The 115,343-nt window shown below is 74.7% G+C and carries 107 protein-coding genes, 4 tRNA genes and 1 riboswitch (2 of these 112 only partly in view); of the genes, 86 read left to right on the top strand and 25 right to left on the bottom strand.

Annotated features, from left to right (window positions below; translation table 11 throughout):
• The 3 genes from MN205_RS10475 to MN205_RS10465 form a co-directional block, all read left to right on the top strand.
• On the top strand, positions 1-693 hold the final stretch of the coding sequence (locus tag MN205_RS10475; RefSeq protein ID WP_242126960.1) for a hypothetical protein. It extends 819 nt beyond the left edge of the window; only the last 693 of its 1,512 coding nucleotides appear in the window; its start codon lies off the left edge, out of view; its stop codon occupies positions 691-693.
• A gap of 334 nt (positions 694-1,027) precedes the next feature.
• A complete protein-coding gene (locus MN205_RS10470; protein WP_242126958.1) occupies positions 1,028-2,614 on the top strand; it encodes a malectin in 1,587 nt (528 codons plus the stop codon).
• 344 nt (positions 2,615-2,958) lie between these two features.
• A complete protein-coding gene (locus tag MN205_RS10465; protein ID WP_242126956.1) occupies positions 2,959-4,071 on the top strand; it encodes a glycosyltransferase in 1,113 nt (370 codons plus the stop codon).
• A 69-nt stretch (positions 4,072-4,140) separates the two neighbouring features.
• Here the strand turns inward: MN205_RS10465 and MN205_RS10460 are convergent, their stop codons facing one another.
• Positions 4,141-5,130, bottom strand: coding sequence for a glycosyltransferase (locus tag MN205_RS10460; RefSeq protein ID WP_242126954.1), 990 nt, complete (start codon positions 5,128-5,130; stop codon positions 4,141-4,143).
• 384 nt (positions 5,131-5,514) lie between these two features.
• Between MN205_RS10460 and MN205_RS10455 the strand changes: the two genes are divergently transcribed.
• The 8 genes from MN205_RS10455 (at position 5,515) to panC (ending at position 13,643) form a co-directional block, all read left to right on the top strand.
• On the top strand, positions 5,515-6,669 hold the full coding sequence (locus MN205_RS10455) for a glycosyltransferase (RefSeq protein WP_242126952.1): 1,155 nt from the start codon (positions 5,515-5,517) through the stop codon (positions 6,667-6,669).
• Complete coding sequence (locus MN205_RS10450) at positions 6,666-7,820, top strand: glycosyltransferase (protein ID WP_242126951.1); 1,155 nt, start codon at positions 6,666-6,668, stop codon at positions 7,818-7,820. Before MN205_RS10455 ends, MN205_RS10450 begins: the two co-directional genes overlap by 4 nt.
• Positions 7,821-8,051: 231 nt before the next feature.
• Positions 8,052-8,873, top strand: a complete 822-nt coding sequence (locus MN205_RS10445) for a glucose-1-phosphate cytidylyltransferase (protein WP_242126949.1) — start codon at positions 8,052-8,054, stop codon at positions 8,871-8,873.
• A 27-nt stretch (positions 8,874-8,900) separates the two neighbouring features.
• Positions 8,901-9,947, top strand: coding sequence for an NAD(P)-dependent oxidoreductase (locus MN205_RS10440; protein ID WP_242126947.1), 1,047 nt, complete (start codon positions 8,901-8,903; stop codon positions 9,945-9,947).
• Positions 9,944-10,489, top strand: coding sequence for a dTDP-4-dehydrorhamnose 3,5-epimerase (rfbC, locus tag MN205_RS10435; protein WP_242126945.1), 546 nt, complete (start codon positions 9,944-9,946; stop codon positions 10,487-10,489). Before MN205_RS10440 ends, rfbC begins: the two co-directional genes overlap by 4 nt.
• Positions 10,486-11,775 (top strand): NAD(P)H-dependent oxidoreductase, encoded by a 1,290-nt coding sequence (locus MN205_RS10430; protein ID WP_242126943.1) that lies wholly within the window; start codon positions 10,486-10,488, stop codon positions 11,773-11,775. The genes rfbC and MN205_RS10430 overlap by 4 nt, the downstream gene beginning before the upstream one ends.
• A 91-nt stretch (positions 11,776-11,866) precedes the next feature.
• Positions 11,867-12,793 (top strand): Rossmann-like and DUF2520 domain-containing protein, encoded by a 927-nt coding sequence (locus MN205_RS21825; RefSeq protein ID WP_242126941.1) that lies wholly within the window; start codon positions 11,867-11,869, stop codon positions 12,791-12,793.
• Positions 12,786-13,643: a pantoate--beta-alanine ligase gene (gene panC / locus MN205_RS10420; RefSeq protein ID WP_242126939.1), complete on the top strand. Its 858-nt coding sequence runs from the start codon at positions 12,786-12,788 to the stop codon at positions 13,641-13,643. The genes MN205_RS21825 and panC overlap by 8 nt, the downstream gene beginning before the upstream one ends.
• 93 nt (positions 13,644-13,736) lie before the next feature.
• On the opposite strand, the gene MN205_RS10415 is transcribed toward panC, so the two are convergent.
• Positions 13,737-14,570: a hypothetical protein gene (locus tag MN205_RS10415; RefSeq protein WP_242126937.1), complete on the bottom strand. Its 834-nt coding sequence runs from the start codon at positions 14,568-14,570 to the stop codon at positions 13,737-13,739.
• A 179-nt stretch (positions 14,571-14,749) separates the two neighbouring features.
• Between MN205_RS10415 and lysS the strand changes: the two genes are divergently transcribed.
• The 6 genes from lysS to MN205_RS10385 all read left to right on the top strand — a co-directional run bounded on the left by lysS (position 14,750) and on the right by MN205_RS10385 (position 19,528).
• Entirely contained in the window at positions 14,750-16,276 is a 1,527-nt protein-coding gene (gene lysS, locus MN205_RS10410; RefSeq protein WP_242126935.1) for a lysine--tRNA ligase, read from the top strand.
• Between the two features lie 41 nt (positions 16,277-16,317).
• Positions 16,318-16,482 carry a hypothetical protein gene (locus MN205_RS10405; RefSeq protein WP_242126933.1) on the top strand — a complete coding sequence of 55 codons (165 nt, stop codon included), beginning with the start codon at positions 16,318-16,320 and terminating at the stop codon, positions 16,480-16,482.
• Between the two features lie 193 nt (positions 16,483-16,675).
• The gene (locus MN205_RS10400) at positions 16,676-17,047 is read left to right on the top strand and encodes an Lsr2 family protein (RefSeq protein ID WP_242126931.1); all 372 of its coding nucleotides are present in this window, start codon (positions 16,676-16,678) and stop codon (positions 17,045-17,047) included.
• Positions 17,048-17,236: 189 nt separating this feature from the next.
• Positions 17,237-18,235: an ATP-binding cassette domain-containing protein gene (locus tag MN205_RS10395; protein ID WP_242126929.1), complete on the top strand. Its 999-nt coding sequence runs from the start codon at positions 17,237-17,239 to the stop codon at positions 18,233-18,235.
• The gene (locus MN205_RS10390) at positions 18,232-19,074 is read left to right on the top strand and encodes an ABC transporter permease (RefSeq protein ID WP_242126927.1); all 843 of its coding nucleotides are present in this window, start codon (positions 18,232-18,234) and stop codon (positions 19,072-19,074) included. The genes MN205_RS10395 and MN205_RS10390 overlap by 4 nt, the downstream gene beginning before the upstream one ends.
• Positions 19,075-19,207: 133 nt before the next feature.
• Complete coding sequence (locus MN205_RS10385; RefSeq protein WP_242126924.1) at positions 19,208-19,528, top strand: L-rhamnose mutarotase; 321 nt, start codon at positions 19,208-19,210, stop codon at positions 19,526-19,528.
• Between the two features lie 51 nt (positions 19,529-19,579).
• On the opposite strand, the gene MN205_RS10380 is transcribed toward MN205_RS10385, so the two are convergent.
• Complete coding sequence (locus MN205_RS10380) at positions 19,580-20,248, bottom strand: hypothetical protein (RefSeq protein WP_242126922.1); 669 nt, start codon at positions 20,246-20,248, stop codon at positions 19,580-19,582.
• Between the two features lie 322 nt (positions 20,249-20,570).
• Here MN205_RS10380 and MN205_RS10375 point away from each other — a divergent pair, with 322 nt between their 5' ends.
• From MN205_RS10375 to MN205_RS10365, 3 genes are all read left to right on the top strand, one after another.
• Complete coding sequence (locus MN205_RS10375; protein ID WP_242126920.1) at positions 20,571-23,075, top strand: ATP-dependent Clp protease ATP-binding subunit; 2,505 nt, start codon at positions 20,571-20,573, stop codon at positions 23,073-23,075.
• A 102-nt stretch (positions 23,076-23,177) separates the two neighbouring features.
• Positions 23,178-23,732, top strand: a complete 555-nt coding sequence (locus MN205_RS10370) for an amino-acid N-acetyltransferase (RefSeq protein ID WP_242126918.1) — start codon at positions 23,178-23,180, stop codon at positions 23,730-23,732.
• On the top strand, positions 23,729-24,253 hold the full coding sequence (locus MN205_RS10365; RefSeq protein WP_242126917.1) for a gluconokinase: 525 nt from the start codon (positions 23,729-23,731) through the stop codon (positions 24,251-24,253). Before MN205_RS10370 ends, MN205_RS10365 begins: the two co-directional genes overlap by 4 nt.
• A 113-nt stretch (positions 24,254-24,366) precedes the next feature.
• Here the strand turns inward: MN205_RS10365 and MN205_RS10360 are convergent, their stop codons facing one another.
• Positions 24,367-25,293 carry an A/G-specific adenine glycosylase gene (locus tag MN205_RS10360; RefSeq protein ID WP_308220263.1) on the bottom strand — a complete coding sequence of 309 codons (927 nt, stop codon included), beginning with the start codon at positions 25,291-25,293 and terminating at the stop codon, positions 24,367-24,369.
• Between the two features lie 193 nt (positions 25,294-25,486).
• Between MN205_RS10360 and MN205_RS10355 the strand changes: the two genes are divergently transcribed.
• Entirely contained in the window at positions 25,487-26,155 is a 669-nt protein-coding gene (locus MN205_RS10355) for a hypothetical protein (protein WP_242126915.1), read from the top strand.
• Positions 26,156-26,200: 45 nt separating this feature from the next.
• On the opposite strand, the gene disA is transcribed toward MN205_RS10355, so the two are convergent.
• The 3 genes from disA to MN205_RS10340 all read right to left on the bottom strand — a co-directional run bounded on the left by disA (position 26,201) and on the right by MN205_RS10340 (position 29,310).
• Positions 26,201-27,286: a DNA integrity scanning diadenylate cyclase DisA gene (gene disA, locus MN205_RS10350; protein WP_242126913.1), complete on the bottom strand. Its 1,086-nt coding sequence runs from the start codon at positions 27,284-27,286 to the stop codon at positions 26,201-26,203.
• 91 nt (positions 27,287-27,377) lie between these two features.
• Complete coding sequence (gene radA / locus MN205_RS10345; RefSeq protein ID WP_242126911.1) at positions 27,378-28,796, bottom strand: DNA repair protein RadA; 1,419 nt, start codon at positions 28,794-28,796, stop codon at positions 27,378-27,380.
• A 133-nt stretch (positions 28,797-28,929) separates the two neighbouring features.
• Positions 28,930-29,310, bottom strand: a complete 381-nt coding sequence (locus MN205_RS10340) for a hypothetical protein (protein ID WP_242126908.1) — start codon at positions 29,308-29,310, stop codon at positions 28,930-28,932.
• Between the two features lie 204 nt (positions 29,311-29,514).
• On the opposite strand from MN205_RS10340, the gene MN205_RS21820 reads away from it, so the two are divergent.
• Positions 29,515-30,768 carry a diguanylate cyclase gene (locus MN205_RS21820; RefSeq protein ID WP_242126906.1) on the top strand — a complete coding sequence of 418 codons (1,254 nt, stop codon included), beginning with the start codon at positions 29,515-29,517 and terminating at the stop codon, positions 30,766-30,768.
• Between the two features lie 30 nt (positions 30,769-30,798).
• Here the strand turns inward: MN205_RS21820 and MN205_RS10330 are convergent, their stop codons facing one another.
• Together MN205_RS10330 and MN205_RS10325 are read right to left on the bottom strand one after the other, a co-directional pair.
• Positions 30,799-31,500, bottom strand: a complete 702-nt coding sequence (locus MN205_RS10330; protein ID WP_242126904.1) for a class I SAM-dependent methyltransferase — start codon at positions 31,498-31,500, stop codon at positions 30,799-30,801.
• On the bottom strand, positions 31,497-32,408 hold the full coding sequence (locus tag MN205_RS10325; protein WP_374115906.1) for a hypothetical protein: 912 nt from the start codon (positions 32,406-32,408) through the stop codon (positions 31,497-31,499). Before MN205_RS10325 ends, MN205_RS10330 begins: the two co-directional genes overlap by 4 nt.
• Here MN205_RS10325 and MN205_RS10320 point away from each other — a divergent pair.
• The 6 genes from MN205_RS10320 (at position 32,407) to MN205_RS10295 (ending at position 36,927) form a co-directional block, all read left to right on the top strand.
• Positions 32,407-33,384 carry a Ppx/GppA phosphatase family protein gene (locus MN205_RS10320; protein ID WP_242126901.1) on the top strand — a complete coding sequence of 326 codons (978 nt, stop codon included), beginning with the start codon at positions 32,407-32,409 and terminating at the stop codon, positions 33,382-33,384. The two genes, MN205_RS10325 and MN205_RS10320, sit on opposite strands and share 2 nt — an antisense overlap.
• A gap of 10 nt (positions 33,385-33,394) precedes the next feature.
• Positions 33,395-34,219, top strand: a complete 825-nt coding sequence (locus MN205_RS10315; RefSeq protein ID WP_242126899.1) for a sugar phosphate isomerase/epimerase — start codon at positions 33,395-33,397, stop codon at positions 34,217-34,219.
• The gene (gene proC / locus MN205_RS10310; RefSeq protein WP_242126898.1) at positions 34,216-35,061 is read left to right on the top strand and encodes a pyrroline-5-carboxylate reductase; all 846 of its coding nucleotides are present in this window, start codon (positions 34,216-34,218) and stop codon (positions 35,059-35,061) included. Before MN205_RS10315 ends, proC begins: the two co-directional genes overlap by 4 nt.
• Positions 35,062-35,083: 22 nt before the next feature.
• Complete coding sequence (locus MN205_RS10305) at positions 35,084-36,325, top strand: acetoin utilization protein AcuC (protein WP_242126896.1); 1,242 nt, start codon at positions 35,084-35,086, stop codon at positions 36,323-36,325.
• A gap of 167 nt (positions 36,326-36,492) precedes the next feature.
• Entirely contained in the window at positions 36,493-36,693 is a 201-nt protein-coding gene (locus MN205_RS10300; RefSeq protein WP_242126894.1) for a helix-turn-helix domain-containing protein, read from the top strand.
• A 135-nt stretch (positions 36,694-36,828) separates the two neighbouring features.
• Positions 36,829-36,927 (top strand): 30S ribosomal protein bS22, encoded by a 99-nt coding sequence (locus MN205_RS10295; protein WP_012085056.1) that lies wholly within the window; start codon positions 36,829-36,831, stop codon positions 36,925-36,927.
• Positions 36,928-36,987: 60 nt separating this feature from the next.
• On the opposite strand, the gene MN205_RS10290 is transcribed toward MN205_RS10295, so the two are convergent.
• The gene (locus MN205_RS10290) at positions 36,988-37,779 is read right to left on the bottom strand and encodes an HAD family phosphatase (RefSeq protein ID WP_242126892.1); all 792 of its coding nucleotides are present in this window, start codon (positions 37,777-37,779) and stop codon (positions 36,988-36,990) included.
• Between the two features lie 68 nt (positions 37,780-37,847).
• On the opposite strand from MN205_RS10290, the gene MN205_RS10285 reads away from it, so the two are divergent.
• From MN205_RS10285 to MN205_RS10245, 9 genes are all read left to right on the top strand, one after another.
• Positions 37,848-38,132, top strand: coding sequence for a glutaredoxin family protein (locus tag MN205_RS10285; RefSeq protein ID WP_242126890.1), 285 nt, complete (start codon positions 37,848-37,850; stop codon positions 38,130-38,132).
• Between the two features lie 255 nt (positions 38,133-38,387).
• Complete coding sequence (locus MN205_RS10280; protein WP_374115910.1) at positions 38,388-39,125, top strand: redox-sensing transcriptional repressor Rex; 738 nt, start codon at positions 38,388-38,390, stop codon at positions 39,123-39,125.
• The gene (locus tag MN205_RS10275; protein WP_374115905.1) at positions 39,126-40,460 is read left to right on the top strand and encodes a glutamyl-tRNA reductase; all 1,335 of its coding nucleotides are present in this window, start codon (positions 39,126-39,128) and stop codon (positions 40,458-40,460) included.
• Entirely contained in the window at positions 40,457-41,476 is a 1,020-nt protein-coding gene (gene hemC / locus MN205_RS10270) for a hydroxymethylbilane synthase (protein WP_242126886.1), read from the top strand. Before MN205_RS10275 ends, hemC begins: the two co-directional genes overlap by 4 nt.
• A complete protein-coding gene (locus MN205_RS10265; protein WP_242126884.1) occupies positions 41,473-43,227 on the top strand; it encodes a uroporphyrinogen-III synthase in 1,755 nt (584 codons plus the stop codon). Before hemC ends, MN205_RS10265 begins: the two co-directional genes overlap by 4 nt.
• Positions 43,224-44,234 carry a porphobilinogen synthase gene (gene hemB / locus MN205_RS10260; protein ID WP_242126882.1) on the top strand — a complete coding sequence of 337 codons (1,011 nt, stop codon included), beginning with the start codon at positions 43,224-43,226 and terminating at the stop codon, positions 44,232-44,234. The genes MN205_RS10265 and hemB overlap by 4 nt, the downstream gene beginning before the upstream one ends.
• Positions 44,235-44,507: 273 nt before the next feature.
• Entirely contained in the window at positions 44,508-45,659 is a 1,152-nt protein-coding gene (locus tag MN205_RS10255; RefSeq protein WP_242126880.1) for a glycosyltransferase family 4 protein, read from the top strand.
• Complete coding sequence (locus MN205_RS21815) at positions 45,656-47,749, top strand: glycogen debranching N-terminal domain-containing protein (RefSeq protein WP_242126878.1); 2,094 nt, start codon at positions 45,656-45,658, stop codon at positions 47,747-47,749. Before MN205_RS10255 ends, MN205_RS21815 begins: the two co-directional genes overlap by 4 nt.
• Positions 47,750-47,921: 172 nt before the next feature.
• Positions 47,922-49,100 (top strand): aldose epimerase family protein, encoded by a 1,179-nt coding sequence (locus MN205_RS10245; protein ID WP_242126876.1) that lies wholly within the window; start codon positions 47,922-47,924, stop codon positions 49,098-49,100.
• 110 nt (positions 49,101-49,210) lie between these two features.
• Here MN205_RS10245 and MN205_RS10240 read toward each other — a convergent pair whose 3' ends face one another.
• Positions 49,211-49,837 carry a TetR/AcrR family transcriptional regulator gene (locus MN205_RS10240; RefSeq protein ID WP_242126874.1) on the bottom strand — a complete coding sequence of 209 codons (627 nt, stop codon included), beginning with the start codon at positions 49,835-49,837 and terminating at the stop codon, positions 49,211-49,213.
• A gap of 204 nt (positions 49,838-50,041) precedes the next feature.
• Between MN205_RS10240 and MN205_RS10235 the strand changes: the two genes are divergently transcribed.
• The 3 genes from MN205_RS10235 to MN205_RS10225 all read left to right on the top strand — a co-directional run bounded on the left by MN205_RS10235 (position 50,042) and on the right by MN205_RS10225 (position 54,110).
• The gene (locus tag MN205_RS10235) at positions 50,042-50,941 is read left to right on the top strand and encodes a serine aminopeptidase domain-containing protein (protein WP_242126872.1); all 900 of its coding nucleotides are present in this window, start codon (positions 50,042-50,044) and stop codon (positions 50,939-50,941) included.
• A gap of 128 nt (positions 50,942-51,069) precedes the next feature.
• Positions 51,070-52,062: an LLM class flavin-dependent oxidoreductase gene (locus MN205_RS10230; protein WP_242126870.1), complete on the top strand. Its 993-nt coding sequence runs from the start codon at positions 51,070-51,072 to the stop codon at positions 52,060-52,062.
• A gap of 131 nt (positions 52,063-52,193) precedes the next feature.
• Positions 52,194-54,110 (top strand): phosphatase PAP2 family protein, encoded by a 1,917-nt coding sequence (locus tag MN205_RS10225; protein ID WP_242126868.1) that lies wholly within the window; start codon positions 52,194-52,196, stop codon positions 54,108-54,110.
• A gap of 116 nt (positions 54,111-54,226) precedes the next feature.
• Here the strand turns inward: MN205_RS10225 and MN205_RS10220 are convergent, their stop codons facing one another.
• Positions 54,227-55,270 carry an NAD(P)-dependent alcohol dehydrogenase gene (locus MN205_RS10220; protein ID WP_242126865.1) on the bottom strand — a complete coding sequence of 348 codons (1,044 nt, stop codon included), beginning with the start codon at positions 55,268-55,270 and terminating at the stop codon, positions 54,227-54,229.
• Positions 55,271-55,463: 193 nt separating this feature from the next.
• Between MN205_RS10220 and MN205_RS10215 the strand changes: the two genes are divergently transcribed.
• The 8 genes from MN205_RS10215 to MN205_RS10180 all read left to right on the top strand — a co-directional run bounded on the left by MN205_RS10215 (position 55,464) and on the right by MN205_RS10180 (position 63,519).
• Positions 55,464-56,840: an EAL domain-containing protein gene (locus tag MN205_RS10215; protein ID WP_242126864.1), complete on the top strand. Its 1,377-nt coding sequence runs from the start codon at positions 55,464-55,466 to the stop codon at positions 56,838-56,840.
• A 48-nt stretch (positions 56,841-56,888) separates the two neighbouring features.
• A complete protein-coding gene (gene hemL, locus MN205_RS10210) occupies positions 56,889-58,247 on the top strand; it encodes a glutamate-1-semialdehyde 2,1-aminomutase (RefSeq protein ID WP_242126862.1) in 1,359 nt (452 codons plus the stop codon).
• Positions 58,248-58,354: 107 nt separating this feature from the next.
• Positions 58,355-58,981 (top strand): histidine phosphatase family protein, encoded by a 627-nt coding sequence (locus tag MN205_RS10205; RefSeq protein ID WP_374115909.1) that lies wholly within the window; start codon positions 58,355-58,357, stop codon positions 58,979-58,981.
• Positions 58,978-59,619 (top strand): TlpA disulfide reductase family protein, encoded by a 642-nt coding sequence (locus MN205_RS10200; RefSeq protein ID WP_242126857.1) that lies wholly within the window; start codon positions 58,978-58,980, stop codon positions 59,617-59,619. Before MN205_RS10205 ends, MN205_RS10200 begins: the two co-directional genes overlap by 4 nt.
• Positions 59,616-60,362 carry a cytochrome c biogenesis CcdA family protein gene (locus MN205_RS10195; RefSeq protein ID WP_242126855.1) on the top strand — a complete coding sequence of 249 codons (747 nt, stop codon included), beginning with the start codon at positions 59,616-59,618 and terminating at the stop codon, positions 60,360-60,362. Before MN205_RS10200 ends, MN205_RS10195 begins: the two co-directional genes overlap by 4 nt.
• 4 nt (positions 60,363-60,366) lie before the next feature.
• Positions 60,367-62,190, top strand: a complete 1,824-nt coding sequence (locus MN205_RS10190; protein WP_242126853.1) for a cytochrome c biogenesis protein ResB — start codon at positions 60,367-60,369, stop codon at positions 62,188-62,190.
• Positions 62,187-63,206 (top strand): c-type cytochrome biogenesis protein CcsB, encoded by a 1,020-nt coding sequence (ccsB, locus tag MN205_RS10185; RefSeq protein WP_242126851.1) that lies wholly within the window; start codon positions 62,187-62,189, stop codon positions 63,204-63,206. The genes MN205_RS10190 and ccsB overlap by 4 nt, the downstream gene beginning before the upstream one ends.
• 1 nt (position 63,207) lies before the next feature.
• The gene (locus tag MN205_RS10180; RefSeq protein ID WP_242126849.1) at positions 63,208-63,519 is read left to right on the top strand and encodes a DUF4229 domain-containing protein; all 312 of its coding nucleotides are present in this window, start codon (positions 63,208-63,210) and stop codon (positions 63,517-63,519) included.
• 21 nt (positions 63,520-63,540) lie between these two features.
• Here the strand turns inward: MN205_RS10180 and MN205_RS10175 are convergent, their stop codons facing one another.
• The 4 genes from MN205_RS10175 to menE all read right to left on the bottom strand — a co-directional run bounded on the left by MN205_RS10175 (position 63,541) and on the right by menE (position 66,950).
• Positions 63,541-63,834, bottom strand: coding sequence for a hypothetical protein (locus tag MN205_RS10175; protein WP_242126847.1), 294 nt, complete (start codon positions 63,832-63,834; stop codon positions 63,541-63,543).
• A gap of 25 nt (positions 63,835-63,859) precedes the next feature.
• Entirely contained in the window at positions 63,860-64,756 is an 897-nt protein-coding gene (locus MN205_RS10170; RefSeq protein WP_374115908.1) for a 1,4-dihydroxy-2-naphthoate polyprenyltransferase, read from the bottom strand.
• 550 nt (positions 64,757-65,306) lie between these two features.
• A complete protein-coding gene (locus MN205_RS10165; protein WP_242126842.1) occupies positions 65,307-65,570 on the bottom strand; it encodes a PLDc N-terminal domain-containing protein in 264 nt (87 codons plus the stop codon).
• Between the two features lie 93 nt (positions 65,571-65,663).
• Positions 65,664-66,950 carry an o-succinylbenzoate--CoA ligase gene (gene menE, locus MN205_RS10160; RefSeq protein WP_242126841.1) on the bottom strand — a complete coding sequence of 429 codons (1,287 nt, stop codon included), beginning with the start codon at positions 66,948-66,950 and terminating at the stop codon, positions 65,664-65,666.
• 255 nt (positions 66,951-67,205) lie between these two features.
• Here menE and MN205_RS21810 point away from each other — a divergent pair, with 255 nt between their 5' ends.
• Entirely contained in the window at positions 67,206-69,569 is a 2,364-nt protein-coding gene (locus MN205_RS21810; protein WP_308220262.1) for an EAL domain-containing protein, read from the top strand.
• Positions 69,570-69,695: 126 nt separating this feature from the next.
• Here the strand turns inward: MN205_RS21810 and MN205_RS10150 are convergent, their stop codons facing one another.
• On the bottom strand, positions 69,696-70,637 hold the full coding sequence (locus MN205_RS10150) for a 1,4-dihydroxy-2-naphthoyl-CoA synthase (RefSeq protein ID WP_242126839.1): 942 nt from the start codon (positions 70,635-70,637) through the stop codon (positions 69,696-69,698).
• Positions 70,638-70,786: 149 nt separating this feature from the next.
• On the opposite strand from MN205_RS10150, the gene MN205_RS10145 reads away from it, so the two are divergent.
• The gene (locus MN205_RS10145; protein WP_242126837.1) at positions 70,787-71,650 is read left to right on the top strand and encodes a hypothetical protein; all 864 of its coding nucleotides are present in this window, start codon (positions 70,787-70,789) and stop codon (positions 71,648-71,650) included.
• A 74-nt stretch (positions 71,651-71,724) separates the two neighbouring features.
• On the top strand, positions 71,725-72,756 hold the full coding sequence (locus tag MN205_RS10140; RefSeq protein ID WP_242126835.1) for an o-succinylbenzoate synthase: 1,032 nt from the start codon (positions 71,725-71,727) through the stop codon (positions 72,754-72,756).
• Here the strand turns inward: MN205_RS10140 and MN205_RS10135 are convergent.
• The gene (locus MN205_RS10135) at positions 72,722-73,153 is read right to left on the bottom strand and encodes a hotdog fold thioesterase (protein ID WP_242126833.1); all 432 of its coding nucleotides are present in this window, start codon (positions 73,151-73,153) and stop codon (positions 72,722-72,724) included. The two genes, MN205_RS10140 and MN205_RS10135, sit on opposite strands and share 35 nt — an antisense overlap.
• Before the next feature lie 63 nt (positions 73,154-73,216).
• On the opposite strand from MN205_RS10135, the gene menD reads away from it, so the two are divergent.
• From menD to MN205_RS10110, 5 genes are all read left to right on the top strand, one after another.
• Positions 73,217-74,923 carry a 2-succinyl-5-enolpyruvyl-6-hydroxy-3-cyclohexene-1-carboxylic-acid synthase gene (menD, locus tag MN205_RS10130; protein WP_242126831.1) on the top strand — a complete coding sequence of 569 codons (1,707 nt, stop codon included), beginning with the start codon at positions 73,217-73,219 and terminating at the stop codon, positions 74,921-74,923.
• A gap of 115 nt (positions 74,924-75,038) precedes the next feature.
• Complete coding sequence (locus MN205_RS10125) at positions 75,039-76,085, top strand: acyltransferase family protein (protein ID WP_242126829.1); 1,047 nt, start codon at positions 75,039-75,041, stop codon at positions 76,083-76,085.
• Positions 76,086-76,147: 62 nt separating this feature from the next.
• Positions 76,148-76,861, top strand: coding sequence for a demethylmenaquinone methyltransferase (locus MN205_RS10120; RefSeq protein ID WP_242126827.1), 714 nt, complete (start codon positions 76,148-76,150; stop codon positions 76,859-76,861).
• 65 nt (positions 76,862-76,926) lie between these two features.
• Positions 76,927-78,252: a geranylgeranyl reductase family protein gene (locus tag MN205_RS10115; protein WP_242126824.1), complete on the top strand. Its 1,326-nt coding sequence runs from the start codon at positions 76,927-76,929 to the stop codon at positions 78,250-78,252.
• Positions 78,253-78,276: 24 nt separating this feature from the next.
• Positions 78,277-79,308, top strand: coding sequence for a polyprenyl synthetase family protein (locus MN205_RS10110; protein WP_242126822.1), 1,032 nt, complete (start codon positions 78,277-78,279; stop codon positions 79,306-79,308).
• A gap of 27 nt (positions 79,309-79,335) precedes the next feature.
• On the opposite strand, the gene rarD is transcribed toward MN205_RS10110, so the two are convergent.
• Positions 79,336-80,322, bottom strand: a complete 987-nt coding sequence (gene rarD, locus MN205_RS10105; protein WP_242126820.1) for an EamA family transporter RarD — start codon at positions 80,320-80,322, stop codon at positions 79,336-79,338.
• Positions 80,323-80,416: 94 nt separating this feature from the next.
• Between rarD and MN205_RS10100 the strand changes: the two genes are divergently transcribed.
• The 6 genes from MN205_RS10100 (at position 80,417) to htpX (ending at position 87,456) form a co-directional block, all read left to right on the top strand.
• The gene (locus tag MN205_RS10100; protein ID WP_242126818.1) at positions 80,417-81,823 is read left to right on the top strand and encodes an FAD-dependent oxidoreductase; all 1,407 of its coding nucleotides are present in this window, start codon (positions 80,417-80,419) and stop codon (positions 81,821-81,823) included.
• A 1-nt stretch (position 81,824) separates the two neighbouring features.
• Positions 81,825-82,634 (top strand): electron transfer flavoprotein subunit beta/FixA family protein, encoded by an 810-nt coding sequence (locus tag MN205_RS10095; RefSeq protein ID WP_242126816.1) that lies wholly within the window; start codon positions 81,825-81,827, stop codon positions 82,632-82,634.
• Positions 82,631-83,602 carry an electron transfer flavoprotein subunit alpha/FixB family protein gene (locus MN205_RS10090; protein WP_242126814.1) on the top strand — a complete coding sequence of 324 codons (972 nt, stop codon included), beginning with the start codon at positions 82,631-82,633 and terminating at the stop codon, positions 83,600-83,602. Before MN205_RS10095 ends, MN205_RS10090 begins: the two co-directional genes overlap by 4 nt.
• Before the next feature lie 46 nt (positions 83,603-83,648).
• Positions 83,649-83,737, top strand: a riboswitch (SAM riboswitch).
• A gap of 5 nt (positions 83,738-83,742) precedes the next feature.
• Positions 83,743-85,095, top strand: coding sequence for an MFS transporter (locus MN205_RS10085; protein ID WP_242126812.1), 1,353 nt, complete (start codon positions 83,743-83,745; stop codon positions 85,093-85,095).
• Positions 85,092-86,486 (top strand): LLM class flavin-dependent oxidoreductase, encoded by a 1,395-nt coding sequence (locus MN205_RS10080; protein WP_242126811.1) that lies wholly within the window; start codon positions 85,092-85,094, stop codon positions 86,484-86,486. The genes MN205_RS10085 and MN205_RS10080 overlap by 4 nt, the downstream gene beginning before the upstream one ends.
• Before the next feature lie 82 nt (positions 86,487-86,568).
• On the top strand, positions 86,569-87,456 hold the full coding sequence (htpX, locus tag MN205_RS10075) for a zinc metalloprotease HtpX (protein WP_242126809.1): 888 nt from the start codon (positions 86,569-86,571) through the stop codon (positions 87,454-87,456).
• A 20-nt stretch (positions 87,457-87,476) separates the two neighbouring features.
• On the opposite strand, the gene MN205_RS10070 is transcribed toward htpX, so the two are convergent.
• Positions 87,477-88,463: a S9 family peptidase gene (locus MN205_RS10070; protein WP_242126807.1), complete on the bottom strand. Its 987-nt coding sequence runs from the start codon at positions 88,461-88,463 to the stop codon at positions 87,477-87,479.
• Between the two features lie 10 nt (positions 88,464-88,473).
• Entirely contained in the window at positions 88,474-88,965 is a 492-nt protein-coding gene (locus tag MN205_RS10065; protein WP_242126805.1) for a YajQ family cyclic di-GMP-binding protein, read from the bottom strand.
• A 96-nt stretch (positions 88,966-89,061) separates the two neighbouring features.
• Between MN205_RS10065 and MN205_RS10060 the strand changes: the two genes are divergently transcribed.
• The 8 genes from MN205_RS10060 to MN205_RS10025 all read left to right on the top strand — a co-directional run bounded on the left by MN205_RS10060 (position 89,062) and on the right by MN205_RS10025 (position 92,949).
• Positions 89,062-89,143, top strand: a tRNA-Tyr gene (locus tag MN205_RS10060).
• 84 nt (positions 89,144-89,227) lie between these two features.
• Positions 89,228-89,299 (top strand) — tRNA-Thr (locus MN205_RS10055).
• Between the two features lie 33 nt (positions 89,300-89,332).
• Positions 89,333-89,405: transfer RNA gene (locus MN205_RS10050), tRNA-Met, on the top strand.
• Positions 89,406-89,558: 153 nt separating this feature from the next.
• The gene (rpmG, locus tag MN205_RS10045; RefSeq protein ID WP_012085006.1) at positions 89,559-89,726 is read left to right on the top strand and encodes a 50S ribosomal protein L33; all 168 of its coding nucleotides are present in this window, start codon (positions 89,559-89,561) and stop codon (positions 89,724-89,726) included.
• 19 nt (positions 89,727-89,745) lie between these two features.
• Positions 89,746-90,207, top strand: coding sequence for a MaoC family dehydratase N-terminal domain-containing protein (locus MN205_RS10040; RefSeq protein ID WP_242126803.1), 462 nt, complete (start codon positions 89,746-89,748; stop codon positions 90,205-90,207).
• On the top strand, positions 90,204-90,638 hold the full coding sequence (locus MN205_RS10035) for a MaoC/PaaZ C-terminal domain-containing protein (RefSeq protein ID WP_242126802.1): 435 nt from the start codon (positions 90,204-90,206) through the stop codon (positions 90,636-90,638). Before MN205_RS10040 ends, MN205_RS10035 begins: the two co-directional genes overlap by 4 nt.
• Entirely contained in the window at positions 90,635-91,852 is a 1,218-nt protein-coding gene (locus tag MN205_RS10030; protein WP_242126800.1) for an MFS transporter, read from the top strand. The genes MN205_RS10035 and MN205_RS10030 overlap by 4 nt, the downstream gene beginning before the upstream one ends.
• Positions 91,849-92,949 carry a UDP-N-acetylmuramate dehydrogenase gene (locus MN205_RS10025; RefSeq protein WP_242126798.1) on the top strand — a complete coding sequence of 367 codons (1,101 nt, stop codon included), beginning with the start codon at positions 91,849-91,851 and terminating at the stop codon, positions 92,947-92,949. The genes MN205_RS10030 and MN205_RS10025 overlap by 4 nt, the downstream gene beginning before the upstream one ends.
• Here MN205_RS10025 and MN205_RS10020 read toward each other — a convergent pair.
• The 4 genes from MN205_RS10020 to MN205_RS10005 all read right to left on the bottom strand — a co-directional run bounded on the left by MN205_RS10020 (position 92,915) and on the right by MN205_RS10005 (position 96,683).
• Entirely contained in the window at positions 92,915-93,307 is a 393-nt protein-coding gene (locus tag MN205_RS10020; RefSeq protein ID WP_242126796.1) for a GntR family transcriptional regulator, read from the bottom strand. The genes MN205_RS10025 and MN205_RS10020 overlap by 35 nt on opposite strands.
• Positions 93,304-94,224: a hypothetical protein gene (locus MN205_RS10015; RefSeq protein ID WP_242126794.1), complete on the bottom strand. Its 921-nt coding sequence runs from the start codon at positions 94,222-94,224 to the stop codon at positions 93,304-93,306. Before MN205_RS10015 ends, MN205_RS10020 begins: the two co-directional genes overlap by 4 nt.
• A 40-nt stretch (positions 94,225-94,264) precedes the next feature.
• Positions 94,265-95,326, bottom strand: a complete 1,062-nt coding sequence (locus tag MN205_RS10010; RefSeq protein ID WP_242126792.1) for an adenosine deaminase — start codon at positions 95,324-95,326, stop codon at positions 94,265-94,267.
• Positions 95,327-95,459: 133 nt separating this feature from the next.
• Entirely contained in the window at positions 95,460-96,683 is a 1,224-nt protein-coding gene (locus MN205_RS10005) for a pyridoxal phosphate-dependent aminotransferase (RefSeq protein ID WP_242126790.1), read from the bottom strand.
• Between the two features lie 171 nt (positions 96,684-96,854).
• Here MN205_RS10005 and MN205_RS10000 point away from each other — a divergent pair.
• From MN205_RS10000 to rplD, 16 genes are all read left to right on the top strand, one after another.
• Positions 96,855-96,927, top strand: a tRNA-Trp gene (locus tag MN205_RS10000).
• Positions 96,928-97,039: 112 nt separating this feature from the next.
• The gene (gene secE / locus MN205_RS09995) at positions 97,040-97,267 is read left to right on the top strand and encodes a preprotein translocase subunit SecE (RefSeq protein ID WP_242126788.1); all 228 of its coding nucleotides are present in this window, start codon (positions 97,040-97,042) and stop codon (positions 97,265-97,267) included.
• A 62-nt stretch (positions 97,268-97,329) separates the two neighbouring features.
• Entirely contained in the window at positions 97,330-98,316 is a 987-nt protein-coding gene (gene nusG, locus MN205_RS09990) for a transcription termination/antitermination protein NusG (protein WP_242126785.1), read from the top strand.
• Between the two features lie 166 nt (positions 98,317-98,482).
• On the top strand, positions 98,483-98,914 hold the full coding sequence (gene rplK, locus MN205_RS09985; RefSeq protein ID WP_242126783.1) for a 50S ribosomal protein L11: 432 nt from the start codon (positions 98,483-98,485) through the stop codon (positions 98,912-98,914).
• Between the two features lie 105 nt (positions 98,915-99,019).
• Positions 99,020-99,736 carry a 50S ribosomal protein L1 gene (rplA, locus tag MN205_RS09980; RefSeq protein WP_242126781.1) on the top strand — a complete coding sequence of 239 codons (717 nt, stop codon included), beginning with the start codon at positions 99,020-99,022 and terminating at the stop codon, positions 99,734-99,736.
• Between the two features lie 332 nt (positions 99,737-100,068).
• Entirely contained in the window at positions 100,069-100,596 is a 528-nt protein-coding gene (rplJ, locus tag MN205_RS09975; protein WP_242126778.1) for a 50S ribosomal protein L10, read from the top strand.
• A gap of 78 nt (positions 100,597-100,674) precedes the next feature.
• A complete protein-coding gene (rplL, locus tag MN205_RS09970; protein WP_242126776.1) occupies positions 100,675-101,064 on the top strand; it encodes a 50S ribosomal protein L7/L12 in 390 nt (129 codons plus the stop codon).
• A 372-nt stretch (positions 101,065-101,436) separates the two neighbouring features.
• Entirely contained in the window at positions 101,437-104,922 is a 3,486-nt protein-coding gene (gene rpoB, locus MN205_RS09965; RefSeq protein ID WP_255818852.1) for a DNA-directed RNA polymerase subunit beta, read from the top strand.
• A gap of 106 nt (positions 104,923-105,028) precedes the next feature.
• Positions 105,029-108,910 (top strand): DNA-directed RNA polymerase subunit beta', encoded by a 3,882-nt coding sequence (locus tag MN205_RS09960; RefSeq protein WP_242126773.1) that lies wholly within the window; start codon positions 105,029-105,031, stop codon positions 108,908-108,910.
• A gap of 320 nt (positions 108,911-109,230) precedes the next feature.
• Positions 109,231-109,605, top strand: a complete 375-nt coding sequence (gene rpsL / locus MN205_RS09955) for a 30S ribosomal protein S12 (protein WP_012084987.1) — start codon at positions 109,231-109,233, stop codon at positions 109,603-109,605.
• Positions 109,605-110,075, top strand: coding sequence for a 30S ribosomal protein S7 (gene rpsG, locus MN205_RS09950; protein WP_242126770.1), 471 nt, complete (start codon positions 109,605-109,607; stop codon positions 110,073-110,075). Before rpsL ends, rpsG begins: the two co-directional genes overlap by 1 nt.
• Before the next feature lie 56 nt (positions 110,076-110,131).
• Positions 110,132-112,234: an elongation factor G gene (fusA, locus tag MN205_RS09945; protein WP_242126768.1), complete on the top strand. Its 2,103-nt coding sequence runs from the start codon at positions 110,132-110,134 to the stop codon at positions 112,232-112,234.
• 134 nt (positions 112,235-112,368) lie between these two features.
• A complete protein-coding gene (gene tuf, locus MN205_RS09940) occupies positions 112,369-113,562 on the top strand; it encodes an elongation factor Tu (protein ID WP_242126766.1) in 1,194 nt (397 codons plus the stop codon).
• A 439-nt stretch (positions 113,563-114,001) separates the two neighbouring features.
• Complete coding sequence (rpsJ, locus tag MN205_RS09935; protein ID WP_012084982.1) at positions 114,002-114,310, top strand: 30S ribosomal protein S10; 309 nt, start codon at positions 114,002-114,004, stop codon at positions 114,308-114,310.
• A gap of 13 nt (positions 114,311-114,323) precedes the next feature.
• Positions 114,324-114,983 carry a 50S ribosomal protein L3 gene (gene rplC / locus MN205_RS09930; protein WP_242737924.1) on the top strand — a complete coding sequence of 220 codons (660 nt, stop codon included), beginning with the start codon at positions 114,324-114,326 and terminating at the stop codon, positions 114,981-114,983.
• A 4-nt stretch (positions 114,984-114,987) separates the two neighbouring features.
• A protein-coding gene (rplD, locus tag MN205_RS09925; RefSeq protein WP_242126764.1) for a 50S ribosomal protein L4 crosses the window boundary here: on the top strand, positions 114,988-115,343 show its 5' portion. It continues 340 nt past the right edge of the window; only the first 356 of its 696 coding nucleotides appear in the window; its start codon is at positions 114,988-114,990; its stop codon lies beyond the right edge, outside the window.

Here is a 115,343-nt window from a genome sequence, read left to right as displayed (position 1 = left end):
ACCAGCGCGCCCAGCCGCAGCGCGGGCGTCGTGCTCGTCGGCCTGCAGCACCTGGGGCACCTGCGCACGCCGCGCCTGGAGATCAGCAGCGTGCTCGTCACGGCGACCAGCGGCAGCGCCGGTGCGCTGGCCACGGGCATCGCGGCCGCGGCGGCGCGCTCCGGGCGCCGGGTGGTGCTCGTGGACGCCGACGAGTCCGGCAGCCAGCTCGCCGCCCACGGCGCGCCGGTGGGCGACGTGACCGGCCGCAGCGTGCCGGAGCGGCGCTGGAGCGAGGAGGTGCGCCCGTGGGGCGTCGGGGGCGGGGCGGTCGTCAGCGTCCTGCCGCTGGACGCGCGGACGCTGCAGCCCCACGGGGTCGGCGCGGGCATCCGCCACCTCGTGGAGGCCGGCTACCTCGTGGTCTTCGTGGGCGGTTCCGTGGTCTCCAGCCCGGTCGCGTTCGCGGTGGCCGGCGAGGTCGACGCGGTGCTCGTGCAGGTCGAGGCGGACCCGCGCGCCGAGCTGGTCAGCCGCACGACGGCCCAGCTGTCGATCGCCGCCCCGGCGGTGGTGGCGCAGGTCGTGGTGGGCGACCCCAGCCCGGCGCAGGGCGGTGCGCCGGAGGCGCGGCCCGCCGAGCAGCGCCCGCGCCCGGTCGTGCAGGAGCGGTACGACGAGCCCACGGGCTCGGCCCCCGGCCGGCGCGGCTGACACCCGCCGCCCCTGGGCCGGGCCACCGGCCCACCGACGAGGCGCCCCACCGACGCGGTGGGGCGCCTCGTCGCGTCTGGAGGGGTCTTCGTCACCCTGCGTGAGAACCGTCCGGAGTCCTCCCCCCGTCCGGGCCCCCGGTGGTGACGCTGCGTGCACCGATCGCCGGTCATCGCGCGTCACACCCGGGGCGTTACAAGAAGTCGCACGTTCGCGCTCAAGGCCTCGCAGGCCGGTCCCGATGGTCTCTGTGTCACCCCGAAACGGGCCATCCCGGTTCCTCCGGAAGACGTAGCGGAGGCACCATGACCTACCAGCGAGGTTGCACCCCCCCATGAGCAAGCTTTCCAAGTTCCTGCTGTCCGCCGCTGCCGTCGCCACCGTCGCGAGCGGTCTCTCCGCCGTCACCCCCGCCCCCGAGGCCAGCGCCGCCGAGACCGCCGTGCGCGTCAGCACGGTGAACACCGCCGTCAAGGACAGCAAGGGCCGGACCTGGGCGAAGGACAGCGGCTTCGTCGGCGGCACCTCGGTGCCGCGCTCCTCCTGGGCCGACATCAAGGGCACCGTCGACGACCGCCTGTACCAGTCCGAGCGCCACGGGGTGAAGAGCTGGAGCGCCCCCGTCGCGAACGGCACCTACCAGGTGACCGTGAAGCTCGCCGAGACCTGGTACAGCACCAAGGGTGCGCGCATCTTCTCCATCACCGCCGAGGGGCAGCCGGTCGTCACCGACCTCGACCTGGTCGCCGCCGCGGGCAAGAACGTCGCCTACGACAAGACCGTCACCGTCAAGGTGACCGACGGCCGCGTGAACCTGGCCTTCTCCGCCAAGAAGGACTCGGCGAAGATCGACGCGATCCAGGTCCTGAAGGTCGCCGACGCCCCGGCCGCGACGCCGACGCCGACGCAGACCGCCACCCCGGTCGTCACCCCGTCGCCGCGCCCGACGAACCCGCAGCCCACGCTGCCGACCGCGACCACCCCGCCGGCCACCACCCCGGCGCCCGCCGCCGGCCAGCCGGCCACCTCCGGCCCCTGGAAGTCCGGCGCCTCGGGCACCGGTGCCACCAACGGCGCGTTCGCCAAGTGGCGCGGCACCGACATGGGCATCTCCGGCACCTGGTCGGACAACAACCTCAACGCCGCGAACTTCTGGCAGCTGGACCCCAAGGGCTCGTACGGCTCCTGGCAGAAGGACCTGGACATCGCCGTCGGTGCGCTGGACCGCGGTGAGTCCTGGTCCGCCGGTGCCCGCGGCTCCTACGACGCGCGCTGGCGCCACTCGCTGACCACGCTGAAGAAGAAGTGGGGCGACCGTCCGGGCACGCTCTACATCCGCTTCGCCCACGAGATGAACGGCAACTGGTACCCGTGGTCGGTGAACTCCGCCAACCACAAGGACTTCGTCGCCTCCTGGAAGCGCTACCGCGCCATCCAGAAGGACGTCTTCCCGGCCGCCAAGCTGGTGTTCAACGTGAACCGCGAGTCGGTCAACACCGGCATCGACTGGCGCAAGATGGTCCCCGGCTACGCGGAGGGCAACGTCAAGGCGTACGTCGACGTCATGGGCGTGGACTACTACAACCAGTACCCGTACGTGGGTGACTGGAACACCTGGAACTCCTCGCTGCAGCAGGTCGACAAGTGGGGCGCCCCGAAGGGCCTGGCCAAGCACCTGGAGTTCGCCAAGAGCGTCGGCCTGCCGCTGGGCGTCGGCGAGTGGTCGGGCAACGCCGACAAGGGCGACTCCCCGGTCTTCATGGAGGGCATGTTCAACTTCTTCAAGGCCAACGGCGGCACCGGCGCGGGCAAGCTCCTCTACGAGGTGCAGTTCAACGTGGACAAGGACGGCCGCCGCTGGCTGCTGACCGAGGGCACGCGTCAGCCGAAGGCCGCGGCGAAGTACCGCGAGCTGTTCTGACGGCCGCTCGCCGGACGGGCGCTCCCTACGGGGAGCGCCCGGTCGACGACGGTGGGTGACGACGGGGGTGGAACCGGGTGACCGGCTCCACCCCCGTCGGCGTTCGACACCGTCGTTCGACTCGGAGTAACTAAACAAGCACTTTCGGTTGCTTTCCTGGTGCCTGGAACCGGTTCCGCGGAGAACGGCGAGCCGGATCGTGGAAGACCGGTGAGCGGGACAGGTTGAACACCGCTCCAAACGGCCTCACCCGGTTACACTCCTGCGCACCGCGCCGGAACGGTCCAGGGGGAGGAACGACCGGCGTCGGCCCGCAGCGCGCAGGTCAACCGGGGGGAACTCGAATGTCGCTCAAGCGGTCCGCACTGGCTCTCGCGCTCGGCGCGTCAGCCGCCGTCGGTCACGTCGTCTACCCGCTGGCCGTCCACGCGGCCGCGCGCCGCCGGGCGGTCGCCGAGGTTCCCGCTCCACCGGAGTGGCCGGCCGTGACGGTCCTCGTGCCGGCGTACCTCGAAGAGGGCGTCATCGCCGCGAAGATCGACAACGTCCGCAAGAACGGTTACCAGGGCGAGCTGGAGGTCCTCGTCGTCGCCGACGGCGACCCCGGCACCGCCGCCGTCGCCGAGTCCGTCGGGGCGCGGGTGCTCCTGCTGTCCGAGCGGCGCGGCAAGTCCCAGGCGCTCAACGCCGGTGTCGCGGCCGCCACCCACGACTTCGTCGTCATCAGCGACGCGAACTCCGAGCTGGAGTACGACGCCATCGGCTACCTCGTCTCCGCGCTGATGGTGCCCGGCACCGGCGCCGTCGCCGGGGAGAAGCTGGAGGGCGAGGGCGGTGAGCTCGCCTACTGGCGCTTCGAGAGCTGGGTCAAGCGCAGCGAGGCGAAGCTGGGCACCACCCTCGGCCTGGACGGCGGGCTGTGCGCCGTGCGGCGCGAGGCGTGGGTGCCCATCCCCGCCGACATCTCCAACGACGACTTCTGGATCGCGCTGGACCTCATGGAGCGCGGCTGGTCCGTCGCCTACGAACCGCGCGCGCTCATGCGCGAGCCGTCCATCGGCGCGTTCGAGCTGTCCTGGGAGCGCAAGACCCGCGTGCTGGGCGGTGGCCTCTGGGTGATCTGGCGCAAGCGCCGGCTGCTGGACCCCCGCGCCGGGCTGGTCAGCGCCGAGCTGTGGGGCCACAAGCTGTGGCGGTCCACCGCCGGGCCGCTCAGCCACCTCGCCCTGCTCGGCGTCGCGGCGTCCTCCGCGCGGCGCAGCCGCACCGCCCGGGTGTTCCTCGCCGGGCACGCGGTCGCCACCGGTGCGCTGATCGCCCAGGAGCGGGGCCGCGCCGTCCCGCTGCCGGGCCGCATCGCCGCCCAGGTGCTCTACCTGCAGATGGTCGCGTTCGGCGGGATGCGCCGCTGCCTGCGGGGCGACCGCGTGCTCCGCTGGGACAAGCCCGCCCGCTGAACCGGCGGGCGGAGCCCGCCCGCACGTCCGGTGGACGCTCCCCGGGGGGAGCGCCCACCGGACGTGCGTTCAGCCCTGCTCGGGGCCGTCGATGACGACCCGGCCCGCCACGCTCGCGCGCCCCGTCGTCACGCCCTTCACGTACGCCCAGTGCTGGCTCGCCAGGTCCCGCTGCCGCGTCGCGGTGCGCTGCGCGGCGCGCACGGCGTACCCCGCGGCCAGCGCCGTCGTGAGCAGCCGGTGCTCCACCCGCCCGTGGTCGCGCGCCAGGTAGCGCGACATCGCCGCGCCCCGCAGCCGCAGCATCTCCAGCGACGGCGCACCGGAACCGCCCGCCGCGTGGGGCACCAGCACGTCCGTGCGCAGCTTCTCGTGCATCCCCGCGGCCCGCGCCGCGCGGCCGTAGGCCATGTCCTCGTTGTAGACGTAGAACGCCTCGTCGAAACCGCCCAGCTCCAGGAACGTGCTGCGCCGCACCGCCATGCACGCCCCCGTCGTCCAGTCCACGGAGATCCGCTCCCCGGGCCGCGGCCGGGCGTACAGGCCCGCGCGCGGCAGCACCTTGTGCAGGCCCGCGGAGTGCACGAGGGCGCGCCGCACGCTGGGTTCCCACCCGCCGACGCCCAGTTCCACGCGGCCGTCGGTGCCGACCATCGTGGCCGCGCTCGCGGCGCACAGAGGGTCGCCCGCCACGTCGTCCAGCAGCGGGGCCAGGTGCTCGGCGGTGGGGCGCGAGTCCGGGTTGCCGAAGACGAGGAACTCGTGGGTGGAGCTGCGCGCACCCATGTTCGCCGCCCGGGCGAAGCCCTTGCCGCCACCGGAGTCCACGTACCGGCCGTTGGGCCGGCTCTCGACCACCTCGCGCACACCGTCGGAGCCCTGCGCGTTGTCGACGACGACCACGGGCAGGTCCTCGTCGAAGCCCGCCAGCAGTTCCCGGACCTGGTGGGCGCTGCGGTAGCTGACCAGGACGAGCTCGACGTCGTGGGCGGTGCTCCGCGGTGCGCCACCCGCACCTCCCGCCGCACCCCGCGCCACGTCGTCCACCACGTCGTCCACCGCTCCCACGTCCCGTCTCCCGTCGCACGTGCCGGTCCCGCGGACCGGCCGGTCCCGCCCGGCATCATCGCGGACGCGGAGCGCGGGCGACCACCGTTCGGTGCAGGGCCTCCGCCGACGGGGTGACGACGCGCAGGAGTCGCGCGAGCGCCGGGCGTGCGCGCCCGGCCGCCGCCGTGCGGCGGACCGACCCGGACGGCGCAACGGCCGCACCAGGACGCCGAACAGGTGACTCCCCGTGTGAATGCCGTCACAACCACTTCCGCGCACGCTGCGGCTCGGTCGCGGTGCGGGGTCCACGAGGGGCGTGGGCGGCTGCGGCGCAGTCGGTGCGGGCCGGCGCCCCCCCGGGGCGCGCCGTCCGGCCGGGAACGGGGGAACCGCGTGTGGCAGAGGCTTCCCGGCAGAGCCGTCAGCGGGCTGACGCTGCTGTCGTTCGCCGGGCACGTCCTGTACCCGATCTACCTGCTCTCGCGCGGGGGCCCGCGCCGGGCGGCGACCCGGCCCGCGCCCGCCGGGTCCTCGACCGCCGTGCCTCCGCCCGCCGCGGCGGGCGGGAGCTGGACGTGGGACGACGTCGACGTCCTCGTGCCCGCGTTCGGCGAGGCCGGCGTGCTCGCCGGCACGGTGGAGCACCTGGCCGCCGCCGGCGTCCCGCGCGAGCGCATCACCGTCGTCGTCGACGAGGACGAGGCGACCCGGGACGCCGCGCTGCGACTCGGCTGCCGCGTCGACCACGCGCCCGAGCGCCGCGGCAAGGCCGCCGCGGTGAACCGCGGCGTGGCCGGGGCCCGCTCCGGCGTGGTCGTGCTGCTGGACGCCAACGCCCGCGTCGACGGCCTGGACGCCCTCGTCGACCGCGTCGTCACCGGCGAGCTCGACCTCGCCTCCGGGGTGCGCGCCGAGTCCGGCGCCGAGGACGAGTCGCTGTACTGGCGCTACGAGAACTGGATCAAGCGGGCCGAGTCCTGGACGGGCGGCTCCCTCGCCCTGGTCGGCGAGGCGGTCGCCCTGCGCCGCGACGCGTTCGGCCCCATCCCCGCGGGCGTCCACAACGACGACCTCTACCTGGCGTTCGACTTCGCCCGCCGCGGGCTGCGGGTCGGCGTCGAGCCCGGCTGCGTGGCCGTGGAGGACTCCGCCCCGCGCGCCGACCAGCTCGAGCGCCGCGTGCGCATCATGAGCGGGCAGCTGCGCCTGTTCTGGGAGTTCCGCGCCAGCTTCCTCTCCGGCGACGAGCGGTTCACCCGGTTCGCCCTGCACAAGGTGTGGCGCTCCACGGTGGGCCCCGCCGCGCAGGTGGCGCTGACCGCGGTGTGCGCGGCCCGGCCCCGCAACCCCTGGAACCGCGCGTTCCTCGCGGCGGAGGCGCTGTCCGTGGCGGCCTACCTCACCGGGGACCGCCTGCGCGGTCCTGCCGCAGCCCCGCTGCGCGTCCTGGGGCAAGCTGTCGGCATGCCTGTGACCGTCTTCTGCCTCGCGCTGCCCCGTGCACTGCGCCGACCCACCAGCGGCGTCTGGAAGAAGCGCAGCCGGTGAGCGCGCCGGTGCGCCGACGCGCGTGGGTCGTGCTCAAGCAGCTGCCCGCCCGGACCGACTCGGGGGGGCGGCAGCGCTCGCGCGCCGTGCTGGACGCCTACGCCGCGGTGTTCGACGACGTCCAGGTCGTCGGCTTCGACACCTGGCCGGCGTGGCGCGAGGACCTGCCGGGCCACGTCACCGTGCACGAGGTCCCCGCCCCGTCGCCCACCCCGGGCGCGGTGCTGCGCGGTTCCGTCTTCGCCGGGAAGTGGTTCTCCGCGCGCATCCGCGACCTGCTCGCGGCGCAGGTGCGCCCGGGCGACATCGTGCACGTGGACTTCCCGCAGATGGCGGTGAACGTCCCCGCGGGGGTGCCCGTCGACGTGCTGGACCTGCACAACGTCGAGGCGGACCTGCTGCGGCGCCGGCTGCGCACCGAGCACCGGCTGCTGGGGCGCGTCCTGGCCCCGGAGGTGGCCCGGTTCGCGCGGTTCGAGCTGGCCAGCGCCCGGCGCGCGCGGGTCGTGACGGCCTGCAGCCGCCGCGACCAGGAGGTGCTCGCCGCGGCGGGGATCGCCTCGACGTTCGTGCCCAACGGCGTCACCGTCTCCGCGGCGGGGGCGACCGAGCCGCCGCGCACCCGGCGGGCCCTGTTCGTCGGTGCGATGGACTACGGCCCCAACAAGCAGGCGCTGCGCTGGTTCCTGGACGAGGTGTGGCCGCTGGTCCTGCAGCGGGTGCCGCAGGCGCGGTTCGCCGCGGTCGGGCGCGGGCTGGCCGGCAGCCACCCGCGCCCGTCGGGGGAGCCCGACGGTGCGGAGTTCCACTCCGACGTGGCGTCGGTGGACCCCTTCTACGAGCAGGCCGACGTGTGCGTGGTGCCGCTGCTGTCCGGCGGCGGGACGAAGATCAAGCTGGTGGAGGCGCTGTCGCGCGGCCGGGCCGTGGTGACCACCTCGCTGGGCCTGGAGGGCCTGGAGGAGCACCGCGAGGTGCTGCGGGTGGCGGACGGCGCGCCGGCGTTCGCGGACGCGCTCGCGGGCCTGCTCGCGGAGCCCGAGACGGCGGCGCAGCTCGGGGCGGCGGCCGCGCAGGCGGCCCGCTCCTTCTCGTGGGAGAGCGCCATGGCTCCTCTGCGTGACCTGCTCGTCTCCATGCGTACATCCTGAGGAGCAGACGGGCGGCTTCTCCGCCGAACGTCGGAATCTCACGCTCCGTGTTCGAGGCGCTGTAGTAGCCTTCCCAGCGCACCGGACGACGGTGGCAGCGCGGTTCGTGGGGGGTCGCGCCGCCGCCGCTACGGCCCTCGGTCGCAGAACCGGGCCGATCGTGCAGCCCCCACTCCGGCGTGCGCACCCGCACGCCTCGACACGCCTCGACACCGAGTGAGGGAATGGCCGATGAGCCCGTCCGACACGCAGACCCCCGTCTCCGAGATCCCCGTCGTCATCCTCTGCGGGGGCATGGGCACCCGTCTGCGCGAGGCCAGCGAGAAGCTGCCCAAGCCCCTGGTCGACATCGGCGGCCGGCCCGTCCTGTGGCACATCATGAAGCTCTACAGCGCCCACGGCTTCCGCAAGTTCGTGCTGTGCCTGGGCTACAAGAGCGACATGATCAAGCGGTACTTCCTGGACTACCGCATCAACGCCGGTGACTTCACCCTGAACCTGTCCTCGCAGGAGGCGCCGACGTTCCACACGAACGGCGTCCAGGAGGACTGGGACATCACGTTCGTCGAGACCGGCCTGACCACCGCCACCGCCGCCCGCATCAAGCGCGTCGAGCAGCACCTGACCGCCGACAAGTTCGTCCTGACCTACGGCGACGGCATCGGCGACGTCGACATCACCAAGACGCTGCGCGACCACGAGGCCGGCGGCCGCCTGGCCACCGTCACCGCGGTGCACCCCTCCAGCCGCTACGGCGAGATGCACGTCGCCGACGGCGCGGTCGTGGAGTTCAACGAGAAGCCGACCCTCGCCGACGGCTGGGTCAACGGCGGGTTCTTCGTCTTCGACCGCGCCTTCGCGGACAAGTACCTCGAGGACGACCCGGACATGATGCTCGAGCAGAAGCCGCTGCAGACCGTCGCCCGCGACGGCCAGCTGACGCTTTCGGCGCACGAGGGCTACTGGCTCGGCATGGACACCTTCCGCGACTGGACCGAGCTGAACAAGCTCTGGGACTCCGGCGAGGCGCCCTGGAAGATCTGGGAAGACTGAGAAACCCCTAGGAACCGGAGAACCGCAGTGAAGATCGTCGTCACCGGGACCGAGGGTTACCTCGGTTGCCTGCTCGCCCCCACCCTGCTCGAGACCGGCCACTCCGTGCTCGGCATCGACACCGGCTACTACAAGCAGGGCTGGCTCTACAACGGCGTCACCGCCTCGGTCGAGACGCTGGCCAAGGACATCCGCCACATCACCGCCGAGGACCTGCGCGGCGCCGACGCCGTCGTGCACATGGCCGAGCTGTCCAACGACCCGCTGGGCGAGCTCATCCCCGACGTCACGTACGTCGTCAACCACAAGGGTTCCGTGCGGCTGGCGGAGATGGCCAAGGCCGCGGGCGTCTCGCGCTTCGTCTACATGAGCTCCTGCTCGGTGTACGGCGTGGCCGACGACACCGTCGACGAGACCTCGCCCGTCAACCCGCAGACCGCCTACGCGGAGTGCAAGGTCATGGTCGAGCGCGACCTGGCCCCGCTCGCGGACGACGACTTCTCCCCGACGTACATGCGGAACGCGACCGCCTACGGCGCCTCGCCCCGCCAGCGCTTCGACATCGTGCTGAACAACCTCGCCGGCCTGGCGTTCACCACGGGCAAGATCGCCATGACCTCCGACGGTTCGCCCTGGCGGCCGCTCGTGCACGGCCTGGACATCGCCAAGTCGATCCGCGCCGTCCTCGACGCCCCCCGCGAGGCGATCCACAACCAGGTCTTCAACGTGGGCGACTCCCAGCAGGTCTACCGCGTCCGCGAGATCGCCGAGGCCGTCGGTCGCGCGCTGCCCGAGGCCGAGATCACCTTCGGCGAGAGCAACGGCGACAACCGCAGCTACAAGGTGAACTTCGACAAGATCCACTCGACGCTGCCCGGGTTCTCCTGCGACTGGAACGCCGACAAGGGCGCCGCCCAGCTCGTCGAGGTCTTCAAGGCCATCGACCTGGACGAGGAGACCTTCAAGGGCCGCGGTCACACCCGGCTCAAGCAGCTCGAGCACCTCATCAGGACGGGGCAGCTCGACAAGGAGCTGTTCTGGAACTTCCAGCCGACCAGCGGGATCGCCCAGTGAAGATCACCACGACCGGCATCGAGGGCGTCGCGATCGTCGACCTCGAGGAGCGCGCCGACGAGCGCGGGTTCTTCGCCCGCACGTTCTGCCGCGACGAGTTCGAGGCCGCCGGGCTGGTCCCGGCCGTCGAGCAGTGCAACCTGTCGTACAACCACCTCGCCGGCACGCTGCGCGGCATGCACACCCAGGTCGACCCCGCCCCGGAGGCGAAGCTGGTGCGCTGCACCGCCGGCGCCATCCAGGACGTCATCGTCGACCTGCGCGAGGGCTCGCCCACGTACCTCAAGCACGTGGCCGTGGAGCTGACCGCGCAGAACCGCCGCGCGCTGTACGTCCCGCCGTACTTCGCGCACGGGTACCTCACGCTCACCGACGGCGCCGAGGTCGTGTACCAGGTCAGCCAGAAGTACACCCCGGGCACCGAGCGCGGCCTGCGCTACGACGACCCGGACCTGGCGCTGCCGTGGGCCCGCGACGTCGCCGTCATCAGCGACAAGGACAAGTCCTGGACGCTGCTGGCCGACGGGGCGGTGCTGTCGTGATCATCGTCGACAACGCCCTGAAGCAGCGGCAGGCCGAGGGCCGCCCCATCCGCGTCGCCCTCGTCGGCGCCGGGTTCATGGGCCGCGGCGTGGTCAACCAGGTCGTGAACTCCGTGCCCGGCATGGAACTCGTCGCGATCGCCAACCGCACCGTGTCCAAGGCGCGCGACGCCTACGAGCAGGCCGGCCTGACCGGCGTGGTCGAGGCCGACGACGCCGCCGCGGTCGACAAGGCGATCTCCGCCGGCACGCCCGTCGTCTCCGCCTCCTACGAGGCCGTCGTCGACGCCGGCCAGGTCGAAGCCGTCGTCGAGGCCACCGGCAACACCGAGTACGGCGCCCACGTCGTCGTCCGCGCCATCGAGTCCGGCAAGCACGTCGTGCTGCTGAACGCCGAGGTCGACGGCACCGCGGGCCTGGCGCTGCGCAAGCGCGCCGAGAAGGCCGGCGTCGTCTACACCGGCGCCGACGGCGACCAGCCCGGCGTGCAGATGAACCTGCTGCGGTTCGTGCGCTCCATCGGCGTCACGCCCCTGGTGGCCGGCAACATCAAGGGCCTGCAGGACGAGTACCGCAACCCCACCACCCAGGAGGGGTTCGCGAAGAAGTGGGGTCAGGACCCGTACATGGTGACGAGCTTCGCCGACGGCACCAAGGTGTCGTTCGAGCAGGCCCTCGTCGCCAACGCCGCGGGTTTCACCGTGGAGAAGCGCGGCATGCGCGGCGCCGACCACCACGGCCACGTCGACGAGCTCACCGCGAAGTACGACGTGGACCAGCTCAAGGAGCTCGGCGGCGTCGTCGACTACGTCGTCGGCTCCAAGCCGGGCCCGGGCGTGTACGTCCTGGGCACCCACGACGACCCCAAGCAGCAGCACTACCTCAACCTGTACAAGCTGGGTGAGGGACCGCTGTACTCGTTCTACACGCCGTACCACCTGTGCCACTTCGAGGTGCCGCTCACCGTGGCCCGCGCGGTGCTGTTCCGCGACGCCGCCATCGTGCCCGGCGACGAGGTCACCGTCGAGGTCGTCACCACCGCCAAGACCGACCTGGCGGCGGGGAAGACCGTCGACCGCCTCGGCGGGTACGACACCTACGGCGTCGCCGAGCGCTACGACGTCACGAAGGCTCAGAACCTCCTGCCGATGGGCGTCGCCGAGGGGTGCGTCCTCAAGCGCGACGTCAAGAGGGACGAGGTCCTCACCTACGACGACGTCGTCCTGCCCGAGGGGCGCCTCATCGACGCCCTGCGCGCCGAGCAGGCGGCGATCCTCGCCGGCTGAGCCCCCGGGGCACCGTCTCCGCCAGAGCCCGCCGTGCATGATCACGGCGGGCTCTGCGCGTGCTCCGCAGCCGCAGCGTTAGGGTTCCGCGGTGAACTCCGCAGGGCGCCTCGACGTCGCCGTGGTCGGTGCCGGCCGCGTCGGGCCCGTGCTGGGTGCCGCGCTGCGCGCCGCCGGGCACCGCGTCACCGGGATCGCCGCCCGCACCCGCGACGCCGCCGAGCGCGTGGAGGCGCTGCTGCCGGGCGTGCCGTGGGTGGATCCGGCCGACGCGTTCGCCGCCGACCTCGTGCTGCTGGCGGTGCCCGACGACGCCCTCGCCCCGCTCGTCGCGGAACTGGCGCCCCGCGCCCGCCCCGGGCAGCTCGTCGCCCACACCTGCGGCCTGCACGGCACCGCGGTCCTCGAACCCGTGACCGCCGCCGGCGCGATGCCCGCCGCCCTGCACCCGGCGATGACCTTCACCGGCACCTCCCTGGACCTGGGGCGCCTGCGCGGTGCCGTGGTCGCCGTGACCGTCCCGCCGCTGCTGCTGCCGATCGCCGACGCCCTCGTGCGGGAGTGGGGCGCCGTCCCCGTGCCCGTCGCGGAGGAGGACCGGCCCGTCTACCACGCGGCCCTCGCGCACGGCGCGAACCACCTCGTCACCCTCGTCGCGCAGGCGCTGGACGCCGCCCGCGAGGCCGTCGGCGACGCCGCGCCCGACGTGCTGCGCCCGCTGCTGGCCGCGGCCCTCGACAACGCGCTGGGCGCCGGGGACGCGGCCCTGACCGGACCGGTCGCGCGCGGGGACGCCGGCACCGTCGCCGCGCACCTGCGGGTGCTCACCGAGCGCGCCGGCGAGGGCACCGCCGCCACGTACGCGCAGCTCGCCCGGGTGGCCGCCGACCGCGCCGCCGCAGCCGGGCGCCTGCCCGCGCCGGCCGCGGAACGGGTCGCCGGCGCCGTGCGGGAGGTTCTCGAGGAGTCCCGGGCGGAGCGCGCCCGGCGAGGTGAGGAGCAGCAGGACCGTGGGTGAACTGGTCGTCGCGCGCACCCGGGCGGAGCTGAGCGCCGCCCGTGCGCAGCTGGAGGGGCCCGTCGCGGTCGTCATGACGATGGGCGCGCTGCACGCCGGGCACGCCCGGCTGATCGCCGAGGCCCGCTCCCGCGCCGCCTCCGTCGTGGTGACGGTCTTCCTGAACCCGCTGCAGTTCGGGGCGGGGGAGGACCTGGCCCGCTACCCGCGCACCCTCGACCAGGACCTGGAGCTGGCCGCCGAGCACGGCGCCGACCTGGTGTTCGCCCCCACCCCGGACGTCGTCTACCCCGACGGCGAACCCGGCGTGCGGGTCAGCGCCGGGCCGCTCGGTTCGGTGCTGGAGGGCGCCAGCCGCCCCGGCCACTTCGACGGCGTCCTCACCGTCGTCGCCAAGCTGATGCACCTGACCCGCCCGGACCTGGCGCTGTTCGGGCAGAAGGACGCCCAGCAGCTGCTGCTGGTGCGCCGCATGGTGCGCGACCTCGACCTGGGTGTGGAGGTCGTCGCCGTGCCCACCGTCCGCGAGGCGGACGGCCTGGCGATGTCCAGCCGGAACCGCTACCTGACCCCCTTCGACCGGGAGGTCGCGCTCGTGCTGCAGCGGGCCCTGGCCGCGGGGGAGGCCGCGGCCGCCGAGGGGCCCAGCGCGGTGCGCCGCGCCGCCCGCGACGTCCTCGTCGCCGAACCCGCCGCCCGCGTGGACTACCTGGCGCTGGTGGACCCGCACGAGCTGGCGGACGTGCCCGAGCACCACCGCGGCGAGGCCCTGCTCGCGGTGGCCGCCCGGGTCGGCTCCACCCGCCTCATCGACAACGTCCCCCTCGTCGTCGGCCGGGGCGAGGGCTGAGCGGACAGCGGTGCTGCAGGGGTGGGCGAGACACCCCGTCTGCAGTCACCACCTGGCGGCGTGTCCCAGTGCCCCTGCAGCACCGCCGTCCGCTCACGCGGCGAAGGGCGGTCGCCCCGCCGCGAGGACGTCCACCACGGCGTCGACCAGCCACTCCCGCCGGCGCAGCACGTCCTCGTAGGTGGAGCGGAGCACCACCCGCCCCTGCCGGGCCAGTTCGACCCCGCGCCGCCGGTCCAGGCGGAACGCTGCTCGATCCGCGTGGAAGGCGTACCCGTCGAGCTCCACGACGAGCCACCCGTCGACGAGGAGGTCGACGCGCCCGACCTCGTCGTGCGCGACCTGCAGCTCCAGCTCCACGCGCAGCCCGCGCTCGCGCAGCTCCACGCGGACGATCGACTCCAGCAGCGAGTCGGAGCGGGCGTCGGCGTGGGCCACCAGCCGCGCCCGCGGATCCGCGCGGTGCAGGCGGCCGACGGGTGCGGCCAGGTCGTCGGCGTCGAGCAGTCCCCGGCGCAGCGCGCTGTCGCAGACGGCGACGGCCTCGGGCAGGGAGAGGCACCGGGCGCAGTCCAGGACCGCGGTGAGCACGTCCACGACCCGCGCGCCCGCGGGCCGCCGCCGGTGCACCACCGCGCGCGGGTGCGTCAGGCGGCTGCCCCGGGGGCACCGGACGTGGGGGGCTCCGGGCGGCTCCAGCAGTTCCAACCCGTGCGCGCGGGCCGCCGAGGCGCACGTCAGGGCTCCGTCCACGAGGACGGCGGCGAGGTGGTCCCGGTCGCAGCGGGGCAGGGCGAACACCCCGCGCGCCGGTCGCACCACCTCGCCGCGTTCCACCGCCCGCAGCAGGGCGCGACGGGAGGTGTGCGTGAGTTCCCCGGAGCGCCCCGCGCCGCCCAGCCGTTCCAGCGCCTGCAGCACGTCCACGTCCCGCAGGGTGGACCACCTCGTCCACGTGAGCGTCGGGCCGTCCACAGGTGGACAGCGCTGCTGCACGCTCGCCGGGTTCCACGGCGTGTCGCGGTCCTTGAGGCGGCGCGCCGTCGTGGTGCTGCAGCACCCCTGTCCGGTCCGGGACCCCGTCCGCGCGCGGCTAGCCTTGCCGGGTGAGCGATCAGCAGGGGGAACCGGTGGACGCGGGGGCCGACGAGGAGTTCGAGGACCTGCCCGAGCAGGTGCGGGTCCGCCGCGAGAAGCGCGACCGCATCCTCGCCTCCGGCGGGGAGGCGTACCCGGTCGGTGTGCCCCGCACGCACTCCCTGGCGCAGGTGCGCGAGAGCTGGGCGCACCTGGAACCCGGTGAGGAGACCGACGACGTCGTCGGTGTCACCGGTCGCGTGGTGTTCCTGCGCGGCACCGGCAAGCTCGTGTTCGCCACCCTGCAGGAGGGCGACGGCACCCGCCTGCAGGCGATGCTGTCCCGCGACGGCGTCGGCGAGGACGCGCTCACCGGCTGGAAGTCCGACGTGGACCTGGGCGACGTGGTGTTCGTGCGCGGCCGGGTGATCTCCTCCAGGCGCGGGGAGCTGTCGGTGATGGCGGACTCCTGGGCGATGGCCGCCAAGGCCCTGCGGCCGCTGCCGGTGCTGCACAAGGAGCTGTCCGAGGAGGCGCGGGTCCGCCAGCGGTACGTGGACCTCATCGTGCGCGAGCAGGCCCGGGAGAACGTGCGCGCCCGCTCGGCGGTGGTGCGCTCGCTGCGCCGCACCCTGGAGGACCGCGGGTTCCTCGAGGTGGAGACGCCGATGCTGCAGACCCTGCACGGCGGCGCCAGCGCCCGGCCGTTCGCGACGCGTTCGAACGCGTTCGACACCGAGCTGTACCTGCGCATCGCCCCGGAACTGTTCCTCAAGCGCTGCGTCGTCGGCGGCATCGAGCGCGTGTTCGAGATCAACCGCAACTTCCGCAACGAGGGCGCGGACTCCACGCACTCGCCGGAGTTCGCGATGCTGGAGGCGTACCAGGCGTGGGGGGACTACGACTCCATCGGCGAGCTGACGCGGACCCTCGTGCAGACCGCCGCGCAGGAGGCGTTCGGCACGCAGGTCGTCACCCTGGCCGACGGGTCCGAGTACGACCTGGGCGGGGAGTGGACCTCCCTGTCGATGTACCCGTCGCTGTCGGCGTCGCTGGGTGAGGAGATCACCCCGGAGACGCCCCGCGAGCACCTCATCGCCGTCGCCGAACGCCTCGGGATTTCCGTCGACACCGTCCGCTGGACCCACGGAAAGCTCGTCGAGGAGCTGTGGGAACACCGCGTGGCTGATTCCCTGGAATCCCCGACGTTCGTGCGCGACTTCCCGGTGGAAACGTCCCCGCTGGTGCGCGCGCACCGCGAGGTCGCGGGTGTGGTGGAGAAGTGGGACCTGTACGTGCGCGGTTTCGAGCTGGCCACCGGCTACTCCGAACTGGTCGACCCGGTGGTGCAGCGCCAGCGCTTCACCGAGCAGGCGCGCCTTGCGGCCCTCGGCGACGACGAGGCCATGCGCATCGACGAGGACTTCCTGCGCGCCCAGGAGCACGGGATGCCGCCCACGGGCGGCATGGGGATGGGCATCGACCGCCTGCTCATGGCCCTGACGGGCCTGGGCATCCGCGAGACCATCACCTTCCCGCTGGTCAAGCAGCGCTGAGCCCGGACGGGGCGGCGGCGCGGCGGACGTACCCTGGAGCGGTGGACGCCCTCGTCGCGCTGCTGCCGCCCGCCGGCCTGCTCGTGCTCTTCGTGCTGCTGATGCGCTCGATCCTGCACGCCGACCGCCGGGAGCGTGCCGCGGCCACCAGGGCGCGCGAGGAGCACGCGCGGGAAAGGGCCGCCCGTCAGGGCGGCGCTTCCTGACGCCGCTTCTCCGCGCCGCTTCTCCGCACCCCTTCTCCGCACCGGTTCCCCGGCGCCTCCTCCCGGAAGCCCGGATCGTGCGCCCGGCTCCTTCCGGCCTTTTTGACAGGAATCCCGGAAATGCGACAGACTGCCGCAGGCGGCCGCATTCCTGCGAGGCGCTGAGGATTCGATCCCGAAAGGGTGCCCCGCGATGGCTCAAAGGGTCCAGGTGCTGCTCGTCGACGACATCGACGGCGGTGACGCCGCGGAGACGGTGTCCTTCTCGCTCGACGGCGTGGACTACGAGATCGACCTGTCCGAGGAGCACGCCGGCGCCCTGCGCGAGGCGCTGGCGACGTGGGTCGGCCACGCCCGCAAGGTCAGCGGCCGCTCCGGCGGCAGCTCGCGCCGCTCCGCCCAGCGCGAGCGCGGCGGGTCCCGCTCGGGCTCCGGGTCGCAGCCGGCGCGCGACACCGGCGCCGTGCGCACGTGGGCCAAGGAGAACGGCTACACCGTCTCCGACCGCGGCCGCATCTCCGCCGAGGTCGTGCAGGCCTACGACGACGCCCACGCCGGCAGCTGACCCGACCGGCGCCCCGCGCGGCGCCACCCGGACGACCACGGCCGCGTCCGCCCTCACCGGCGGGCGCGGCCGTCGCCGTCCGGGTGCACCCTGAGCCGGATGCGCCCGCAGCCGGTCGGCGGATGCCCCGCCGCCGCCCGCACCGGCAGGCTCCTCCCCGTACCCGACGCGAGGAGGAAGGGCCAGCTCATGATCGAAGCTGTCGGCCTGCGCAAGGTGTACGGCAAGAAGGTGGCCGTGCACGACCTGAGCTTCACCGTCCGGCCGGGCATCGTGACGGGCTTCCTGGGCCCCAACGGTTCCGGCAAGTCCACCACCATGCGGATGGTCCTGGGCCTGGACCGCCCCACCGCCGGGCACGTCCTGGTGGACGGCCGGCCGTTCGTGCGGCACCACGCCCCGCTCTCCGCGGTGGGGGCGCTGCTGGACGCCAAGGCCGTCCACACCGGCCGCTCCGCCCGCAAGCACCTGCAGGCCATGGCCGCCACGGCGGGCATCCCGCGCAAGCGCGTGGAGGAGGTCATCGACCTCGTCGGGCTGGGCGAGGTGGCCGGCAAGCGCGCCGGCGGCTTCTCCCTCGGCATGGGCCAGCGCCTGGGCATCGCCTCCGCGCTGCTGGGCGACCCGGCCACCGTCATGTTCGACGAGCCGGTCAACGGCCTGGACCCCGACGGCATCCTGTGGATCCGCAACCTCATGAAGGACCTCGCCGCCGAGGGGCGCGCGGTGTTCGTCTCCTCGCACCTGATGAGCGAGATGGCGCTGACCGCGCAGCACCTCGTCGTCATCGGCCGGGGCCGGCTCATCGCCGACGAGAGCGTGCAGTCCTTCGTCGACCGGGTGCAGCCGCGCGGCGTGGTCGTGCGCACCCCGCAGGTGGCCGAGCTGACCGAGCTGGTGCGCGCGGCCGGCGGCACGCTCCGCCCGATCGGCGACGGCTCCTTCGACGTGCGCGAGATGACCGCCGAGCGCATCGGCGACGCGGCGGCCGCCCGCGGCGTCGCCCTGCACGAGCTGACCACCGTCAAGGCCTCCCTGGAGGAGGCGTTCATGGAGCTGACCGCCGGCGCCGTCGAGTACCAGGCGCGCTCCGGCGGCCCGTCCGGGCCCGGCGCCGCCCCGTCCGTCCCACCCGCCCAGGCGGCCGTCGCCGACGCCCGCCCCGTCCGTCAGGAGGTGTCCCGGTGAGCGCCGACGCGAAGGTCGCCGGTTTCCCGCAGTACGCCGGCACCCGGTACCGGGTGACCTTCGGCGGGCTGGTGAGGTCCGAGTGGATCAAGTTCTGGAGCGTGCGCTCCGTCGTGGTGACCATGGTGGCGTCCGTGGTCGCGATCGTCGGCCTGGGGGTGCTGATCGCCTGGGGCACCGCCACCACCCTGGCGGACCCGGAGACCGGTGCGGTGATGACGGCGCAGGGGTTCGACGCCACCGCCGCCAGCCTGCAGGGCGCCCAGATGGCCACCCTCATCGTCGCCGCCGTCGGCGTCATCGTCATCGCCGGCGAGTTCTCCACCGGCATGGTCCGCACCAGCTTCGCGGCCGCTCCCGGCCGGCTGGGCGTCTACGCCGCCAAGGCGCTCGTCCTGGCGGTGTCCGTGGCGGTGCTGTCCGCCGTCGCCGTGCTCCTCGCCTTCCTGGGCGGCCAGGCGCTCCTGGACCGCGAGGGCGTGGGCGCCTCGCTGGGCGACGACGGGGTGGTGCGCGCGCTGGCCGGGAACGTCGCCATGCTCGTGGGCGTGGCGCTCGCGGGTCTGGGCGTCGGCGCGCTGCTGCGCAACACCGCCGGCGCCATCTCCACCGTGCTCGCCGCGATCTTCGTGGTGCCGCTGCTGCTCATGCTGGTGCCGGAGTCCTGGGGCGGCGACACGATCCGCGAGTACTGGTTCAGCAACGCCGTGATGAGCGCCACGGCGGTCGCCGAGCAGCCCGACTACCTCGGCGTCGTCCCGGGCCTGGCCGTCTTCGCGGCCTGGGTCGCGGTCCTGCTGGGCCTGGGAGCGCTGTCCCTGAAGAGCCGGGACGTCTGAGCCCTCCGGCGCCCGGGGGGACGCCGGAGACCGCCGCAGGGGGCCGTGCCACGGGCGCGGCCCCCTGCGGCGCGCCCGGGGCGGCCTGGTTGGATCGGGTGAGACGACCCCCCCACGGAGAGGTGGACCATCGGTGGCCGAGCGCGCCTGCTTCCTCATGCACCTGCGTCCCGAGCTGGTGGACGAGTACCTCAGCGCCCACGAGCACGTCTGGCCCGAGATGCTCGAGGCCCTCAGCCGCGCCGGCTGGCGCGACTACTCGCTGTTCGTGCGCCGCGAGGACGGCCTCGTCGTCGGCTACTGCGTGGCCGACGACTTCGACGCCGCGGTGGCCGCGATGGACCGCGAGGAGGTCAACGAGCGCTGGCAGGCCACGATGGCGCGCTTCTTCGCCACCGGGGAGCACCCGGACCGCTCCATGGAGCGCCTGGAGGAGTACTTCCACCTCGCCTGAGCGGCGGGCGCCCGCCCCGGCGCCGCGCGGGCGGCACCGGGGCGGGGGCGCTCAGCCGCTGCGGGCGTCCCGCTCGCGCTGGGCGACCGCGTCGGGCAGCGCCAGCATCCGCGGCGGGGGGGCCAGCACCCGCACCCCGGGCTTCACGTTCGTCATGACCGTCGCGTTGGGGCCGATGACGGCGTCGTCGCCCACCTTGACGCCGCCGACGACCACGGCGCCGGCGCCGACCGACACGCCCCTGCCCAGCACGGGCGCCTGCTTCGCGAAGCGCTCCCCGTCGCCCATGCCGGCCCCGATGGACACGCCCTGGCGGATGACGCAGTCGTCGCCGATGCGGCTGTTGGGGTGCACCACGATGCCGTTCTGGTGCGCGATGCGCACCCGGCGCCCCAGGACCGTCGTCGGCGGCAGCTCGATGCCGTAGACGTTGCGGACCACCACGTGGCCCAGGGTGCCCAGCTTGCGCCCCAGCGTCCCGCGCGCCCAGGCCGGTGCTGCGTCGCTGCGGGCCCACGCCCCGAGCCGGTGCACCACCACGGCGTGGGTGCCGGGCGTCAGCAGACCCCCGTTGACGGCGACGTCCTCCTTCAGCTGCGCCAGGATCCCGATCGGTGCGCCTCCGCCGGCGGGCTCCGCCCGATCGGCGTCCCCGCCCGCGGCCGCGTCGCCGGGTCCCGTCCCGACCGTCCCGCTGACCTCGTCCGTGTCCACGTCCATCCCCCTCGTCGTGCCGGCATCCCCCTCGGTCGTGCCGGCGGTCCATCCCTGACGCTACGGGAGGATGTCAGGCGGGGCCGGGACTTCCCGCCCGCGACCCGCCAGCGCCACCCGCCCGGGTGCTGCGCCCGTCCGCTCCCGGCGAACGACGTGGCGGAACACCCCCCGGTAGGAGCAGGTTGGACAGGGAGACAGGGCCACGACCCCCTCGCGGACGCCCGCCGACGCGGACGGCGTGAAGGTGTCGGGGCCCGGGACTAGCATCGGAACGGTCCGCGGGGGGTGGTCCCTCGAGGACCCGACCACCCGCGAGGAGCGCCGCATGTTCGAGAGGTTCACCGACCGCGCCCGACGGGTCGTCGTCCTGGCCCAAGAAGAGGCCCGGATGCTCAACCACAACTACATCGGGACCGAGCACATCCTGCTCGGCCTGATCCACGAGGGCGAAGGCGTCGCCGCCAAGGCCCTCGAGTCGCTGGGCATCTCCCTGGACGCCGTCCGCGAGCAGGTCCAGGAGATCATCGGCCAGGGCCAGCAGGCCCCGTCCGGCCACATCCCCTTCACCCCCCGCGCCAAGAAGGTGCTCGAGCTGTCCCTGCGCGAGGCGCTGCAGCTCGGTCACAACTACATCGGCACCGAGCACATCCTGCTCGGCCTGATCCGCGAGGGTGAGGGCGTCGCCGCCCAGGTCCTCGTCAAGCTCGGCGCCGACCTCAACCGCGTCCGCCAGCAGGTCATCCAGCTGCTGTCCGGCTACCAGGGCAAGGAGCCCGCCACGGCCGGCGGCCCGCAGGAGGGCACCCCCTCCGGCTCGCTCGTCCTCGACCAGTTCGGCCGCAACCTCACGCAGGCCGCCCGCGAGGGCAAGCTGGACCCGGTCATCGGCCGCGACCCGCAGATCGAGCGCGTCATGCAGGTCCTCTCGCGCCGCACCAAGAACAACCCGATCCTCATCGGCGAGCCCGGCGTCGGCAAGACCGCCGTCGTCGAGGGCCTGGCCCAGTCCGTCGTGCGCGGCGAGGTGCCCGAGACCCTCAAGGACAAGCAGATCTACACGCTCGACCTCGGCGCGCTGGTGGCGGGCTCCCGCTACCGCGGCGACTTCGAGGAGCGCCTGCGCAAGGTCCTCAAGGAGATCCGCACCCGCGGCGACATCATCCTGTTCATCGACGAGATCCACACCCTCGTGGGTGCGGGTGCCGCTGAGGGCGCCATCGACGCCGCCAGCATCCTCAAGCCCATGCTGGCCCGCGGCGAGCTGCAGACCATCGGCGCCACCACGCTCGACGAGTACCGCAAGCACATCGAGAAGGACCCGGCCCTGGAGCGGCGCTTCCAGCCCATCCAGGTGCCCGAGCCCAACCTCGCCCACGCCATCGAGATCCTCAAGGGCCTGCGCGACCGGTACGAGGCGCACCACCGCGTCTCCATCACCGACGCCGCGCTGGTGGCGGCCGCCACGCTGGCCGACCGCTACGTCAACGACCGCTACCTGCCCGACAAGGCGATCGACCTCATCGACGAGGCGGGCGCACGCCTGCGCATCCGCCGCATGACCGCACCGCCGGACCTGCGCGAGTTCGACGAGCGCATCGCCGACGTGCGCCGCGAGAAGGAGTCCGCGATCGACGCGCAGGACTTCGAGAAGGCGGCCTCGCTGCGCGACAAGGAGAAGAAGCTCCTGGCGCAGAAGGGCGAGCGCGAGAAGCAGTGGAAGTCCGGCGACATGGACGTCATCGCCGAGGTGGACGAGGAGCTGATCGCGGAGGTCCTGGCCACCGCCACGGGCATCCCAGTCGTCCGGCTCACCGAGGAGGAGTCCTCGCGCCTGCTCAACATGGAGGCCGAGCTCCACAAGCGCATCATCGGCCAGAACGACGCCATCAAGGCGCTGTCCCAGGCCATCCGGCGCACGCGCGCCGGCCTGAAGGACCCCAAGCGCCCCGGCGGGTCGTTCATCTTCGCCGGCCCCACCGGTGTCGGCAAGACCGAGCTGGCCAAGGCGCTCGCGGAGTTCCTCTTCGGCGAGGAGGACGCGCTCATCCAGCTCGACATGAGCGAGTTCTCGGAGAAGCACACCGTCTCGCGGCTGTTCGGCTCCCCGCCCGGCTACGTCGGGTACGAGGAGGGCGGCCAGCTCACCGAGAAGGTGCGTCGCAAGCCCTTCTCCGTCGTCCTCTTCGACGAGGTGGAGAAGGCGCACCCCGACATCTTCAACTCGCTGCTGCAGATCCTCGAGGACGGCCGCCTGACCGACTCGCAGGGCCGCGTGGTGGACTTCAAGAACACCGTGATCATCATGACGACGAACCTGGGCACCCGGGACATCTCCAAGGGCGTGGGCACCGGCTTCGCCGCCGGCAGCCAGACGACGCAGACCAACTACGAGCGGATGAAGTCCAAGGTCAGCGACGAGCTCAAGCAGCACTTCCGGCCCGAGTTCCTCAACCGCGTCGACGACATGGTCGTCTTCCCGCAGCTCACCCAGGAGGAGATCGTCCAGATCGTCGACCTGTTCGTGAAGCGGGTCGACGAGCGCCTCAAGGACAAGGACATGGGCATCGAGCTCACGCCGTCCGCGAAGGTGCTGCTGGCGACCAAGGGCTACGACCCCGTCCTGGGTGCGCGGCCGCTGCGCCGCACGATCCAGCGCGACATCGAGGACGTCCTCTCCGAGAAGATCCTCTTCGGCGAGCTGCGCCCCGGCCAGATCATCTCGGTCGACACCGAGGGCGAGGGCTCGGAGCAGAAGTTCACCTTCGAGGGCACCACCAAGGAGGACGTGCCGGTCCCGCTCTCGCTCGGCAAGTCCACCGACGGCCAGTGACGGCCTGAAGCACCACCACGACGGCCCGGCACCCCGCAGGGGGTGCCGGGCCGTCGTGCGTCCGCCGGGCCGCGCCGCACGCTCTCTGCGAAGATCGTCGCCGTGACGTCTCAGGTGCGGGTCCGCCCGGCGCGGACGAGCGACGTGCCGGCCGTCCGCGCCCTCGTCGAGGACTACGCGCGCGATCGCATCCTGCTGGCCAAGGAGCTCATCACCCTCTACGAGGCCGTGCAGGAGTTCGTGGTCGCCGAGGTCGACGACCCGGCCGCCCCGCGGGGCGTGCGGATCGTGGGGTGCGGGGCCGTGCACGTGCTCTGGGAGGACCTCGCCGAGGTGCGCACCCTGGCCGTGGACCGCTCCGTGCGCGGGCGCGGGGTGGGGCACCTCATCCTGGAGGCGCTGCTGGCGCGCGCCGGCGACCTCGGCGTCACCCGGCTGTTCTGCCTCACCTTCGAGACGAGCTTCTTCGCCGCCCACGGCTTCGAGGAGATCGACGGCACGCCCGTCGCGCCGGACGTCTACACGGAGATGCTCCGCTCCCACGACGAGGGCGTCGCGGAGTTCCTGGACCTGGCGCGCGTCAAGCCCAACACGCTCGGCAACACCCGGATGCTGCGGGTCGCGACCCGTGGCCGGACCGAGGAGGTAGCACCTTGAACCCCACCGATCCCCGCATCGATCCCGCCACCGTCTCGCTCGTCGTCATGGGCGTCTCCGGCAGCGGCAAGACCACCGTGGCCCGCGGCGTCGCGGACGAGCGCGGCTGGGAGTTCGCCGAGGGCGACGACTTCCACCCGCGGGCCAACGTCGAGAAGATGGGTGCCGGCACCCCGCTGGACGACGAGGACCGCTGGCCGTGGCTGCGTGCCATCGCCGCCTGGATCGGTGAGCGGGAGGCCGCCGGGCGGTCCGTCGTCGTCACCTGCTCGGCGCTGAAGCGCTCCTACCGCGAGCTGCTGGCCGACGGGCACCCCTCGGTGCGCTTCTGCCAGCTCGTGGTGCCCGAGGACGTGCTGACCGAGCGCCTGGCGAACCGGCAGGGCCACTACATGCCGGCCTCCCTGCTGCGCAGCCAGCTCGACACCCTGCAGGACCTCCAGCCCGACGAGCCGGGTTTCCAGGCCTGCGTCGAGGGTGGCCCGGACGCCGTCCTCGCCGACGTCCTCAGCCACCTCTGACCCCCCGCCCCCTGGTCCCGCTCTCCCCGCTCCGCCCCGATGCCCCACCGTGATCATGTGCGGTTGAGGGCTCAACCGTGCATGATCACCACGGGGAGGGGGTGGGGGAGGGGTCAGGAGCGGGGGAGGGCGAAGGTGCCGTCCGGGAGGGGCTCCACGAGGCCGTCGGCGACCAGCCCGTCCAGGCAGCGCGCGCGCTGCACCGCGTCACCCGGCCAGGCGGCGTCCAGGTCGGCCGCCTCGACCGGGCCGTCGGTGGCGCGCAGCACCGCCAGCAGCCGGCCGCGCACCTGCCGGTCCGTGCCGGCCCACCGCTGCGCGCGCCGGGCCGGGCCGGTGTGCGCGGGGCGCCCCGCCACCACCCACGCGCAGCGGTCCAGCAGCGGGCAGGCCGGGCAGCGCGGGGCGCGCGCGGTGCACACCAGGGCCCCCAGCTCCATGACGCCCACCGACCAGCGCGCGGCCGTCTCCGGGTCCTCCGGCAGCAGGGCCACCGCCAGTCGCGTCTCGGCCGCCGTGAGGGCGGGGGCGGGTTCGGCGGCACCGGTCACCGCGCGGGCCTGCACCCGGCGCACGTTGGTGTCGACCACGGCGTGCCGCCGGCGGAACGCGAACGCGGCGACCGCGGCGGCGGTGTAGGCGCCGATGCCGGGCAGGGCCAGCAGCACGTCGTGGTCCTCGGGCACCTCGCCGCCGTGCTCGGCGGTGATGGCGGTGGCGGCCGCGTGCAGCCGCAGGGCGCGCCGCGGGTAGCCGAGCCGGTCCCAGGCGCGCACCGCCTCGCCGGGCGGTTCGGCGGCCAGCGCCGCGGGGGTGGGCCAGCGCTCCAGCCACTCCTGCCAGCGCGGCAGCACCCGCGCCACCGGCGTCTGCTGCAGCATCACCTCGCTGACGAGCACCCCCCACGGCGAGCAGCCCGCCTCCCGCCAGGGCAGGTCGCGCGCGCAGACCGCGTACCAGTCGAGGACGGTGCGGTGCAGGTCGCCGAGGTCGCCGGGGCCGAGCGGTGCGGGGCTGGGGAGCGGGGTCGTGCGGGGCACCGCCGGATCCTCCGCGGTGATCGGGGAAGTCGCAACTCCCTCGATCGCCGTGGGGCGGGGGTGGCGGGGGGAGGGGCGGAGGGTGCCCAGGTGGCGGCGGAGGGTGATGGGTGCGGGTGGTGGGGCGTCACGTGCCGGGGTGGAGCGGCGCGCCTGCGCCCGAGCCCACCCCGCGGCGCCTACCTTCACTGCGGTGAGCAGCGTGCTGCACCCCGTGGGGCCCGAGCGCCGGTCGATCTACTGGCGCCGTCGCCTGCTGGCCCTCGTCCTCCTCCTGCTCCTCGTGGTGGCCGCGGTCCTGGGGTTGCGGGCCCTGCTGCCCGAGGACGCCTCGGAGCAGGCCGTCGCCCGGCTCGACCCCTCCGGCGTCTCGCCCACCCTCGGTGCCGTCGCCCCCTCCCCGAGCGCGAGCGGCGAGCCGTCCGCGAGTCCCTCCGCGAGCCCGTCCACCACCACGCCGGCGGAGCCGGAGCCCTGCGAGAGCGGGGACCTGGAGCTGGCGCTCACCTCCAGGGCCACCACCTACGGCCCCGACGCCGCGCCCCGGTTCGTGCTGACGGTGCGCAACGTCTCCGGGACGACGTGCACGGCGGAGATCGGCAGCGGGCTGCGCACCTTCACCGTCCGGGACGCCTCGGGCGCGCAGGTGTGGTCCAGCGCCGACTGCCAGTCCACGGGCTCCAGCCAGGTCTACGAGCTGGACCCGGAGGGCACCCGGTCCATGAGCACCACCTGGTCGCGCCAGCGCTCCGCCCCCGGCTGCCCGGCGGACCAGCCGGCGGCCGAGGCCGGCGCCTACACCGTGGAGGGGACCTGGGGCGAGGTCGCCGCCGAGCCGCTGCCGATCAGCCTCACCGGCTGAAGCCCCGCGGCCCGGTGGGGCGGGCGGACCTCAGACGTGCGGACCTCAGACGTAGCGCTCCAGGATGCTGGACTCCGCCAGCCGCGAGAGCCCCTCGCGCACCGCGCGGGCCCGCTGCTCGCCCACGCCGTCGACCGTCATGAGGTCGTCGATGCCGGCCGCCAGCAGCTTCTGCAGGTCGCCGAACTGGTCCACCAGGCGTTCCACGATCGCGCCGGGCAGCCGCGGGACGCGGTTGAGGAGCCGGAAGCCGCGCGGGCTGACCGCGGAGTCGAGGGAGTCCCCGCCCACGGAGAAGCCCAGCACGCGGGCCACCTGGCTGAGGTCCACCAGCTCGGTGGAGTGCAGCTGCGCCAGCGCGTCCAGCACGTCCTCCAGCGGGCCCTCGTGGCGGCCGGACTCGAGGTAGTCGCGCACCACCAGCTCGCGGTCCGGGCCGACGCCGCCGATGAGCTCGTCCAGCTGCAGGGACAGCAGCCGCCCGTCGACGCCGAGCTCCACGACGTAGCCGGCGATCTCGTCGGCGATGCGGCGCACCATCTCGATGCGCTGCACGACCGAGCACACGTCCCGGACGGTGACGAGGTCCTCGATCTCCAGCGCGGAGAGGGTGCCGGTGACCTCGTCCAGGCGGGCGCGGTAGCGCTCCAGGGTCTGCAGGGCCTGGTTCGCCCGGCCCAGGATGGCGTCGGACCCCTCCAGCACGTACCGGCGCGACCCCACGTACACCGCGACGATCCGCATGGACTGCGAGACGGAGATGACCGGGTAACCCGTCTGCTTCGCCACGCGCTCGGCGGTGCGGTGGCGGGTGCCGGACTCGCTGGTCTCGATGGAGGAGTCCGGCACGAGCTGCACCGCGGCGCGCAGGATGCGCGTGACGTCGCGGTCGCAGACGATCGCCCCGTCCATCTTCGCCAGTTCGCGCAGCCGCGTGGCGGAGAACTCCACGTCGAGGGCGAAGCCGCCGGTGCTCAGCGCGTCGACGACCCGGTCGAACCCCAGCACGATGAGGGCACCGGTGCGTCCGCGCAGGATGCGTTCCAGGCCGTCGCGCAGTTCCGTCCCCGGGGCGACGGCGGCCAGTGTCGCGCGCAGGATCTCCTCTGGAGTGCGTTCCGCGGTCGCCACCGGCCCTCCTCCGAACGTTTCGCGCCGGAGTCTAGCGGCGTCCGCCCGACGCGCCCGGTGCGCCCGTGCACGCGGCGCCCGCGGGCCGTCCTCAGCCGGCCCGGCCGCCGCGCCGGCGCGGCTCCTCGGGCTCGCCCAGGCGGGCGTGGGCGACCGCGTCGGCCAGGCTGGCGGCCTCCAGCACGGTCATCCCCGCCGGTGCCTTGCCGTCGGGCACCGAGCCGGTGGGGACCACGGCCGCGGTGAACCCCAGCCGCGCCGCCTCGGCCAGCCGGCGCGGCACGCCCGTGACCGGCCGGACCTCCCCGGCCAGCCCCACCTCGCCGAAGGCCACGAGGCCGTCCGGCAGCGGCTGGTCCACCGCGGCGCTGGTCACCGCCAGCGCCGCCGCCAGGTCCACCGACGGCTCGGTGAGCTTCACGCCGCCGACGGTGGCGACGTAGGTGTCGCGGTTGCCCAGCGCCACGCCCAGGCGCCGCTGCAGCACCGCGAGCACCATGGCGACCCGGCTGGACTCCAGGCCCCCGGTGACGCGGCGCGCGTTGCCGGCGGAGGTGTCGGTGGCCACCAGCGCCTGCAGCTCGGCCAGCAGCGGCCGGCGCCCCTCGAGGGTGACGGTGATGCAGGTGCCCGGCACCGGCTGCGGCGTGCGGGAGACGAACAGCCCGCTGGGGTCGGGCAGGCCCACGATCCCGTCCTCGCCCAGGTCGAAGCAGCCGACCTCGTCGGTGGGGCCGTAGCGGTTCTTCACCGCGCGCAGCAGCCGCAGCCGCGAGTGCCGCTCGCCCTCGAACTGGCACACCACGTCCACGAGGTGCTCCAGGGTGCGCGGGCCGGCGATCGAGCCGTCCTTCGTCACGTGCCCCACCAGCAGCGTCGCCAGGCCGCGGCGCTTGGCGACGGCGATGAGCGCGCCGGCGACCTCGCGCACCTGCGAGACACCGCCGGCGGCGCCCTCCACCTGCCCCGAGGCGACGGTCTGCACGGAGTCCACCACCAGCAGGTCCGGGCCGGCCTGCTCCACGTGCCCCAGGACCGTGGCCAGGTCCGTCTCGGAGGCCAGCAGCAGCCGCGGGTGCAGCGCGCCGATGCGCTCGGCGCGCAAGCGCACCTGCGCGGCGGACTCCTCGGCCGTCACGTACAGCACCGTGCGCCCGCGGGCTGCCACCCGCGCCGCCGCGTCCAGCAGGAGGGTCGACTTGCCCACGCCGGGCTCGCCCGCCATGAGCACCACCGCACCGGGCACCAGACCGCCGCCGAGGACGCGGTCCAGCTCGTCCACGCCCGTGGGCGCCGCCCGGGCGGCCTCCACGTCCACCTCGGCGATGGGGCGCGCCGGCTCGCGCACCTGCGCGGGCACCGTGGTGCGCACCACCGGGGCGCCGGTCTCCTCCACCGACCCCCACGCCTGGCACTCCCCGCAGCGGCCCACCCACTTCGCGGTGGTCCAGCCGCACTCGGCGCAGCGGTAGGACGGCTTGGCGGGACGGGCGGGGCTCCTGGTCGGCACGGTCAGCACCGTAGGCGCCGCCTCCGACACCGGGCCCGCGGCGCCCCGGCCGCCCGCACGGTCCCGGACGCCAGAGGACCGCCGGCCCCGCGGGGGGCGGCGGTCCTCTCGAGCGCGCGGTGGGCGGTGCGGGTCAGCTGCCCGCGGGGCCCTCGCCGTAGAGCAGCTTGGTCGTCGCCATGAGCACGCCGAGCACCACGAGCACGAAGCTCGGCACGAAGGCGAGGATGGCCGCGCCGATGCTGCCGCTCTTGCGGTACAGCAGGTAGGCGGAGAAGACCATGATCAGCGCGCCGAGCGCGGTGACGCCCATGGCGATCGCGACCTGGGTGCCCGAGGCGCTCTGGTAGGGGTCGAAGCCCAGCAGGAGCGCCGGGACCAGCGCGCCCACCGCCAGGCCGACCACCCAGACCCCCAGCGCGACCACGGTGCCGGTGCTGGGCCTGGACCAGCGGACGGGGGCGAGGGCCCGCTGCTCCTCGTGGCGCACCGGCGGGGCGGAGTGCGTGCTCATGCCCCCATCATCCACGCCCGGGCCCCGGCGTGGCGAGCCAGGTGGCGCGTCGCGGCCGTGTCGCGACCGCGCCGGACCGGCGCGGCACCGGCGCGGCGCCGGCGCGGCACCGGCGGGGTGCCGGGCGTGTCCGCGGCGGGTGCGCCGGTCGGGTGACGGGTGCTCCACCGAACCACCGCGCGGGCCGATGCGGTGGACGTGGTGGTGAGCGGTGGACGCGCGCGGGTCGGGACCGGCGGGACCGGCGGGACCGGGCGCGCACCGCGCACCCTCCCGGCCGCGCCCCGTCCGGCGGGGCTGCGCCGGTTCCCCGCCGAGCGGGAGCGCGCCTTCCAGACCGAGCGCAACGCCGCCCGCTCCCGCGCCTTCGTCGTCACCGCCCTGATCGGGCTGACGCTGTTCGACCTGTACGTGCTCGTCGACGTCCTCACCTTCCCGCAGGTGGCGGTGGTCTCCGCCGTGGCGCGCTGGGCGGTCGTGACCCCGCTGGCGCTGCTGGGGCTCTGGTGGCGCCGCCGCCGGCTGGCCCGCTGCCCCGCCTCCCGCGTGGACGGCCCGCTGGTCGCGGGCAGCCTCGTGCTGCAGGTCGGCGCGCTGGCCGTCGTCTCCCGCTCGGCGCCCGCGGAGGTCGCCGACTCCTACTTCCTCGGCGCGCAGCTCCTCGTGCTCTTCAGCGTGGTGCTGCTGCGCAGCGACGTGCGCCACTCGGCGCTCGTGGCGCTCACCACGCTGGTCGCCTTCGCGGCGGCCTCGGCGGCCCCACCGGGCACCGACCCCGCCCTGACCCTCGCCACCCTGCTGACCGTCGTCGTCAGCGGCGGGTTCGGCGTGTCGATGGCCGCGGGCCTGGAGGCCGGTGAGCGCTCCGCGTTCCTGGCCCGCGCCCGCGAGGCGGAGCTGGTGGCCGAGCAGGCGCGGCTCATCGAGGCCCTGGCCACCGCCAACGCCGGGCTGGCCGAGGCCGCCCGCCGCGACGGGCTGACGGGCGTGCTCAACCGCCGGGGCCTGGACGAGCACCTGCGCGGCCTGCGCGACGGCGGTGCGTGCGCCGTGATGCTGGACGTGGACCGCTTCAAGGCCTACAACGACGCCCTCGGCCACGAGCGCGGCGACGAGTGCCTGCGCCGGGTGGCCGCGGCGCTGCAGGCGCAGCTGCGCCCCGGCGACGTCCTGGCCCGCTTCGGCGGCGAGGAGTTCACGGTGCTGCTGGCGGAGGCGACCGACGCCGACGGCGCCCTCGGGCTCGCCGGGCGGCTGCGCGAGGCCGTGGAGGCGCTGGCCCTGCCGCACCCGGCGCCGCACCCGGCCCGGCCCGAGGGCTGCCCCGGTGTGGTGACGATCAGCGCCGGGGTGGCCTGCGGCGGCCCCGTGGCGACGCTGCTGGGCCGCGCCGACGAGGCGCTGTACGCCGCGAAGGCGGCCGGCCGCAACGCGGTCCGCCGCGCCCCCGCCGCCTGAGCCGCGCGCCGCCCGGGAACGGCGGGCCGTTCAGAACCGGCGCCAGCGCAGCACCACGGCGTAGTCGACGACCGTGCCGGCGTGCCCGGCGAGGAAGCGCTCGGCGTGCGCGGGCGCGAACTCGATGCGCACCACCGCCTCCAGGTCCTCGCGCCGCTCGAACTCCCACGCCACGTCCAGCCGCTCGACGGCCCAGCCGCGGCGCGCGAAGAAGCGGTCCACCGCGGCCTGGTCGTAGCCGGGCAGCGCGGCGGAGAACCAGCTCCCGAACGTGGACCGGGTCGCGTCGTTGTCCACGACGAACGCCGCCCCGCCCGGGCGCACCACCCGCTCCAGCTCGGCCAGGCCGGGTTCGCAGCCGGGGCCGAAGAAGTACGCCCAGCGCGCGTGCGCCACGTCGACGCTCGCGGCCGCCAGCGGCAGCGCCCCCGCCGCGCCGTGCAGCACCCGCACCCCCGCCAGGCCCCGCACCCGCTCCAGGGCGCGGCGCAGCAGCGGCGGGTGCGGCTCGACGCCGGTGACGCTGCGCGCGCTCGCGGCGAAGCGCGGCAGGTGGAACCCGGTGCCGCAGCCGACGTCGAGCACGTCGGCACCGGCCCAGTCCCGCACCGAGCGCATCGCCGCCTCGAGGACCCCGCCGCGGTCGACGGCGAGGTTCTCCAGCTCGTAGACGTCGGGGGAGTCCCACACGTTCGGGCTGGGCACCACCCCGGGCAGGTCCGCCGGGCTCACCGGGGCGCGCGCGAGCGGTCCGCGGGGTGCACCGTCAGGGGCAGCAGCCGGCGGTGCGCACCCCCGCGGGTGCGCCGCAGCAGCGCCTCGCAGTGCCGGGCCAGCTCCTCGTAGGCGCCGTCGCCGACCAGCTCGCGCAGCTCCGCCTCCGCGCTGCGGAACAGCGGGCGGGTGCCCACGTGGGCGGCCGGGTTGGAGGTGCAGTACCAGTCCAGGTCGTGCCCGCCCTCGCCCCAGCCGCGGCGGTCGTACTCGGCGATCGTCACCTCCAGGTACTCGCTGCCGTCGCCGCGCGCGACGGTGCGGTAGGAGCGCTTCAGCGGCAGCTGCCAGCACACGTCCGGCTTCAGCGTCAGCGGTTCCACGCCCTCGGTCAGGGCCAGCAGGTGCAGCGCGCACCCGGCGCCGGCGGCGAACCCGGAGCGGTTGGCGAACACGCACCCGCCGTCGACGACGCGGGTCTTCACGTCCCCGTCCTCCGGCTCCGTCCACCCGTTCGCGCGGCCCTCGTCGTGGTACTGCCACGTCGCGGGCGTCAGGCGCGCCACGGCCGCGGCGACCCGCTGCTCGTCGGCGGGCTCGGTGAAGTGCGCGCCCAGCGCGCAGCAGCCCACGTCGGGGGCGTCGGCGTGGATGCCGGGGCAGCCGGCGCCGAAGATGCACGTGTAGTCGGAGGTCAGCCACGTCAGGTCGCAGCGGTACACGGTGCCCGGTGCGGCGTCCGGGTCCTCGGCGACGTCGGCCGGCTCGGGGAACTCGATCCACAGCCGGGGGCCGTCCAGGGGGACCTCGGCCGCCGGTTCGGGCAGGGGGGCGACGGGCACCGCACGAGGGTACGCGCGTCGCGGTGCCCGGCCCGCGGAGCGCGTGCGGGGGCGCGCCCGGCGGTCCCCTAGGGTTCGGCCCATGCGCTTGGGCGTCCTCGACGTGGGTTCCAACACCGTCCACCTCCTCGTGGTGGACGCCCACCCCGGCGCGCACCCGCTGGCGGCGGACTCCACCCGCCGGATGCTGCGCCTGGCCGAGCACCTGGACGGCTCGGGCGCGGTGAACGCCAAGGGGGTCGCCGGGCTGACCGCCGCCGTGGAGGAGGCCGCCCGCGCCGCCGAGGACGCCGGCGTGGAGGAGCTGCTGGCGTTCGCGACCTCCGCCGTGCGCGACGCCACCAACGGCGAGGAGGTCCTCGCCCACGTCGCCGAGCGCACCGGGGTGCGCCTGGAGGTGCTGCCCGGCACCGCCGAGGCGGACCTGACGTTCCTGGCGGTGCGCCGCTGGTACGGCTGGTCGGCCGGGCGCCTGCTGGTGCTGGACATCGGCGGCGGGTCCCTGGAGGTCGCCGCGGGCCTGGACGAGGCGCCGGACGTGTCGTTCTCGCTGCCCCTGGGCGCCGGCCGGCTGACCCGTGACCGGCTGCCGGGCGACCCGCCCTCGAAGGAGGCGGTGCGCGAGGTGCGCCGCTACGTGCGCCAGCAGATCGCCGCCCGGGTGCGCGACGTCACCCGCGCCGGCGCCCCCGACGCCGTGGTCGTCACCAGCAAGACCTTCCGCAGCCTGGCGCGGCTGTGCGGCGCGGCGCCCAGCGCCGAGGGGCCGCGGGTGCGGCGGGTGCTGCGCCGGGAGGACCTGAGCGCGAGGGTCCCGGAACTGGCCCGCATGACGTGCGCGCAGCGCGCCCAGCTGCCGGGCGTGGCCGTGGAGCGCGCCCACCAGGTGCTGGCCGGGGCCCTCGTCGGCGAGGCCGTCTTCGAGCTGCTCGGCGTGGAGGAGGCCCTGGTGGGCCCGTGGGCGCTGCGCGAGGGGATCATCCTGCGGCGCCTGGACGCCATCGGTGCCGGGCGGGGCGCGGCGGTACCGGGAGCGCGCGCCGACGTGGTCGCGCTCTAGGTTGGACCGCATGGACCTCCAGCACGGCGGGCCGCTCCCGGTGGGCCTGTCGACCTCCTGCTCGTACCCCGAGTCGACCACCGCGGCGTTCGAGATCGCCGCCCGGCTCGGCTACGACGGCGTCGAGGTCATGGTGTGGACGGACCCCGTCAGCCAGGACGCCGCGGCCCTGCAGCGCCTGGTGGACCACTTCGGCGTTCCGGTGGTCTCGGTGCACGCGCCCACGCTGCTGCTGACGCAGCGCATCTGGGGCCGCGGCGACCCGTGGGGCAAGGTCGAGAAGTCCTGCGAGCTGGCGGCGACGCTCGGTGCCCCCACGGTGGTGGTGCACCCGCCGTTCCGCTGGCAGCGCGAGTACGCCGCCGGCTTCGTCGAGGGCGTCGAGGCGCTGGAGGCGCGCACGGGCGTCACCCTGGCGGTGGAGAACATGTTCCCCTGGCGCGCGCGCGGCCGGGAGGTCGTCGCCTACGCCCCCGGCTGGGACCCCACCCACGTCGGCTACCGGAACCTGACCCTGGACCTCTCGCACGCGGCCACGTCGGGCCTGGACTCCCTGGAGCTGGCGCGGGCGTTCGGCGACCGCCTGGCCCACGTGCACCTGTGCGACGGCTCCGGCTCCCTGAAGGACGAGCACCTCGTGCCCGGGGACGGCGCGCAGCCGTGCGCGGAGGTGCTGCAGCACCTGGCGGCCACCGGCTTCACCGGCGGCGTGGTCGCCGAGGTGAACACCCGGCGCGCGCGCGGTCGCGCGGCGCGCGAGCGGGAGCTGGCCCGCACGCTGGAGTTCGCCCGGCGCCACCTGGCGCCGGCGCCCGTGGGGGAGGGGTCGGCGTGAGCGCGCCGGAGGCCGCCGCCGCACCGGGCCCGGGGCGCCCGCACGGCCTGCTGGTCCTCGTCGGCGCCGGCGTGATGGGGCAGGCGCTGCTGGGCGGCCTGCTGCGCGCCGGTCGCAGCCCCGCCGGCGTGCTCGTCCTGGACCGCCGCGCCGGGCGCGGCGCGGAGCTGCACGAGCGCTTCGGTGTGCGGGTGGTGGACGAGCCGGCCGCGGTGCGCGACGCGGCCACCGTGCTGCTGGCCGTCAAGCCGCAGGACCTCGACGCCCTGCTGGACTCCCTGGCCCCGCACCTGGCGCCCAGCGCGCTCGTCGTCTCGCTGGCCGCGGGGGTGACGACCGCCGCGATCGAGGCGCGGCTGCCCGCCGGCACGGCCGTGGTGCGGGTCATGCCGAACACCCCCTCGCTGGTCGACGAGGGCATGGCCGCGCTCGCCGGCGGCAGCGCCTGCACGGACGCGGACCTCGCCGAGGCGGAGGACCTGCTGCGCTCGTGCGGGCGCACGGTCGTGCTGCCGGAGAAGCACATCGACGCGGTGACGGCCCTGTCGGGTTCCGGGCCGGCGTACGTGTTCTACGTCGTGGAGGCCATGGTCGAGGCCGGCGTGCTGCTGGGCCTGCCGCGGGCGGCCGCGACCGAGCTGGTGGTGCAGACGGTCGTGGGGGCCGGGGCCATGCTGCGCGAGACCGGCCAGCACCCCACGGTGCTGCGCGAGCAGGTGACGTCCCCGGCGGGCACGACGGCCGCGGCGCTGCGCCGGCTGGACGAGGAGGGCGTGCGCGCGGCGCTGGTCTCGGCCGTGGAGGCCGCCTGGGCGCGCTCGCGGCAGCTGTCGGGGAGCTGAGCGGGTGGCTAGGGTGCCCGGCGTGCTCCCCGCCAGCTCAGCGCCGCGCACCGCGCCGGCGGTCCCGGAGGTGACCGCGGTCCCCGACGTCGTGCAGGTCGTGTGGGACCCCGTCTTCAACCGCTACGACTTCGGCCGCTGGCACCCGATGGCGCCGGTCCGGCTGGACCTGACGGCCCGGCTGTGCGAGTCGCTGGGCCTGTTCTCGGCGCCGGGCCTGCGGGTGGTCTCGGCGCAGCCGGCCGGTGAGGACCTGCTGCGCACGGTGCACGAGCCGGAGTACGTGGCCGCGGTGCAGGCGGCCTCGGCGGACCCGGGCAGCGCCCAGGAGGTGTTCGGCCTGGGCACCGAGGACGACCCGGCCTTCCCGGGGATGCACGAGGCGGCGGCGCGCATCGTGGGCGGTTCGGTGGAGCTGGGGCGGGCCCTGCTGGCGGGGCGCGCCCAGCACGGGGTGAACTTCTGCGGCGGGATGCACCACGCCAAGCCGGGGTGCGCGAGCGGCTTCTGCGTCTACAACGACGCGGCGGCGTCCATCCGCGCGATGCTCGACGAGGGCGCCGAGCGCGTGGTCTACGTGGACCTGGACTGCCACCACGGTGACGGCACGGAGGCGGTGTTCTGGGACGAGCCGCGGGTGCTGACGATCAGCGTGCACGAGTCGGGCACCACCCTGTTCCCCGGGACCGGCTTCGCGGACGAGCTGGGCGGGCCGGGCGCGCTGGGCGGCGCGGTGAACCTGGCGCTGCCGGCGGGCACGCGCGACGCGGGGTGGCTGCGGGCGGTGCACTCGGTGGTGCCGCAGCTGGTGGCGTCGTTCGCGCCGGACGTGCTGGTGACGCAGCACGGCTGCGACACGCACGCCCTGGACCCGCTGGGGCACCTGGTGGTGTCGCTGGACGCGCAGCGCGCGGCGGCGGCGGCGATGCACGCGCTGGCGCACTCCGCGGCGGGCGGTCGCTGGCTGGCGCTGGGCGGGGGCGGCTACGAGGTGGTGGACGTGGTGCCGCGCACGTGGGCGCACCTGGTGGCCGAGGCGGCGCACCGGCCGCTGGACCCCGCGACGCCGCTGCCGGGGTCGTGGCGCTCGCACGTGGAGGAGACGATCGGCCGCGAGGCGCCGCGGACGATGACGGACGGGGAGAGCGGGGCGTTCCAGGCGTGGTCGTCGGGCTACGACCCGGCGGACCCGGTGGACCGGGCGATCCTGGCGACGCGGCGGGCGGCCTTCCCGCTGCACGGCCTGGACCCGGAGTTCGACTGAACGCAGCCAGGCCTCACGCACCGCTCAAGTCACTCTGGGTGACTCTTTGGACACGCATCTCTTCCACCCGTGTCGCACCTACCCCTACAGTGGGTGGCGGGACGCGCCCCCACTCCCCGTCCGGGAGGCCGGCGGGCCGCTGGCGCGAGGTGGAAGGTGCTGTGGGGATGCCTGAGGACCGTCCGCTGTCCGACGTCCGGTTCCTGACCGTGGCGGAGGTGGCGTCGATGATGCGCGTGTCGAAGATGACCGTCTACCGGCTCGTGCACAGCGGCGACCTGCCCGCGGTCCGGGTCGGCCGCTCCTTCCGGGTGCCCGAGGACGCCGTGCACGAGTACCTGCGTCAGGCCTACATCGACACCGCCTGAGGCCCTCCGGGGCCGGCGGGTGAGCGGCCGGCGGAGGCGGCGGGCGCCGTGCCCCCGCCGGGCCGGTAGACTGGCGTCGGTTTGCCGCGTCAGCGGCTGGACGCGAGAAGCACCCGTCGAGTGAGCGAGGACCCCTTGGGCTCTGTCATCAAGAAGCGCCGCAAGCGCATGGCGAAGAAGAAGCACCGCAAGCTGCTCCGCCGCACGCGCCACCAGCGTCGCAACAAGAAGTGAGCTGAACGAAGCCGACCGCCGACGGGCGGGTCCCCACCGGGGGCCCGCCCGTCGGCGCACCTACGCCGCGCGCCGCACCAGGCCCGCCAGCCCCAGCGCCGCGGCCCCCACCGCCCCCGCCGCACCCGCGCGCACCGTCCAGCGCGCCGCGTGCCGCCACCGCCGGAACTCGCGCACCTCCCAGCCGTGCCGCCTCGCGTGCCGGCGCAGCGCGGCGTCCGGGTTCACGGCCACCGGCCGCCCCACCAGCGACAGCAGCGGCAGGTCGTTCGCGGAGTCCGAGTACGCCGCGCAGCGCGCCAGGTCCCAGCCGGCCGCCACCGCCAGCCCCCGCACGGCCTCCGCCTTCGCCGGCCCGTGCAGCGGCTCGGTCACCAGGCGTCCCGTGTAGGTGCCGTCCACGCTCTCGGCGACCGTGCCCAGCGCGCCCGTCAGGCCCAGCCGGCGCGCCACGACGTCCGCCAGCTCCACCGGCGCCGCCGTCACCAGCCACACCGGCGCCCCCTCGCGCAGGTGCCGGTCCGCCAGCGCCCGCGCCGCCGGGCGCACCTTCGCCCCCATGTGCTCCTCGTAGACCTCCTCGCCGATGGCGCGGATCTCCTCGGTGGTGTGGCCCGCCACGAACGCCAGCGCCAGGTCCCGCGCCTCCAGCAGGTGGCCGTGCACCTCCCCGCGCACCGCGTAGTGCAGCGCCCGGCGCGCGAAGCGGCGCAGCTCCCGCCGCGAGAAGAAGCCCCGGGCGTGCAGGCCGCGCGCGAAGTAGAACAGCGACGCGCCGCGCACCAGCGTGTTGTCCAGGTCGAAGAACGCGGCCTCGCAGGGTTGGGGCGTCGTCACCCGGCCAGTCGCCACCACCGCATCGTAGGCCGCGGCCGCCCCCGCGCGAGCCCCGCACGAGCCCGCGGGGGGAGGATGGGCCCGTGCGGAGCGGGACGGGCGACGAGGGCGTGCGGGTGGTGCTGGTCTCGCGCACCGGGTGCCACCTGTGCGACGAGGGGCGCGAGGTGGTGCGGGCCGTCGCCGAGCGCGCCGGGACGGCGTGGGCCGAGGTCGACGTGGACGGTGATCCGGAGCTGCTGCGGCGCTTCTCGGACCGGGTCCCGGTGGTGCTCGTGGACGGCACCGAGCGCGACTTCGGCCGGCTGGACGCCGGGCGCCTCGAGCAGGCGCTCGCGGGCCGGCGCTGGTGGCGCCGCGGCCGCTGAGGCGCCGGTCGCGCGCCGCGCCGCCGACACCGCGCGACTTTGTGCGCGCGTTCACAAACGCTTACTCTGCTGGGGCGCCGCTGGGCGGCGCTCCCGGTCGGCACGGCCGGTGAACGGGCCGGCGAGCCGCGCCGGCGAGCACGTACGAGGGTGCCGGGTCTGACCGCAGTGGACGAGGACGACGTGAGCAGCGCGCCCCGCGACGGCGCGCCCACCGCCGACGGCGCCGACCGCCCCCCGGCCCCCGGCACCGCGGTGCCCGAGGCGCCGGCGGTCCCCGAGGCGACGGTGGCGCGGCTGCCGCAGTACCTGCGGGCCCTGAGCGCGCTCGCCGAGGCCGGTTCGCGCACCGTGTCCTCCGAGGCGCTGGCCGAGGCCGCCGGGGTCGGCTCGGCGAAGCTGCGCAAGGACCTCTCCCACCTGGGCAGCTACGGCACGCGCGGCGTCGGGTACGACGTGGAGCAGCTGCACCGGCACATCGCCGACCGCCTCGGGCAGGCCGCCAGCTGGCGGGTCGTCATCGTGGGCGTCGGCAACCTGGGCCACGCGCTGGCCGGCTACAGCGGCTTCGCCTCGCGCGGCTTCACGGTGGTGGGCCTGTTCGACGACGACCCGGCGGTGATCGGCCGGGTCGTGGGCGGCCTGCGGGTGCGCCCGCTCGAGGAGTTCGGCGAGGTCGTCGGCGAACCCGGCTCGGCGATCGCGGTGCTCGCGGTGCCCGCCCGGCACGCGCAGGCCGTGTGCGACCGCCTCGTGGCGGCCGGCACCCGCAGCGTCCTCAACTTCGCCCCCACCGTGCTGCGCGTCCCCGACGGCGTGGACGTGCGCAAGGTCGACCTCGCCTCGGAGCTGCAGATCCTCGCGTTCCACGCCCAGCGGCGCGCCGCCGCACCCGCCCACCGCCCCAGCGCCGCCGGTCCGCGCGGCGCCACCGGCGCCCCCGCCGGTCCCCTGCTGCCGCACGCGCTGCACCGCGTCGAGGAGGTCGTCTGAGTGACCCTCATGGTCGTGGGCCTGTCCCACCGCACCGCCGCCCTGGAGGTGCTCGAGCGGGCCTCCTTCGACGACGCCTCCGCCGCGCGCACCGTGGCGGAGCTGACGGCCTCCCCGCACGTGGAGGAGGCGTTCGTGCTGTCCACCTGCAACCGGGTGGAGGTCTACAGCGACGTCACGCGCTTCCACGGCGGGGTCGCGGCGGTCGGTGAGGCGCTGGCGCGGCGCATCGGCGTCCCCCTGGACGAGCTGGGCGACCAGCTCTACGTCCACTACGAGGACGCGGGCGTGGAGCACCTGTTCCGGGTGGCGTGCGGGCTGGACTCGATGGCGGTGGGCGAGGCGCAGATCCTCGGCCAGCTGCGCGGCGCGCTGCGCGAGCTGCACGGCTCCGACCGCGGCGGCGGCACCCTGGACCGCCTGCTGCAGAACGCGCTGCGGGTGGGCAAGCGCGCCCACTCCGAGACGTCGCTGGACGCCGCCGGCGCCTCCCTGGTCGACGCGGCCCTCGTGCGCGCCCGCGACGTCGTGGGCCCCGTGGCGGGCGGGCGGGCGCTGGTGGTGGGTGCCGGCGCGATGAGCGCGCTGGTGGCCACGACGCTGCACCGCGCCGGGATGGACGTCGTCGTGGCCAACCGCACGCCGGAGCGGGCGCAGCGCCTGGCCGCCGCGGTGGGCGGGCGCGCCACCGGGCTCGACGCGCTGCGCGCGGAGGTCGCCGCGGCCGACGTCGTGGTCAGCTGCACGGGCGCCGTCGGGCACGTGCTCGACGTGGCGGTCGTGGCCAGCGCGCTGCTGGACCGCCCGCAGCGCCCGATGCTGCTGGCGGACCTGGCGCTGCCGCGCGACATCGACCCGGACGTCGCCACGCTGCCCGGTGCGCACCTGGTGGACCTGGAGGGCCTGGGCGCGGACCTCGCCGGCAGCGCGGTGGCCGACGACCTGCGCGCGGTGCGCGCCATCGTCACCGAGGAGGTCGCCGCCTACGCGGCGTCGCTGCGGGTGGCGGACGTGGCGCCGACGGTGGTGGCGCTGCGCGCGCAGGCCCGGCACGTCGTGGACACGGAGATGCGCCGGCTGGCCGGGCGCGTGGACCTGGACGGCGCCACCCGCGCCGAGGTGGACCGCGCGGTGCACCGCATCGTGGAGAAGCTGCTGCACACCCCCACGGTGCGGGTGAAGGAGCTGGCGGAGTCGCCGGGCGGTGCGGGGTACGCCGCCGCGCTGCGGGCGCTGTTCGACCTGGAGGTCGGCGGTGCCGCGGGCTCCTCGCCGCGCGTGGTGGAGGGGCCCCTGTCGGGCACCGTCGCCGAGGCCGTCGGGAGGCTGTCGTGACGCGCCCGCTGCGGCTGGGCACCCGGCGCAGCGCCCTGGCCACGACGCAGAGCGGCTGGGTCGCGGACGCGCTGCGCGCGCGCGGTGCCGACGTGGAGCTCGTGGAGATCACCACGCACGGCGACGTGGACCGCGCGCCGCTGGCCGTCATCGGCGGCACCGGCGTGTTCGTCTCCGCGCTGCGCGACGCGCTGCTGGCCGGCGAGGTGGACCTGGCGGTGCACTCCCTGAAGGACCTGCCGACCGCCGCGGCGGACGGCCTGGCGCTGGCGGCCGTGCCGCAGCGCGAGGACCCGCGCGACGCGCTGGTGGCCGCCGACGGGCGGACCCTGGCGCAGCTGCCGGCCGGCGCGCGCGTCGGCACCGGCTCCCCGCGCCGACGGGCGCTGCTGCTGGACGCCCGCCCCGACCTCGACGTCGTCCCGGTGCGCGGCAACGTCGACACCCGGCTGCGGATGGTGTCCTCCGGCGAGCTGGACGCCGTGGTGCTGGCCGCGGCGGGCCTGGCGCGCCTGGGGCGCCTGGGGGAGGCCACCGAGCTGCTGGACGCGCAGGCGTTCGTGCCGGCCCCCGGGCAGGGCGCGCTGGCGGTGGAGTGCCGCGCCGACGACGCGGAGGTGCTGGCGGTCGCCGGCGCCCTGGACTCGCCCGCCGACCGCCTGGCGGTCCTCGCCGAGCGCCAGCTCCTGGCCGGCCTGGAGGCCGGCTGCTCCGCGCCCGTGGGTGCGCACGCCCACCTCGACGGCGGCGAGCTGCGCCTGGCGCTGGCGGTGCAGGGCCCGGACGGGCTGGTGCGCCGCGACGTCACCGGCGCGGTCGCCGACCCGGGGGCCGCGCGCGCCCTGGGGCAGCGCACGGCCGTCGGGCTGCTCGCCGGCCCGCTGGCCGGCGCGGCCGACGCCCTGGAACCCCTCGCGACCCCCGCACGACCTCCTGCCGCCGCCGGCGGCGCGCAGGAGCACACCCCGGACCGAGCCCCGGCCGGTCCACGTCCCGACCCGGAGAGTGGCTCGTGAGCACGACGACGAACAGCCCGGTCCTGGAGACCGCTCAGACCGCGCCGGCCGCGGGCGCCGTGCCCGCCCCGGAGGTCACCGTCCTGACCGAGGCGCCCCCCGCGCCGGCGCGCCGGGCCTCGGCCGCCGCCGGTTCCGCGCACGGCGCCGCCGCGAACGGCTCCGCGCGCCGCCTGGGGCACGTCTCGTTCGTCGGCGCCGGCCCCGGTGACCCCGGCCTGCTGACGCTGCGGGCCGTGGAGCTGCTGGGCGCCGCGGACGTGGTGGTGCTGGACTCCGGCGCCCGCGAGGACCTGGTGGCCCGGCACGCCCGCGACGGCGTGCAGGTGGTGGACGCCGGCTCCGGCGACGGCGTGGACGCGACCACCCGGGCCGCGCGCGCCAAGCTGGTGGTGAAGGCCGCGAAGTCCGGCGGCCGCGTGGTGCGCCTCATGGACGGCGACCCGTCCACGTTCAGCGGGCTGGCCGAGGAGATCGCCGCCTGCCGCAAGGCGGGCGTCGGCTTCGACGTGGTGCCGGGGGTCTCCGCCGTCAGCGCCGTCCCCGCCTACGCGGGGGTGCCGATGACCGCGGCCGCCACCACGAGCGTGAACGTGGTGCACCCGGCGGGCCGCGACGTGGACTGGTCCCGGCACGCGGGCGCCGACTCCACCGTCGTGGTGCTGGGCACCGGCGACGACATCGCGGCCGCCGCGGTGGGCCTGCTGGCCGCGGGGCGCGCCCCCCGCACGCCGGTGGCGCTGACCTCGCACGGCACGACGACCACCCAGTCCACGACCACCACCACGCTGGGCGAGCTGGAGCCGATCGCCACCGCGATCGACGGCTCGCCGACGACCGCCGTGGTCGGCGACGTGGTGAGCCTGCGCGAACAGGCGTCCTGGTACGAGACGAAGCCGCTGTTCGGCTGGCGGGTGCTGGTGCCGCGCACCAAGGAGCAGGCCGGCGGCACCACGGCGCTGCTCGCCGAGCACGGCGCCACCGCGGACGTCGTCCCCACCATCTCGGTGGAGCCGCCGCGCACGCCGCAGCAGATGGAGAAGGCCGTCAAGGGCCTGGTGACGGGCCGCTACGAGTGGATCGGGTTCACCTCCGTCAACGCGGTGCGCGCGGTGCGCGAGAAGTTCGCCGAGTACGGGCTGGACGCGCGCGCGTTCAGCGGCCTGAAGGTCGCCGCGGTGGGCGGGGTGACGGCGGACGCGCTGCGCGAGTGGGGCATCGAGCCGGACCTGGTGCCCGACGGGGAGCAGTCCGCGACCGGCCTGCTGGCCGCGTGGCCGCCCTACGACGAGGTCCTCGACCCCATCGACCGGGTGTTCCTGCCGCGCGCGGACATCGCCACCGACACCCTGGTGGCGGGCCTGCAGGAGAACGGCTGGGAGGTCGACGACGTCACCGCCTACCGCACGGTGCGCGCCGCACCACCGGCCGCGCCGGTGCGCGAGGCCATCAAGACCGGCGCGTTCGACGCGGTGGTCTTCACCTCCAGCTCCACGGTGCGCAACCTCGTCGGCATCGCCGGCAAGCCGCACCCGTCGACGGTGGTGGCGTGCATCGGCCCGGCGACGGCGAAGACCGCCGAGGAGCACGGCCTGCGGGTGGACGTGCTGGCCGCCGAGCCGAGCGCCGCGGCGCTCGTGGACGCGCTCGCCGCGTACGGCGAGGGGCTGCGGGCGGCGGCCGCGGAGGCCGGTGAGCCGGTGCTGCGGCCCAGCCAGCGCAAGTCCCCGGCGCGCCGGCGGTCCCGGTGAGCGGCCTGGAGCCGTCCCGCCGGGCGGTGCCGGCGCTGCCGGTGCGCCCGCGCCGGCTGCGCGCGACGCCGGGGATGCGTCGGCTGGTGACGGACGTGCACCTGCACCCCTCCGACCTGGTGCTGCCGGTGTTCGTGCGCGAGGGCGCCGCCGAGCCGCAGCCGATCCGCACCCTGCCGGGTGTGGTGCAGCACACCCGCGCCTCCCTGGTGGCCACGGCGAAGGAGGCCGTGGCCGCCGGCCTGGGCGGGATCATGCTGTTCGGCGTGCCCGCGTCGCGCGACGCGGTGGGCTCGGGCGCCGACGACCTGGACGGGATCCTCAACGTCGCCCTGGCGGACGTGCGCGAGGCGGTCGGCGACGAGCTCGTCGTCATGGCCGACCTGTGCCTGGACGAGTTCACCGACCACGGCCACTGCGGCGTGCTCGACGAGCGCGGCCGCGTGGACAACGACGCGACCCTGGACCGCTACGCGTCCATGGCGCTGGCGCAGGCCGCGGCGGGCGCGCACCTGCTGGGGCCCAGCGGCATGATGGACGGCCAGATCGGGCACCTGCGCGCGGTGCTGGACGACGCCGGCCGCGAGGACGTGGCGATGCTCGCGTACGCGGTGAAGTACGCCAGCGCGTTCTACGGCCCGTTCCGCGAGGCCGTGGACTCGCAGCTCACGGGGGACCGGCGCACCTACCAGCAGGACCCGGCCGCGAACGTCGCCGAGGCGCTGCGCGAGCTGCGCCTGGACCTGGACGAGGGCGCGGACCTGGTGATGGTCAAGCCGGGCCTGCCGTACCTGGACGTGCTGCGCGCGGTCGCGGACGTCGCCGACGTCCCGGTGGCGAGCTACCAGGTCTCCGGCGAGTACGCGATGGTCGAGTTCGCCGCGCAGGCCGGCGCGATCGACCGCGAGCGGGTGGCGCTGGAGTCGCTGCTGGCGCTGCGCCGCGGCGGCGCGCAGGTCGTGCTGACGTACTGGGCGCTGGAGGCCGCGCAGCGCTGGCTGGGCTGAGGCCTCTCCGGGCGAGAACGACGCCGCGCGTCCCCACGGGGGACGCGCGGCGTCGTCGTTCCCGCGGCGCACCTCTTGGCACTCGGCGCCCCGGAGTGCTAATAGATGGGGCAGCGCGGTGCGCCGCCCACCAGGGCGCCGCACCGGTGCGCGACCCTCCCCGCCGCGCGGCGTGGCGCGGCAGCCCCGAGCTGCGGCGCCGCACCCTGCGGTGCCGTCAGCGACCCACCCGGGCAGCCGCGTGCTGCCCCGAGCCCGTCGCTGGAGGACAACGTGACCGTCTCCGACGCTCCGCCGATCCCGCGTCCCGCCCGTGCACCGCGCGACACCCTGCGCATCGCGGTGGTCGCCCCGCCCTGGTTCGAGCTGCCGCCGCGCGGGTACGGCGGCATCGAGTCCGTCGTCGCCGATCTCGTCGACTCCCTCGCGGAGCGCGGGCACGAGGTGACGCTCGTGGGTTCCGGCCACCACCGCACCCGCGCCGCCCGCTTCGTGCGGGTGTTCGACGAACCCCCGTCCGAGCGCCTGGGGACCCCGGCGCCGGAGGTGATCCACGCCGCCGCCGCCGGTGCCGCCCTGGCCGACCTGGACGTGGACGTCGTGCACGACCACAGCCTCGCCGGGCCGCTGCTGGCGCGCGGGCGCCGCGTGCCCACCGTCGTGACGATGCACGGTCCCGTCGACGGCGAGCAGGGCGAGTACTTCGCCGCCCTGGGCGACAGCGTCGACGTCGTCGCCATCTCCGACGCGCAGCGTCGCCTGAACCCCGGCATCAACTGGGTGGGGCGCGTGCACAACGCGATCGACGTGTCGAGCTTCCCGTTCCGGGCCGACAAGGACGACCACGTCCTGTGGCTGGGCAGGTTCAGCCCCGACAAGGGTCCCCACCTGGCGATCGACGCCGCGCGCGCCGCAGGCCTGCGCATCGTGCTGGCGGGCAAGCGCAGCGAGCCGGCCGAGCGGGAGTTCTTCGAGCGGGAGGTCCGCCCGCGGCTGGGCCGCGACGCGGAGTACGTCGGCGAGGCCGACGCGGCCCTGAAGCGGGAACTGCTCGCGAGCGCCCGTGCGCTGGCGTTCCCGATCCAGTGGGAGGAACCCTTCGGCATGGTGATGATCGAGGCGATGGCCTGCGGCACACCGGTCGTGGCGTTGCCGCGCGGCAGCGTCCCGGAGGTCGTCGACCACGGCCGCAGCGGGCTGGTGGTGCGCGACCCCGCCGACTTCCCCGCCGCCCTGTCGCTGGCCGCCGACCTGGACCCGGCCGCCTGCCGCCGGCACGCGGAGCGGAACTTCGACCTGCCGGTGATGGCGGCCGGGTACGAGCGGCTGTTCCGCTCGATCGTCGAGGGGCAGCGCAGCGTGCGGGCCCTGACCGCCCCGCGCGCGTCGCTGCGCCGGCTGCGGGAGCGGGGGGTGTCGGCGTGAACGGTTCGACGGGAACCCCGCAGGACCTCCCCCCGGCCTCGCCCGGCGGTGACGTGACCCTCGTCGAGGGCGCTTCGTTCTGCGTGAGCGACAGCACCGGCGACATGCGCCCGGACCGCCCGCACGGGGTGTTCTTCCAGGACACCCGCGTCGTGTCCGGCTGGCAGCTGCTGCTGGACGACGAACCGCTGCAGCCGCTGAGCGTGGCCGTGCCCGAGCCGTTCTCCGCGGTGTTCACCACGCGCGCCGCGCCGCGGCCGGGCCAGGCCGACGCCACGCTCGTCGTGCAGCGGCGCCGCATGGCCGCCGACGGGCTGCGCGAGGACGTCGTGGTGCGCAACCACGGCACCGAACCGGCCGGCATCACCCTGCACCTGTCGGTGGAGGCCGACTTCGCGGACCTCTTCGACGTCAAGGAGGGCCGGGTGGCCCGCCGCGCGCCCGTGCAGCGCAGCGGTCAGGGCGAGGACCTGGTGCTGGGGGTGGCGCGCGGCAGCCGCCGGCGCGGCGTGCGCGTGCACGGGCAGGGCGCCACCGCGCTGCCCGGCGCCCTCGTGTGGCGCGTGGTCGTCCCCGCGCACGGGGAGTGGTCCACCACGGTGGAGGTGCTGCCCTCCACCGAGGAGGGGGAGGTCGGCACGTCGTTCCCGCTGGACCGGCCGGTGGAGGCCGCCGCCCCCGCGCGGCGCATGCGGGACCGGCGCCGCGCCAGCCCGGACGTGGAGTGCGAGGACCCGGTGCTGGCGCAGGCGCTGCGGCGCAGCGTGCTGGACCTGGGGGCGCTGCGGATCGCCGACCCGCGCCGGCCGGGCGCCGACGTGGTGGCGGCTGGGGCGCCGTGGTTCATGGCGCTGTTCGGTCGCGACTCGCTGCTGACGAGCTGGCTGGCGCTGCCGTTCGACCCCGGCCTGGCGCTGGGGACCCTGCAGACCCTCGCCGACCACCAGGGCCGGCGCGTCGACCCGATGAGCGAGGAGGAACCCGGGCGGATCCTGCACGAGGTGCGGCTCGGGGTGGACGCCGATCGGGCGCTGGGCGGCAGCAGCGTGTACTACGGCAGCGTCGACGCCACCCCGCTGTTCGTCGTGGTCCTCGACGAGGCGGCTCGCTGGGGGGCGCCGCTGGAGGAGGTGCGGGCGTTGCTGCCGGCGGCGGACCGGGCGCTGGAGTGGGTCGAGCGGTACGGCGACCTGGACGGCGACGGTTTCGTGGAGTACCGGCGCAAGACGGACCGGGGTCTGCTGAACCAGGGCTGGAAGGACTCCTCCGACTCGATCTCCTTCTCCGACGGCCGGCTCGCCGAGGGGCCGATCGCCCTCGTGGAGGTCCAGGCGTACGTGTACGCGGCCCTCACCGCCCGCGCGCACCTGGCGTCCCTGGTGGGCGACGAGGCCGGCGCGCGCGGCTGGGAGGAGAAGGCGGAACGGTTCCGCCGCGCCGTCGACGAGGCGTTCTGGATGCCCGGGCGGGGGTGCTACGCCCTGGCGCTGGACGGCCGCAAGGAGCAGGTGGACGCGCTGGCCTCGAACCAGGGCCACTGCCTGTGGGCGGGCCTGCCGGACCCCGACAGGGCCGCGCAGGTCGCGCAGCACCTGCTGTCCCCGGCGATGTTCAGCGGCTGGGGGATCCGGACCCTCGCGTCGACGGAGGCGCGCTACAACCCGGTCAGCTACCACAACGGCTCGGTGTGGCCGCACGACAACGCCCTGGCCGTGGCGGGCCTGGTCCGCTACGGGCACGTGGAGGCGGCGCAGCGGGTCGCGACCGGGCTGCTCGCGGCGAGCGCCTCCACGGGCGGTCGCCTGCCGGAGCTGTTCTGCGGTTTCGACCGCGCCGAGTCGCCGGTCCCGGTGCCGTACCCGACGTCCTGCTCGCCGCAGGCGTGGGCGGCGGCGACCCCGATCGGCCTGCTGACGGCGCTGCTGCGGTTGCGGGTGTGCGCCCCGCACGGCCGGGTCGAGAGCGACCCGGTGCTGCCGGCGTCGTGGGGCCGGGTGCGGGTGTCGGGCCTGACGGCGGGCGAGGAACGCGTGGACGTGGACGGCGACGGGCTGCGGCCCGCGCGGGAACCGGCGGCCAGCGCCGGGTGAACCCGTGCGCCGGTGCGGTCCGGCCCGGACCGCACCGGCGCGCCGGCCGGCGCCTCGCCACGGCCCGGTCACGGTGTGCGTTGACAACGTTGCAGAGGGCCCCCTAGTTTCCCGAGCGCCACCGCAGCGGCTCCGCCGCTGCCCGAGCGAGGAAGCTCAGACAGGGGACCAGATGCCTTCTCCCACCTTCACCCGACGCAGCGTCGTGCTGGCCGCCACCGCGGCCGGGGCGCTGGCGAGCACCGCGGCCGGTGCCACCGGCGCGGCTGCTGCCCCCCTCCGGCGCCCCGGCATCTCCACCGAGGCGTGGGGGAACCTGCCCGACGGCACCGCCGTCGAGCGGTACACCCTCGTCAACGGCGAGGTGACCGTGCGGGTCCTCACCTACGGCGGGATCGTCCAGAGCCTGGAGTTCCCCGACGAGCGGGGGAACGTCGAGAACGTCGTCCTCGGGTTCGACGACCTCGAGGGCTACCTGGCGGGGAACAACCCCGGCCCGTACTTCGGTGCGCTCATCGGCCGCTACGGCAACCGCATCGCCGGCGGGAGGTTCACCCTCGACGGCGTCGAGCACCAGCTCCCGCTGAACAACGGCCCGAACTCCCTGCACGGCGGCGACGACTCGTTCGACAAGCGGGTGTGGGACGCGGAGGCGCTGCCCGGCGACCAGGTCGTGGGCCTGCGGCTGACCCTCGTCAGCCCCGACGGCGACCAGGGCTACCCCGGCACGCTCACCGCCGAGGTCACCTACACCCTGGACCGCTTCGCGCAGCTCACGGTGGACTACTCCGCCACCACCGACGCCGCCACCGTCGTGAACCTGACGAACCACACGTACTGGAACCTCCGGGGCGAGGGCACCGGGACGATCTACGACCACGAGCTGACGATCCACGCCGACGCCTACACGCCCGTGGACGCCACCCTGATCCCCACCGGTGAGATCGCCCCCGTGGCGGGGACCCCGATGGACTTCCGCGACCCCACCGCCGTGGGTGCGCGCATCCGCCAGCCGTTCCAGCAGATCCTGTTCGGGCAGGGCTACGACCACAACTGGGTGCTGGACCGCGCCACCGCCGACGAGCTGGAGGAGGCGGCGACCCTGCACGACCCGGCGAGCGGCCGCACCCTGACGATCTCCACGACCGAGCCGGGCCTGCAGTTCTACTCCGGCAACTTCCTCGACGGCACCCTGGTGGGCACGTCGGGTTCGGTGTACCGGCAGGGCGACGGGCTGGCGCTGGAGACGCAGCACTTCCCCGACTCGCCGAACCAGCCGACGTTCCCCTCCACGGTGCTGCGCCCCGGTGAGGAGTACCGCAGCACGACGGTGTTCGCGCTCTCGCGCTGACCCCGCCCCTCCGCGGCGGCCGCCCTCCGGCCGCCGCGGAGGCCCTCGACGGCTCCCCGGCGACAGAGCGGTCGCACGGCGGGCCGTCCCTGCGCGCTCGGGGACGAGGCTCAGGGGGAGCTGCGCGCCAGCCGCAGCTCCACGCCGCGCACGAACTCCTCGAAGGCCGCGTCCACCCGTGCGGCGTCACCGGTGACGAACCGGTCCAGGACGAGCCCGCGCATGGCCCCCAGGACCAGCGTGGCCAGCGCGCCGGCCTCCTGCGGCGGGCAGCCCTCGCGCACCAGCCCGGCCTCGAGCATCCCGGTGCGCTCCCGCACCGAGCGGCGCACCGCGCCGGCGAGCGCCTCGTCGTGCAGCGCGTCCCCGGTGATCGCCAGGAACAGCCGCACGTACTGCTCGCCGCGCCCGGTGGTCGCGTGCCGCCACAGCGCCCGCAGGGGACCGCCCTCGGGCTCGCCCGCCGGTGCGCCGTCCAGCAGCTCCGGGGCGGTGAAGGCGCGGTCCAGGACCCGTTCGACGATCTCGGCGACGAGGCGCTCGCGGGTGCCGAAGTGGTGCAGGAGCGCGGCGTGGCCGACGCCGGCGCTCTCGGCGACGCGGCGCAGCGACAACCGGTCCAGGCCGTGCTGCAGGACGTGCTCGGTGGCGGCCTGCAGGAGCTCCTCGCGACGGTGCTGGTAGCGCAGGCGCCGCCCGTCGACGCGTTCCGGTCCTTCGTCCTGCGTTCCCGCCACGCCGCGAGGGTAGCCGTGAGCGAGGGGCCCGGGACGCCTCTCCCCGGATTGCTTGACCGAGTGGTCAGGCTATGGCTAGCTTGTGCCTCGCCAGGGGGTCAGGAGCCCGGTGCGGTGCACGGCGCGAGGACGCGCGGGTCACCGCGCGGCCGTCCCGACCCGCCGGCGTCCCGCCCCGACGCACGCCCTCAGGAGAGCACTGCGATGCCGAGCACCCTCACGTCCCCGTCCCGGCGCCGGTCCGTGCGCGGGTTCCGCGCCTCCCTGGCCGCCACCGCCGTCGCCCTGCCGTTCCTGGCGGGCGTGGCGCCCGCGCAGGCCGCCGACAACCCCTACGAGCGCGGCCCCGCGCCCACGACCTCCAGCGTCGAGGCCTCGCGCGGCTCCTTCGCCGTCTCGCAGACCCGCGTCTCCAGCTACAGCGTGCGCGGTTTCGGCGGCGGCACGATCTACTACCCGACCACCACGAGCGCCGGCACGTTCGGCGGCGTGGTCGTCGCGCCCGGGTACACGGCGACCCGGTCCAGCATGGCCTGGTACGGCCCCCGCCTGGCCTCGCAGGGTTTCGTGGTGTTCACCATCGACACGAACTCCCGCTACGACCAGCCCTCCTCGCGCGGCGACCAGATCCAGGCCGCGCTGGACTACCTGACGGACAGCAGCAGCGTGCGCTCCCGCGTCGACGCCGACCGCCTGGCCGTCATGGGGCACTCCATGGGCGGCGGCGGCAGTCTGGAGGCGATCGCGGACGACCCCGCCATCAAGGCGGCGATCCCGCTGACGCCGTGGAACACCGACAAGACGTGGTACGAGGTGAGCACCCCCACCCTGATCATCGGTGCCGAGGACGACACCGTCGCCCCCGTCCGCTCCCACTCCGAGCCGTTCTACGACAGCATCCCGTCCAGCACCGACAAGGCGTACCTGGAGCTGCGCGGCGCCAGCCACTTCGCACCGAACACCTCCGACACCACGATCGCGAAGTACAGCATCAGCTGGCTCAAGCGCTACGTGGACGACGACACCCGCTACACGCAGTTCCTGTGCCCGGCGCCCACCGTCAGCCTGGCGATCAGCGAGTACCGCAGCACCAACTGCGACTGACGCACCCCGCGACCACCCCGGCGCGGGTGAGGGAATGCCCCGCCCGCGCCGGGGGTTCACCACGGCGAGCGCCCGCCCCGCACCGGGGCGGGCCGCACGTCGTGCTGTCGCGTGAGAGGTCGTCCCCCATGTCCGTGCCGCTGTCCGTCCTCGACCTGGCCCACATCGCTCCCGGGCGGTCGGCCGGTGACAGCATCGCGGGCAGCGTCGCCCTGGCCCAGCAGGCTGAGCGGTACGGGTACCGGCGCGTCTGGTACGCCGAGCACCACAGCATGCCGACGATCGCCTCGTCCGCGCCGGCGGTGCTCATCGCCCACGTCGCCGCGCACACCAGCACCATCCGCCTCGGTGCCGGCGGCGTCATGCTCCCGAACCACTCCCCGCTGACCATCGCCGAGCAGTTCGGCACGCTGGACGCGGTGCACCCCGGCCGCATCGACCTCGGCCTCGGCCGCGCCCCCGGCTCGGACGAGCGCACCACGTACGCGCTGCGCCGCGACCCGTCCTCCGCCGAGAGCTTCCCGCAGGACGTGCAAGAGCTGCGCGCGTACCTCGCCGGCGAGTCCCGCGTCCCCGGCGTGCAGGCCGTCCCGGGCGCCGGTTCCCGCGTCCCGCTGTTCATCCTGGGTTCCTCGCTGTTCGGCGCGAAGCTCGCCGCCGCCCTCGGCCTGCCGTACGCGTTCGCCTCCCACTTCGCCCCGCAGGCGCTCGAGGCCGCGGTGGCCACCTACCGGCGCGAGTTCCGCCCCTCGGAGGACCTGGACGCCCCGCACGTCATCGCCGGGGTGAACGTCGTGGCCGCCGACACCACCGAGCGCGCGCAGGAGACGTTCGAGCACGTGCGCCGCACGTTCGCGCAGTCGCTGTTCGGGCGCGGGCGCACGTTCACCGAGGCGGAGGTCGACGCGCTGATGTCCTCCGCCGCCGGGATGCACGTGCAGCAGATGCTGTCCTGCTCGGCGGTGGGGACCCCCGCGCAGGTGCGCGAGCAGGTCGAGGAGTTCCGTCGCCGTGCCGACGCCGACGAGCTCATCGTCGCCCACCAGGCCCGCGACACCGAGGAGCGGCTGCGTTCCGTGGAACTGCTCGCCGAGGCCGTGGAGCTCACCCCGGCCGCCTGAGCCCGCCGGCCGGGGGCGAACCGTTCGCCCACCGGCCACCCGGGGTTCGCCCTGCGGGAACCTGGTCGCAGCAGGCTGCGCTCCCGCCGGCGGACGACCGCCGGCGCTCCCACGCGCCCCGGAGGCAGCCCGTGCCCGCAGGTCCCGCAGCTCCCCGTCCCCTCAGCCGCCGCAACGTGCTGACCCTGGCCCTGGCCGGTTCCGCCGCGACCGTGCTGCCCCTGGGCCGGGTGCAGCCGGCGTTCGCGGGGACCGCACCCACCGGTGCGCTGCTGCCGTTCGTCGAGCACTACACGACGAACGTCGCGGAGAACACCACGCAGTGGACGAACGCCGCGGTGCGGATCCTGTCCGGTTTCGACGACCTGTGGGAGACCGGCCCGACGTGGGACACCGGCCGCGTCCTGGACCGCGACGTGCTGCGCGCCAACGTGCAGCACGTCGTCGACGTCACGCACGCGCGCACCGACGAGGAGGCGAAGGTCGCGTTCGTCCGCGACCGCCAGCACCAGAGCTACGCCGCCACCGCCGGCCTCGGCCCCCTCGCGGAGCTGTACCGCGAGGGCGCGCAGGCCGTCACCGGCATCACCGAGGGCCCCGACGGCACCCCGCCGGAGAAGGTCAGCGACGAGCTGCCCGCCGACGCGCCCGCCGGCTCGGCCCTCGGCGCCGGTTCGGAGACCTCGGAACTGGGGTTCGTCGCGCAGCTCGTGAACGCGGTGCGCGGTCCGCACGCCTCCAGCAACCCCAGCAAGAACGCCTACCAGTACCCGCGGCCGTGGCGCCTGGACGCCGACAGCGAGGTCGCCCCGACCGGGGAGGTCGACGAGTTCGGCTTCCCCGTGTACGCCTCCGACGTCGTGGTCGCCCCGCAGCTGCTGCGCCAGCGCGGCGACGACCCGGCCGAGGACGGCGGGTTCCCCAGCGGCCACACCAACGCCTTCCACCTGGCCGCCCTCGCCCTGGCCCACGCGGTGCCCGAGCGGTTCCAGGAGCTGATCGCCTGCGCGTTCGAGCTGTCCGACAGCCGCATCGTCACCGGGATGCACTCCCCGCTGGACGTCGTGGGCGGCCGGGTCCTGGCCACCGCGCTGGCCGCGGCGGCGCTGCACGACCCCGCCAACGCCGTGCTGAAGCAGGCCGCCCGCGACCAGGCGGCGGCCTGGTTCCAGGAGCGCACCGGCACCGACGCGACCGGTCTCGTCGCGTTCGCCCGGTCCGGGGGCGAGCAGGACCCGTGGGGCGACCGCGACGCGAACCGCGAGCTCGTGCAGCGCTACCTCACCTACGGCTTCCAGCGCACCGGCCCGCGCACCCCGATGGTGGTGCCGCACGGTGCCGAGGTGCTGCTGGAGACCCGCCTGCCGTACCTGAGCGCCGCCCAGCGCCGGGAGGTCCTGCGCACCACCGCCCTGCCCGCCGGGTACCCGGTGCTGGACGGCCCGGAGCTGTGGGGACGGCTGGACCTGTTCACCGCCGCCGACGGCTACGGCCGCTTCGACACCACCGTGGCCGTCGACATGGACGCCGCCGCGGGCGGTTTCTCCGCGGCCGACGCGTGGCGCAACGACGTCACCGGCCGCGGCGATCTCGTCAAGCGCGGTTCCGGGGAACTGACCCTCAGCGGGGACAACTCCTTCACCGGCGGCACCCGCGTGGCCGGCGGCATCCTCGTCGCGGCCTCGCCCAGCGCGCTGGGCCGCGGGGACGTCACCGTCGCCGCGGGCGCGCTGCGGGTCGCCGCCGGCTGCGCCGCTCAGGTGCGCGGCGACTTCTCGCAGGCGGCCGGTGCCGCCCTGGAGGTGGCCCCCGCCGCGGGCGGCGACGCACCGCTGCGGGTGCGCGGCACCGCCGCCCTGGACGACGGCGCCGTGCTGCGGGTCGACCCCGCGGCCGCCGGCGGCTGGCCCGTCGGCGAGGAGCGCCCGGTGCTGCGCGCCCGCCGCGTGCGGGGCGGCTCCGCGGCGGTCGAGGTCGCCGGCGGCGGCCGCGCCGAGCTGGTCCCCACCCGCGACGGCGTCTCCGTGCGCCTGCTCGCCACCGCCTGACCCGGCTGCCCCCCGCTCCACCCCACCCCACCCCGCCACCCCCGCGGTGATCTCGCGAGCGTGAGCGCTCGACCGTGCAGGACCACCGCGGGAGGACGGGGTGGGGGAGGGGCGGGTCAGCCGAGGGAGGGGACGATGACCGCGCGGCCGTCGAGGGTGCCCTCGTGCAGCGCCTCGTACGCCTTCGGGGCGTCGCTGAGGGAGAACTCCTGCGTGTGCACGTCCAGCACCCCGCGGTGCGCCAGCGCCACCAGCTCGTGCAGCTCCGGCACCGACCCCCAGTACGGGACGCTGACGGCGGTGGCGAACGGCGTGCGGAAGAACCCGACGCTCGCCGCGCCCCCGCCGATGCCGACGATCGTCACGTCACCCTCCACGGCCGCCGCCGCGATCGCCGTGTCGATCGTGGGCTGGGCGCCGACGAAGTCCAGCACCACCTCCGCCCCGCGCCCACCGGTCAGCTCCCGCACCGCCCGGGCCGCGGAGGCGTCCGAGGTCAGCACCTCGTCGGCACCGACCGAGCGGGCCAGCTGGAGCTTCTGCTCGCTGACGTCCAGCGCGACGACGCGGGCGGGGGAGAGGTGCTTGAGCAGCTGGATGCCGACGTGCCCGAGACCGCCGGCGCCGATGACCACGGCCGTCGAGCCCGGCACCAGCTTCGGCAGGGACCGCTTGATCGCGTGGTACGGGGTGAGCCCGGCGTCGGTCAGCGGCACGGTCTTCACCGGGTCCAGGTCCCCGATGGGCACCAGGTGGCGCGGGGAGTCCACCAGCAGGTGCTCGGCGATCGCGCCGGGAGCCCCCAGGCCCGGCGGGACGATGCCCAGCTCCGCCGCCCGCGGGCAGTAGTTCTCCTTGCCCTGCACGCACGTGTGGCAGGTGCCGCACCCCCACGGCCCGTACACGAGGACGTTCGTGCCGATCTCCAGCCCCTCCACACCGGCACCGACGGCCGCGACCTTCCCGGCACCCTCGTGCCCCAGGGTCAGCGGCAGCCCGTAGGTGTACTCCTCGGCGGGCAGCCCCATGACGAAGGCGTCCGAGTGGCACACCCCGGCAGCCGTCACCTCCAGCAGGACCTGCCCCGGCCCCGGTTCGGGGGTGGGGACCTCCACGACCTCCGGGGCCCGGCCGATCTCGCGGTACTGCAGCGCTCGCACGTCGTACCTCCCTGGTGGGGTCCGGGACCCTCCCGGCTCCCACCCCCTGGACTACCCGGTCCGGGGCCCGGTGACGCGGGCCGGAGGTCCCGGACCTCGGGGTGCTCACGCTCCGCGCCCGGCGACGGGCCCGGCCGGGTGAAAGGCGCCCCCGGCGCTGGAGAGCGGTGCCGCACGACCCGATCACCCCTCCGTGCCCACTGCCCCGCCCCACCCCCACGAGAGCGACCGCCTCGCCTCGGTGGCGAGCTACCGCTGGGCCTCGGCCGTGGGCGACCCCGGGCTGCAGGCGCTGGTGGACGCCGCCGCGCGCGCGCTGGACGCGCCGATGGCCGGCCTGTCGCTCATGGACGCCGACGAGCAGAGCCACCTGGCGCGCGCGGGCATCCCCGTGGTGGCCCTGCCGCGGCACCTGTCGCTGTGCACGCACACCGTGTCCGGCGGGATGCCCGTCGTGGCCGGCGACGCCACCGCCGACCCCCGTTTCGCCGACCACCCCCTCGTCACCGGCGAGCACCGCGTGCGCGCCTACGCCGGGGTGCCGGTGTTCGGCCGCGACGGGCTGCCGCTGGGCACCCTGTGCGTGGTGGACGTGCGCCCCCGCGACTTCACCGGCGAGGACGTGGCGCTGCTGGAGCGGCTCGCGCGCGCCGCCGCCGGCCTGCTGGAGCTGCACCGGCGCGACGCGGGCGCCGGCCTGGCCGGCCGCGACGTCCTCACCGAGAGCCTGCGGCTGCGCCGCGCCGTCGACGACGGCGAGCTGCGCGTGCACTACCAGCCGGTCGTGGACCTGCGCACCGGCCGGGTCGCGGCCGTGGAGGCGCTGGTGCGCTGGCAGCACCCCGAGCTGGGCCTGCTGCCGCCGGGGCGCTTCGTGCCCGTGGCGGAGGCCAGCGGGCTCGTCGTCGCCCTGGGCCGGTACGTCCTCGCCGAGGCGTGCCGGCAGGTCGCGGCCTGGCGCGCGCAGGACCCGGCCGCCGCCGCGCTGCGCCTGGCGGTGAACGTCTCCGGCCGCCAGCTCGCCGACCCCGGGGTCGTGGACGCCGTCCTGGACGCCCTCGACGGCGCCGGCCTGCCCGCGCACGCCCTCACGCTGGAGCTGACCGAGACCGCCCTCGTGCACGGCACCGACGTGCAGCCGGCGCTGCGGCGGCTGCGGGACGGCGGGGTGCGCCTGGCCCTGGACGACTTCGGCACCGGCTACTCCTCGCTCGCCTACCTGCGCGACTTCCCCGTCGACGAGCTGAAGGTGGACCGCTGCTTCACCGCGTCCCTGGGCGACTCGGTGCGCAGCGGCACCATCACCGCCGCGTCCGTCGCCCTGGCCCACGACCTCGGCTGCGAGGTCGTCGTCGAGGGCGTGGAGCACGCCGGGCAGCTGGCGCACGTCGCGGCCCTGGGCGCCCGCTACGCGCAGGGCTACCTGCTGGCCCCGCCGCGCGAGGCGACCGCCTGCGACCTGGGCGCCACCTGGCCGGTGCCCGTGGGGGCGCTGCGCCGCCCCGCGGTGGCGGTCCCGCGCCAGGCGCCGGGCGCCGTCCGTGAACTTCCTCACGACGCGGCGTCGTAGACACCCCTGCGGCGCTCGCACCCCCGGGAGCTTGCGACACTGGAGCCCGTGACCGCGTCGACGCCCGCCCCGGCGACCCCCGACCGCACCTCCGACGCCCCGGCCTCCGCCGCCCTGTTCGAGCGGGCGAGCGCCGTGATCCCCGGCGGGGTGAACTCGCCCGTGCGGGCCTTCCGCGCCGTCGGCGGCACCCCCCGCTTCACGGCCTCCGCGCGCGGGCCTTACCTGCGCGACGCCGACGGCACCGAGCTCGTGGACCTCATCTGCTCCTGGGGCCCGATGATCCTCGGGCACGCCCACCCGGACGTCCTGGCCGCCGTGCGCGCCGCCGCCGAGCAGGGCTTCAGCTTCGGCACCCCCACCGAGCGGGAGGTGGAGCTCGCCGAGGAGATCGTCGCCCGCGTCGAGCCCGTGGAGCAGGTGCGCCTGGTCAGCTCCGGCACCGAGGCCACGATGAGCGCGATCCGGCTGGCGCGCGGCTTCACCGGCCGCCCCGTCGTGGTGAAGTTCGCCGGCCACTACCACGGCCACGTCGACGCGCTGCTGGCCTCCGCCGGCTCCGGCCTGGCGACGTTCGCGCTGCCGGACACCCCCGGGGTGACCGGCGCCTCGGCCGCCGACACGCTCGTCGTGCCCTACAACGACCCGCAGGCCCTCGCGGACGTCTTCGCGCAGCACGGCGAGCGCATCGCGTGCGTCATCACCGAGGCCGCCGCCGGGAACATGGGCGTGGTGCCGCCCGCGCCCGGTTTCACCGCCGAGCTGCGCCGCCTGACCCGCGAGCACGGCGCGCTGCTCGTCTCCGACGAGGTGATGACCGGTTTCCGCGTCAGCCGCGCCGGCTGGTACGGCTTCGAGGGTCTGGGCCCGGAGCACGCCCCCGACCTGCTGACCTTCGGCAAGGTCATGGGCGGCGGCTTCCCCGCCGCCGCGTTCGGCGGGCGCGCCGACGTCATGGCCCACCTGGCCCCCGCGGGTCCCGTCTACCAGGCGGGCACCCTGTCCGGGAACCCGGTCGCCACCGCCGCCGGCCTGGCGACCCTGCGCGGCTGCACCGACGACGTGTACGCCGCCGTGGAGCGGAACGCGCGCACCGTGCGCGAGGCCGCGAGCGAGGCCCTGAGCGCCGCCGGCGTGCCGCACGTGGTGAACACCGCCGGCAGCATGTTCAGCGTCTTCTTCACCGGGCGCGAGCAGGTGCGCGACTACGACGAGGCGAAGCAGCAGGACCTCGGCGCGTTCCGCGCCTTCTTCCACGCCATGCTCTCGCGCGGCGTGCACCTGCCGCCCAGCGCGTTCGAGGCGTGGTTCCTGTCCGCCGCCCACGACGAGGAGGCGATCGGCCGGGTGCTGGACGCCCTGCCGCACGCGGCCCGCGCCGCCGCCGAGGGGGCGGGGTCGCTGTGAGCGTGCCCGCCACCGTCACCGGTTCCGGCGTCGAGCCCGGCCCCCGCACCGCACCGGGCGCCGAGCCCCGCGCCGAGGACCACGCCCCCTCCGGCGCGCCGCGCACCGTGGTGCACCTGGTGCGCCACGGCGAGGTCCACAACCCCGAGCGCGTCCTGTACGGCCGGCTGCCCGGGTACCGGCTCTCCGAGCGCGGGCGGGCGATGGCCGCGCGCCTGGGCCTGCACTTCTCCACCCGCGACGTCGCCTCCGTGACCGCCTCCCCGCTGCAGCGCGCCCAGGAGACGGCCACCCCCATCGCCGAGGCCCTCGGCCTGCCGCTGGGCACCGAGGAGCGCATCATCGAGGCCGGCAACAGCTTCGAGGGGTTCCACGTCACCACCGGCGCCGGCTCCGTGCGCGACCCGCGGGTGTGGCCGCGGCTGTGGAACCCGCTGCGCCCCAGCTGGGGCGAGCCGTACGCGGTGCAGGCCGAGCGCATGGTCGCCACCGTGCGCGACGCCCGCGACGCCTTCCCCGGCCGCGAGTCCGTCCTCGTCAGCCACCAGCTGCCGGTGTGGGTGACGCGGCTGCGCGCCGAGCACCGCCCCCTGTGGCACGACCCCCGCAAGCGGCAGTGCGCCCTGGCGTCGATCACCTCGCTGGAGTTCGCCGGCCGGCGCCTCGTGTCCGTCACCTACACCGAGCCGTGCGCCGACCTGCTCGTGGGCGCCGACCCCGTGCCGGGCGCGTGAGCACCCCGGTCGCCCGCCCCCGCCGCCGCGCGCTGGCCGGCGCGTTCCTGGCCGCCGCGCTGCTCGCCGGCTGCGGCGGTGGCGACGGCCTGCCCGAGGCGCAGGGGCAGAACTGGATCTCCGGCGACGGCACCGTCGCGACCACCCCGCCGGCCGAGCGCGGCGAGCCGGTCACCTTCACCGGCGAGACGGTCGACGGGGAGACGATCGACCTGGCCGACCTGCGCGGGCAGGTCGTCCTGCTGAACACCTGGTTCGCCGCCTGCGGCCCGTGCCGCGAGGAGGCCGACGACCTGCAGCAGGTGTGGGAGGAGTACTCCGGCCGCAACGTGCAGTTCGTGGGGATCAACACCTACGACACCGCCGCGATCGCCGAGTCCTTCCACCGCAGCTTCGGCGTCACCTACCCCAGCGTGCTCGACGCCGACTCCGGCGAGGCGATGCTCGCGCTGCGCGGCGTCGCCCCCCAGGCCACCCCCACCACGATCGTGCTCGACACCGAGGGCCGCGTGGCGGCCCGCGTGTCCGGGCCCGCGGACGCCTCCACCTTCGCCGGCCTGCTCGACGACGCCGGCGCGGCACCCGCACCCGACGAGCCGGCGGTCCCCGCCGCGACCGGCACGGCGGCGCCCGCGTGATCGGCGAGCTGCAGCAGGCCGTCGCCGCCGGGCCCCTGCTGCTGGCGGTGCCGCTGGCGGCGCTCGCCGGGCTGGTCTCGTTCCTGTCGCCGTGCGTGCTGCCGCTCGTGCCGGGGTTCCTCGGCTACGTCACCGGCCTGGGCGGGCAGGACCCCGCGCAGCAGCGCCGCGGGCGGATGCTGGCCGGGGCGGTGCTGTTCGTGCTCGGGTTCTCGGTGGTGTTCGTCCTGGTGAACTTCACCGTGGGCGCCCTCGGCGACGCCCTGGTGCGCTACCGCGTCGAGCTGCAGCGGGTGCTCGGCGTGCTCGTCGTCGCGCTCGGCGCGCTCGTGGTCGCCGCGCCGCTGTGGGCGCAGCGGGAGCTGAAGGTGCGCTGGCGCCCGCGCGCCGGGCTGCTCGGCGCACCCCTGCTGGGCGTCGTGTTCAGCCTCGGCTGGACCCCCTGCATCGGCCCGATCTTCGCGGCGATCTCCGCCCTCGGCTTCCAGAGCGGCACCGCCGGTCGCGCCACCGGCCTCGCCGTCGCCTACTGCCTGGGCCTGGGCCTGCCGTTCGTCCTGGTCGCCGCCGGCTACGAGCGCGGCGTGCGCGCCCTCGGCGTGCTGCGCCGGCACACCCGCGCCGTCAACGTCTTCGGCGGCGTGCTGCTCGTCGCCGTCGGCCTGCTGCTCGTCACCGACGGCTTCAACGCCGTCCTGGGCTGGCTGCGCGGCCCCATCGGGAACTTCGAGACGGTGATCTGACCCCATGGCCCGTACCGACGAGACGCACCTGGACGACCTGCGCGACGAGTACCGCGACGCGCAGCCGGCCACCGGGGAGCCGGCCACCGAGGCGCCCGCCCCGCGCGGCGCCCGCCGGGCCCGCACCCCCGCCCCGCAGGCCGCGCCGCTGGCGCCGCTGGAGTTCGCCCGCTACTGCTGGCGGCAGCTGACGAGCATGCGCACCGCGCTGTTCCTGCTCATGCTGCTCGCCGTCGCCGCCGTGCCCGGCTCCACGTTCCCGCAGCAGGACAACGACCCGGCGGGCGTGGCGCAGTGGAAGGCCGACCACCCCACCGCCGGGGACTGGGTGGAGCGGCTGCAGGGCTTCGACGTGTACTCGTCGGTCTGGTTCTCGGCGATCTACCTGCTGCTGTTCATCTCCCTCATCGGCTGCGTCGTGCCGCGCGCGGGCGTGCACCTGCGCTCGCTGCGGGCGAAGCCGCCGCGCACGCCCGCGCGGCTGGAGAAGCTGCCCGAGCACCGCGCCGCCGGGCTGGCCGCCCCGCCCGCCGAGGTGCTGGCGGCCGCCCGCACCGTGCTGCGCGGGCGCCGCTTCCGCACCGAGGTGCGCGAGGAGGCCGCCGGCGGGCCGGGCGGTGGGTCCGTGGCCGCCGAGCGCGGCCACCACCGCGAGACCGGCAACCTGCTGTTCCACCTGTCCCTGGTGGGCCTGCTGGTCTCCATCGCCTCCAGCTCGCTGTTCTCCTACTCCGGCCAGCGCCTGGTCGTCGAGGGCGGCACGATGGTCGGCACCACCTTCGACAGCTTCACCGGCGGTGCCGGCGCCGACGTGGGCGACGTGCCGCCGTTCACGCTGGAGCTGGACGCCATGGACGTCGCCTTCGAGGCGCAGCAGACCTCCCAGATCGGCCAGCCGCGCCGCTTCGCCGCCGACGTCACCCTCACCGACGCCCCCGGCGAGCAGCCGCGCGAGGAGACCATCCGCGTCAACCACCCCGCGAAGGTCGGCGGCACCCAGATCTCGCTGTCCGGCAACGGCTACGCCCCCGTCATCGTCGTGCGCGACGGGCAGGGGAACGTCGTGCAGGACGGGGCCACGCCGTTCCTGCCGCAGACCGGCAACTACGACTCCACCGGCGTCGTGAAGGTCCCCGACGCCGTCGACGCCGGCGGGGACCCCGTGCAGATCGGCCTGTCCGGGGTGTTCCTGCCCTCGGCGACGACGGACGCCACCGGCGCGCCGGTCTCCGGCTTCCCCGACCTGGCCAACCCCTTCCTCGTCATGCAGGCCTACACCGGCGACCTCGGCCTGGACGACGGGGTGCCGCAGAACGTCTACGAGCTGGAGGGCGACGGCCTCACCCAGGTCCTCGACGAGCAGGGGCGCCCGTTCCTCATCCGCCTCGCCCCCGGGGACAGCGTGGAGCTGCCCGGCGGGCTGGGCACGGTGAGCTTCGAGGGCGTGCAGCGCTACGCCTCCTTCGACGTGCGCTCCACGCCCGGGCAGACCGCGGCGCTGGTGTCCTCCCTGCTGGCCACCACCGGCCTGGTGCTCTCCCTGTTCCTGCCGCGCCGCCGCGTCTGGGTGCGGGTGCGGCCCGCCGGCGACGGCACGGGCAGCGCCGTGGAGGTCGCCGGGCTGGCGCGCGGCAACGACGCCGGCCTCGCCTTCGAGGTCGACGGGGTGCTGCGGCGGCTGCGCGAGGCGACGGGTGAGCCCCTGGAGCCGGCTGCGTCGTCGCCGCCACCCGGCGCGGTGGGCGACGATGGGCACGAGCACGAGCGCGACGAGGATCGCGACGAGCGCGAGGCGCGGGCGGGGTCCCGCGCGGAGGAGGGACGATGACCGTCGACGAGAACGTCGCGCAGGTCTCCAACCTGCTGCTGTACTCGGCGATGACGGCCTACCTGGGGTCCTTCATCGCCTACGCGGCCGACCTGGCCGAGGGCGGCAAGGAGATCAAGGCCCGCGACGCCCGCCGCCGCGGGTCCGCCGAGGCCACCGCCGCCGGCACGACGGCGAGCACCGCCGCGGCGGGGGCGGTGCTGACCGAGGCACCCGCGCCGCCGCCGCGCCGCCGCCGCGCCGCCGCGGTGGGCACCTCGCTGTTCGCGGCGTCCACCCTGCTGCTGGCCGGGTCCGTGACCGCCCGCGCCCTCTCGGTGCACCGGGTGCCGTGGGGCAACATGTTCGAGTTCGCCCTCACCGGCTGCCTCGTGGTGTCGATCGGCTACCTCGTGGCCGTCGTGCGCGCCTCCCGCGCCGGTCTCGGTGGCGGTCGCGATGCCCGCTACCTCGGCACCTTCGTCGCCGGCCCGGTCCTGGCGACCCTCGGCATCGCGCTGCGCAGCTTCTACGTGGAGGCCGCCCAGCTCGTGCCGGCCCTGGACAGCTACTGGCTGGTCATCCACGTGTTCGTGGCGATCCTCGCCACGGCGCTGTCCACCCTCGGCTTCTCCGCGACGGTCCTGCAGCTCGTGCAGGAGAAGCGCGAGCGCGTGCGGGCGGGCGGCGGGCACCCCGGCGGGGCGTTCATGGACGCCCTGCCCGGCTCGGCGGAGCTGGAGCGCACCGCGTTCCGGCTCAACGCGGTGGCGTTCGTGATGTGGACGTTCACGCTCATCGCCGGTGCCGTCTGGGCGCAGGTGGCCTGGAACCGCTACTGGAACTGGGACTCCAAGGAGGTGTGGACGTTCATCATCTGGGTCGTCTACGCCTGCTACCTGCACGCCCGCGCCACCCGCGGCTGGGACGGTCGCCGCGCCGCCTGGCTGTCCGTGCTCGCCTTCGGGTGCGTGCTGTTCAACTACCTCGTGGTGAACATCTTCTTCCCCGGCCTGCACTCGTACGCGGGGGTGTGACGTGGGTGCGACGCTGAAGTACACGGTCCTGCGGCTCGGCATCTTCGTGCTGTGCCTGCTCCTGATGAGCGCCCTGGGGGCGCGCGGCTGGCTGGCCCTGGCCGTCGCCGCCGTGCTGTCGGTGCTGCTGTCCCTGCTGCTGCTGCGCCGCCAGCGCGAGGAGATGGCCGCGCGCCTGCAGCAGCGCGTCGAGGGGCGGCTGCAGGGCGGGCAGGGCGGTGCGACGTCCGCCCGCGCGACGTCCCGCTTCGAGAAGTCCCGCTTCGCCAAGGGCGTGCAGGACGACAACGCCGCCGAGGACGACGGCCGCTGAGGCGGCCCGGCGGCCCGCCGGTCAGCGCAGGGGCAGGTTCGGCAGCAGGTCGGGGACCTGCCGGTCCAGCTCGCGCAGGTCCACCACCTCCGGCACCGCCGGGGTGCGGCCGGCCGCCTCCGCCTCGTCGGCCGAGCGCACCAGCACCTCCAGCACCCGGCGGACCAGCACCGGCTCGTCCGCGGCCGTCGCCCCCAGCTCCTCCAGCACCCCGGCGTCGCACGTCACCACGTGCGACGAGCTGGTGCCTCCCGCCGTCGTGAGCGTCGCCGCGTAGCGGTGCTCCCCGTCTGCCTGCACGTCCACAGCACCCATGCGGCGCACACTGGCAGACGCCCGCTCACAGCGCGAGGCCGACCGCCAGCAGCGCCCCGACGGCCAGTTCCAGCACACCGGTGTCCTTCAGCACGGGGATCAGGTCGCGTCCCGCCGCGCCGCCCAGCACCGTCCGCAGCGGCCGCACCGCCAGCGGCACCGCCAGCAGCACCAGCAGCACCCACGGGTGCCACGGCGCGCACGCCAGCGCCGCCGCGAGACCACCCGCGACGAGCCCGGCGAACAGCAGCCGGCTGCGGCGCTCGCCCAGGCGCACCGCCAGGGTGCGCTTGCCCGCCAGGGCGTCGGTGGGCACGTCGCGCAGGTTGTTCGCCACGAGGATCGCGCACGCCAGGAGGCCCACGCAGAACGCCCCGGCCAGCGCCGCGCCCCCCACCCGGTCCACCTGCACGTACGTGGTGCCCAGCACGGCCACCAGGCCGAAGAAGACGAAGACGAACACCTCGCCCAGCCCGGCGTAGCCGTAGGGGCGCTTCCCGCCCGTGTAGTACCAGGCCGCCGCGACCGACGCCGCACCCACCAGCAGCAGCCACCAGTGCTCCGACAGCGCCACCACCGCCAGCCCGGCCAGGCCGGCGACGGCGAAGCAGGCGAACGCGGCGTCGCGCACCGTGCGCGGCTCCGCGGCCCCGGAACCCACCAGGCGGAACGGGCCGACCCGCTCGGCGTCGGTGCCCCGCACGCCGTCGGAGTAGTCGTTGGCGTAGTTGACGCCCACCTGCAGCGCGAGCGCCACCACCAGCGCCAGCGCCGCCGGCACCCACGCCGGCCCGCCCAGGGCCGCCGCGGCGCCCGTGCCCACGAGCACCGGGGTCAGGGCCGCCGGCAGCGTGCGGGGCCGGGCCGCCGACACCCACTGCGCCGCGGTGGCGCGGCGGGCGGGCGGCGGGACGGCCGACAGCGGCACGGCGGGGTCGGGCGTGGGTTCGGCAGGGTCCGGCACGAGGGTCCATCGTGCCAAGCGTGCGGGCGGTTCCCGCCGAGGGGTCGGTCCGCGCTCCGTGGTCCGGTCCGGTCCGGCCCCGTCACCGTGGCCGGGTGGGGTGCCGGGGACGCGGGGTGACCGGGTGCCGGGCTCTCCGCCCGCGCCGTCGACCGGGCGGCACCGGTTCGGGGTGCGTTCGGCGCGGGCTCCGGACGCCCTGCACCCGGTCACCCCGCGCCCCCTCCACAGGCGCCTGACCGCGGGGTCGTCTCTTCGCCGTTCCCGTACGTGGGACGGCTCTTCCCGTCAGCCGTCGGCGGGCGAGCCCGCGGGGCCGTGCCGGACCGGGCGTGAACCGCAGGGGAGAGGGTGGCGAGGTGGTGGGGTGGCCGGGCGTCCGGAGCCCGCGCCTGGTGTGTGCGGGTGACGTGGTGCGCCGGGTCCGGCGCGGGCGGAGAGCCCGGACGCGGCACCGCCTCGTCGCCCGGCCGCGAACAGGACCGGGGTGACGGAACCGGGTACGGGTTCAGAGCCCGCGCAGGAAGTCCTCGTCGTCGTCGGGGCCCTTGGGCCCGGGCCGGTACCCCGGGCGCGGGCGGGGCGCGCTCGCGGCCGTGGGCCGGCCGGCCACCAGGTACCCCACGGCGCCGAACAGCGGCACCAGCACCACCAGCAGCAGCCAGCCCCACCGGGGCAGGGTGCGCAGTTCGCCGTCGCCGGCCTGCACGATGCTCACCAGGCAGTACACGGTCAGCCCCAGCACCAGGAGCACCGGAAGGACGCTGCGCACCGTCACCCACCTCCTCGGTCCGGCCGGGTCCCGGACCGGTACCGGCACCCGCGGGGACGACGAACGGGCAGCGGACGCGGTTCCCGGGGGACGTCAGCCGCCCGTCGCCGGTCGTTCGCCGTCCGGTCGCCCCCGCGTCGCCAGCGCGCGCAGCGCGCTCCTGTCGGGCTTGCCGGGGCCGCGCAGCGGGAGCGCGTCCAGCAGGAGGAGCTGGCGGGGGGCGGCGTGCGGGGCCACGCGTTCGCGGACCACCGCCCGCAGGTCCGCCAGTGCGGGGGCGGCACCGGGCAGCGGCACCACGGCGGCGACGACCCGCTCACCCCACTCGGGGTCCGGCGCTCCCACCACGACGGCCTCCGCGACGCCGGCGGCGGCGGCCAGGGCCTCCTCGACGAGCGCGGGGGCGACCTTCAGCCCGCCCGTGGTGATGAGGTCGTCCAGGCGGCCGGTGACGCGCACGAGCGTGCCGCGCCCGTCGGTGCGCACCTCGGCCGCGTCGTCGGTGCGGAAGGTGCGGGTGCCGTCGGGGGCGGTGCGGAACGCGGGGTGGCCGGGCAGGCCGCGGTAGCCGCGGGCGACGACGGGTCCGGTGAGCGCGAGGCGGCCGTCGTCCTGCGCGACGGCCCGCACGCCGTCCAGGGGGCGCCCGTCGTACACGCAGCCGCCGCACGTCTCGGACATCCCGTAGGTGGTGACGACCCGCACGCCGGCGGCGCGGGCGCGCGCCAGCAGGGGCGCCGGCGTGGCGGCGGCGCCGACGAGCACGGCGTCGTGGGCGGCGAGGGCGGCGGTGGCCTCGTCGCCGGCGTCGAGCAGCCGCAGCAGCTGGGTGGGCACGAGGGACGTCAGCCGCCGGGGTGCGGTGCAGGCGGTGGTGGCGGCGGTGAAGGCGGCGGGGTCGAAACCGCCGGTGGTGTCCACGACGACGGGTTCGGTGCCGGCGCGCACGGAGCGCAGCAGCACCTGCAGGCCGGCGACGTGGTGGGCGGGCAGCGCGAGCACCCACTGCTCGCGGCCGGTGCTGGCGGTGGGGCCGGCGGTGGGGCCGGTCAGGCGGGCGGCGGTGGCGTCGGCGGAGGCGCGCAGGGCGCCGGCGCTGAGGAGGGCGCCCTTGGGGGTGCCGGTGGAGCCGGAGGTGGCGACGGCGAAGGCCGTGGGGTCGTCCGGGTCGTCCTCGCCGGGGGCGAGGGGTTCGCCGGTGCGCAGGGCGGGGTGGGGGGCGCCACCGGCGGCGTGGGGGTGCCAGGCGGTGTCCGACCGGCCGGCGAGCGCGTCGGAGAGGACGGGCAGGAGGTCCAGGACGCGCGGTCCGGCCGGCACCGGCAGCGCGCGCAGGAGCCGGGCGGGCGGTCGCGGGGCCGGTGGTGCGGCGGGGGTCACCGGCCGAGCCTAGGCCGCCGCGCCCGAGCCTCCCCCTCCTCCCTCGGTGATCGAGGAAGTCGTGACTTCCTTGATCACCGAGAGAGGGGGGGCGCGGAAAGTGGTGAGACAATCACTGTCCGCTCAGGTCCAGGGGTCGCTGCGACCTGCGCAGCGGTTCCACCACGCGAACGGCGCAGCGAATCACCCCATGAGCGTGACCGCTCGTTACCGGAGTGTCAGGATGAGCGCGCTCGGCCCGGGGAGGGGATGACGGTGAGCACCACGGTTCCGGAGCGGCGCCCCGTGGCGAGCGTCGTCTGCGACGGCCTCGTCACCCTCGCCGCCCTGTGCACCACGCTGGCCGCCGCCGTCGCCTTCGTGCGCGGTGCCGACGCCACCGCCCTGCGCACCCTCGGCTGGTGCCTGCTCATCGGCTTCCCCCTCGTGCAGCTGATGACCCGCTTCCCCTTCCAGGTGAACACCCGGCACGCCGGCGTCGAGGTCCAGTTCGACGTGGGTGTCCTCGTCTTCCTCCTGTGCTTCGCGCCGCCCTGGACCGCCACCCTCGCCTGGGCGCTGTGCGTGATCCCCACCAACCTCTCCCAGCGCAAGAGCTGGGTCAGCCGCGTGTACAACGCCTCCATCGGCGTGCTGTTCGCCCCCGTCGCCGTCGGTGTCCTGCACCTGCTCGGCGCCGGCGGCCGCGGCCGCGCCATCGCCGTGCGGGGCGACCTGCCCGAGCTGCTGGCCGTCGCCGCGGCCGTCGGCGCCGTCTTCCTCGTCGACCTCCTCGTCTCCGCGGTCTCCGTCGCTCTGCAGGAACGCACCGGGGTGCGCGCCGAGCTCGGCCACGGCGGCACCTGGCTCGCCGGCGGCGCCGCCCTCGCCGTCGGCGCCGTCGGCTACCTCGGCGGCCTCGTCCAGGAGGAGCTCAGCCCGTGGGCCGCGGGCCTGCTCGCCGTCCCCATGGTCGTCACCCTCATCGCCACCCGAGCCATGCGCACCACCCGCGACGTCGCCCGCCGCACCGAGGCCCTCTTCGAGGCCGCCACCGCCCTGCACACCCAGGGCCGGCGCGCCGACCTCGCCCGCGCCCTCGCCAAGCACGCCCGCATGGTCGCCGGCACCCCCGCCGCCGCCGTCCGCTCCGTCGGGCCCGGCGAGGGCGAGATCGGCGTCCCCGTCGTCGCCGGCGACGGCCACGTCCTCTACGTCACCGCCCCCCGGCACCGCGACGCCGCCCAGCGCGCCGCCGACGAGAAGGCCCTCGAAGCCCTCGCGTCCGTCGGCGAAGCCGCGTTCTTCCGCGTCGGCGCCAACGAGGAGATGCACGGCCTGGCCCGCCGCGACATCGTCACCGGCCTGCCCAACCGCCTGCAGTTCTCCGAGCGCCTCGCCATCGAGCTCGAGCGCGCCCGCCAGGGCGGCGGCCTCGACGAGCTCGTCGTCCTCTACCTCGACCTCGACGGCTTCAAGGGCGTCAACGACCGCTTCGGCCACGACGCCGGCGACGAGCTGCTGCGCCTCGTCGGCGCCCGCCTGCGCGACACCCTGCGCGGCGGCAGCACCGTCGCCCGCCTCGGCGGCGACGAGTTCGCCGTCCTCGCCCCCCGCTGCCCCGACGTGGAGGGGTTGTGCCGGCGGGTGCTGGCCGCCCTGCGCGTCGAGGTGCGCATGCGCGGGCACGTCGTGCGCACGCAGGGCAGCATCGGCTGCGCCCGCGCCCGCCCCGGCGACGACGTCAGCACCCTCCTGCGCAACGCCGACACCGCCATGTACCGGGCCAAGGTCACCGGCAAGAACCGCTGGATGGAGTTCCGCCCCGAGCTGCTGGAGGAGGAGATCGCGCGGCTGCAGGTCATCGAGGACCTCCAGCAGGCCCCCGCCGACGCCTTCGTCGTCCACTACCAGCCCATCGTGGACCTCGCCACGTCCGAGGTCGTCGCCCTGGAGGCCCTCGTGCGCTGGCGCCGCGACCGCGGCGACGGCGTCGAGCCGCTCGTCGGCCCGGACGAGTTCATCGGCCTCGCCGAACGCTCCGGCACCGTCGTCGGCATCGGCGACGCCGTGCTGCGCACCGTCGCCCGCGACGCGGCCACCATCCGGCTGCACGCCGGGCGCCGCCTGGACCTCATGGTCAACGTCTCACCCGTGCAGCTGCGCCACCCCGACTTCACCACCCGGGTCGCCGCCGCCGTGCGGCAGGCGGCCGCCGGCGGAGGCCGGCTGCACCTGGAGATGACCGAGAACGTCATGATCGACGACGACACCGTCGAGGTCCTGCGCGACCTCGCCGAGACCGGGGCGCTGCTGACCATCGACGACTTCGGCACCGGGTTCTCCTCCCTCGGCTACCTGCGCCACCGGCCGTTCTCCTCCTTCAAGATCGACCGCAGCTTCGTGCGCGACATCGGCGCCGAGCCCACCGCCCGAGCCCTCGTGGAGGGCATGGTCAAGATGGGGCAGGCCCTCGGGCTGTCCATCGTCGCCGAGGGCGTCGAGGAGCCTGAGCAGGCCGCGATCCTGCGCGAGATGGGGTGCCCGCTGGCCCAGGGGCACCTGTACTGCCGGCCGATGCCGCTGGAGCAGCTGCACGAGGTCCTGAGCCGGCCCGCCGCCCGGCCCCTCATCGCCTAGCCCTTTCGGTCGGGTGCCGTCACCGGGGCCGGGGCTGGGGTCCGTCGCCGTGGCCGGGTGGGGTGCCGTGGCCGCGGCACCGCCTCGTCGCCCGGCCGTGAACGGGACCGGGGTGACGCGAGGGGATCAGAAGTACCAGGGGAACGGCGACCAGTCCGGTTCGCGCTTGCCGAGGAAGGCGTCGCGCCCCTCGACGGCCTCGTCGGTCATGTAGGCGAGACGGGTGGCCTCGCCGGCGAACACCTGCTGGCCGACCATGCCGTCGTCGACGGCGTTGAACGCGAACTTCAGCATCCGCTGCGCGGTGGGGGATTTGCCGTTGATCTCGGCGGCCCACTGCAGGGCCGTCTCCTCCAGGTCGGCGTGGGGGACGACGGCGTTGACCATGCCCATGTCGTGGGCCTGCTGGGCGGTGTAGGGGCGGCCGAGGAAGAAGATCTCGCGGGCGAACTTCTGCCCGACCTGGCGGGCCAGGTACGCGGAGCCGTAGCCGGCGTCGAAGGAGCCGACGTCGGCGTCGGTCTGCTTGAAGCGGGCGTGCTCGGCGCTGGCGAGGGTGAGGTCGGCGACGACGTGCAGGCTGTGCCCGCCGCCGGCTGCCCAGCCGGGCACGACGGCGATCACGACCTTCGGCATGAAGCGGATGAGCCGCTGCACCTCCAGCACGTGCAGGCGCCCGCCCTCGGCCTTCGCGCGGGTGGCGTCGACGGTCTCGGCGGTCTCGCCCTCGGCGTACTGGTAGCCGGAGCGGCCGCGGATGCGCTGGTCGCCGCCGGAGCAGAACGCCCACCCGCCGTCCTTGGGGCTGGGGCCGTTGCCGGTGAGCAGGACGCAGCCGACGTCGGGGGTGCGGCGGGCGTGGTCGAGGGTGCGGGCGAGCTCGTCGACGGTGCGGGGGCGGAACGCGTTGCGCACCTCGGGGCGGTCGAACGCGATGCGGACGGTGCCGCGCTCGCGGCCGGGGAGCGCGCAGCGGTGGTAGGTGACGTCGGTGAGGTCGTCGAAGCCGGGCACCTCCGTCCACGCCGCAGGGTCGAAGGTCTCGCTGACTCCGTCGAGGGCGCTCACGCCGCCCGAGGGTAGGCGCGGCCGTCGCGGGCGGCGCGGAGCGGGGTGTCGGTGACGTCCGGTACAAGTTTCATCACGCAACGAAGTAGTGCGGAGCCCGATGCGGTGAAGTGGTGTGGATCACGCGGATCCGGTGTCAGCCTGTGTCCGTGAACGGACGCGGAACCACAGGTGAACGAGCTTCGATCGAGGGCGGCGGTGCCCCGCCGCGCACGTTCCGGGACGCCGTCCGGCTGCCCGGTCGCTGGACGCCCGTCCTCCTGCTGGCCGTCGCCGGCCTGAGCGCGGTCAGCCTGCTCAGCCAGGTCCTCAAGCACGGCGTCGACCTCGACGTGGACGGCCTGAACACCCTCGAGCGGTGGTTCTTCGTGGACCGCGAGATGGGGATCCCCGCGTGGTTCTCCACCCTGCTGCTGTTCGCGGCGGCCGAGCGCCTGTGGCAGACCGCCACGGCGGCGAAGGCGTCCGGCGACCGCTGGCACCGCCACTGGCGGTTGCTGTCGATCGCCTTCGCCTACCTGTCCCTGGACGAGCTGACGGAGATCCACGAGCAGACCATCCCGCCGCTGAAGGCCGCGTTCGGGTTCAGCGGCGTGCTGGCCTTCGCGTGGGTGGTGCTCGCGGTGCCGCTGCTGGTCGTGTTCGGGCTGGTGTTCCTGCGGTTCCTGCTGGCGCTGCCGCGGGCGACCCGCTGGGCGTTCCTCGTCTCGGCGGCCCTGTACTGCGGGGGCGCCGTCGGCGTGGAGATGCTCAGCGCGCCGTTCTTCGACAGCGCGGGCGTGGAGACGGTGACCACCACCGTCGTCGGCGGCGTGGAGACGGTGACGCACGGTGTCGTCATCGAGAGCGTGGCGTACGCCGCGGTCGCCGGCGTGGAGGAGGCGCTGGAGATGGTGGGGTCGGTGCTCTTCCTGGGGGCCACCGCCGTGGCGCTGCGCCAGCGCACCGGCCGGACGGTGACGCTGCCGGTCGCGCCGGCCGGGGACGCCGGCCGCGTCACCGCCGCCCGCTGAGCCCACCCCCGCCCGCGGTGCGCCCGCGCGGCCCTCGGCCGCGCAGGGGCGCCCCGGGCGGGGAGGATGGGGGCGTGATCGGTGGACCCGAGGTGCCGCTGCCGCCGCTGGGCGAGCTGCTGGAGGCCGCGCGCGTCGTGCGGCTGCCGCTGCGCACCCGCTTCCGCGGCCTCACCGAGCGCGAGGCGCTGCTGCTGCGCGGGCCCGCCGGGTGGGGGGAGTTCGCCCCGTTCACCGAGTACGGGCCCGCCGAGTCCGCGCGCTGGCTGGCCGCCGCCGTGGAGGCCGCCTGGACCGGGTTCCCGGCGCCGGTCCGCGAGCGCGTCGAGGTCAACGCCACCGTGCCCGCCGTGCCCGCCGGGGACGTGCCCGCGGTCCTGGCGCGCTTCCCCGGCTGCCGCACCGCGAAGGTCAAGGTCGCCGAGCGCGGCCAGGACCTCGCCGACGACCTCGCCCGCGTGCGCGCCGTGCGCGAGGTCCTCGGCCCGGGCGGGCGGGTGCGGGTCGACGCCAACGCCGGCTGGGACGTGGACGCGGCCGAGCGCGCCCTCACCGCCCTCGGCGAGGCGGGCCTGGAGTACGCCGAGCAGCCCTGCGCGAGCCTGGAGGAGATGGCCGAGCTGCGCCGCCGGCTGACCCGCGCGGGCACGCCCGTGCTCCTGGCCGCCGACGAGAGCGTGCGCAAGGCGGAGGACCCCCTGCGGGTGGCTGGGCTGGAGGCCGCCGACGTCGTCGTCGTCAAGGTCGCCCCGCTGGCGGGAGCGTGGTCCGCGCTGCGCGTCGCGCAGGCCTGCGGGCTGCCCGTCGTCGTCTCCAGCGCCCTGGACACCTCCGTGGGCCTGGCCGCCGGCGCGGCGCTGGCGGCGGCGCTGCCGGAGCTGCCGTTCGCGTGCGGGCTGGGCACCGGGGCGCTGCTCGCCGCGGACGTCACCGCCGAGCCCCTGCTGCCGGTGGGGGGCACCCTGCCGGTGGGCCCGGCGCGCGCCGAGGAGGACCTGCTCGCCGCCCACCGCGCGCCCGCCGACCGCGAGGCGTGGTGGCGCGAGCGGCTGGCGGCCTGCCACGACGTCCTCAGCCGTGCGGCGCCGGTCGCACCAGGTTCGTGATCCGCGCGGTGCACACGCGCCGGCCCGACTCGTCGGTGACGACGACCTCGTGGCTGCACAGCGTGCGGCCCAGCGCGATCGCCGTCGCCGTGCCCGTCACCCGCCCCGAGGACACCGCGCGGTGGTGGGTGGCGTTGATGTCCGTGCCCAGGGCCTGGCCGCCCGGCCACACGTGCAGGAACGCCCCGATCGAGCCCAGCGTCTCGGCCAGCACGCACGACGCCCCGCCGTGCAGCAGGCCCGCGACCTGCGTGTTGCCCTCCACGGGCATCGTCGCCACCAGCCGCTCGGGGGCGGCCTCGACGAACTGGATGCCCATCCGCTCCACCAGGCCGCCGGCGGGGAAGACCGCCAGCAGCTCCTCCAGGGACGGCAGGGACCGGGTGCACTCGCTCACACCCGGAGGCTGCCACACGCCCCTCCGCGCGGGGAGCCGACCGCCACGGGGTCCAATGGGGGGGTGAACCCCTCGACCGCGCTCGCGACGGTCCTCGTCGACGCGCTGGTCTCCCTGGGCCTGCGCCACCTCGTCCTGGCGCCCGGCTCGCGCAGCGCCCCCCTGGCGTACGCGGCCGCCGCGGCCGCCGACGCGGGCCGGCTGGAGCTGCACGTGCGCGTCGACGAGCGCAGCGCCGGGTTCCTCGCCCTGGGGCTGGCGCGCGGCGCCCTGACCCGCGGCGAGGACCCGCTCGTGGCGGTGGTGACCACGTCCGGCACCGCCGTGGCGAACCTGCACCCGGCCGTGCTGGAGGCCTCCCACGCCGGCGTGCCGCTGCTGGTGCTGTCCGCGGACCGCCCCCACGAGCTGCGCGGCTCCGGCGCCAGCCAGACCGCCGACGCCCAGGCCCGGCTGTTCCTGCCGTCGGTGCGCTTCTCCGCGGACGTGCCCGCCCCCGCCGACCCGCAGCGCCAGGCGCCGGCGTGGCGCTCGGCGCTGGCCCGCGCGGCCGCCGCGGCCCGCGGCTCGCGCGGGGAGGGAGCCGGCCCAGCGCACGTGAACGTCGCCTTCGCCGACCCGCTGACCCCCTCGCCGGGCACCGCCCCGGCCGGGGACGCCGGGCTGGCCCGGGTGGAACGGGCCCCCGTCCCCGCGCCCGTGCTGCTGCCGCGCGGCCCGCGCACCCTCGTCCTCGCCGGCGACGCCCCCGACGCGTCGGTGGGTGCCGCCGCCCGCGCGCTCGCCGAGGACGCCGGCTGGCCGCTGCTGGCCGAGCCCAGCTCCGGCGCGCGCGGCGGGCCGCGGGCGGTGGGCCCGTACCGGCTGGTCCTGGGCGCCGCCGACGCGGACGGCCCGCTGGACGCCGCGGAGCGCGTCGTCGTCTTCGGCCACCCCACCCTGTCGCGGCCGGTGAGCCGCCTGCTGGCCCGCGACGACGTCGAGCTGGTCGTGGTCAGCGCCGCCGGCACGTGGCCGGACGCGGGGTTCCGCGCCGCGCGGGTGCTCCCGGCGGCGACCGCGGCGGGTCCCGCGGGGGAGCGGGAGGTGGAGTTCGCCGCCCGCTGGGCGCGCGCGGGCGAGCTGGCCGCCGAGGCCGTGGACGCGGTGCTGGACTCCGAGGCCGCCGGCGGCGTCCTCAGCGGCCCGTGGGCGGCGCGCGAGGCGGTGGCGGCGTGCGCGGCGGACGGCTCGGCGTTCGTGGTCGCCGCCAGCAACCCGGTGCGCGACGCGGACCTGGCCTCCCGCCCCGCCGGGGTGCCGGCGGTGTCCAACCGCGGCCTGGCCGGCATCGACGGCACCCTCGCCACCGCGTGCGGGGTGGCGCTGGCCCGCGGCGGCGGCGTGCGCCTGCTGGTGGGCGACCTGGCGTTCCTGCACGACGCGAACGCGCTGCTGCCGGTGCCGGGGGAGGCGCGCCCGGACCTGACGGTCGTGCTCGTCAACGACGACGGCGGCGGCATCTTCGAGACCCTCGAGCACGCCTCCTCGGTGCCGCGCAGCACCTTCGAACGGGTCGTGGCGACCCCGCACGGGGTGGACGTCGCCGCGCTGTGCGCCGCGTGGGGGGTGCCGCACGAACGGCCCGCCACCCCCGCCGCGGCGGCCGCTGCGATCGCCGCGCCACCGTCGGGGGTGCGCGTGCTGGAGCTGCGGGTGCCGCGCGGCGAGGTCGCCGCGCGGGCCCGCCGCGTCGCCGACGCGGTGCGGGCGGCGGTCGCCGCGGGCTGAGCGGTACCGGTCCGCGGGGTTGTGGGGGTGGCCCACCCTCCCTACCCTCACGTCACGGCAGGATCGCCCGGTGCCGCCGCGGCGCGTCACCACGACCCACGACCGGGGGACCGCGATGACCACCACCACCGACGCCGTCAGCGGTGCCGGACGCGCGGCGCAGGGACCCCGCGTCGCCTGGGCCGACGCCGCGAAGGGGCTGGCCATCGCCCTCGTCGTGCTGACCCACGCCACGATCTTCCTCGGGGAGGCCGGGCACGGCAGCCCGCTGTGGCGGGACCTCAACAAGCTCCTGACCGGCGTGCGGATGCCGCTGTTCTTCACCGTCTCCGGCCTGCTCGCCGCCTCCGTGGCGTCGCGGCCCTGGCGCGAGGTGCTGCGCCGGCGCGTGGTGCCCTCCGCGTGGCTGTTCGTGCTGTGGCTGCTGCTGACCACGGCGTTCTTCACGGCCGGGGTGTGGGTGGAGGCCGGCCAGCCCGCCGGGCCGGCGGAGTTCGCGCTGGCGCTGGTGCGCCCGCACACGGAGCTCTGGTATCTGTACGCGCTCGCCGTCTTCGCGGTGGTGGCCCGCCTGCTGCGGCCCGTGCCGCCCCCGGCGCAGCTGGCCGCGGCCGCGGTGCTGTCCGTCACCACGAGCGCGGGGCTGACCGCGACGGGCAGCTGGGCGTGGGACAACATGGCCGCCTACCTCGTCTTCTTCCTCGCGGGCGCCCACGGCCGGCGGGTGCTGCCGCGGGTGGTGGAGGGCGTCGGGGTGCTCGGCACCGCGCTGCTGCTGGTGACGTTCACGCTGCTGGCGGCGGCGGTCTCGCTGCTGGACCTGCACCTGGTGCCGGGGCTGCCGCTGCTGCGCGGCGCCCTGGGGGTGCTGGGGGCCTCGGCGGCGTGCGCGCTGCTGGTGCGGCGCTGGCCGCGCACCCCGCTGCGCGCCCTGGGGCGCGCCACGCTGCCGGTCTACCTCACGCACGTGCTGTTCATCGCGCTGCTCACCACGGCGCTGGAGCTGCTCGTGCCCGAGACCCTGCCCCGGGCGGTGCGGCTGCTGCTGCCGGTGGCCGTGACGGTCCTGGTCGTGCTGGCGGGGGTGGCGGTGCGCCGGGTGCTGGCGCGGGTGCCGGGGCTGCTGGCGCCGCCGGACGCGCTGGTGCCCTCCGGCCGCTGAGGCCGGCCGCCGGCGCCTCACCGACGCGCGGGGCGTCGCCGGCCGCCTGAGAGGATGGTCCCGTGACGACACCGGGGCGTGAGCTGGCCGACCTGACGAAGCGCCCCCGGCAGGTGTCCGCGATGTTCGACGACGTCGCGGACCGCTACGACGTCACCAACGACGTGCTCTCCGCCGGGCAGGACCGGCTGTGGCGGCGCGCGGTGGTGCACGCGGTGGACGCCCGGCCGGGGGAGCGGGTGCTGGACCTCGCGGCCGGCACCGGCACCTCCAGCGAGCCGTTCGCCGACCGCGGGGTGCGGGTGGTGCCGTGCGACTTCTCCCGGGGGATGGTGCGCACCGGCAAGCTGCGCCGACCGGACCTGCCGTTCACGGCGGGCGACGCGACGCGGCTGCCGTTCGCCGACGGCGTCTTCGACGCGGTGACGATCTCCTTCGGGCTGCGCAACGTCGTGGACGTGGACCGCGCCCTGCGCGAGATGGCGCGGGTGGTGCGCCCGGGCGGGCGGCTGGTGGTGTGCGAGTTCTCCACACCGCCGAACCCGCTGCTGCGCCGGGCGTACGGCGCGTACCTGCACCACGGCCTGCCGCGGGTGGCGCGGCTGGTCAGCTCCCACGGCGAGGCCTACGGCTACCTCATGGAGTCCATCGACGCCTGGCCGGACCAGCGGTCCCTGGCCGCGCGCATCGGGGCCGCCGGCTGGGAGGGCGTGCGGTGGCGGGACCTGTCCGCCGGGATCGTCGCGCTGCACCGGGCCGTGCGGTCGGCGGCCTGAGCGCCGCGAACTACACTCGACAGAGCTCGTGAAGGTTTTCACGAGCGAGGACGACGGAGGACCAGGTGGCGGTCGAGACCGGTGGCGCGCTCAGCGCCACCCAGCGCACGGCTGACGACGCCGACGTCCTCGTCGTCGGGGCCGGCCCCGCCGGCTCCACCCTGGCGCGGTACCTGGCCACCGCCGGCCGGCGCGTGCTGGTGCTGGAGAAGAGCGCCTTCCCCCGCGAGAAGGTCTGCGGCGACGGCCTGACCCCCCGCGCCAGCCGCGAGGTGGAGCTGCTGGGCCTGCCCACGCCGGCCGCGGACGGCTGGGTGCGCAACCGGGGCCTGCGCCTGCTCGGCGGTGGCGTGCGCCTGCAGGTGCCGTGGCCGGAGATCAGCGACTTCCCCTCCTACGGGCTGGTGCACACCCGTTCCCGCTTCGACCAGGCGCTGGCGGAGCACGCCCGCGCCGGCGGCGCCACCGTCCTGGAGCGCACCTCGGTGACCGGTCCCGTCGTGGACGAGCGCACCGGTCACGTCGTGGGCGTGCGGGCGCGGCCGGTGGACGAGAAGGGGCGCCGGGCCGGCGAGGAGCGCGTCCTGCGCGCCCCCGTCGTGGTGGCCGCCGACGGCGTGGGCAGCCGCCTGGCGCTGTCGATGGGCCTGCACCGGCGCGACGACCGCCCCCTGGGCGTGGCGGTGCGCACCTACTTCCGCAGCCCCCGCCACGACGACGACTGGCTGGAGAGCTGGCTGGAGCTGCGCGAGCCGGGCGCGCGCCCGCACGAGCTGCTGCCCGGGTACGGCTGGGTGTTCGGGGTGGGCGACGGCACCAGCAACGTCGGCCTGGGCGTGCTGAAGGCCGACGCCGGCTCCGGCGACGTGGACTACCGCGACCTGCTGCGCCGGTGGCTGTCCTCGATGCCGCCGGAGTGGCGCTTCGACCCGGAGCACCAGGTGGGGGAGGTGCGCGGGGCGGCGCTGCCGATGGCGTTCAACCGCACCCCGCACTACACGCGCGGCCTGCTGCTCGTCGGGGACGCCGGCGGCATGGTCAACCCGTTCAACGGGGAGGGCATCGCCTACGCGATGCAGTCCGCGCGACTGGCCGCGGAGGTCGTGGACGGCGCGCTGGGCGCGCCGGACGCCCGGGCCCGCGAGCGCGCCCTGCACGGCTACCCCGCCGCGGTTCGCGGGGAGCTGGGCGGGTACTACACGCTGGGACGCGTGTTCGTCTCCCTCATCGGTCACCCGGAGGTCATGCGCGTCGCCACCCGCTTCGGGCTGCCGCGGCCGGGCCTGATGAAGCTGGTGGTCAAGCTGCTGGCGAACCTCGCCGACCCGGCGTCGAAGGACGCCACCGACCGCGTGGTCGTGGCGCTGCAGCGACTGGCGCCCGCGGCGTGAGGAGCGACGCGTGAGGAGCGACGCGTGAGGAGCGACGTGACCGGTACCAGGACGAGCGCGGCCACCGGCCTGCCGACGGCCGACCCGGCGCTGGAGTCCTCGCTGCGCGAGGGGCTGGAGGTCGTCGAGGAGCGGCTGCGCGAGGCGGTCGGCAACGTCGACCCCCTGGCGGACGCGGCCTCGCGGCACCTGGTGCAGGCCGGCGGCAAGCGGGTGCGGCCGATGCTGACGCTGCTGGGCTCCCACTTCGGCGACCCCTCCCGCCCGGAGGTGGTGGACGCCGCGGTGGTGGTGGAGCTGACGCACCTGGCCTCGCTGTACCACGACGACGTGATGGACTCCGCCCCCACGCGGCGCGGCGCCCCCGCGGCGCAGCACGTGTGGGGCAACAACGTGGCCATCCTCACCGGCGACCTGCTGTTCGCGCGCGCCTCCAACGTGGTGGCGGGCCTGGGCCCGGAGGCGGTGCGGGTGCAGGCGCAGACCTTCGAGCGCCTGTGCCTGGGGCAGTTGCACGAGACGGTCGGCCCGCGCCCGGACCAGGACGCGGTGGCCCACTACCTGGACGTGCTCAGCGACAAGACGGCCTCCCTGATCGCCACCGCGGGGCGCTTCGGCGCCCAGTTCGCCGGCGCCGACCCGGAGGTGGTGCGGGCGATGGTCGCCTACGGCGAGGACGTGGGCGTGGCGTTCCAGCTCGCCGACGACGTGCTGGACCTGACCAGCGACGTGGGCGACTCCGGCAAGCGCCCCGGCACCGACCTGCGCGAGGGGGTGCCGACGCTGCCGGTGCTGCTGGCGCGCCGCGCCGCCGCCGGGGGCGACGCGGAGGCGGTGCGGCTGGTGGCGCTGCTGGACTCCGGCCGCCTGGGCGACGACGACGTGCTGGCGGAGGCCGTGGAGGCGCTGCGCGCGCACCCGGTGACGCGCGCGGCGCGGGACACGGCCCGGGAGTGGGCCGAGCGCGCCACCACCCACCTGGTGGACCTGCCGGACCGCGCGGCGCGCCGGGCGCTGGAGACGTACGCGGGCACGGTCGCCGACCGCGTCGGCTGACGCCGCGCCCGCGCGGCCGCCGGGCCGTCAGGCGCGCGGGCGCGGGAGCGCCGGCCGACGCCGCCGCTGGGCGCGCAGCGCGTCCGCGGTCAGCAGCGCCAGCGCCGCCCACACCAGCGCGAAGCCCACCCACCGGGAGGCGGGCATCGTCTCGCCCAGCACCAGCGCGGCGGCGAACTGCAGCACGGGGGTGGTGTACTGCAGCAGCCCGATCGTGGTCAGCGGCACCCGCCCGGCGGCCAGCGCGAACAGCAGCAGCGGTGCCAGCGTCGCGGGTCCGGACAGCACGGTGAGCACCGCGTGGTCGGTGCCTCCGGCGGTGAACGTGGAGCGGCCCGTCGTCCCGATCCAGGTCAGGGTGGCGAGGGCGGGCAGCACCAGCACGCCCGTCTCCACGGTCAGCCCCGTCAGCGGGTCCACCCCGGTGCCGGAGCGGGCCAGGCGGTTCTTCAGCAGCCCGTAGGTGCCGAAGGAGGCCGCCAGCGCCAGCGCCATCCACGGCAGCCGCCCTAGGTCGGCGGTGATGACCACGACCGCGGCGGTGCCCACGGCGACCGCGGCCCACTGCGTGCGCCGCAACCGCTCGCGCAGCACGAGCACGCCCAGCAGCACCGTCACCAGGGGGTTGACGAAGTACCCCAGGGACGCCTCCAGCACGTTCCCGCTGGTGACGGCCAGGCCGTACACGCCCCAGTTGACGGCGATGGCCACGGCCGCCACGGCCAGCAGCCGCAGCTGCGCGGGGGTGCGCAGCACCCGCAGCACGGCCGGCCAGCGGCGCAGCGCCGTCAGCAGCAGCACCGACAGCGCCAGGGACCACACGACCCGCTGCGCCAGCAGCTCCAGCGCGCCGGTGGGCAGCAGGACGTGGAAGTAGAACGGGAACAACCCCCACAGCACGTAGGCGCCGGCGCCGGCGAGGAGCCCGCCGGGCGGGGCGGCCCCGGCGCCGGGCGGGCCGGGGGTCCGGTGCGGGCCGGGTGCGGCGGGGGCGGTCGGGCGGGGTTCCTCCACACCGCGCATGGTGCCCGTCCGGGGGCGTCCGCGGACGCATTAGGCTTGCCTGCGCAGTCGACCGCCGACGTCGAGACGAAGGACACCAGATCCCGTGAGCACCCAGCGTCCGCTGCGCGTGGCCGTCGTCGGAGCCGGGCCGGCAGGCATCTACGCCTCGGACATCCTCTCCAGGGCCGACCTGTCCGCGACGGGCTTCGACGGCGTGAGCATCGACCTGATCGAGCGCCTGCCCGCGCCGTTCGGCCTCGTGCGCTACGGCGTCGCGCCGGACCACCCGCGCATCAAGCAGATCGTGGTCGCCCTGGAGAAGGTCCTGGGCCGCGGCGACATCCGCCTGCTGACCAACGTGGACTTCGGCACGGACCTGACGCTGGAGGACGTCCGGCGCCACTACGACGCCGTGGTGTTCTCCACCGGCTCCATCGAGGACGCGCCGATGGCGATCCCGGGCGTCGACCTGCCGGAGAGCTTCGGCGCCGCCGACTTCGTCTCCTGGTACGACGGGCACCCGGACTACCCGCGCGAGTGGCCGCTGCAGGCCTCCAGCGTCGCCGTCCTGGGCGCCGGCAACGTCGCCCTCGACGTGGCCCGGATGCTGGCCAAGCACGCCGACGACCTGCTGCCCACGGAGATCCCGGACAACGTCTACCAGGGCCTGAAGGCGTCGAAGGTCACCGACGTGCACGTCTTCGCCCGCCGCGGGCCGGCGCAGGCGAAGTTCTCCTCGCTGGAGCTTCGCGAGCTGGGGCACGTGCCCGACGTCGACGTCATCGTCGACCCGGAGGACTTCGAGTTCGACGAGGGCTCGATGGCCGCCATCGACAAGTCGAACCAGACGAAGCAGGTCGTCAAGACGCTGACGGACTGGACGCTGAAGGAGGGCGACGGCACCGCCTCCCGGCGCATCCACCTGCACTTCCTGCACGCGCCGGTGGAGATCGTCGGCACCGACGGCCACGTCAGCGCGCTGCGCACCGAGCGCACCCGCCTGAAGGGCGACGGCACGGTCGAGGGCACCGGCGACGTGCACACCTGGGACGTGCAGGCCGTGTACCGGGCGGTCGGCTACTTCGGCTCCCCGCTGCCGGGCGTGCCGTTCGACCAGCTCAAGGGCGTCATCTCCAACCACGAGGGCCGCGTGCTGAGCCCGGAGGGCGAGCACCTGAGCGGCGTGTACTGCACCGGCTGGATCAAGCGCGGGCCCGTCGGCCTGATCGGGCACACCAAGTCCGACGCCTCCGAGACGGTCCGCCACCTCGTCTCCGACGCGGCGGGCTTCGAGCGCGCCGCCGAGCCGGACCCGCAGGCGGTGGTCGACGCCCTGACCGCCAAGGGCGTGGAGGTCCTCACCTGGAACGACTGGGAGGTCCTGGACGCCTACGAGCGGGAACTGGGCCGGCCCCACGGGCGCGAGCGCGTCAAGGTCGTCTCCCGCGAGGACATGATCCGGTACTCGCGCCAGGTGCTGGCCGAGGCCGCCGCCCACCGGGAGGCCTGAGGTGCGCGTCGTCGTCTGCGTCAAGCACGTCCCCGACATCCAGTCGGCCCGCTCCTTCCGCGAGGACGGGCTGCTGGCCCGCGGCGGCGAGGACGACACCCTCAACGAGCTCGACGAGGACGCCCTGGAGGCCGCGCTGCGCCTGGTCGAGGCGCACCCGGTCGCCGAGGGAGCCGAGCCGCACGAGGTCGTCGCCCTCACCGTCGGGCCCGCCGCGGCCGTGGAGGCCCTGCGCCGCGGCCTGGCGATGGGCGCCACCAGCGCGGTGCACGTGCGCGACGACGCGGTCGCCGGCTCCGACGCGATCGCCACCGCCCGCGTGCTGGCCGCGGCCGTGCGCCACGTGCACGCCGAGCGGCCGGTGGACGCGGTCGTGGCGGGCATGGCGGGCCTGGACGGGCTGACCTCCCTGGTGCCGGCGGCCCTGGCGGCCCTGCTGGACTGGCCGCAGCTCACCCTCGCCGACCGGATCACCGTCGAGGACGGCACCGTGCGGGTGCGCCGCGAGACCTCCACCGACGTGGAGGAGCTCAGCGCCCCCGCCCCGGCCGTGCTGTCGGTCACCGACCAGGCGTTCCGCGCCCGGTTCCCCGACTTCAAGGGCATCCTCGCCGCCCGCAAGAAGCCGGTGGAGGTGCTGGCCCTCGCCGACCTCGGCGTGGACCCCGCCACCGTGGGCCTCGGCGGGTCGGCGGCCCGGGTCGTCGAGGCCGTGCCGACCCCTGAGCGGGCCGGCCGCGTGCTGGTGACCGGCGGTGCGGAGACGGTGCCCGCCCTCGTGGACTACCTGGCGCAGAAGGGTTTCGCGTGAACGTCCTCGTCCTGCTCGACCACGGCGACGGGCGGCTGCGCCCCACGGCCCTGGAACTCCTGACCCTGGCGCGCGACCTGCCGGACGCGCGGGTCCACGCCGTGTGGGTCGGGGCCGACCCGGCCGAGGAGGTGCGCGCTCAGGTCGGCGCGCACGGCGGCCACGCGCTGCACCACGTGCTCGTCGACGGCGCCGACGACCGCCTGACCGCCTCCGTCGTGGACGCGCTGGAGGCGGTGCGCGCCGAGGTGGACGCCCCGCTGCTGCTGGTGGCCTCCACGTTCGAGGGCAAGGAGGTCGCCGCCCGCCTCGCCGTGCGCACCGGCGCCGGGGTCGTCACCGGCGCCGGTGGCCTGGAGCGCGACGCCGACGGCCGCTCCGTGGCCACCAAGACGGTCCTGGCGGGGACCTGGACGACGCGCTGCGCCGTCACCGGCCCGTTCGGCGTGGTGGCGCTCGCCCCGAACTCCGTGCAGGCCGCGCCGCTGGCGCAGCCCGCCCCGGCCGAGGTGGTCGAGCACCGCGTCGAGGCCTCGGCGGCCGCGCGCGCGGTCACCGTCCACTCCCGCGAGCCCCGGCCCACCTCGGACCGCCCCGCGCTGGCCGAGGCGGAGGTCGTCGTCGTCGGCGGCCGCGGCGTGGAGGGCGACTTCACCGCCGTGGAGGAGCTGGCCGACGTGCTCGGCGGGGCCGTGGGCGCCACCCGCGTCGCCACCGACGAGGGCTGGATCGGGCACGAGGCCCAGGTGGGGCAGACGGGCGTGACGATCAGTCCGCGGCTGTACGTCGGTGCCGGCGTGTCCGGCGCGGTGCACCACCGGGGCGGCATGGCGGCCTCGGTGACCGTCGTGGCGGTGAACAGCGACCCCGACGCACCGATCTTCGAGTTCGCCGACTACGGGGTCGTGGGCGATCTCAACGAGGTCCTGCCCGCCCTCAGCGAGCAGATCCGCCGCCGCCGCGGCTGAAACCCCCGGTTTGCGCGCGGGCGAACGCGTGCCCTAGGTTCCCGGACGACCATCCAGAGCGGCCGAGAGACCTGGCTCGACGACGCCGCAGCAACCACCCCTCGGGGAAGGTGCTTCCGCCAGGACCGATGGGAGTCCTGGTGAGCACTGCCCGTGTCGTCGTCCCCGCCGCCGTCGACCGCCGCGTCCTGCGGCGGCGCGCGGCGCTCGGCAGCTTCGTCGGCACCACGATCGAGTGGTACGACTACTACCTCTACGGCACGGCCGCCGCGCTGGTGTTCGCCCCGCTGTTCTTCCCGCAGGTCGGCGGTGCCGTCGGCGTCATCGCGGCGTTCGCCACGTACGCGGTGGGTTTCATCGCGCGCCCACTGGGTGGTGCGGTCGCCGGTCACCTGGGGGACCGCCTGGGGCGCAAGAAGGTCCTGGTGGCGTCCCTGCTGCTCATGGGCGCCTCGACGGCCCTCATCGGTCTGCTGCCCACCTACGCGGCCATCGGGGTCGCCGCGCCCGTGCTGCTCGTGACCGCCCGCCTGCTGCAGGGCTTCTCCGCCGGCGGCGAGTGGGGCGGTGCCGTGCTGCTGGCGGTGGAGCACGCCCCCGAGCGGCGCAGGGGGTTGTTCGGCGCCGTGCCGCAGATGGGCTCGGCCGCGGGCATGGTCCTGGCCAGCGGGGGCTTCTGGCTGACCCGCACCCTCACCACCCCCGAGCAGTTCCTCTCCTGGGGCTGGCGGGTGCCGTTCCTGGCCAGCGCAGTGCTCGTCGTGGTCGGTCTGGTCATCCGGCTGAAGGTGACCGACTCGCCGGTGTTCTCGGACCTGCGCCGCGCCGGTGCCGTCGCCCGCCGCCCGGTCGCCGACGTGCTGCGCGAGGACGCCCGCGGGGTGCTCCTGACCAGCGGCATGCGTCTGGGCCAGATCGGCGGGTACGTCCTCTACACCGTCTTCGCCCTGAGCTACCTCACCGAGCAGGTGCGCGCCGACGGCGCCGACGTGGGCCTGCTCGCCGTCCTGGTCGTCTCCGTGCTGAGCCTGGCCACCACCCCGCTGTGGGGACTGGCCTCGGACCGCTTCGGCCGCAGGCCCGTGTACCTGTTCGGGGCGCTGCTCACCGCGGTGTTCACCGGGCCGGCGTTCCTGCTGCTCGACACCGGTTCCACCGTGCTGATCGTCGGCGCGCTCGTCGTCGCCGTGAACCTCGGGCACGACAGCATGTACGGCGCGCAGGGGGCGTTCTTCGCCGAGCAGTTCCCCGCGCGCACCCGCTACAGCGGCGCCTCGCTGGGCTACTCGATCGGCGCGGTGCTCGGCGGCGGGCTGACCCCCCTCATCGCGGCCTCGCTGCTGGCCCTGGCCGACGGCGCGCCGTGGCTGGTCGCCGGCTTCGTCAGCGCACTGGCGCTGCTCACCGCCGCCTGCGCCGCCGCGGCCCCGGAGACGGCCCACCGGCCCCTGGACACCACCACTTCGAAGAACCTGGAGACCGTCGTCCCGTGAGCACCGCACCGCTGCGCCTGAACGCCTTCGCCATGGCCTGCGTGGGTCACCAGGCCGCCGGGTTGTGGGCGCGCCCGGAGGACCGCAGCGCCGAGTACCGCACCCTGCGGTACTGGACGGACCTGGCGCGGCTGCTGGAGCGCGGGGGCTTCGACGCCCTGTTCCTCGCCGACGTCCTCGGCGTGTACGACGTGCACGGCGGCTCGCGCGACGCCGCCGTGCGCGCGGCCGCCCAGGTGCCCGTCAACGACCCGCTCATGGCGGTCTCGGCCATGGCCGCGGTCACCGAGCAGCTCGGGTTCGGGCTGACGGTGACGACCACGTACGAGCAGCCGTACGCCCTGGCCCGCCGCCTGACCACGCTGGACCACCTCACCGGCGGCCGCGTCGCCTGGAACGTCGTCACCGGCTACCTCGACTCCGCGGCCCGCAACCTCGGCTTCGACCGGCAGGTGCCGCACGACGAGCGCTACGACGTCGCCGAGGAGTACCTCGAGGTCTGCTACAAGCTCTGGGAGGGGTCCTGGGAGGACTCCGCCGTCGTGCGCGACGCCGAGCGCGGGGTGTACGCCGACCCGGCGAAGGTCCACGACATCGGCCACCACGGCCGCTGGTTCGACGTGCCCGGCGCGTTCCTGTGCGAGCCGTCCCCGCAGCGCACCCCCGTGGTCTTCCAGGCGGGCTCCTCGCCGCGCGGGCAGGAGTTCGCCGCCCGGCACGCCGAGTGCGTCTTCGTCATCGGCCCCACCGCGAAGCACGTCCGCCGCACCGTCGACTCCCTGCGCGAGCGGGTGGAGCGCGCCGGGCGCGACCCGCGCTCGGTCACCGTCTACGCGGGGCTGACCGCCGTGGTGCGCCCCTCCGACGCGGAGGCGACCGCGCTGCTCGCCGACTACCGGGCGCACGCCAGCAGGGACGGCGCGCTGGCGCTGTTCGGGGGCTGGACGGGCGTGGACCTGGCCGGCCTGGCGCCGGGGGAGCCGCTGCAGCACGTCACCACCGACGCGAACCGCTCGGCGCTGTCGTCGTTCACCAGCGACCCGGACCGCACCTGGACGGTGGACGACCTGGCCCGCTTCGTGGCCGTCGGCGGACGCGGTCCGGTGCTGGCGGGCTCGCCGGCCACCGTGGCCGACGCCCTGGAGGAGTTCGCGGAGGTCTCGGGCGTCGACGGCTTCAACCTCATGTACGCGACGATGCCCGGCACGTTCGCCGACGTCGTGGACCACCTGGTGCCGGAGCTGGCCCGCCGGGGGCGCACCGCGCCGCCGGTCGCGCCGGGCACCACGCTGCGCGAGCGGCTCGGCTCGGGCGAGGGGGCGCGGCTGGCCGCGTCCCACCCCGGCGCGGCGCACCGCCGCCCGGTCGCGGGCACCACGACCCGCGCCTGAGGCGACGGCGCGCGGAACGACCGCGCGGCGCGGCGCGTTGCACCCCTGGCTGGACCCGTACCAGGGAGGACGAGAGCGCCCGATGCACCGTCACCACAACGGCCTGAAGACCGCGGTCCTCTTCGGGGCGATCTGGGCGGTCCTGCTCCTGATCGGCGGGCTCCTCGCGTCGGCGTTCCGCGCGCCGCTGCTGCTGCTGGTCTTCGCGGTGCTGGGGGTGGCCACCTCCGCCTACGGCTACTGGAACTCCGACAAGCTCGCCCTGCGCGCCATGCGCGCCCGGCCGATCTCGGAGGCCGAGCAGCCGGCGATGCACCGGATCGTGCGGGAGCTGTCCACCCGGGCCCACCAGCCGATGCCGCGGCTGTACGTGTCCCCGACGATGGCGCCCAACGCGTTCGCCACCGGCCGCAACCCCGGGAACGCCGCGGTGTGCTGCACCGAGGGCATCCTGCAGCTGCTGGACGAGCGGGAGCTGCGCGGTGTGCTGGGGCACGAGCTGCAGCACGTGTACAACCGAGACATCCTCACCTCCTCGGTGGCGGGGGCGCTGGCGGGCGTCATCACGTCCGTCGCCCAGTTCGCGCAGTTCGGCGCGTTCTTCGGGGCCGCAGGCGGGCGGGACGGCGAGGGGCGCACCAACCCGATCGCCGTGCTGGCGCTGTCGCTGGTGGCGCCGCTGGCCGCCACCGTCATCCAGCTCGCCATCTCCCGCACCCGCGAGTACGACGCCGACGAGGACGGCGCGCGCCTGACCGGCGACCCGCTGGCCCTGGCCTCGGCGTTGCGCAAGCTGGAGCTGGGCACCCGGCAGCTGCCGCTGCCGCCGGAGCGCGAGCTCGTCAACTCCAGCCACATGATGATCGCCAACCCGTTCCGGGGGCAGGGCTTCAGCCGGTTGTTCTCCACCCACCCGCCGATGGCCGAGCGCATCGCCCGGCTGGAGGCGATGGCCGGCTACCGCCGCTGACGCGGGGAGCCGGCCGGCGCTCAGCCGAGGACGGACTCGACCCAGCCGCGCACCAGCGGCCACACCACGCCGTCCACCGCGAGCGGGTCCAGGTGCCCGACGCCCTCGGGCAGCTCCAGGCGCACCTCGTCGCCGGCGGCCGCCGCTGCGTCGGCGAACTCCTGCGACTGGCTCACCGGCACGGTCCCGTCGGCCGTGCCGTGCACGACGAGCAGGGGCATCCCCAGCGCCACCAGACGGGTCGGGTCGCCCACCGCGTAGCGGTCGTCGACCTCGGCGGGCGTGCCGCCGAACACCGCCGTGCAGTTCGGGTCCCCACCCTCCACGCCGAGCGTCGTGGGGTGCAGGGCGCCGGACGTGGAGCAGGCGGCCGCGGGCACGACGCGCGGGCCCGCACCGGGAGCCCCGGCGGGCAGCCGGTGCCGGGCGGCCGCCCAGACCGCCAGGTGCGCCCCGGCGGAGTGGCCGAGCACGAGGACCCGCCCGGCCGGCAGGTCCTGCTCGGCCGCGACGTCGGCGGCCGTGTCCACGGCGGTGGCCACGTCGGTGAACGTGCCCGGCCAGCCGCCGCCGTCCCCGACGCCGCGGTAGTCGGTGTTGAGCACCGGCCAGCCGCGCCCGACGAGGTCGGCCACGGTGGCGTTGACGTCGCGCCGGTCGACGGCGGCTCCCCACCCGCCGCCGTGCACGAGCACGACGAGGGCGTCGCGGCGGGTGCCGACGGGCAGCCAGAGGTCGGCGACCTGCCGCGCGTGGTCGCCGTAGCGGTGCTCGGTGCGCTGGGCCGTGTCCAGCCCGGCCGGCACGAACGGCAGCGCGGTGGCCGTGGTCGTCGCCGCGGCGGTGGCGCCGGCCGTGGGAGTGGCCCCCGGGGTGCTGGGCGGCTCGCCGTCCGGGCTCGTCACGGGCTCCGGACCGGGGACGCCGGAGCACCCGGCGAGCGCGAGGGCCCCGGCCGCCCCCAGCAGGGACCGGCGCCCGGGGTGCCGCGGCGCGGTGGTGCTCACGGCGACCGGGTCAGCGGTAGTTGACGAACTGCAGCGCCACGTCGAGGTCGGCGCCCTTGAGCAGGGCGATGACCTCCTGCAGGTCGTCGCGGCTCTTGGAGCTGACGCGCATCTCGTCGCCGGTGATCTGGGTCTTGACGTTCTTCAGGCCGCTGTCGCGCACGATCTTGCCGATCTTCTTGGCGACGTCCTGCTCCAGGCCCTCCTTGAGGGTGGCCGTGATCCGGTGCTCCTTGCCCGAGGGGGTGGGCTCGGAGGTGTCCAGCGCCTTCAGCGACACCCCGCGCTTGATGAGCTTGGTCTGCAGGACGTCCAGCACGGCGTTCACGCGGTCCTCGGAGTTGGCGACCATGAGGATCGTCTCGCCGCTCCAGCGCACCGAGGCGTCGGTGCCCTTGAAGTCGTAGCGCTGGGAGATCTCCTTGGCCGCCTGGTTCAGCGCGTTGTCCACCTCCTGGCGGTCGACCTTGCTGACGACGTCGAACGAGGACTCGCTGGCCACGTGTGCTGTTCCCTCCGGAGCGGTTCGCGCGGCCGGTTCGTCCCGGCCGCCAGACCTTGCTATCCTCTCACTCGCACCTGGTCATCCAGGCGCACTGGCGGGTTGCCCGAGCGGCCAAAGGGAGCGGATTGTAAATCCGCCGGCATTGCCTTCGTTGGTTCGAATCCATCACCCGCCACGTCGCGAGCGCGACCCGGGCCCGGCAACGGGCTCGGGTCGCGGCGTGTAGGGTGAACCTCACGCCGTGCGAGCGGCGAGCAGTGCCCCGATAGCTCAGTGGTAGAGCACTTCCTTGGTAAGGAAGAGGTCTCGAGTTCAATCCTCGATCGGGGCTCTCAGCGTTCGGCCGGTCCGCCGGCGGGCGTGCGGCGGAGTAGCTCAGTTGGTAGAGCAAGCGGCTCATAATCGCTGTGTCGTCGGTTCAAGTCCGGCCTCCGCTACGGACACCGCAACGCCGTGACGAGCGGCCGCCCCGCCGGGGCGGCCGCTCGTCCTGCGTGGTGGTCCGGGCGCTCGGATCGCGTACCCTGGGGGGCGAGATCGCGGCGCTGAAGTCGCCCGCAGGACCCCAGTTCAGGAAGAGGCAACCCGCCGTGGCCAAGACCACCGACGTCCGCCCCAAGATCACCATGGCTTGCACCGAGTGCAAGGAGCGGAACTACATCACCAAGAAGAACCGGCGCAACGACCCCGACCGGCTCGACCTGGCGAAGTTCTGCCCGCGCTGCGGCAAGAAGACCACGCACCGCGAGACCCGCTGACCCGGGCCCGTTCGCCGCAGTGACGTCCGTCACCGTCGACGAGTCCTTCCAGGGGCGGGTCTACCCCGCCTCCGGGGCCACCGCCGTGACCGCCGACGCGGTCCGGGCCTTCGCCCGGGCCGTGCGGGCGGTCCACCCGGCCCACCACGACACCGCCGCCGCGCAGGCCCTGGGCCACGCGGACGTCGTGGCGCCGCCCACCTTCGCCGTCACCCTGGCGCAGCGGGCCGACGCCCAGTTCATCACCGACCCCGCGGCCGGCATCGACTACTCGCGCGTGGTGCACGGCGAGCAGTCGTTCACCCACCACCGCCCCGTCGTGGCCGGTGACGAGCTGACCGCGGAGCTGCACGTGGACCGCGTGCGCGTCGTGCGCGGCAACGCCATGGTCACCACCCGCACCGAGCTGCGGCTGGCGGACGGCACGCCGGTGTGCACCGCCGTCTCCACCCTCGTCGTGCGCGCCCCGGAGGAGCAGTGAGCACCGTCAGCAGCGTCCGCTTCGAGGACGTCCGCGTCGGTGACGCGTTGCCCACCGCGCGCCACGAGGTGACCCGCGCGGACCTGCGCGCCTACGCCGAGGCCTCCGGCGACCGCAACCCCATCCACCTCGACGAGACCGTCGCGCGCTCCGTCGGGCTGCCCGACGTCATCGCCCACGGGATGCTCACCATGGGCCTGGCCGGGCAGACCGCCGCCGACTGGGCCGGCGACCCCGCCGCCGTCGTCGAGTACGCCACCAAGTTCACCGCGCCCGTCGCCGTGCCCGCCGAGGGCGGTGCCGTCGTCGAGGTCGCCGGCACCGTCGCCGCCGTCGACGAGCAGCGTCGCACCGCCACCGTGGACCTCGCGGTCACCAGCGCCGGCACCAAGGTCCTCGGCCGCGCGCGCGCCGTCGTCCGCCTGCCGTGAGCCTCGCCGCTCCGGCGGCGGGCGACCGAGCCGCGCTGCGCGCCCGCACCGCCGTCTACGCGGCCTTCATCCTCAACGGCTTCGCCTTCGCCAGCTGGATCGCCCGCATCCCCTCGGTGCGCGAGGACCTCGGCCTGAGCGACCAGCAGTTGGGCTTCCTGCTGCTGGCCCTGTCGATCGGCTCGGTCGGGGCGATGCCGCTGGCCGGGGCCGTCGTCATGCGCATCGGGCGGGTGCGCACCGTGGCCGCGGGCGCGCTGGCCGTCGCGGTGGGCATGTCCGCCGTCGCCGTGGGGGTCGACGCCCTCGGCAGCGCCGCGGTCGTCGCGGCGGGCCTGGTCGCCCAGGGCGCCGGCACCGCTGCCTGGGACGTGGCGATGAACGTCGAGGGCGCCGCCGTCGAGCGCCGCCTCGACCGCTCGATCATGTCCCGCTTCCACGCCGGGTACAGCCTGGGCACGGTGCTGGCCGCCGGGCTCGCCGTGCTGCTGCTGGCCGCGGAGGTGCCCACCTGGGCGCACCTGGGTGGTGCGGCGGTGCTGGCGCTGGCCGGGACGCTGCTGGCGGTGCGGGCCTTCCTCGCGACGCCCGTCGCTCCCGAGCCCGGTGCGCACGCCCCCCGCGGCCTCGCGCTGCGCGACGCCTGGCGCGAGCCCCGCACCCTCCTGCTGGGTCTGATGGTGCTGTGCATGGCGTTCGTGGAGGGCACCGCCAACGACTGGCTGGCCGTGGGGATGGTCGACGGCCACGGCACCAGCCACGAGGTGGGCGTCACCGGCTTCGCCGCCTTCGTCGTGTTCATGACCCTCGGCCGCCTGCTGGGCCCGGTGGTGCTGGAGCGGACCGGCCGGGTGGTGGCGCTGCGCGGCTGCGCCGCCCTGGCCGTCGCCGGCGTGCTGGTGTTCGCCCTCGCCCCCTCGGTGCCGCTGGCCGTGGCCGGTGCGGCGCTGTGGGGGGTGGGCACGGCTCTCGGCTTCCCGCTCGGCATGAGCGCCGCCGCCGACGACGAGGCTGGCGCCGCCGCCCGCGTCAGCGTGGTCTCCTCCGTGGGGTACGCCGCCTTCCTCGCCGGCCCGCCCCTGCTCGGCCTGCTCTCCGAGCGGATCGGCATCCTCGACGCCCTGCTCGCCGCAGCCGTCGCCTCGGCGATCGCCCTGGTGCTCTCCGGCGTCGCCCGTCCGCCCGCCGTCGTCCGCCCCGGGAGCAGCTCGTGACCACGTCCGCCACCACCGGCCCGCTCATCGCCCCCTTGACCTCCCTGCGCGTGGGTGGTCCCGCCCGCCGCGTCGTCGTGGCCCACACCGAGGACGAGCTGGTCGAGGCGGTGCGCGAGGCCGACGCCGGGGGCGAGCCGCTGCTGCTCGTCGGGGGCGGCTCCAACCTGCTGGTCTCGGACGCCGGCTTCGACGGCACCGTCGTGCACGTGGCCACCACCGGTGTGCGGCTGGGCTCCGAGGACGCCTGCGGCGGGGCCGTCGTCACCGCCGCGGCGGGGGAGCGCTGGGACGCGCTGGTGGCCCGCGCGGTCGCGAACGGCTGGTCGGGCGTGGAGGCGCTGTCCGGGATCCCCGGCACGGTGGGTGCCACCCCGGTGCAGAACGTCGGCGCCTACGGGCAGGACGTCTCGCAGACCATCGCCACCGTGCGCACCTTCGACCGCGTGGCCGGCCGCCAGCGCACCTTCGCGGGCGCCGACCTGCGCTTCGGGTACCGCACCTCCCGGCTGAAGACCGAGCGGGTGGCGCTGAACGGCGAGCACCCGGAGAGCCGCTACGTCGTGCTGGACGTGACGTTCCAGTTCCGCTTCACCGACCGCTCCGCACCGATCGGGTACGCGGAGCTGGCCCGTCGCCTCGGCGTCGAGGTCGGCGACCGGGTGTCGATGACGGACGTGCGCGCCGCCGTGCTCGCGCTGCGCGAAGGCAAGGGCATGGTGTGGGACGAGGCGCACCTGGACGACCACGACACCTGGAGCGCCGGGTCGTTCTTCACCAACCCGGTGCTCACGCGGGAGGAGGCCGCCGTCCTGCCCGAGGACGCCCCCCGCTACCCGGCCGGCACCGGCGCCGACGGCGAGCCGCTGGTGAAGACCAGCGCCGCGTGGCTCATCGAGCGCGCCGGCTTCGGCAAGGGGTACGGCGCTCCGGGGCCGGCGTCGCTGTCCACCAAGCACGCGCTGGCGCTCACCAACCGCGGCCCGGCGCGCGCGGAGGACCTGCTGACCCTGGCGCGCGAGGTGGCCGCGGGCGTCCACGAGCGCTTCGGGGTGCGGATCGTCAACGAGCCGGTGCTCGTCGGCTGCTCGCTCTGAGCAGCGCGTCGCGCACGAGGTCCAGCACCTCCTCCTGGGCGAGCCCGGCCTGCAGCGCCCGCTCCACGTACCCCTCCGCCGCCCAGCGGACCTCCTCGGCCACCGGCGCGGCCGTCGCGGTGACGACGGTGCCGGTGCGCCGGCGGGAGGCGACCAGCCCGGACAGCTCCAGCTCCCGGTAGGCCCGCTGCACGGTGCCCAGCGCCAGGCCCAGGTCCGCGGCCAGCGCCCGAGCCGCGGGCAGCCGGTCACCGGTGCGCAGCGCACCCGTGGTGACGAGCGTGGCGACCTGGCGGCGCAGCTGCTCGTAGGCGGGGACGGGGGAGGCGGTGTCCACGACGACGCGCAGCCCGCTCACGCGACGACCGCCGTCGTGCGCCGCCGCCGCAGCCCGGGCGCCGGCCAGAAGAGCGTGACGAGCCCGGCGAGCGCGACCGCCGGCGAGCTCCACAGCGCCACCCCCGCCAGTGCCCGCCACCCCCGGGGCGGCGCCGAGGAGCGCCAGGTGCCCGCCGCGACCTGGTAGTCGCCGCCGAGGCCGCCACCCGAGGTCCCGGCCAGCAGGAGCAGCCCCCCCAGCGTCAGCACCGCGGCGGCGGTGGAGGTGCGCAGCACCCGGTGGGCGGCCACCCGGCGCAGCGCGGCGTCGGTGGCGTCGTCGGCCGCCGGGACCGACGGCCGGACCGGCACGAGGTGCAGCACGGCGGCGGTGGCCACGGCGGTGAGCAGCCCCAGGGCCGCGATCGGGGCGGTGAGCGCCACGCCGGGGAAGGTGGCCGCGCTCCAGGTCGCCAGGCCGTCGGGGGAGGACCACTCCACCGAGCGCCCGTCCTCGGCGCCGAGGACGGCGCCGAGCAGGCACACCGCGGCGAGCAGCGCGCCACCCGCGGCGGCGCAGCGCAGCAGCCCGGGGGAGGCGCCCTCGCGCACCGAGCGCACCAGCAGCCGCGCGCTGCGCACCCGGGTCGCCGGGCGCGGCCACGTCGCCTCCGCCAGCAGGGCCACCAGTGCGTAGGCGGTGGCTCCGGCCAGGGGCAGGACCACGACGAGGCGTTCCTCGCGCGACTGCCAGGCGCCGGCCAGGCACGCGGCGGCGGTGCCGGCACCCGCCAGCGCGGCCAGCCCCGTCCACACCTCGCCCCTTCGGCGGGCGCCGGCCACGGGCAGGGGGAGCGAGGCGGCAGGCACCCGGCGGTGCGCCGCGAGGGCGGCGGCCCCACCCGCGAGCGCCAGGCTCAGCAGCAACGGCCCCACCACGACCAGAACCGCGTGCACGGCACCTCCACTGACCGATTGACCCGACTCATTGAGTCAATCACGTCGTGGCGGTCCGCGTGAACTCGTCCGCCCCGTCCGCGGCACCCGTCAGCCAGTCGTCCACCTGCGCGTGCAGCACCCGCTTCGTCGCCGCCGCGGCCCGCGAGGCGGTGATCGACGCCTTCGCGAGCCCGGCCAGCGCCGCGTCGTCCAGCCCGTGGTCCTCGCGGGCGCTGCGGTACTGCGCCACCAGCCGCGGCCCGAACAGCAGCGGGTCGTCGGCGCCCAGGGCCACGGTCGCACCCGCCTCCAGCAGCCGCCGCAGCGGCACCGAAGCCAGGTCGCCGTACACGCCCAGGGAGACGTTGCTGGCCGGGCACACCTCCAGGGCCACCCCGGCGTCCACGACCCGCCGCAGCAGGTCGGGGTCCTCCGCGCAGCGCACGCCGTGGCCGAGCCGGTCCGGGTGCAGCGTCGCGAGCGCCTCGCGCACGTGCGCCGGTCCCAGCAGCTCGCCGGAGTGGGGCACGGAGGCCAGTCCGGCGCGACGGGCGATGTCGAACGCGCCGGCGAAGTCCGCGGTGCTGCCCCGGCGCTCGTCGTTGGACAGGCCGAAGCCGACCACCGTGCCCGGCCCCTCCCCGGCGTGGCGGGCGGCCAGCCGCGCCAGGGTGCGCGCGTCCAGGGGGTGCCTGATCCGGCTGGCGGCCACCACGACCGCGACCGCGGTGCCCGTCAGCGCGGTGGCCTCCCGCGCCGCGTCCAGGACGATCTCCAGCGCCGGGGTGATCCCGCCGACGTGGACGGCGTAGGAGGTCGGGTCCACCTGAAGCTCCAGCCACCGCGAGCCCTCCGCGGCGTCGTCGGCGGCTGCCTCCAGCACGATGCGGCGCATGTCCTCGGCGGTGCGGACGCAGGAGCGCGCGGCGTCGTACAGGCGCTGGAAGCGGAACCAGCCGCGCGCGTCGGGGGAGAGGTTCACCATGTGCTGCCCCGACAGCGCCGTGGGCAGGCGCACCCCGTGCGCCTCGGCCAGCTCCAGCAGCGTGCTGGTGCGCATCGACCCGGTGAAGTGCAGGTGCAGGTGGGCCTTGGGCAGGGCCTCCAGCGAACGCGTCACGCTGCGTGAGTCTGCCAGTGCTGCACGTCACCGTCTGGTCGGTGGGCGGGGACGGTCGAAGGGGCGCGGCGCCGGTGCCGCGGGCGCCGCCCGCGTAGCAGGACGCCGAGGTCCCGCTCCCCGCCGGGGACGCTCACACGACCTCGGCGAGCAGCCGCTGGACGCGTCCCACACCCTCCTCGAGGTCGGCGTCGGCGAGGGCGTAGGACAGCCGCAGGAAGCCGCTGGGACCGAAGGCCTCGCCCGGCACGACGGCCACCTCGGCCTCCGTGAGGATCAGTTCGGCCAGGCGCGCCGAGGAGGTGATCTCGCTGCCCCGCAGCGTCCTGCCGATGAGCGCCTCGACGGAGGGGTAGGCGTAGAAGGCCCCCTCCGGCAGCGGGCACTCGACGCCGTCGATCGCGGAGAGCATCTCGGTGATGCGCCGGCGGCGGCGGTCGAAGGCGGTGCGCATCGTCGCCACGGCGTCCAGGTCGCCGGACAGCGCGGCGATCGCGGCGCGCTGGGAGACGTTGGCGACGTTGGAGGTCAGGTGGGACTGCAGGTTGCCCACGCCCTTCACCACGTCCGCCGGGCCGATCAGCCAGCCCACCCGCCAGCCCGTCATCGCGTACGTCTTCGCCACGCCGTTGAGCACCACGCAGCGCTCGGCCAGCTCGGGCACCTCCACGGGCATCGACGCCGCGCGCCCGCCGTCGTAGACGAGGTGCTCGTAGATCTCGTCGGTGACCACCCACAGGCCGTGCTCGTCGGCCCAGCGCCCGATCGCGCGGACCTCCTCGGGGGAGTAGACCGCGCCGGTCGGGTTCGAGGGGGAGTTGAACAGCAGGACCTTGGTGCGCGGGGTGCGTGCGGCCTCCAGCTGCTCGACGGTGACCTTGTAGCCCTGCTCGAGCCCGGCGAAGACCTCCACGGGCACGCCGCCGGCCAGGCGCGCCGCCTCGGGGTAGGTCGTCCAGTAGGGCGCGGGCAGCAGCAGCTCGTCGCCCGGGTCCAGCAGCGCCGCGAAGGTCTCGTAGACGGCCTGCTTGCCGCCGTTGGTGACGAGCACCTGCGACGGGGGGACCTCGTAGCCGGAGTCGCGCAGCGTCTTGGCGGCGATCGCCTCGCGCAGCGCGGGCAGGCCGCCGGCGGGGGTGTAGCGGTGGTTGGCCGGGTCGGTGCAGGCGGCCACGGCGGCCTCGACCACCGCGGGCGGGGTGGGGAAGTCCGGCTCCCCGGCGCCGAAGCCGATGACGGGCCGGCCGGCGGCCTTGAGCGCCTTGGCCTTCGCGTCCACGGCGAGGGTCGCGGACTCGGCGATGCCGGCGACGCGGGCGGACACTCGGGTGCGGGCGGGGGCGCTCGGAGCGGACACGGCTCCCATCCTGGCACTGCCGCCGCACGCTCGTCCGCGCCACGCGCCGGGTTCCGGGCGGGGGCCGGGAGGGTTCGGGTTCGACTCCGCGGCGTGTTCTCGCCTAGAGTGCTGATCGGCGGGCTGGTCCCGCCGTGGTGGAGCGTGCCCCACGGGGTCGCCGAACCGCTCAGGGCAGTGGCGCAATTGGTAGCGCACCGGTCTCCAAAACCGGCGGTTGTGGGTTCGAGTCCCTCCTGCCCTGCGAGCACCACCCGCGTCCCCCGGGGACGCGCCCGCCGCAACCCAGCGCGCAGCGGGGCAGCACCAGGCGAGTCAGCACCGGAGCACCGGCAGACGGTGGGGAGCAGGTCGACGTGAGCGAGACGAAGGCCGCGGACCGCGCGGCGGCCAAGCGCCGCGGCGGGATCCTGCTCTTCCTGCGCCAGGTCGTCGAGGAGCTGCGCAAGGTCGTCTGGCCCACGCGCCGCGACCTGCTGAGCTACACGGGCGTCGTCCTGGTGTTCGTCGCGGTGATGATGCTCTTGGTGTCCGTCCTGGACTACGGCATCGGCAAGCTCGTCCTGCTGGTGTTCGGGTCCTGACGGACGGCGGCGCACCGCTGCGGTGCGCGGAGTCCCTATCCCGAAGGAAGCAGGTCAGCACCGTGTCGGAGCAGTGGGGTCCCTCGCTCGGCGAGCGGCGCACCGGCGACAGCCCCGAGGGCGACGAGTCGTTCAGCCCGGTCAGCGACGAGGTGTTCAGCGCCGCGCCCGAGCCCTCGCCCGTGCCGGTGGGTGCGTACGAGGACGAGCGCGCCGAGGCGGACGCCTCCCTGACGGGCTACGACGCCGAGGACGTCGCCGCGGAGGTGGAGGCCGACGGGGAAGCCGCCGCCGAGCAGGCCGCGGACCTCCCGGACGTGCCCCTGACGGACGCCGTGGGCGCACCCGAGGGCGAGGAGGCCCACGACCTCGGTGCCGCGGGCCCGGTCGACGGCGACCCGGTGGGTGAGGTCGACGAGCTGGAGGCGGACGTCGACGAGGCCGAGGAGTTCCGCAAGAAGCTGCGGCGCATGCCCGGCGAGTGGTTCGTGATCCACAGCTACGCCGGCTACGAGAACCGCGTGAAGACCAACCTCGAGACCCGCATGACCAGCCTCAACATGGAGGACTACATCTTCCAGGTCGAGGTGCCCATGGAGGAGGTCGTCGAGGTCAAGAACGGCCAGCGCAAGAACGTCCGCCGGGTGCGCATCCCCGGTTACGTGCTGGTGCGCATGGACCTCACCGACGAGTCGTGGGGCGCCGTGCGGCACACCCCGGGTGTGACCGGCTTCGTGGGCAACACGCACCAGCCGGTGCCGCTGTCGAACGACGAGGTCTTCTCGATGCTGGCGCCCGCGCTGCAGCAGAAGCCCAAGCAGGGGGCCGGGTCGGGTGCGCCCGCCGCCGACGGTGCACCCGCGGCGGCGCCGCGGGCGGTGGAGTTCGAGATCGGCGAGTCGGTCACGGTCATGGAGGGTCCCTTCGAGACCCTGCCGGCGACCGTCTCCGAGATCTCCGCGGACCGCCAGAAGCTCACCGTGCTGGTCTCGATCTTCGGGCGCGAGACGCCCGTGGAGCTCAACTTCAACCAGGTCGCCAAGATCTGACGGCGCCCCGAGCGCCCGAGCGAGCCCCCTGCCCCCGCGGCGGGGGGCTCGTTCGTCGTGCGCGCCGGTCCCGTGCCGGCGCGTACACTGGACGGCGGCCTCAACCCGTCGTCGCCCGATCCGCGGGCACCGATACGGCCACCCCCAGCACTCGAAGGGATCGCGCATGCCCCCCAAGAAGAAGGTCGCCGGCCTCATCAAGCTCCAGATCAAGGCGGGCCAGGCCACGCCCGCACCGCCGATCGGCCCCGCGCTCGGTCAGCACGGCGTGAACATCATGGAGTTCTGCAAGGCGTACAACGCGCAGACCGAGGCCCAGCGCGGCAACGTGATCCCGGTCGAGATCACGGTCTACGAGGACCGCTCGTTCACCTTCATCACCAAGACCCCGCCGGCCGCGGAGCTCATCAAGAAGGCCGCGGGCGTCGCCAAGGGCTCCGGCGAGCCGCACGTCACGAAGGTCGCGAACCTCACGCAGGCCCAGGTGCGCGAGATCGCCGAGCAGAAGCTGCAGGACCTCAACGCCAAGGACGTCGACATGGCGGCCCGCATCATCGCCGGCACCGCCCGGTCGATGGGCATCACCGTCTCGGACTGACGTCCTCCCCGCCGCGGCCGGCCCACCGGGCCGGCCGCACCCCCAGTGGCAGGGCCCCGCGCGGCCCGTCGACCACGACCCTCACCCCTGACAAGAGGAGCAGCAGTGAAGCGCAGCAAGGCCTACCGCGCCGCCGTCGAGAAGATCGACGCGGACGCCCTGTACGTCCCCGCCGAGGCCGTGAAGCTGGCCCGCGAGACGTCGACCACCAAGTACGACGCCACGGTCGAGGTCGCCTTCCGCCTGGGCGTGGACCCGCGCAAGGCCGACCAGATGGTCCGCGGCACCGTGAACCTCCCGCACGGCACCGGCAAGACCGCCCGCGTGCTCGTGTTCGCCGTCGGCGAGCGCGCCGCGCAGGCCGAGGCGGCCGGCGCCGACATCGTCGGTGGCGACGAGCTCATCGACGAGGTGGCCAAGGGCCGCCTCGACTTCGACGCCGCCGTGGCGACGCCCGACCTCATGGGCAAGGTCGGCCGCCTGGGCAAGGTGCTGGGCCCGCGCGGTCTGATGCCGAACCCGAAGACGGGCACGGTGACCATGGACGTCGCCAAGGCCGTCACGGAGATCAAGGGCGGAAAGATCGAGTTCCGCACCGACAAGCACGCCAACCTGCACTTCGTCATCGGCAAGGTGTCGTTCGACGAGGCCCAGCTGGTGGAGAACTACGCCGCCGCGCTGGACGAGGTGCTGCGCCTGAAGCCGTCGTCCTCGAAGGGCCGCTACCTGAAGAAGGCGACCATCACGACGACGATGGGCCCGGGCATCCCGGTGGACCCGGCGGTGACCCGCGTCCTCACCGAGGAGACCGCCTCGGCCTGAGGCGCTCGCTCGCCGCACGCCCGTCCGCAGGGGCGGGGTCCCTCCCGGGGCCCCGCCCCTGCGGCGTTCCCGTCCCCGCCGGGGGCTGTCGGCGGTGGTCGGGAGCACCGGTTCACGGCGTGTAGGCTTGACCACGTACCGAAGACCGCCGGTCGCTTCCCTCTCCGTTCGGAGGGGTGGCAGAAGGTCCCGAGCACGGGCGACCCGCGCAGGTGTGAGAGCTTCCCCAGGTCCTCCTCAGGGCCCGGTCCGACGCCCCGCGCTCCTGCGCCGGGGCGTTTCGCACGTTCGGGCCCGGGCCGGCTCCCCGAGACGAGGAAGGGAGGGCACGCATGGCGAAGGCGGAGAAGGTCGCGGCCGTGAAGGAGATCACGGCGCTGTTCCAGGAGTCCAACGCTGCGGTGCTCACCGAGTACCGGGGGTTGACCGTGTCGCAGCTCACGCAGCTGCGCACGGCGCTGGGTCCTGACACGACCTACGCGGTCCTGAAGAACACGCTCGCCAGCATCGCGGCGAAGGAGGCCGGTGTCACGGCCTTCGAGGGTCAGCTGACCGGCCCGTCCGCGATCGCCTTCATCTCCGGTGATCCGGTGGAGGCGGCCAAGGGCCTGCGTGACTTCGCCAGGACCAACCCCCAGCTGGTCGTCAAGAGCGGCCTGCTCGAGGGCCGCGCGATCAGCGCCGAGGACGTCACCGCTCTGGCCGACCTGGAGTCCCGCGAGGTGCTCCTGTCCAAGGTCGCGGGTGTCCTCAAGGCGTCCCAGGCCAAGGCCGCGGCCCTGTTCCAGGCGCCGCTGTCGAAGACCGTCCGCACCGTGGAAGCGCTGCGGGAGAAGCAGGCGGGCGCCGACGCCGCCTGAGGCGCCGGTCACCGTCCACCCACCCGCCCGCGGGCGCACCCCCGCGGACACACCCCAGACACAGGAAGGACCGCCACCATGGCGAAGCTCAGCACCGACGAGCTGCTCGACGCGTTCAAGGAGCTCACGCTCATCGAGCTCTCCGAGTTCGTGAAGAAGTTCGAGGAGACCTTCGACGTCACCGCCGCCGCCCCCGTGGCCGTGGCCGCTGCCGGCGGCGCCGGTGGTGGCGCTGCCGCCCCGGCCGAGGAGGAGAAGGACGAGTTCGACGTCATCCTCGAGTCCGCCGGCGACAAGAAGATCGGCGTCATCAAGGAGGTGCGCGGCCTGACCTCCCTGGGCCTCAAGGAGGCCAAGGACCTCGTCGACGGCGCCCCCAAGCCCGTCCTCGAGAAGGTCAACAAGGAGGCCGCGGAGAAGGCCAAGGCCGCCCTCGAGGGCGCCGGCGCCACCGTCACCCTCAAGTGACCCCCTCCCGGGCCTGAACGGGCCCGGGACACCGCCGCGAGGGGNCCCGTCCGGCCGCCCCTCGTGCGTTCGGTACGGGTACCCGCGCGACACGCCGTCCACAGCGGGCCGGATCGCCTTGACGCGGGGGCGGTGGGGGACCATCCTCATCAGCGGTTGTCATCACGTTCCGCCTCGCGCGACACCGTCGTCGTCCGTGGCCGAGCGCAGGCGTCGACTGCGCCCCGGGTCGGGGCTGGACAGTCACGCCCTCGCGGGGTACCTTACTGTTTTGCGCTGCCTTCAGTCATATGGCCGGTCGTCGACCAGTGGGACGACCGAGTGGGGCAGGTCAGCGCGTGTCACGTTCGCAGGCCCGTGGAAGGACCCCTCTTGGCCGCCTCGCGCACAGCGTCCGCACCAGGCAACAGCTCCGCCCTCACCGTCTCCGGACGGTACTCCTTCGGCAAGATCCGTGAACCGCTTGAGGTGCCCGACCTCCTCGCGCTTCAGACCGACAGCTTCGACTGGCTGCTCGGCAACAAGCGCTGGCAGGACCGCGTCGCGGCCTCCCGCGAGGGCGGTCTGGACGTGCCGATGACCTCCGGCCTGGAGGAGATCTTCGAGGAGATCTCGCCGATCGAGGACTTCTCCGGCTCCATGTCGCTGTCGTTCCGCGACCACCGCTTCGAGCCGCCCAAGTACTCCCTGGACGACTGCAAGGAGCGCGACCTCACCTACGCCGCTCCGCTGTTCGTCACCGCGGAGTTCATCAACGGCAACACCGGTGAGATCAAGAGCCAGACGGTCTTCATGGGCGACTTCCCGCTCATGACCGACCGCGGCACCTTCGTGATCAACGGCACCGAGCGCGTCGTCGTCTCGCAGCTCGTGCGCTCCCCGGGCGTGTACTTCGAGCGCGTCCCGGACAAGACCTCCGACCGCGACACCTGGACCGCCAAGGTCATCCCGTCGCGCGGCGCGTGGCTCGAGTTCGAGATCGACAAGCGCGACACCGTCGGCGTGCGCATCGACCGCAAGCGCAAGCAGTCGGTGACCGTCCTGCTCAAGGCCCTCGGCTGGAGCGAGTCGCAGATCCGCGAGGAGTTCGCGGACTACGAGCCCATGATCGCCACGCTGGAGAAGGACCACACCTCCGGCGTCGAGGACGCGCTGCTGGACATCTACCGCAAGCTGCGCCCGGGCGAGCCGCCGACGCAGGAGGCCGCGCGCAACCTGCTCGACAACCTCTACTTCAACCCCAAGCGCTACGACCTGGCGAAGGTCGGCCGCTACAAGGTGAACAAGAAGCTCGGCATGGAGGAGCCGCTGTCCTCCAGCGTGCTCTCCGTGGACGACATCGTCCGCACCATCAAGTTCCTGGTGAAGCTGCACGCGGGCGAGACCGCGATGCAGGGCGTGAAGAACGGCCAGCCGGTCGACGTGCGCGTCGAGGTCGACGACATCGACCACTTCGGCAACCGCCGCCTGCGCAGCGTCGGCGAGCTCATCCAGAACCAGGTCCGCACCGGCCTGTCCCGGATGGAGCGCGTCGTGCGCGAGCGCATGACGACGCAGGACGTCGAGGCGATCACGCCGCAGACGCTCATCAACATCCGTCCCGTCGTGGCCTCCATCAAGGAGTTCTTCGGGACGAGCCAGCTGTCGCAGTTCATGGACCAGACCAACCCGCTGGCGGGCCTGACCCACAAGCGCCGCCTGTCGGCGCTGGGCCCCGGTGGTCTGGCCCGCGACCGCGCCGGCATGGAGGTCCGTGACGTCCACCCGTCGCACTACGGCCGCATGTGCCCCATCGAGACCCCCGAGGGCCCGAACATCGGCCTCATCGGCTCGCTGTCGTCGTACGGGCGCATCAACCCGTTCGGCTTCATCGAGACGCCGTACCGCAAGATCGTCGACGGCGTCGTCTCCGACGAGGTCGAGTACCTGACGGCCGACGAGGAGGACGCCTTCGTCATCGCGCAGGCGAACGCCCCGCTGAACCCGGACGGCACCTTCGCCGAGGCCCGCGTGCTGGTGCGCGCCAAGGGCGGCGAGACCGAGTTCGTCCCGCGCGCCGAGGTCGACTACATGGACGTCGCGGCGCGGCAGATGGTCTCCGTCGCGACCGCCATGATCCCGTTCCTCGAGCACGACGACGCCAACCGCGCGCTCATGGGCTCCAACATGCAGCGGCAGGCGGTGCCGCTGGTCAAGACCGAGGCCCCGCTGGTCGGCACCGGCATGGAGTTCCGCGCCGCCGTCGACGCCGGTGACGTGGTCGTGGCCGAGAAGGCCGGCGTGGCGACCGAGGTGTCCGCGGACCTGGTGACCACGACCAACGACGACGGCACCACGACCACCTACCGGGTGGCCAAGTTCCGCCGCTCGAACCACGGCACCGCGTACAACCAGCGCGTGGTCATCGGCGAGGGCGACCGCGTCGAGGTCGGCACCGTGCTGGCCGACGGGCCGTCGACCGACGGCGGCGAGATGGCGCTGGGCCGCAACCTGCTCGTGGCGTTCATGCCGTGGGAGGGCCACAACTACGAGGACGCGATCATCCTGTCGCAGCGCCTCGTGCAGGACGACGTCCTGTCCTCGATCCACATCGAGGAGCACGAGGTCGACGCCCGCGACACCAAGCTGGGGCCGGAGGAGATCACCCGCGACATCCCCAACGTCGCGGAGGACGTGCTGGCCGACCTCGACGAGCGCGGCATCATCCGCATCGGCGCCGAGGTCCGCGACGGCGACCTCCTCGTCGGCAAGGTCACGCCCAAGGGCGAGACCGAGCTGACCCCGGAGGAGCGCCTGCTGCGCGCCATCTTCGGCGAGAAGGCGCGCGAGGTGCGCGACACCTCCCTGAAGGTCCCCCACGGCGAGACCGGCACGGTCATCGGGGTGAAGGTCTTCGACCGCGACGAGGGTGACGAGCTGCCCCCGGGCGTGAACCAGCTGGTGCGCGTCTACGTCGCGAACAAGCGCAAGATCACCGACGGTGACAAGCTCGCCGGCCGCCACGGCAACAAGGGCGTCATCTCCAAGATCCTGCCCGTGGAGGACATGCCGTTCCTCGAGGACGGCACCCCGGTCGACGTCATCCTCAACCCGCTCGGCGTGCCGAGCCGGATGAACGTCGGGCAGGTCCTGGAGCTGCACCTGGGCTGGATCGCCTCGCGCGGCTGGCAGGTCGAGGGGCAGCCGGACTGGGCGAAGCTCATCCCGGAGGAGATCCGCGAGGCGCCGGCCGGCTCCCGCATCGCGTCGCCCGTCTTCGACGGTGCGCGCGAGGAGGAGATCACCGGGCTGCTCGACTCCACGCTGCCGACCCGCGACGGCGACCGGCTGGTGCAGGGCGACGGCAAGGCCCGGCTGTTCGACGGCCGTTCCGGTGAGCCGTTCCCGGACCCGGTCGCGGTCGGCTACATGTACATCCTGAAGCTGCACCACCTGGTCGACGACAAGATCCACGCCCGCTCGACCGGCCCGTACTCGATGATCACCCAGCAGCCGCTCGGTGGTAAGGCGCAGTTCGGCGGTCAGCGCTTCGGCGAGATGGAGGTGTGGGCGCTGGAGGCGTACGGCGCCGCCTACGCCCTGCAGGAGCTGCTGACCATCAAGTCCGACGACGTCCTGGGCCGCGTGAAGGTCTACGAGGCGATCGTCAAGGGCGAGAACATCCCCGAGCCGGGCATCCCCGAGTCCTTCAAGGTGCTCATCAAGGAGATGCAGTCGCTCTGCCTGAACGTCGAGGTCCTGTCCTCCGACGGCATGGCCATCGAGATGCGCGACAGCGACGAGGACGTCTTCCGGGCGGCCGAGGAGCTGGGCATCGACCTGGCTCGGCGCGAGCCGAGCAGCGTCGAAGAGGTCTGACGGGTGCGGGCCGGGGGAGCACCCCCGGCCCGCCACCGCCGGCCAACGGGACCGCTGAGTCCCACGGACTAGTCAGACCTCAGGAAACGACAGAAAGAAGATCACGTTGCTCGACGTCAACTTCTTCGACGAGCTGCGCATCGGGCTGGCTACTGCGGACGACATCCGCACGTGGTCGCACGGTGAGGTCAAGAAGCCGGAGACCATCAACTACCGCACCCTGAAGCCGGAGAAGGACGGGCTCTTCTGCGAGAAGATCTTCGGTCCCACCCGGGACTGGGAGTGCTACTGCGGCAAGTACAAGCGCGTCCGCTTCAAGGGCATCATCTGCGAGCGCTGCGGCGTGGAGGTCACGCGCGCCAAGGTGCGCCGTGAACGCATGGGCCACATCGAGCTGGCCGCGCCCGTCACGCACATCTGGTACTTCAAGGGTGTCCCGAGCCGCCTGGGCTACCTCCTGGACCTGGCGCCGAAGGACCTCGAGAAGGTCATCTACTTCGCCGCCTACATGATCACGTGGGTCGACGAGGAGGGCCGCCAGCGCGACCACTCCTCGCTCGAGGCGCAGATCGAGGTCGAGAAGCGCGAGGTGGAGAACCGTCGCGACGCCGACGTGGACGCCCGCGCCAAGACGCTCGAGCAGGACCTCGCCGAGCTCGAGGCCGAGGGCGCCAAGTCGGACGTGCGCCGCAAGGTGCGCGAGTCCGCCGAGCGCGAGATGGCGCAGATCCGCCGGCGCGCCGACGCCGAGATCGACCGCCTGACCGCGGTGTGGGACCGCTTCCGCACCCTCAAGGTCCAGGACCTCGAGGGTGACGAGGTGCTCTACCGCGCCATGCGCGAGCGCTTCGGCATGTACTTCGAGGGCGGCATGGGTGCTGCGGCGCTGCAGAAGCGCCTGCAGAGCTTCGACCTGGACGCCGAGGCCGAGTCGCTGCGCGAGACGATCGCCACGGGCAAGGGGCAGCGCAAGACCCGCGCCCTGAAGCGCCTGAAGGTCGTCTCCGCGTTCCTGACCACGCGCAACTCGCCCGAGGGCATGGTCCTGGACTGCGTCCCGGTCATCCCGCCGGACCTGCGACCGATGGTCCAGCTGGACGGTGGCCGCTTCGCCACCAGCGACCTGAACGACCTGTACCGCCGGGTCATCAACCGCAACAACCGCCTCAAGCGGCTGCTGGACCTCGGTGCGCCCGAGATCATCGTGAACAACGAGAAGCGCATGCTGCAGGAGGCCGTCGACGCGCTGTTCGACAACGGCCGCCGCGGCCGGCCGGTGACGGGCCCGGGCAACCGCCCGCTGAAGTCGCTGTCCGACATGCTCAAGGGCAAGCAGGGCCGGTTCCGCCAGAACCTGCTGGGCAAGCGCGTCGACTACTCGGGCCGCTCGGTCATCGTCGTCGGCCCGCAGCTGAAGCTGCACCAGTGCGGTCTGCCCAAGCAGATGGCGCTGGAGCTGTTCAAGCCGTTCGTCATGAAGCGGCTGGTCGACCTGTCGCACGCGCAGAACATCAAGTCGGCCAAGCGCATGGTCGAGCGCGCCCGCCCGGTGGTCTGGGACGTCCTGTCCGAGGTCATCACCGAGCACCCGGTGCTGCTCAACCGCGCGCCCACGCTGCACCGCCTGGGCATCCAGGCGTTCGAGCCGCAGCTGGTCGAGGGCAAGGCCATCCAGATCCACCCGCTCGTCTGCACCGCGTTCAACGCGGACTTCGACGGTGACCAGATGGCCGTGCACGTGCCGCTGAGCGCGGAGGCGCAGGCCGAGGCCCGCATCCTCATGCTGTCCAGCAACAACATCCTCAAGCCGGCGGACGGCCGCCCGGTGACCATGCCCACCCAGGACATGATCATCGGCATCTACCACCTGACCGCCGACCGGGACGACGTGGACGGCGTGGGCCGGCACTTCTCCTCGCTCGCCGAGGCGATCATGGCCTTCGACGCCAAGCAGATGAACCTGAACGCCAAGGTCAGGATCCGCCTGTCGGGTGTCGTGCCGACCCCGGACATGACCCTGCCCGAGGGGTGGCAGGCCGGCGACGACCTCGTCGTCGACACCACCCTGGGCCGTGCGCTGTTCAACGAGGCGCTGCCGGTGGACTACGAGTACGTCAACGACGTCGTGGACAAGAAGCGCCTGTCGGCCATCGTCAACGACCTCGCCGAGCGCTACCCGAAGGTCCAGGTGGCGGCGACGCTGGACGCCCTGAAGGAGGCCGGTTTCCACTGGGCCACCCGCTCGGGCACCACCGTCTCCATCGCCGACGTGATCACCCCGCCGAACAAGCAGGCGATCCTCGAGACCTACGAGGCCAAGGCCGAGAAGGTCCAGCAGCAGTACGAGCGCGGTCTGATCACCGACGACGAGCGCCGTCAGGAGCTCATCGAGATCTGGACGCAGGCCACGAACGACGTCGCCAAGGACCTCGAGCAGGCGATGCCGACGCACAACACGATCCACCGCATGGTGAGCTCGGGTGCGCGAGGCAACTGGATGCAGATGCGTCAGCTCGCCGGCATGCGCGGTCTGATGGCGAACCCGAAGGGCGAGATCATCCCCCGCCCGGTCAAGGCCTCGTTCCGCGAGGGCCTGACCGTGGGTGAGTTCTTCATCACCACGCACGGCGCCCGCAAGGGTCTGGCGGACACCGCGCTGCGGACCGCCGACTCCGGCTACCTCACCCGTCGCCTCGTCGACGTCTCCCAGGACGTCATCGTGCGCGAGGACGACTGCGGCACCCGCCGCGGCCTGGAGATGCCGATCGCGGAGCGCAACGCGGACGGGTCGCTGCGCCGTCACGACGACGTCGAGACGAGCGTGTACGCCCGGACGCTGGCCACCGACGTGATGGTCGGTGACGAGGTGGCCCTGGCCGCCGGCGCCGACCTCGGCGACGTCGTCATCGACGAGCTGGTCGGTCGCGGCGTGGAGTCGGTGAAGGTCCGCTCGGTGCTCACCTGCGAGTCCCGGGTCGGCACCTGCGCCCGCTGCTACGGCCGCTCGCTGGCCAGCGGCAAGCTCGTCGACATCGGCGAAGCGGTCGGCATCGTGGCGGCGCAGTCGATCGGCGAGCCGGGTACGCAGCTGACGATGCGCACCTTCCACACCGGTGGTGCCGCCTCGGAGTCCGGCGACATCACGCACGGCCTGCCGCGCGTGGTGGAGCTCTTCGAGGCCCGCACCCCCAAGGGGAACGCGCCGATCACCGAGGTGCCCGGCCGGGTCCGCGTGGACGAGACCGACAAGGGCCGCTCGATCGTCGTCGTCCCCGACGACGGGTCCGAGGAGATCGCCTACCCGGTCACCCGCCGCCAGCGCCTGCTGGTGGAGGAGGGCCAGCACGTCGAGGTCGGGCAGAAGCTCGTCCAGGGCGCGGTCGACCCGAAGCAGATCCTGCGCATCCTCGGCCCGCGCCGGGTGCAGATGCACCTGGTCGACGAGGTGCAGGAGGTCTACCGCTCCCAGGGCGTGTCGATCCACGACAAGCACATCGAGGTCATCGTCCGCCAGATGCTCAAGCGGGTGACGATCATCGAGCAGAACGGCTCCGAGCTGCTGCCCGGTGAGCTGGTGGAGCGCGCGCGCTTCGAGGAGGAGAACCGCCGGGTCATGGCGGAGGGCGGGCAGCCGTCCTCCGGCCGCCCGGAGCTGATGGGCATCACGAAGGCGTCGCTCGCGACGGACTCGTGGCTGTCCGCGGCCTCCTTCCAGGAGACGACGCGGGTGCTGACCAACGCGGCCATGGAGGGCAAGAGCGACCCGCTCCTCGGCCTGAAGGAGAACGTCATCATCGGCAAGCTCATCCCGGCCGGCACGGGTCTGCCCCGTTACCGGAACATCCGGGTCGAGCCGACCGAGGAGGCCAAGGCGCAGATGTACTCGGTGCCCGGCTACGACGAGGTCGACTACGCGCAGTTCGGCGTGGGCTCCGGCCAGGCCGTCCCGCTGGAGGAGTTCGACTACGGCAGCAGCGACTTCCGCTGACCGCCTCCGCGCCGCCCCGTCCCCCCGCNGCGGCGGGGGAGCGGGGCGGCGCCGCGCGGAGGCGCCGCCGGTCCGGCGGCGCACCCGCGCTCCCCACCGCCCGGGGGCCTCGTTTTGACCCCCTGATTTGCGGCGGGTAGGCTCGTGTGCGCTTGACACGAGCGTGCCCGCGATCAGGTGACAAGACGTCACCGGCTCGGGCCCTCGACCGAACGACACGCCCGACCTCGTGGGTCGGCGGGGAGTCGAGCGCGGGCTCACGACGAGCAGCGCGTCCCGAGCAGCAGAGCCGACGAACGAGATCGACAGACGGAGACAGGGTGCCCACCATCCAGCAGCTGGTCCGCAAGGGCCGGGAGGACAAGGTCGTCAAGACCAAGACGCCCGCCCTGAAGGGCAGCCCGCAGCGGCGCGGCGTGTGCACGCGCGTGTACACGACGACCCCCAAGAAGCCCAACTCCGCGCTGCGCAAGGTCGCGCGCGTGAAGCTCACCAGCGGCATCGAGGTCACCGCCTACATCCCCGGTGTGGGCCACAACCTCCAGGAGCACTCGATGGTCCTGGTGCGCGGCGGTCGCGTGAAGGACCTCCCCGGTGTCCGCTACAAGATCGTCCGCGGTTCCCTCGACACGCAGGGCGTGAAGAACCGCAAGCAGGCGCGCAGCCGCTACGGCGCGAAGAAGGAGAAGAGCTGATGCCGCGCAAGGGCCCCGCCCCCAAGCGTCCCCTCGTGGTGGACCCCGTCTACCAGTCCCCGCTGGTGACGCAGCTCGTCAACAAGATCCTCCTGGACGGCAAGAAGTCCGTCGCGGAGTCGATCGTCTACGGCGCCCTCGAGGGTGCCCGCGCCAAGACGGGCAACGACCCGGTCGTCGTGCTCAAGCGCGCGCTGGACAACGTCAAGCCGGCCCTCGAGGTCCGTTCCCGCCGTGTCGGCGGGTCGACCTACCAGGTGCCGATCGAGGTGCGTCCCAGCCGCTCCACCACCCTCGCCCTGCGCTGGCTCGTCGGCTACGCCCGTCAGCGTCGCGAGAAGACCATGACCGAGCGCCTGCTCAACGAGATCCTCGACGCCTCGAACGGCCTCGGTGCCGCGGTGAAGCGCCGTGAGGACACCCACAAGATGGCCGAGTCGAACCGGGCCTTCGCGCACTACCGCTGGTGACCCCAGCGGCACCTCGCCGACTCACCCCCTCGATCCCAGGGAAGAGGCAGTAAACCGTGGCACAGGACGTGCTGACGGACCTGACCAAGGTCCGCAACATCGGCATCATGGCCCACATCGACGCCGGCAAGACCACGACGACCGAGCGGATCCTCTTCTACACGGGGATCAACTACAAGATCGGCGAGGTCCACGACGGCGCGGCGACGATGGACTGGATGGAGCAGGAGCAGGAGCGGGGGATCACCATCACCTCCGCCGCCACCACCTGCTTCTGGGAGGGCACCCAGATCAACATCATCGACACGCCCGGCCACGTCGACTTCACGGTCGAGGTCGAGCGGTCGCTGCGCGTCCTCGACGGCGCGGTCGCCGTCTTCGACGGCAAGGAGGGGGTCGAGCCCCAGTCCGAGACGGTGTGGCGGCAGGCGGACAAGTACGACGTCCCCCGCATCTGCTTCGTCAACAAGATGGACAAGCTCGGGGCCGACTTCTTCTTCACCGTGAAGACGATCATCGATCGTCTGGGTGCCGAGCCCCTCGTGATGCAGATCCCGATCGGCGCGGAGAACGACTTCCAGGGCGTCATCGACCTCGTCTACATGCGCGCCCTCACCTGGAGCGCGGACGCGGCCAAGGGGGAGGCGTACGAGAAGGGCCCCATCCCCGCGGAGCTGCAGGAGCAGGCCGACGAGTACCGCCAGAAGCTCGTCGAGCGCGTCGCGGAGACCGACGAGGCGCTGCTGGAGAAGTACCTGGGCGGCGAGGACCTGACTCCCGAGGAGATCAAGGTCGGCGTCCGCAAGCTGACGATCAACAGCGAGGTCTACCCGGTCTTCTGCGGGTCCGCGTTCAAGAACAAGGGCGTGCAGCCCATGCTCGACGCGGTGCTGGACTACCTGCCCTCGCCGCTGGACGTGAAGCCGATGGTCGGTCACAAGGTCGGCGACGAGTCGGTCGAGATCACCCGCAAGCCGGACGTCGAGGAGCCCTTCTCGGCCCTCGCCTTCAAGATCGCCGCGCACCCGTTCTTCGGGAAGCTGACCTACGTGCGCGTGTACTCCGGGCGCATCGCCGCCGGCTCGCAGGTCGTGAACTCGACCAAGGGCAAGAAGGAGCGCATCGGGAAGCTCTTCCAGATGCACTCCAACAAGGAGAACCCGGTCGACGAGGCTCGCGCGGGCCACATCTACGCGATGATCGGCCTGAAGGAGACCACGACGGGCGACACGCTGTCCGACCCGGCGCAGCAGGTCGTCCTCGAGTCGATGACCTTCCCCGAGCCCGTCATCTCCGTGGCCATCGAGCCCAAGACGAAGGGCGACCAGGAGAAGCTGGGCACCGCGATCCAGCGCCTGGCCGAGGAGGACCCCACCTTCCAGGTCGAGCTCGACCAGGAGACCGGTCAGACCATCATCAAGGGGATGGGCGAGCTCCACCTCGACATCCTCGTCGACCGCATGAAGCGCGAGTTCAAGGTCGAGGCCAACGTCGGCAAGCCGCAGGTGGCCTACCGCGAGACCATCCGCCGCGCGGTCGAGAAGATGGACTACACCCACAAGAAGCAGACGGGTGGGTCGGGGCAGTACGCGAAGGTGCAGGTCACCATCGAGCCGCTGGACACCTCCGACGGGCAGTTCTACGAGTTCGAGAACAAGGTCACCGGTGGCCGCGTCCCGCGCGAGTACATCCCCTCGGTGGACGCCGGCATCCAGGACGCCATGCAGCTCGGTGTCGTCGCGGGCTACCCGCTGGTGGGCATCAAGGCCAGCCTCCTGGACGGCGCGGCGCACGACGTCGACTCCTCCGAGATGGCGTTCAAGATCGCGGGCTCGATGGTCCTCAAGGAGGCCGTCAAGCGCGCCGACCCGGTGCTGCTCGAGCCCGTCATGGCCGTCGAGGTGCGTACGCCCGCGGACTACATGGGTGACGTCATCGGCGACCTGAACTCCCGCCGTGGGCAGATCGAGTCCATGGAGGACGTCAGCGGGGCCAAGCTCGTCAAGGCGACCGTTCCGCTGTCGGAGATGTTCGGCTACGTCGGCGATCTGCGGTCGAAGACGCAGGGCCGTGCGGTCTACTCGATGCAGTTCTCGAACTACTCCGAGGTTCCCCGGAACGTGGCCGAGGAGATCGTGAAGAAGGTCCGCGGGGAGTAAGCACCCCGGGAGCCGGTGGGGGGCCACACCCCCCACCGGCACGACGTCGGTCACCGAGCACGGTCGGCCGGCCACCCACCCACCCGCCCGATCCTCGGGTCGGGGAAGAAGCGACAGTCCGAGGAGGACCCCCAGTGGCGAAGGCGAAGTTCGAGCGGACTAAGCCGCACGTCAACATCGGCACGATCGGTCACATCGACCACGGGAAGACGACGCTGACGGCGGCGATCACCCGCGTGCTGCACGACAAGTACCCGGAGCTGAACCAGGCCTCGGCCTTCGACCAGATCGACAAGGCTCCTGAGGAGCGTCAGCGCGGCATCACGATCTCGATCGCGCACGTCGAGTACCAGACCGAGGCGCGCCACTACGCGCACGTCGACTGCCCGGGTCACGCGGACTACATCAAGAACATGATCACCGGTGCGGCGCAGATGGACGGCGCCATCCTGGTGGTCGCGGCGACCGACGGCCCGATGCCGCAGACCAAGGAGCACGTCATCCTGGCCCGCCAGGTCGGCGTCCCCTACATCGTCGTCGCGCTGAACAAGGCCGACATGGTGGAGGACGAGGAGCTCCTCGAGCTCGTCGAGATGGAGGTGCGTGAGCTCCTCTCGTCCTACGAGTTCCCGGGCGACGACGTCCCCGTCGTGCGCGTCTCCGCCCTGAAGGCCCTCGAGGGCGACGCCGAGTGGGGCGACAAGCTCATGGAGCTCATGAACGCGGTCGACACCGCGATCCCCGAGCCCCAGCGTGCGGTCGACCAGCCGTTCCTCATGCCGATCGAGGACGTCTTCACGATCACCGGCCGCGGCACCGTGGTGACCGGCCGCATCGAGCGCGGTGTGCTGAACGTCAACCAGGAGGTGGAGGTCGTCGGCATCCGCCCCACGTCGACCAAGACCACCGTGACCAGCATCGAGATGTTCAACAAGATGCTGGACACCGGCCAGGCCGGCGACAACGCCGCCCTGCTCCTGCGTGGCCTCAAGCGCGATGACGTCGAGCGCGGCCAGGTCGTCGTGAAGCCCGGCAGCATCACGCCGCACACCGAGTTCGAGGGCCAGGCCTACATCCTGTCCAAGGACGAGGGTGGCCGTCACACGCCCTTCTACAACAACTACCGTCCGCAGTTCTACTTCCGGACGACCGACGTCACCGGCGTCGTCTCGCTGCCCGAGGGCACCGAGATGGTCATGCCCGGTGACAACACCGAGATGAAGGTCGACCTCATCCAGCCCATCGCCATGGAAGAGGGCCTGAAGTTCGCGATCCGTGAGGGTGGCCGCACCGTCGGCGCCGGTCGGGTCACGAAGATCATCAAGTGAGCTGAGCCGGCGGGGGAGCGCGAGCGTCCCCGCCGGATCGCTCCCTGCGCGGAGGGGCGGGTCCACCTGGGCCCGCCCCTCCGTCGTGAGGGGTCCCGCCGCCGGCGGGTACCCCCGGATGTCCTCCGAGCGCGCGGCCCGATTCGCCAAGGTGGGGTGCTGTCTGGCAGACTATCGGGGTTGCTGTGCCGCCGCGGGTCATCCCGCCCGGTGGCCGGCGGCCGCGAACGTCGAACGTCTCGTACGGGCGGCGGACGGTCAACCTGAACAGGACGACCGCCGTGGGTGACCACGGCTAGGGACCACACCGGGCAACCGGGCGAGGGTGCAGAACGTGCGAGAGCGCGACACGCCCGACCTCGGGGGTCGGGGCCCCACGAGGGGCCCCGCGCCGCGCGCGAGTCAGTAGCGGTACGAAGAGAGAGAGTCAGACGACGCCATGGCGGGACAGAAGATCCGCATCAGGCTCAAGGCCTACGACCACGAGGTCATCGACAGCTCGGCGCGCAAGATCGTCGACACGGTGACCCGGACCGGTGCATCCGTCGCCGGGCCCGTGCCGCTGCCGACCGAGAAGAACGTCTACTGCGTGATCCGCTCGCCGCACAAGTACAAGGACAGCCGCGAGCACTTCGAGATGCGCACGCACAAGCGCCTCATCGACATCATCGACCCCACGCCGAAGACCGTCGACTCGCTCATGCGTCTCGACCTCCCGGCCGGTGTCGACATCGAGATCAAGCTCTGAGGGACTGCACACGATGAGCGACAGGCAAGTGCGAGGGGTGCTCGGCACCAAGCTCGGCATGACGCAGCTGTGGGACGAGGCCAACCGCCTCATCCCCGTCACGGTCGTCAAGGTCGAGCCGAACGTCGTGACCCAGGTCCGCACCACTACCACCGACGGCTACGAGGCCGTCCAGCTCGCCGCCACGGCGATCCCGCAGCGGAAGGCGAACAAGCCGGCTGCCGGGCACTTCGCGAAGGCCGGTGTCGCGCCGCGCCGCCACCTGGTCGAGCTGCGCACCAACGACGCCGCGTCCTACGAGCCCGGCCAGGAGGTCACGGCCGAGGTGTTCGACGCGGGCACCACCGTCGACGTGGTCGGCACGACCAAGGGCAAGGGCTTCGCCGGTGTCATGAAGCGTCACGGCTTCGCCGGCGTGGGCGCCTCCCACGGTGCGCACCGCAACCACCGCAAGCCGGGGTCCATCGGCGGGTGCGCCACCCCCGGTCGCGTCTTCAAGGGCCTGCGCATGGCCGGCCGCATGGGTGCCGCGCGCCAGACCACCCAGAACCTGACCGTGCACGCCGTCGACGCGGAGAAGGGCCTGCTGCTCATCACGGGCGCTGTGCCCGGCCCCCGCGGCGGCCTCGTGCTCGTCAAGACCGCCGCCAAGGCGCGCGTGAAGGAGGCCTGAGCACATGACCACGACGACTGAGGCCATCGCCGTCCCGCTGCGCACCGCCGACGGCGGTACCAACGGCACCGTCGAGCTGCCCGCGACCGACTTCGGCCGCCAGGTGAACGTGGCGCTGATCCACCAGGTCGTGACGGCCCAGCTGGCCGCCGCGCGCCAGGGCACCCACGCCACCAAGACCCGCGGCGAAGTCCGCGGCGGCGGCAAGAAGCCGTACAAGCAGAAGGGCACCGGCCGCGCGCGCCAGGGCTCGCTGCGCGCCCCGCAGTTCACCGGCGGTGGCACCGTGCACGGCCCCCAGCCCCGCGACTACTCGCAGCGCACCCCCAAGAAGATGAAGGCCGCCGCTCTGCGCGGTGC

It is taken from the genome of Kineococcus sp. TRM81007 (assembly GCF_022669155.1).
GTDB lineage: Bacteria > Actinomycetota > Actinomycetes > Actinomycetales > Kineococcaceae > Kineococcus.
The sequence above is the reverse complement of the archived record's forward strand: the minus strand, read 5'-3'. Positions and strand labels throughout refer to the sequence as shown.

Excerpts from the sequence above, each read along its gene's own strand:
- MN205_RS10125 (WP_242126829.1), top strand. The coding sequence starts at position 75,039 with ATGACCACCACCACCGACGCCGTCAGCGGTGCCGGACGCGCGGCGCAG.
- MN205_RS10235 (WP_242126872.1), top strand. The coding sequence starts at position 50,042 with ATGCCGAGCACCCTCACGTCCCCGTCCCGGCGCCGGTCCGTGCGCGGG.
- ccsB (WP_242126851.1), top strand. The coding sequence starts at position 62,187 with ATGACCGTCGACGAGAACGTCGCGCAGGTCTCCAACCTGCTGCTGTAC.
- MN205_RS10300 (WP_242126894.1), top strand. The coding sequence starts at position 36,493 with ATGCCTGAGGACCGTCCGCTGTCCGACGTCCGGTTCCTGACCGTGGCG.
- MN205_RS10400 (WP_242126931.1), top strand. The coding sequence starts at position 16,676 with ATGGCTCAAAGGGTCCAGGTGCTGCTCGTCGACGACATCGACGGCGGT.
- rpsG (WP_242126770.1), top strand. The coding sequence starts at position 109,605 with ATGCCGCGCAAGGGCCCCGCCCCCAAGCGTCCCCTCGTGGTGGACCCC.
- rplL (WP_242126776.1), top strand. The coding sequence starts at position 100,675 with ATGGCGAAGCTCAGCACCGACGAGCTGCTCGACGCGTTCAAGGAGCTC.
- MN205_RS10380 (WP_242126922.1), bottom strand. The coding sequence starts at position 20,248 with ATGGACGTGGACACGGACGAGGTCAGCGGGACGGTCGGGACGGGACCC.
- MN205_RS10325 (WP_374115906.1), bottom strand. The coding sequence starts at position 32,408 with ATGGGCCGAACCCTAGGGGACCGCCGGGCGCGCCCCCGCACGCGCTCC.
- MN205_RS10465 (WP_242126956.1), top strand. The coding sequence starts at position 2,959 with ATGTCGCTCAAGCGGTCCGCACTGGCTCTCGCGCTCGGCGCGTCAGCC.
- MN205_RS10175 (WP_242126847.1), bottom strand. The coding sequence starts at position 63,834 with ATGGGTGCTGTGGACGTGCAGGCAGACGGGGAGCACCGCTACGCGGCG.
- MN205_RS10445 (WP_242126949.1), top strand. The coding sequence starts at position 8,052 with ATGAGCCCGTCCGACACGCAGACCCCCGTCTCCGAGATCCCCGTCGTC.
- MN205_RS10320 (WP_242126901.1), top strand. The coding sequence starts at position 32,407 with ATGCGCTTGGGCGTCCTCGACGTGGGTTCCAACACCGTCCACCTCCTC.
- MN205_RS10340 (WP_242126908.1), bottom strand. The coding sequence starts at position 29,310 with ATGAGCACGCACTCCGCCCCGCCGGTGCGCCACGAGGAGCAGCGGGCC.
- MN205_RS10395 (WP_242126929.1), top strand. The coding sequence starts at position 17,237 with ATGATCGAAGCTGTCGGCCTGCGCAAGGTGTACGGCAAGAAGGTGGCC.
- rplC (WP_242737924.1), top strand. The coding sequence starts at position 114,324 with ATGAGCGACAGGCAAGTGCGAGGGGTGCTCGGCACCAAGCTCGGCATG.
- MN205_RS10470 (WP_242126958.1), top strand. The coding sequence starts at position 1,028 with ATGAGCAAGCTTTCCAAGTTCCTGCTGTCCGCCGCTGCCGTCGCCACC.
- rplJ (WP_242126778.1), top strand. The coding sequence starts at position 100,069 with ATGGCGAAGGCGGAGAAGGTCGCGGCCGTGAAGGAGATCACGGCGCTG.
- MN205_RS10190 (WP_242126853.1), top strand. The coding sequence starts at position 60,367 with ATGGCCCGTACCGACGAGACGCACCTGGACGACCTGCGCGACGAGTAC.
- MN205_RS10245 (WP_242126876.1), top strand. The coding sequence starts at position 47,922 with ATGCCTTCTCCCACCTTCACCCGACGCAGCGTCGTGCTGGCCGCCACC.
- rpsJ (WP_012084982.1), top strand. The coding sequence starts at position 114,002 with ATGGCGGGACAGAAGATCCGCATCAGGCTCAAGGCCTACGACCACGAG.
- MN205_RS10230 (WP_242126870.1), top strand. The coding sequence starts at position 51,070 with ATGTCCGTGCCGCTGTCCGTCCTCGACCTGGCCCACATCGCTCCCGGG.
- htpX (WP_242126809.1), top strand. The coding sequence starts at position 86,569 with ATGCACCGTCACCACAACGGCCTGAAGACCGCGGTCCTCTTCGGGGCG.
- rplK (WP_242126783.1), top strand. The coding sequence starts at position 98,483 with ATGCCCCCCAAGAAGAAGGTCGCCGGCCTCATCAAGCTCCAGATCAAG.
- MN205_RS10315 (WP_242126899.1), top strand. The coding sequence starts at position 33,395 with ATGGACCTCCAGCACGGCGGGCCGCTCCCGGTGGGCCTGTCGACCTCC.
- MN205_RS10375 (WP_242126920.1), top strand. The coding sequence starts at position 20,571 with ATGTTCGAGAGGTTCACCGACCGCGCCCGACGGGTCGTCGTCCTGGCC.